The 113,496-nt window shown below is 67.0% G+C and carries 107 protein-coding genes and 6 pseudogenes (2 of these 113 running past the window's edge); 49 read left to right on the top strand and 64 right to left on the bottom strand.

The genetic code is table 11. From position 1 onward, the window contains the following. The 3 genes in view from ACVWWN_RS08920 to ACVWWN_RS08910 are tightly spaced (at most 57 nt apart) and all read right to left on the bottom strand, a layout consistent with a single transcriptional unit that may run on beyond the window. A protein-coding gene (locus ACVWWN_RS08920) for a TAXI family TRAP transporter solute-binding subunit (RefSeq protein WP_457143569.1) crosses the window boundary here: on the bottom strand, positions 1 to 294 show its start. The gene continues 705 nt to the left of window position 1, outside the view; only the first 294 of its 999 coding nucleotides appear in the window; it begins with the start codon at positions 292 to 294; the stop codon falls past the left edge of the window. Positions 295 to 351: 57 nt separating this feature from the next. Next, entirely contained in the window at positions 352 to 1,257 is a 906-nt protein-coding gene (locus tag ACVWWN_RS08915; RefSeq protein WP_457143568.1) for an SDR family oxidoreductase, read from the bottom strand. A 29-nt stretch (positions 1,258 to 1,286) separates the two neighbouring features. Beyond that, entirely contained in the window at positions 1,287 to 2,039 is a 753-nt protein-coding gene (locus tag ACVWWN_RS08910; RefSeq protein ID WP_457149059.1) for an SDR family oxidoreductase, read from the bottom strand. An 82-nt stretch (positions 2,040 to 2,121) separates the two neighbouring features. Here ACVWWN_RS08910 and echA20 point away from each other — a divergent pair, with 82 nt between their 5' ends. The 9 genes and pseudogenes from echA20 to ACVWWN_RS08865 all read left to right on the top strand — a co-directional run bounded on the left by echA20 (position 2,122) and on the right by ACVWWN_RS08865 (position 11,845). Then, on the top strand, positions 2,122 to 2,883 hold the full coding sequence (gene echA20, locus ACVWWN_RS08905) for a (7aS)-7a-methyl-1,5-dioxo-2,3,5,6,7,7a-hexahydro-1H-indene-carboxyl-CoA hydrolase (RefSeq protein ID WP_457143567.1): 762 nt from the start codon (positions 2,122 to 2,124) through the stop codon (positions 2,881 to 2,883). After that, positions 2,873 to 3,760 carry a cholesterol ring-cleaving hydrolase subunit IpdA gene (ipdA, locus tag ACVWWN_RS08900; RefSeq protein ID WP_457143566.1) on the top strand — a complete coding sequence of 296 codons (888 nt, stop codon included), beginning with the start codon at positions 2,873 to 2,875 and terminating at the stop codon, positions 3,758 to 3,760. The genes echA20 and ipdA overlap by 11 nt, the downstream gene beginning before the upstream one ends. Next, complete coding sequence (ipdB, locus tag ACVWWN_RS08895) at positions 3,757 to 4,506, top strand: cholesterol ring-cleaving hydrolase subunit IpdB (protein WP_457143565.1); 750 nt, start codon at positions 3,757 to 3,759, stop codon at positions 4,504 to 4,506. The genes ipdA and ipdB overlap by 4 nt, the downstream gene beginning before the upstream one ends. Continuing rightward, positions 4,503 to 5,564: a (3aS,4S,5R,7aS)-5-hydroxy-7a-methyl-1-oxo-octahydro-1H-indene-4-carboxyl-CoA dehydrogenase gene (ipdC, locus tag ACVWWN_RS08890; RefSeq protein ID WP_457143564.1), complete on the top strand. Its 1,062-nt coding sequence runs from the start codon at positions 4,503 to 4,505 to the stop codon at positions 5,562 to 5,564. The genes ipdB and ipdC overlap by 4 nt, the downstream gene beginning before the upstream one ends. Before the next feature lie 41 nt (positions 5,565 to 5,605). Next, the gene (locus tag ACVWWN_RS08885) at positions 5,606 to 8,416 is read left to right on the top strand and encodes an AAA family ATPase (protein ID WP_457143563.1); all 2,811 of its coding nucleotides are present in this window, start codon (positions 5,606 to 5,608) and stop codon (positions 8,414 to 8,416) included. A gap of 168 nt (positions 8,417 to 8,584) precedes the next feature. Beyond that, entirely contained in the window at positions 8,585 to 9,193 is a 609-nt protein-coding gene (locus ACVWWN_RS08880) for a sigma-70 family RNA polymerase sigma factor (protein WP_457143562.1), read from the top strand. A gap of 58 nt (positions 9,194 to 9,251) precedes the next feature. Beyond that, entirely contained in the window at positions 9,252 to 9,905 is a 654-nt protein-coding gene (locus tag ACVWWN_RS08875; RefSeq protein WP_457143561.1) for a SatD family protein, read from the top strand. Beyond that, entirely contained in the window at positions 9,902 to 10,639 is a 738-nt protein-coding gene (locus ACVWWN_RS08870; protein ID WP_457143560.1) for a hypothetical protein, read from the top strand. Before ACVWWN_RS08875 ends, ACVWWN_RS08870 begins: the two co-directional genes overlap by 4 nt. 392 nt (positions 10,640 to 11,031) lie before the next feature. Further along, a pseudogene (locus tag ACVWWN_RS08865) lies at positions 11,032 to 11,845 on the top strand (zinc-binding dehydrogenase). Between the two features lie 49 nt (positions 11,846 to 11,894). Here ACVWWN_RS08865 and fadA6 read toward each other — a convergent pair. From fadA6 to ipdE1, 4 genes are read right to left on the bottom strand one after another with little or no spacing between them, the layout of a single operon-like run. After that, on the bottom strand, positions 11,895 to 13,061 hold the full coding sequence (fadA6, locus tag ACVWWN_RS08860; protein ID WP_457143559.1) for a steroid 3-ketoacyl-CoA thiolase FadA6: 1,167 nt from the start codon (positions 13,059 to 13,061) through the stop codon (positions 11,895 to 11,897). Position 13,062: 1 nt separating this feature from the next. Next, positions 13,063 to 13,668: a TetR family transcriptional regulator KstR2 gene (gene kstR2 / locus ACVWWN_RS08855; protein WP_457143558.1), complete on the bottom strand. Its 606-nt coding sequence runs from the start codon at positions 13,666 to 13,668 to the stop codon at positions 13,063 to 13,065. Further along, positions 13,665 to 14,453, bottom strand: a complete 789-nt coding sequence (gene ipdF, locus ACVWWN_RS08850) for a (5R,7aS)-5-hydroxy-7a-methyl-1-oxo-2,3,5,6,7,7a-hexahydro-1H-indene-carboxyl-CoA reductase (protein WP_457143557.1) — start codon at positions 14,451 to 14,453, stop codon at positions 13,665 to 13,667. The genes kstR2 and ipdF overlap by 4 nt, the downstream gene beginning before the upstream one ends. A 25-nt stretch (positions 14,454 to 14,478) precedes the next feature. Then, positions 14,479 to 15,672: an acyl-CoA dehydrogenase IpdE1 gene (ipdE1, locus tag ACVWWN_RS08845; RefSeq protein WP_457143556.1), complete on the bottom strand. Its 1,194-nt coding sequence runs from the start codon at positions 15,670 to 15,672 to the stop codon at positions 14,479 to 14,481. A 47-nt stretch (positions 15,673 to 15,719) separates the two neighbouring features. Between ipdE1 and fadD3 the strand changes: the two genes are divergently transcribed. Genes fadD3 through ipdE2 form a run of 4 tightly spaced genes read left to right on the top strand, consistent with a single transcriptional unit; the run spans position 15,720 to position 20,311 of the window. Beyond that, a complete protein-coding gene (gene fadD3, locus ACVWWN_RS08840) occupies positions 15,720 to 17,273 on the top strand; it encodes a 3-((3aS,4S,7aS)-7a-methyl-1,5-dioxo-octahydro-1H-inden-4-yl)propanoate--CoA ligase FadD3 (RefSeq protein WP_457143555.1) in 1,554 nt (517 codons plus the stop codon). Then, entirely contained in the window at positions 17,273 to 18,409 is a 1,137-nt protein-coding gene (locus ACVWWN_RS08835; RefSeq protein ID WP_457143554.1) for an acyl-CoA dehydrogenase family protein, read from the top strand. The genes fadD3 and ACVWWN_RS08835 overlap by 1 nt, the downstream gene beginning before the upstream one ends. Positions 18,410 to 18,416: 7 nt before the next feature. Beyond that, entirely contained in the window at positions 18,417 to 19,373 is a 957-nt protein-coding gene (locus ACVWWN_RS08830; RefSeq protein WP_457143553.1) for an acyl-CoA dehydrogenase family protein, read from the top strand. Then, the gene (ipdE2, locus tag ACVWWN_RS08825) at positions 19,370 to 20,311 is read left to right on the top strand and encodes an acyl-CoA dehydrogenase IpdE2 (RefSeq protein WP_457149058.1); all 942 of its coding nucleotides are present in this window, start codon (positions 19,370 to 19,372) and stop codon (positions 20,309 to 20,311) included. The genes ACVWWN_RS08830 and ipdE2 overlap by 4 nt, the downstream gene beginning before the upstream one ends. Here the strand turns inward: ipdE2 and hutI are convergent. From hutI to ACVWWN_RS08780, 9 genes are read right to left on the bottom strand one after another with little or no spacing between them, the layout of a single operon-like run. Then, positions 20,308 to 21,480 carry an imidazolonepropionase gene (gene hutI / locus ACVWWN_RS08820; RefSeq protein ID WP_457143552.1) on the bottom strand — a complete coding sequence of 391 codons (1,173 nt, stop codon included), beginning with the start codon at positions 21,478 to 21,480 and terminating at the stop codon, positions 20,308 to 20,310. The genes ipdE2 and hutI overlap by 4 nt on opposite strands. Beyond that, complete coding sequence (locus ACVWWN_RS08815; RefSeq protein WP_457143551.1) at positions 21,477 to 22,853, bottom strand: formimidoylglutamate deiminase; 1,377 nt, start codon at positions 22,851 to 22,853, stop codon at positions 21,477 to 21,479. Before ACVWWN_RS08815 ends, hutI begins: the two co-directional genes overlap by 4 nt. Further along, entirely contained in the window at positions 22,850 to 24,076 is a 1,227-nt protein-coding gene (locus ACVWWN_RS08810) for an allantoate amidohydrolase (protein ID WP_457143550.1), read from the bottom strand. The genes ACVWWN_RS08815 and ACVWWN_RS08810 overlap by 4 nt, the downstream gene beginning before the upstream one ends. Further along, positions 24,073 to 25,758, bottom strand: a complete 1,686-nt coding sequence (gene hutU / locus ACVWWN_RS08805; protein WP_457143549.1) for a urocanate hydratase — start codon at positions 25,756 to 25,758, stop codon at positions 24,073 to 24,075. The genes ACVWWN_RS08810 and hutU overlap by 4 nt, the downstream gene beginning before the upstream one ends. Before the next feature lie 35 nt (positions 25,759 to 25,793). After that, the gene (locus ACVWWN_RS08800) at positions 25,794 to 26,717 is read right to left on the bottom strand and encodes a glycine betaine ABC transporter substrate-binding protein (protein ID WP_457143548.1); all 924 of its coding nucleotides are present in this window, start codon (positions 26,715 to 26,717) and stop codon (positions 25,794 to 25,796) included. Positions 26,718 to 26,755: 38 nt separating this feature from the next. Next, entirely contained in the window at positions 26,756 to 27,484 is a 729-nt protein-coding gene (locus tag ACVWWN_RS08795; protein ID WP_457143547.1) for an ABC transporter permease, read from the bottom strand. Beyond that, complete coding sequence (locus ACVWWN_RS08790) at positions 27,481 to 28,125, bottom strand: ABC transporter permease (RefSeq protein ID WP_457143546.1); 645 nt, start codon at positions 28,123 to 28,125, stop codon at positions 27,481 to 27,483. The genes ACVWWN_RS08795 and ACVWWN_RS08790 overlap by 4 nt, the downstream gene beginning before the upstream one ends. Next, positions 28,122 to 29,264 carry an ABC transporter ATP-binding protein gene (locus tag ACVWWN_RS08785; protein ID WP_457143545.1) on the bottom strand — a complete coding sequence of 381 codons (1,143 nt, stop codon included), beginning with the start codon at positions 29,262 to 29,264 and terminating at the stop codon, positions 28,122 to 28,124. The genes ACVWWN_RS08790 and ACVWWN_RS08785 overlap by 4 nt, the downstream gene beginning before the upstream one ends. Beyond that, entirely contained in the window at positions 29,261 to 29,944 is a 684-nt protein-coding gene (locus tag ACVWWN_RS08780; RefSeq protein WP_457143544.1) for an IclR family transcriptional regulator, read from the bottom strand. The genes ACVWWN_RS08785 and ACVWWN_RS08780 overlap by 4 nt, the downstream gene beginning before the upstream one ends. A gap of 117 nt (positions 29,945 to 30,061) precedes the next feature. On the opposite strand from ACVWWN_RS08780, the gene ACVWWN_RS08775 reads away from it, so the two are divergent. Then, the gene (locus ACVWWN_RS08775) at positions 30,062 to 31,510 is read left to right on the top strand and encodes an aromatic amino acid lyase (RefSeq protein WP_457143543.1); all 1,449 of its coding nucleotides are present in this window, start codon (positions 30,062 to 30,064) and stop codon (positions 31,508 to 31,510) included. Here ACVWWN_RS08775 and hutH read toward each other — a convergent pair whose 3' ends face one another. Then, positions 31,511 to 33,049: a histidine ammonia-lyase gene (gene hutH, locus ACVWWN_RS08770; RefSeq protein ID WP_457143542.1), complete on the bottom strand. Its 1,539-nt coding sequence runs from the start codon at positions 33,047 to 33,049 to the stop codon at positions 31,511 to 31,513. Positions 33,050 to 33,118: 69 nt separating this feature from the next. On the opposite strand from hutH, the gene ACVWWN_RS08765 reads away from it, so the two are divergent. The 3 genes and pseudogenes from ACVWWN_RS08765 to ACVWWN_RS08755 form a co-directional block, all read left to right on the top strand. Beyond that, positions 33,119 to 35,263: an aminotransferase class I/II-fold pyridoxal phosphate-dependent enzyme gene (locus tag ACVWWN_RS08765; RefSeq protein WP_457143541.1), complete on the top strand. Its 2,145-nt coding sequence runs from the start codon at positions 33,119 to 33,121 to the stop codon at positions 35,261 to 35,263. A gap of 126 nt (positions 35,264 to 35,389) precedes the next feature. After that, positions 35,390 to 35,536: a hypothetical protein gene (locus ACVWWN_RS08760; RefSeq protein ID WP_457143540.1), complete on the top strand. Its 147-nt coding sequence runs from the start codon at positions 35,390 to 35,392 to the stop codon at positions 35,534 to 35,536. 41 nt (positions 35,537 to 35,577) lie between these two features. Beyond that, positions 35,578 to 35,793: pseudogene (locus tag ACVWWN_RS08755) on the top strand (hypothetical protein); the annotation flags it as partial. Between the two features lie 410 nt (positions 35,794 to 36,203). Here the strand turns inward: ACVWWN_RS08755 and ACVWWN_RS08750 are convergent. From ACVWWN_RS08750 to ACVWWN_RS08740, 3 genes are read right to left on the bottom strand one after another with little or no spacing between them, the layout of a single operon-like run. After that, on the bottom strand, positions 36,204 to 38,111 hold the full coding sequence (locus ACVWWN_RS08750; RefSeq protein ID WP_457143539.1) for an acetoacetate--CoA ligase: 1,908 nt from the start codon (positions 38,109 to 38,111) through the stop codon (positions 36,204 to 36,206). Further along, a complete protein-coding gene (locus tag ACVWWN_RS08745; protein WP_457143538.1) occupies positions 38,108 to 38,854 on the bottom strand; it encodes a 3-hydroxybutyrate dehydrogenase in 747 nt (248 codons plus the stop codon). Before ACVWWN_RS08745 ends, ACVWWN_RS08750 begins: the two co-directional genes overlap by 4 nt. Next, positions 38,851 to 40,221 carry an MFS transporter gene (locus ACVWWN_RS08740; protein ID WP_457143537.1) on the bottom strand — a complete coding sequence of 457 codons (1,371 nt, stop codon included), beginning with the start codon at positions 40,219 to 40,221 and terminating at the stop codon, positions 38,851 to 38,853. Before ACVWWN_RS08740 ends, ACVWWN_RS08745 begins: the two co-directional genes overlap by 4 nt. A 113-nt stretch (positions 40,222 to 40,334) precedes the next feature. Here ACVWWN_RS08740 and ACVWWN_RS08735 point away from each other — a divergent pair, with 113 nt between their 5' ends. Next, positions 40,335 to 41,255 (top strand): LysR family transcriptional regulator, encoded by a 921-nt coding sequence (locus ACVWWN_RS08735; protein ID WP_457143536.1) that lies wholly within the window; start codon positions 40,335 to 40,337, stop codon positions 41,253 to 41,255. A 43-nt stretch (positions 41,256 to 41,298) separates the two neighbouring features. On the opposite strand, the gene ACVWWN_RS08730 is transcribed toward ACVWWN_RS08735, so the two are convergent. Then, the gene (locus ACVWWN_RS08730) at positions 41,299 to 41,484 is read right to left on the bottom strand and encodes a hypothetical protein (protein ID WP_457143535.1); all 186 of its coding nucleotides are present in this window, start codon (positions 41,482 to 41,484) and stop codon (positions 41,299 to 41,301) included. A 140-nt stretch (positions 41,485 to 41,624) separates the two neighbouring features. Between ACVWWN_RS08730 and ACVWWN_RS08725 the strand changes: the two genes are divergently transcribed. Together ACVWWN_RS08725 and ACVWWN_RS08720 are read left to right on the top strand one after the other, a co-directional pair. Then, complete coding sequence (locus tag ACVWWN_RS08725) at positions 41,625 to 42,395, top strand: alpha/beta fold hydrolase (protein ID WP_457143534.1); 771 nt, start codon at positions 41,625 to 41,627, stop codon at positions 42,393 to 42,395. 233 nt (positions 42,396 to 42,628) lie between these two features. Continuing rightward, entirely contained in the window at positions 42,629 to 42,865 is a 237-nt protein-coding gene (locus ACVWWN_RS08720; RefSeq protein WP_457143533.1) for a fibronectin-binding protein, read from the top strand. On the opposite strand, the gene hsaB is transcribed toward ACVWWN_RS08720, so the two are convergent. From hsaB to hsaA, 4 genes are read right to left on the bottom strand one after another with little or no spacing between them, the layout of a single operon-like run. Further along, a complete protein-coding gene (hsaB, locus tag ACVWWN_RS08715) occupies positions 42,862 to 43,428 on the bottom strand; it encodes a 3-hydroxy-9,10-secoandrosta-1,3,5(10)-triene-9,17-dione monooxygenase reductase subunit (protein WP_457143532.1) in 567 nt (188 codons plus the stop codon). The two genes, ACVWWN_RS08720 and hsaB, sit on opposite strands and share 4 nt — an antisense overlap. Positions 43,429 to 43,430: 2 nt before the next feature. Next, a complete protein-coding gene (gene hsaC, locus ACVWWN_RS08710; protein ID WP_457143531.1) occupies positions 43,431 to 44,330 on the bottom strand; it encodes an iron-dependent extradiol dioxygenase HsaC in 900 nt (299 codons plus the stop codon). Between the two features lie 3 nt (positions 44,331 to 44,333). Beyond that, entirely contained in the window at positions 44,334 to 45,227 is an 894-nt protein-coding gene (hsaD, locus tag ACVWWN_RS08705; RefSeq protein ID WP_457143530.1) for a 4,5:9,10-diseco-3-hydroxy-5,9,17-trioxoandrosta-1(10),2-diene-4-oate hydrolase, read from the bottom strand. 12 nt (positions 45,228 to 45,239) lie between these two features. Further along, the gene (gene hsaA, locus ACVWWN_RS08700; protein WP_457143529.1) at positions 45,240 to 46,424 is read right to left on the bottom strand and encodes a 3-hydroxy-9,10-secoandrosta-1,3,5(10)-triene-9,17-dione monooxygenase oxygenase subunit; all 1,185 of its coding nucleotides are present in this window, start codon (positions 46,422 to 46,424) and stop codon (positions 45,240 to 45,242) included. A 146-nt stretch (positions 46,425 to 46,570) separates the two neighbouring features. Here hsaA and ACVWWN_RS08695 point away from each other — a divergent pair, with 146 nt between their 5' ends. The 4 genes from ACVWWN_RS08695 (at position 46,571) to ACVWWN_RS08680 (ending at position 50,208) form a co-directional block, all read left to right on the top strand. Next, complete coding sequence (locus ACVWWN_RS08695; protein ID WP_457143528.1) at positions 46,571 to 47,629, top strand: 2Fe-2S iron-sulfur cluster-binding protein; 1,059 nt, start codon at positions 46,571 to 46,573, stop codon at positions 47,627 to 47,629. A gap of 54 nt (positions 47,630 to 47,683) precedes the next feature. Continuing rightward, on the top strand, positions 47,684 to 48,226 hold the full coding sequence (locus ACVWWN_RS08690; protein ID WP_457143527.1) for a hypothetical protein: 543 nt from the start codon (positions 47,684 to 47,686) through the stop codon (positions 48,224 to 48,226). Positions 48,227 to 48,393: 167 nt separating this feature from the next. Then, positions 48,394 to 49,593 (top strand): cytochrome P450 family protein, encoded by a 1,200-nt coding sequence (locus tag ACVWWN_RS08685; protein ID WP_457143526.1) that lies wholly within the window; start codon positions 48,394 to 48,396, stop codon positions 49,591 to 49,593. A 9-nt stretch (positions 49,594 to 49,602) separates the two neighbouring features. Continuing rightward, entirely contained in the window at positions 49,603 to 50,208 is a 606-nt protein-coding gene (locus ACVWWN_RS08680) for a TetR family transcriptional regulator (RefSeq protein ID WP_457143525.1), read from the top strand. Here the strand turns inward: ACVWWN_RS08680 and ACVWWN_RS08675 are convergent. Beyond that, complete coding sequence (locus ACVWWN_RS08675) at positions 50,205 to 51,161, bottom strand: NAD(P)/FAD-dependent oxidoreductase (RefSeq protein ID WP_457143524.1); 957 nt, start codon at positions 51,159 to 51,161, stop codon at positions 50,205 to 50,207. The two genes, ACVWWN_RS08680 and ACVWWN_RS08675, sit on opposite strands and share 4 nt — an antisense overlap. Before the next feature lie 10 nt (positions 51,162 to 51,171). Continuing rightward, a complete protein-coding gene (locus ACVWWN_RS08670) occupies positions 51,172 to 53,604 on the bottom strand; it encodes a hypothetical protein (protein WP_457143523.1) in 2,433 nt (810 codons plus the stop codon). 78 nt (positions 53,605 to 53,682) lie between these two features. On the opposite strand from ACVWWN_RS08670, the gene ACVWWN_RS08665 reads away from it, so the two are divergent. Together ACVWWN_RS08665 and ACVWWN_RS08660 are read left to right on the top strand one after the other, a co-directional pair. Continuing rightward, entirely contained in the window at positions 53,683 to 54,621 is a 939-nt protein-coding gene (locus ACVWWN_RS08665; RefSeq protein WP_457143522.1) for a LysR family transcriptional regulator, read from the top strand. A gap of 108 nt (positions 54,622 to 54,729) precedes the next feature. Then, entirely contained in the window at positions 54,730 to 56,145 is a 1,416-nt protein-coding gene (locus tag ACVWWN_RS08660) for an MmgE/PrpD family protein (RefSeq protein ID WP_457143521.1), read from the top strand. A gap of 7 nt (positions 56,146 to 56,152) precedes the next feature. Here the strand turns inward: ACVWWN_RS08660 and ACVWWN_RS08655 are convergent, their stop codons facing one another. Next, the gene (locus tag ACVWWN_RS08655) at positions 56,153 to 58,276 is read right to left on the bottom strand and encodes an acyl-CoA dehydrogenase family protein (protein WP_457143520.1); all 2,124 of its coding nucleotides are present in this window, start codon (positions 58,274 to 58,276) and stop codon (positions 56,153 to 56,155) included. Positions 58,277 to 58,547: 271 nt separating this feature from the next. Between ACVWWN_RS08655 and kstR the strand changes: the two genes are divergently transcribed. Continuing rightward, a complete protein-coding gene (gene kstR, locus ACVWWN_RS08650; RefSeq protein ID WP_457143519.1) occupies positions 58,548 to 59,153 on the top strand; it encodes a cholesterol catabolism transcriptional regulator KstR in 606 nt (201 codons plus the stop codon). A 3-nt stretch (positions 59,154 to 59,156) separates the two neighbouring features. Continuing rightward, on the top strand, positions 59,157 to 59,912 hold the full coding sequence (gene otsB, locus ACVWWN_RS08645) for a trehalose-phosphatase (protein WP_457143518.1): 756 nt from the start codon (positions 59,157 to 59,159) through the stop codon (positions 59,910 to 59,912). Positions 59,913 to 59,920: 8 nt separating this feature from the next. Here the strand turns inward: otsB and ACVWWN_RS08640 are convergent, their stop codons facing one another. Continuing rightward, complete coding sequence (locus tag ACVWWN_RS08640) at positions 59,921 to 61,021, bottom strand: LacI family DNA-binding transcriptional regulator (RefSeq protein WP_457143517.1); 1,101 nt, start codon at positions 61,019 to 61,021, stop codon at positions 59,921 to 59,923. Between the two features lie 94 nt (positions 61,022 to 61,115). Between ACVWWN_RS08640 and ACVWWN_RS08635 the strand changes: the two genes are divergently transcribed. Genes ACVWWN_RS08635 through ACVWWN_RS08625 form a run of 3 tightly spaced genes read left to right on the top strand, consistent with a single transcriptional unit; the run spans position 61,116 to position 63,726 of the window. After that, the gene (locus tag ACVWWN_RS08635) at positions 61,116 to 62,033 is read left to right on the top strand and encodes a metal ABC transporter solute-binding protein, Zn/Mn family (RefSeq protein WP_457143516.1); all 918 of its coding nucleotides are present in this window, start codon (positions 61,116 to 61,118) and stop codon (positions 62,031 to 62,033) included. 9 nt (positions 62,034 to 62,042) lie between these two features. Further along, positions 62,043 to 62,867, top strand: coding sequence for a metal ABC transporter ATP-binding protein (locus ACVWWN_RS08630; RefSeq protein ID WP_457143515.1), 825 nt, complete (start codon positions 62,043 to 62,045; stop codon positions 62,865 to 62,867). After that, positions 62,860 to 63,726, top strand: coding sequence for a metal ABC transporter permease (locus tag ACVWWN_RS08625; RefSeq protein WP_457143514.1), 867 nt, complete (start codon positions 62,860 to 62,862; stop codon positions 63,724 to 63,726). Before ACVWWN_RS08630 ends, ACVWWN_RS08625 begins: the two co-directional genes overlap by 8 nt. On the opposite strand, the gene ACVWWN_RS08620 is transcribed toward ACVWWN_RS08625, so the two are convergent. Continuing rightward, on the bottom strand, positions 63,718 to 64,545 hold the full coding sequence (locus ACVWWN_RS08620) for a sulfurtransferase (RefSeq protein ID WP_457143513.1): 828 nt from the start codon (positions 64,543 to 64,545) through the stop codon (positions 63,718 to 63,720). The genes ACVWWN_RS08625 and ACVWWN_RS08620 overlap by 9 nt on opposite strands. Before the next feature lie 58 nt (positions 64,546 to 64,603). Between ACVWWN_RS08620 and bluB the strand changes: the two genes are divergently transcribed. The 5 genes from bluB to ACVWWN_RS08595 all read left to right on the top strand — a co-directional run bounded on the left by bluB (position 64,604) and on the right by ACVWWN_RS08595 (position 69,516). Further along, complete coding sequence (gene bluB, locus ACVWWN_RS08615; RefSeq protein ID WP_457143512.1) at positions 64,604 to 65,287, top strand: 5,6-dimethylbenzimidazole synthase; 684 nt, start codon at positions 64,604 to 64,606, stop codon at positions 65,285 to 65,287. Beyond that, positions 65,284 to 66,039, top strand: coding sequence for a LamB/YcsF family protein (locus tag ACVWWN_RS08610; RefSeq protein ID WP_457149057.1), 756 nt, complete (start codon positions 65,284 to 65,286; stop codon positions 66,037 to 66,039). The genes bluB and ACVWWN_RS08610 overlap by 4 nt, the downstream gene beginning before the upstream one ends. Positions 66,040 to 66,293: 254 nt before the next feature. Further along, positions 66,294 to 68,210, top strand: coding sequence for an asparagine synthase (glutamine-hydrolyzing) (gene asnB / locus ACVWWN_RS08605; protein WP_457143511.1), 1,917 nt, complete (start codon positions 66,294 to 66,296; stop codon positions 68,208 to 68,210). A gap of 85 nt (positions 68,211 to 68,295) precedes the next feature. Further along, positions 68,296 to 68,577, top strand: a complete 282-nt coding sequence (locus tag ACVWWN_RS08600; protein WP_457143510.1) for a hypothetical protein — start codon at positions 68,296 to 68,298, stop codon at positions 68,575 to 68,577. A 9-nt stretch (positions 68,578 to 68,586) separates the two neighbouring features. Then, positions 68,587 to 69,516 carry an MBL fold metallo-hydrolase gene (locus tag ACVWWN_RS08595; RefSeq protein ID WP_457143509.1) on the top strand — a complete coding sequence of 310 codons (930 nt, stop codon included), beginning with the start codon at positions 68,587 to 68,589 and terminating at the stop codon, positions 69,514 to 69,516. On the opposite strand, the gene ACVWWN_RS08590 is transcribed toward ACVWWN_RS08595, so the two are convergent. Continuing rightward, the gene (locus ACVWWN_RS08590) at positions 69,509 to 70,501 is read right to left on the bottom strand and encodes a glycerophosphodiester phosphodiesterase family protein (protein ID WP_457149056.1); all 993 of its coding nucleotides are present in this window, start codon (positions 70,499 to 70,501) and stop codon (positions 69,509 to 69,511) included. The genes ACVWWN_RS08595 and ACVWWN_RS08590 overlap by 8 nt on opposite strands. A gap of 114 nt (positions 70,502 to 70,615) precedes the next feature. Here ACVWWN_RS08590 and ACVWWN_RS08585 point away from each other — a divergent pair, with 114 nt between their 5' ends. Then, positions 70,616 to 71,857, top strand: a complete 1,242-nt coding sequence (locus ACVWWN_RS08585; protein WP_457149055.1) for an SLC13 family permease — start codon at positions 70,616 to 70,618, stop codon at positions 71,855 to 71,857. Between the two features lie 186 nt (positions 71,858 to 72,043). Continuing rightward, positions 72,044 to 72,787 carry an SGNH/GDSL hydrolase family protein gene (locus ACVWWN_RS08580; RefSeq protein ID WP_457143508.1) on the top strand — a complete coding sequence of 248 codons (744 nt, stop codon included), beginning with the start codon at positions 72,044 to 72,046 and terminating at the stop codon, positions 72,785 to 72,787. Between the two features lie 64 nt (positions 72,788 to 72,851). Here ACVWWN_RS08580 and rlmB read toward each other — a convergent pair whose 3' ends face one another. The 4 genes from rlmB to carD are packed head-to-tail and all read right to left on the bottom strand — an operon-like array spanning position 72,852 to position 76,203. Beyond that, complete coding sequence (rlmB, locus tag ACVWWN_RS08575; RefSeq protein ID WP_457143507.1) at positions 72,852 to 73,790, bottom strand: 23S rRNA (guanosine(2251)-2'-O)-methyltransferase RlmB; 939 nt, start codon at positions 73,788 to 73,790, stop codon at positions 72,852 to 72,854. Then, positions 73,791 to 75,206 (bottom strand): cysteine--tRNA ligase, encoded by a 1,416-nt coding sequence (gene cysS / locus ACVWWN_RS08570; RefSeq protein WP_457143506.1) that lies wholly within the window; start codon positions 75,204 to 75,206, stop codon positions 73,791 to 73,793. A 20-nt stretch (positions 75,207 to 75,226) separates the two neighbouring features. Beyond that, positions 75,227 to 75,709 carry a 2-C-methyl-D-erythritol 2,4-cyclodiphosphate synthase gene (gene ispF / locus ACVWWN_RS08565; RefSeq protein WP_457143505.1) on the bottom strand — a complete coding sequence of 161 codons (483 nt, stop codon included), beginning with the start codon at positions 75,707 to 75,709 and terminating at the stop codon, positions 75,227 to 75,229. A 5-nt stretch (positions 75,710 to 75,714) separates the two neighbouring features. Further along, positions 75,715 to 76,203 (bottom strand): RNA polymerase-binding transcription factor CarD, encoded by a 489-nt coding sequence (gene carD, locus ACVWWN_RS08560; protein ID WP_015309632.1) that lies wholly within the window; start codon positions 76,201 to 76,203, stop codon positions 75,715 to 75,717. 337 nt (positions 76,204 to 76,540) lie between these two features. Between carD and ACVWWN_RS08555 the strand changes: the two genes are divergently transcribed. The 3 genes from ACVWWN_RS08555 (at position 76,541) to disA (ending at position 79,747) form a co-directional block, all read left to right on the top strand. Beyond that, complete coding sequence (locus ACVWWN_RS08555) at positions 76,541 to 77,140, top strand: hypothetical protein (protein WP_457143504.1); 600 nt, start codon at positions 76,541 to 76,543, stop codon at positions 77,138 to 77,140. A gap of 87 nt (positions 77,141 to 77,227) precedes the next feature. Further along, positions 77,228 to 78,607, top strand: a complete 1,380-nt coding sequence (radA, locus tag ACVWWN_RS08550; protein ID WP_457143503.1) for a DNA repair protein RadA — start codon at positions 77,228 to 77,230, stop codon at positions 78,605 to 78,607. Positions 78,608 to 78,628: 21 nt separating this feature from the next. After that, a complete protein-coding gene (disA, locus tag ACVWWN_RS08545; RefSeq protein ID WP_457143502.1) occupies positions 78,629 to 79,747 on the top strand; it encodes a DNA integrity scanning diadenylate cyclase DisA in 1,119 nt (372 codons plus the stop codon). Position 79,748: 1 nt separating this feature from the next. Here disA and ACVWWN_RS08540 read toward each other — a convergent pair whose 3' ends face one another. Further along, entirely contained in the window at positions 79,749 to 80,522 is a 774-nt protein-coding gene (locus tag ACVWWN_RS08540) for a hypothetical protein (RefSeq protein WP_457143501.1), read from the bottom strand. Between the two features lie 59 nt (positions 80,523 to 80,581). Beyond that, positions 80,582 to 81,202, bottom strand: a complete 621-nt coding sequence (locus tag ACVWWN_RS08535) for a carbonic anhydrase (protein ID WP_457143500.1) — start codon at positions 81,200 to 81,202, stop codon at positions 80,582 to 80,584. Here ACVWWN_RS08535 and ACVWWN_RS08530 point away from each other — a divergent pair. Both ACVWWN_RS08530 and ACVWWN_RS08525 read left to right on the top strand, forming a co-directional pair. Further along, on the top strand, positions 81,201 to 82,103 hold the full coding sequence (locus ACVWWN_RS08530; RefSeq protein WP_457143499.1) for an A/G-specific adenine glycosylase: 903 nt from the start codon (positions 81,201 to 81,203) through the stop codon (positions 82,101 to 82,103). The genes ACVWWN_RS08535 and ACVWWN_RS08530 overlap by 2 nt on opposite strands. Before the next feature lie 147 nt (positions 82,104 to 82,250). Then, positions 82,251 to 82,550, top strand: coding sequence for a hypothetical protein (locus ACVWWN_RS08525; RefSeq protein ID WP_457143498.1), 300 nt, complete (start codon positions 82,251 to 82,253; stop codon positions 82,548 to 82,550). Positions 82,551 to 82,554: 4 nt separating this feature from the next. On the opposite strand, the gene ACVWWN_RS08520 is transcribed toward ACVWWN_RS08525, so the two are convergent. Then, a complete protein-coding gene (locus ACVWWN_RS08520; RefSeq protein WP_457143497.1) occupies positions 82,555 to 83,538 on the bottom strand; it encodes a GlxA family transcriptional regulator in 984 nt (327 codons plus the stop codon). Between the two features lie 71 nt (positions 83,539 to 83,609). On the opposite strand from ACVWWN_RS08520, the gene ACVWWN_RS08515 reads away from it, so the two are divergent. Then, positions 83,610 to 83,864, top strand: coding sequence for a hypothetical protein (locus tag ACVWWN_RS08515; RefSeq protein ID WP_457143496.1), 255 nt, complete (start codon positions 83,610 to 83,612; stop codon positions 83,862 to 83,864). Here ACVWWN_RS08515 and ACVWWN_RS08510 read toward each other — a convergent pair. Next, positions 83,838 to 84,608: an alpha/beta fold hydrolase gene (locus tag ACVWWN_RS08510; protein ID WP_457143495.1), complete on the bottom strand. Its 771-nt coding sequence runs from the start codon at positions 84,606 to 84,608 to the stop codon at positions 83,838 to 83,840. The two genes, ACVWWN_RS08515 and ACVWWN_RS08510, sit on opposite strands and share 27 nt — an antisense overlap. Positions 84,609 to 84,633: 25 nt before the next feature. Between ACVWWN_RS08510 and mhuD the strand changes: the two genes are divergently transcribed. Beyond that, positions 84,634 to 84,963 carry a mycobilin-forming heme oxygenase MhuD gene (gene mhuD, locus ACVWWN_RS08505; RefSeq protein WP_457143494.1) on the top strand — a complete coding sequence of 110 codons (330 nt, stop codon included), beginning with the start codon at positions 84,634 to 84,636 and terminating at the stop codon, positions 84,961 to 84,963. Then, positions 84,938 to 86,302, top strand: a complete 1,365-nt coding sequence (locus tag ACVWWN_RS08500) for a serine hydrolase (protein ID WP_457143493.1) — start codon at positions 84,938 to 84,940, stop codon at positions 86,300 to 86,302. Before mhuD ends, ACVWWN_RS08500 begins: the two co-directional genes overlap by 26 nt. On the opposite strand, the gene ACVWWN_RS08495 is transcribed toward ACVWWN_RS08500, so the two are convergent. From ACVWWN_RS08495 to ftsH, 18 genes and pseudogenes are all read right to left on the bottom strand, one after another. Beyond that, positions 86,272 to 87,804: a DUF4118 domain-containing protein gene (locus ACVWWN_RS08495; protein WP_457143492.1), complete on the bottom strand. Its 1,533-nt coding sequence runs from the start codon at positions 87,802 to 87,804 to the stop codon at positions 86,272 to 86,274. The two genes, ACVWWN_RS08500 and ACVWWN_RS08495, sit on opposite strands and share 31 nt — an antisense overlap. A 123-nt stretch (positions 87,805 to 87,927) precedes the next feature. Beyond that, positions 87,928 to 88,479, bottom strand: a complete 552-nt coding sequence (locus ACVWWN_RS08490) for a histidine phosphatase family protein (protein WP_457143491.1) — start codon at positions 88,477 to 88,479, stop codon at positions 87,928 to 87,930. 95 nt (positions 88,480 to 88,574) lie between these two features. Then, positions 88,575 to 89,360: a CbtA family protein gene (locus tag ACVWWN_RS08485; RefSeq protein ID WP_457143490.1), complete on the bottom strand. Its 786-nt coding sequence runs from the start codon at positions 89,358 to 89,360 to the stop codon at positions 88,575 to 88,577. 21 nt (positions 89,361 to 89,381) lie between these two features. Continuing rightward, positions 89,382 to 89,597 (bottom strand): CbtB domain-containing protein, encoded by a 216-nt coding sequence (locus ACVWWN_RS08480; RefSeq protein WP_457143489.1) that lies wholly within the window; start codon positions 89,595 to 89,597, stop codon positions 89,382 to 89,384. Between the two features lie 245 nt (positions 89,598 to 89,842). Next, positions 89,843 to 92,392, bottom strand: coding sequence for an ATP-dependent protease ATP-binding subunit ClpC (gene clpC1, locus ACVWWN_RS08475; protein WP_457143488.1), 2,550 nt, complete (start codon positions 92,390 to 92,392; stop codon positions 89,843 to 89,845). Between the two features lie 296 nt (positions 92,393 to 92,688). Further along, positions 92,689 to 93,030, bottom strand: a complete 342-nt coding sequence (gene lsr2 / locus ACVWWN_RS08470; RefSeq protein WP_407771578.1) for a histone-like nucleoid-structuring protein Lsr2 — start codon at positions 93,028 to 93,030, stop codon at positions 92,689 to 92,691. A gap of 114 nt (positions 93,031 to 93,144) precedes the next feature. After that, the gene (gene lysS / locus ACVWWN_RS08465; protein WP_457143487.1) at positions 93,145 to 94,653 is read right to left on the bottom strand and encodes a lysine--tRNA ligase; all 1,509 of its coding nucleotides are present in this window, start codon (positions 94,651 to 94,653) and stop codon (positions 93,145 to 93,147) included. A gap of 164 nt (positions 94,654 to 94,817) precedes the next feature. Then, entirely contained in the window at positions 94,818 to 95,204 is a 387-nt protein-coding gene (locus ACVWWN_RS08460) for a hypothetical protein (RefSeq protein WP_457143486.1), read from the bottom strand. Positions 95,205 to 95,219: 15 nt separating this feature from the next. Next, entirely contained in the window at positions 95,220 to 96,035 is an 816-nt protein-coding gene (locus ACVWWN_RS08455; RefSeq protein ID WP_457143485.1) for a type III pantothenate kinase, read from the bottom strand. 4 nt (positions 96,036 to 96,039) lie between these two features. After that, a complete protein-coding gene (gene panC / locus ACVWWN_RS08450) occupies positions 96,040 to 96,987 on the bottom strand; it encodes a pantoate--beta-alanine ligase (RefSeq protein WP_457143484.1) in 948 nt (315 codons plus the stop codon). Beyond that, positions 96,984 to 97,910 carry a Rossmann-like and DUF2520 domain-containing protein gene (locus ACVWWN_RS08445; protein ID WP_457143483.1) on the bottom strand — a complete coding sequence of 309 codons (927 nt, stop codon included), beginning with the start codon at positions 97,908 to 97,910 and terminating at the stop codon, positions 96,984 to 96,986. The genes panC and ACVWWN_RS08445 overlap by 4 nt, the downstream gene beginning before the upstream one ends. A gap of 81 nt (positions 97,911 to 97,991) precedes the next feature. Beyond that, positions 97,992 to 99,437: a DUF6779 domain-containing protein gene (locus tag ACVWWN_RS08440; RefSeq protein ID WP_457143482.1), complete on the bottom strand. Its 1,446-nt coding sequence runs from the start codon at positions 99,435 to 99,437 to the stop codon at positions 97,992 to 97,994. Between the two features lie 76 nt (positions 99,438 to 99,513). After that, the gene (locus tag ACVWWN_RS08435; RefSeq protein ID WP_457143481.1) at positions 99,514 to 99,990 is read right to left on the bottom strand and encodes a DUF3180 domain-containing protein; all 477 of its coding nucleotides are present in this window, start codon (positions 99,988 to 99,990) and stop codon (positions 99,514 to 99,516) included. Continuing rightward, positions 99,990 to 100,556, bottom strand: coding sequence for a 2-amino-4-hydroxy-6-hydroxymethyldihydropteridine diphosphokinase (folK, locus tag ACVWWN_RS08430; protein WP_457143480.1), 567 nt, complete (start codon positions 100,554 to 100,556; stop codon positions 99,990 to 99,992). Before folK ends, ACVWWN_RS08435 begins: the two co-directional genes overlap by 1 nt. Further along, positions 100,553 to 100,933 carry a dihydroneopterin aldolase gene (gene folB, locus ACVWWN_RS08425; protein WP_457143479.1) on the bottom strand — a complete coding sequence of 127 codons (381 nt, stop codon included), beginning with the start codon at positions 100,931 to 100,933 and terminating at the stop codon, positions 100,553 to 100,555. The genes folK and folB overlap by 4 nt, the downstream gene beginning before the upstream one ends. Further along, on the bottom strand, positions 100,933 to 101,763 hold the full coding sequence (gene folP / locus ACVWWN_RS08420; RefSeq protein WP_457149054.1) for a dihydropteroate synthase: 831 nt from the start codon (positions 101,761 to 101,763) through the stop codon (positions 100,933 to 100,935). The genes folB and folP overlap by 1 nt, the downstream gene beginning before the upstream one ends. A gap of 14 nt (positions 101,764 to 101,777) precedes the next feature. Next, a complete protein-coding gene (gene folE / locus ACVWWN_RS08415) occupies positions 101,778 to 102,389 on the bottom strand; it encodes a GTP cyclohydrolase I FolE (protein WP_457143478.1) in 612 nt (203 codons plus the stop codon). 19 nt (positions 102,390 to 102,408) lie between these two features. Further along, positions 102,409 to 104,743 (bottom strand): annotated as a pseudogene (ftsH, locus tag ACVWWN_RS08410) (ATP-dependent zinc metalloprotease FtsH). 194 nt (positions 104,744 to 104,937) lie between these two features. On the opposite strand from ftsH, the pseudogene ACVWWN_RS08405 reads away from it, so the two are divergent. Continuing rightward, positions 104,938 to 105,948, top strand: a pseudogene (locus ACVWWN_RS08405) (alpha/beta fold hydrolase). A 92-nt stretch (positions 105,949 to 106,040) separates the two neighbouring features. Then, positions 106,041 to 106,401, top strand: a pseudogene (locus ACVWWN_RS08400) (zinc-binding dehydrogenase); the annotation flags it as partial. Here the strand turns inward: ACVWWN_RS08400 and ACVWWN_RS08395 are convergent. The 3 genes and pseudogenes from ACVWWN_RS08395 to ACVWWN_RS08385 all read right to left on the bottom strand — a co-directional run bounded on the left by ACVWWN_RS08395 (position 106,398) and on the right by ACVWWN_RS08385 (position 108,553). Then, positions 106,398 to 107,305: pseudogene (locus ACVWWN_RS08395) on the bottom strand (FAD binding domain-containing protein). The pseudogenes ACVWWN_RS08400 and ACVWWN_RS08395 sit on opposite strands and share 4 nt — an antisense overlap. Continuing rightward, positions 107,242 to 107,490 (bottom strand): molybdopterin cofactor-binding domain-containing protein, encoded by a 249-nt coding sequence (locus ACVWWN_RS08390; RefSeq protein ID WP_457149053.1) that lies wholly within the window; start codon positions 107,488 to 107,490, stop codon positions 107,242 to 107,244. Before ACVWWN_RS08390 ends, ACVWWN_RS08395 begins: the two are co-directional and overlap by 64 nt. 313 nt (positions 107,491 to 107,803) lie before the next feature. Beyond that, positions 107,804 to 108,553: a molybdopterin cofactor-binding domain-containing protein gene (locus ACVWWN_RS08385; RefSeq protein ID WP_457143477.1), complete on the bottom strand. Its 750-nt coding sequence runs from the start codon at positions 108,551 to 108,553 to the stop codon at positions 107,804 to 107,806. Between the two features lie 531 nt (positions 108,554 to 109,084). Between ACVWWN_RS08385 and ACVWWN_RS08380 the strand changes: the two genes are divergently transcribed. Then, positions 109,085 to 109,822: an SIMPL domain-containing protein gene (locus ACVWWN_RS08380; protein ID WP_457143476.1), complete on the top strand. Its 738-nt coding sequence runs from the start codon at positions 109,085 to 109,087 to the stop codon at positions 109,820 to 109,822. Positions 109,823 to 109,839: 17 nt separating this feature from the next. Here ACVWWN_RS08380 and ACVWWN_RS08375 read toward each other — a convergent pair whose 3' ends face one another. The 4 genes from ACVWWN_RS08375 to ACVWWN_RS08360 form a co-directional block, all read right to left on the bottom strand. Further along, positions 109,840 to 111,486, bottom strand: a complete 1,647-nt coding sequence (locus ACVWWN_RS08375) for a molybdopterin dinucleotide binding domain-containing protein (RefSeq protein WP_457143475.1) — start codon at positions 111,484 to 111,486, stop codon at positions 109,840 to 109,842. A 181-nt stretch (positions 111,487 to 111,667) separates the two neighbouring features. Next, positions 111,668 to 112,288 carry a hypoxanthine phosphoribosyltransferase gene (gene hpt, locus ACVWWN_RS08370; RefSeq protein WP_457143474.1) on the bottom strand — a complete coding sequence of 207 codons (621 nt, stop codon included), beginning with the start codon at positions 112,286 to 112,288 and terminating at the stop codon, positions 111,668 to 111,670. 12 nt (positions 112,289 to 112,300) lie between these two features. Next, on the bottom strand, positions 112,301 to 113,263 hold the full coding sequence (gene tilS, locus ACVWWN_RS08365) for a tRNA lysidine(34) synthetase TilS (protein ID WP_457143473.1): 963 nt from the start codon (positions 113,261 to 113,263) through the stop codon (positions 112,301 to 112,303). After that, positions 113,242 to 113,496: the end of a zinc-dependent metalloprotease gene (locus ACVWWN_RS08360; protein WP_457143472.1), read on the bottom strand. The gene runs 819 nt beyond the window's last position; the window shows 255 of its 1,074 coding nt (coding positions 820–1,074); its start codon lies off the right edge, out of view; the stop codon is at positions 113,242 to 113,244. The genes tilS and ACVWWN_RS08360 overlap by 22 nt, the downstream gene beginning before the upstream one ends.

Raw genomic sequence — 113,496 nt, 5'->3', positions numbered from 1 at the left:
CGCCACCTGGTGCGTGCCGGCCACCAATTGCTGAATGTTCTGCAGCGATGCCGACGTCTCGGCGGCGGTGGCCTTCAATTTGCCGCCGGTCTGTTGGCTTATCGCCTCGGCGTAGGCGCCACCGAGGGTGTAGTAAACACCGGTGGTGTTTCCCGTCGCGACACTCAGACGCGCGTCGGCGGTCACTTCGCACGACGTCGGTTCGGTCTCCGAGGCGGCGGAATCGCCGCCGCGCTGTCCACCACACCCGGCCAATAGCAACAACATTGCGCCGACCAGAACCGGCAGTCTCATCCGTCGCATCGTTCCATCATGGTCGGGACGCTCGGGTTCAGCGGCGGTTTCGCAGGTTTAGGCGCCGTAAACCGGGACCGGCGGGCGCGCCTTGGCGAGCAGATCCGGCACGACCGACCCGAGCTCCGCCGGAGCCCACCGCGCTCCGTTGTCGATCTGAGGTCCGTGCGCCCAGCCCTCGGCGACCCGGATGATGCCACCCTCGACCTCGAACATCCGTCCCGTGATGTCCCTGGACTCGACGCTGCCGAGCCAAACCACCAGTGGTGAAATGTTTTCCGGTGCCATCGCGTCGAATCCAGCATCCTGGGTCGCCATCATCTCGGCGAACACGGTCTCGGTCATCCGGGTCCGGGCCGACGGGGCGATCGCGTTGACCGTGACGCCGTAGCGACCCATCTCGGCCGCGGCGACCAACGTCATGGCGGCGATCCCGGCCTTGGCGGCGCTGTAGTTCGCCTGCCCCACACTGCCCTGCAGGCCCGCGCCCGAACTCGTGTTGATGATGCGGGCGTCAACGGCGTGACCCGCCTTGGACTGCGCACGCCAGTAGGCGGCGGCGTGCCGCATGGTGGCGAAGTGCCCCTTGAGATGGACGGCGATGACGGCATCGAACTCGTCCTCGCTGGTGTTCGCGAACATCCGGTCGCGCACGATGCCTGCGTTGTTGACCAACACGTCGAGCCCGCCGAAGGTGTCGACCGCGGTCTGGACCAGTCCGGCGGCTGCGTCCCAGTCGGCGACATCGGCCCCGCTGGTGACGGCTTCGCCGCCCCCTGCGGAGATCTCGTCGACGACACCCTGAGCGGCGCTGCCGCCGCCCGCGGGTGAGCCGTCCAGACCGACGCCGATGTCGTTGACCACCACGCGCGCGCCCTCGGCGGCGAACGCCAGCGCGTGTGCGCGCCCGATCCCCCCGCCCGCGCCCGTCACGATGACCACACGGCCGTCGAGCAATCCCATATTCCTGGTCTCCTTGCTTCGCAGACGAGCTACTTGATCGCCGTCGTGGTTGCCAAGTAGTGCGGTGGTTCGCCGCCGCCATGCACCTCGAGCGACGCACCACTGATGTAGGAGGCGGCGTCGGATGCCAGGAAGGCCGCGGCCCAGCCGACGTCCACCGGTTTGGCGAGCCTGCCGAGTGGGACGGTGCGCGAGATCGCCGCGATCGAGTCGGCGTCGCCGTAGAACAGCTGCGACTGTTCGGTCTCGACCATGCCGACCACCACCGAGTTCACCCGGACCTTGGGTGCCCACTCAACGGCCAGCGTGCTGGTGATGCTCTCCATGCCCGCCTTCGCGGCGCCGTAGGCGACGGTGCCCGGAGTCGGACGCCGTCCGCTAACGCTGGCGATGTTGACGATTGACCCACCCGACGACTGCTCCTGCATCACGGTGTTGGCGTGCGTCGAAACCGAAAGCGGCCCAAGCAAGTTGAGTTCGATGATCTTGGTGTTGAATCTGGCCGACGCCTCGGCGGCCGGCACGTAGGGCGAGCCGCCCGCGTTGTTGACCACCACATCGAGGCGGCCGTGCGCGGAAACGATGGCGTCGATGAGTGCCTTCACGGAACCGTCGTCGCGAACGTCACAGGCGTGGAACTCGTAGGCCAGATCGTCGACCGTCCTGCGGGCGCAGGTCACGACAATCGCGCCCTGACCGGCGAACACGGCGCTGATTCCCGCGCCGACCCCGCGGACCCCGCCGGTGACGAGCACGACCCTGCCCGAGAGCCCGAGGTTCATATCTGGCGCGTCGGTCACCGTGCTAGGGTACCAAGCAAGTGCTTGCTCAGGTAGCGACCCCGGAGTAACTGAGGTATCACCCATGACGATCACCACCGAAACCGTCGAGCCGGGCATCGTCTCGGTCACCGTCAATTACCCACCGGTCAATGCGATCCCGTCGAAAGGCTGGTTCGAACTGGGTGATGCCATCGCGGCCGCGGGCCGCGAGCAGAGCACCCATGCCGTGATACTTCGGGCCGAGGGGCGTGGCTTCAACGCCGGTGTCGACATCAAGGAGATGCAGAACACGGAGGGCTTCACCGCACTGATCGACGCCAACCGGGGATGCTTCGAGGCGTTTCGCGCGGTGTACGAATGCGCCGTTCCGGTCGTCGCTGCCGTCAATGGCTTCTGCGTCGGCGGCGGCATCGGGCTCGTCGGCAATGCCGACGTCATCGTCGCCTCCGACAACGCGACGTTCGGGCTGCCCGAGGTCGAACGCGGCGCGCTCGGTGCGGCCACGCACCTGTCCCGACTGGTGCCCCAACACATGATGCGCCGGCTGTTCTTCACGTCCGCCACCGTCGACGCCGCGACGCTGCACCACTTCGGCTCGGTGCATGAAGTCGTCCCGCGCGACGAACTCGACGAGGCCGCGCTGCGGGTCGCCCGCGACATCGCGGCCAAGGACACCCGGGTCATCCGGGCGGCCAAGGAAGCGCTCAACCTCATCGATGTGCAACGGGTGAACTCCAGTTACCGGATGGAGCAAGGCTTTACGTTCGAGCTCAACCTCGCCGGGGTCTCCGATGAGCACCGCGATGCATTCGCCGGGACCGACAAGGGTCGAAATGACCGATAAGCGGACCACTGTGGACCAGGCGGTGTCCTCGGTCGAGAGCGGGATGACCGTCGGTATCGGCGGCTGGGGATCCCGCCGCAAGCCCATGGCGTTCGTGCGGGCGCTGCTGCGTACCGACGTCGAGGATCTGACCGTCGTCACCTACGGCGGACCCGACCTCGGGCTCTTGTGCTCGGCCGGCAAGGTGCGCCGCGTGTATTACGGCTTCGTGTCACTGGATTCGGCGCCGTTCTACGATCCGTGGTTCGCCAAGGCCCGCACTTCGGGCGCCATCGAGTCCCGCGAGATGGACGAGGGCATGCTGCGCTGCGGACTGCAGGCGGCGGCTCAACGGTTGCCGTTCCTGCCGATCCGTGCCGGACTGGGCAGTGATGTGCGCGCGTTCTGGGGCGACGAACTCAAGACGGTGACGTCACCGTATCCAACCGACGGCGGCGTCGAGGAACTCGTCGCGATGCCCGCGCTGACACTCGATGCCGCCTTCGTCCACATGAATCTCGGGGACGCGCAAGGCAACGCCGCCTACACCGGCATCGACCCGTACTTCGACGATCTGTTCCTGATGGCGGCACAGCGACGCTACCTGTCGGTGGAACGGGTGGTGTCCACCGACGAGCTCGTCAAGGCCGTGCCACCCCAGGCGCTGCTGATCAACCGCATGATGGTCGACACCGTCGTCGAGGCACCCAACGGCGCCCACTTCACCACCGCCGAACCCGACTACCGCCGTGACGAGAAGTTCCAGCGGCACTACGCCGAGGCGGCCGCCTCCGACCAAGCCTGGCAGGAGTTCCTCACCAGCTATCTGTCCGGAGGCGAGGCCGACTACCAGGCCGCGGTGCGCAAGTTCGCCGGCGCCGAAGAGGCGATCAAATGATCTCCGTGACGCGTGCCGAAGTGTGTGCCGTCGCATGCGCTGAACTCTTCCGCGACGCCGGCGAGATCATGGTGAGCCCGATGGCGACGATGGTTGCGATCGGCGCCCGGTTGGCGCGGCTGACCTTCTCCCCCGACATCCTGCTCACTGACGGTGAGGCCCGGTTGATGGCCGACACGCCCGCGATCGGTGTCGTCGGCGCGATCGAAGGCTGGATGCCGTTCGGCCGGGTCTTCGAGACGCTGTCCTGGGGCCGGCGCCATGTGGTCATGGGCGCCAACCAGATCGACCGCTACGGCAACCAGAATCTCTCCGCGTTCGGGCCGCTGCAGCACCCGACCCGGCAGATGTTCGGGGTACGCGGCGCGCCGGGCAACACCATCAACCACGCCACCAGCTACTGGGTGGGAAACCACTCCAAGCGGGTGTTCGGTGAATCCGTCGACATCGTGTCGGGCATCGGCTGGGACAAGGTCGACACCGACAACCCCGCCTACCGGTTCGTCGACGTGTACCGGGTGGTGACCAATCTGGGCGTGTTCGATTTCAACGGACCCGATCACCAGATGAGAGCGGTGTCGCTACATCCCGGCGTCGCGGCCGAACAGGTGGCCGACAACACCTCCTTCGAGGTGCACGGCCTGGACTACGCCGACATGACGCGTCTCCCGTCGGGCGAGGAGCAGCGGCTCATTGCGCAGGTGATCGATCCGAAATCGCTGCGGGACAGAGAGATCCGATCGTGACTCGATTGACGACACCGTTGACCGAACTGGTCGGCATCGAACATCCCGTGGTGCAGACCGGAATGGGCTGGGTGGCGGGGGCGCGGCTGGTATCGGCAACCTCGAATGCCGGCGGGCTGGGCATCCTGGCCTCGGCAACCATGACGCTCGAGGAACTCGCCGCCGCGGTGTCCAAGGTCAAGGCCGCGACCGACAAGCCGTTCGGGATCAACATCCGCGCCGATGCGGGTGACGCGAACGACCGGGTCGGCCTGTTGATCCGCGAAGGCGTCAGGGTCGCCTCGTTCGCGCTGGCACCCAAGCCCGACCTGATCGCCCGCCTCAAAGATGCCGGTGTGGTGGTCATTCCGTCGGTCGGCGCGGCCAAACACGCGAAGAAGGTGGCCGGGTGGGGCGCCGACGCCGTGATCGTCCAGGGTGGCGAGGGCGGCGGGCACACCGGACCGGTGGCAACGACGCTCCTGCTGCCATCCGTGCTCGACGCCGTCGACATTCCCGTCGTTGCGGCGGGTGGATTCTTCGACGGCCGCGGGCTGGCGGCGGCGTTGTCCTACGGTGCGGCGGGCGTCGCAATGGGCACCCGCTTCCTGCTCACCTCCGATTCAACGGTGCCCGACGCGGTCAAGCGGCGCTATCTCGAGGCCGGGTTGGACGGCACGGTGGTGTCAACACGCGTCGACGGCATGCCGCACCGGGTGCTGCGCACCGGCCTTGTCGAGAAGCTCGAAAGCGGATCCCGGATGCGCGGTTTCAGCGCGGCGCTGCGCAACGCGCAGAAATTCAAGAAGATGTCGCAGATGTCCTGGCGGTCGATGATCAACGACGGTCTTCAGATGCGACACGGGAAAGAACTGACCTGGTCACAGGTGGTGATGGCGGCCAACACCCCGATGCTGTTGAAGGCAGGCCTGGTGGAGGGCAACACCGATGCCGGCGTGTTGGCGTCCGGTCAGGTCGCAGGCATCCTCGACGATCTGCCGTCATGCGCCGAACTGATCGAATCCATCGTCTCCGACGCCGTCAAACAGCTCAGGACGGCCGCCGCCTTCGCCGACTAGCTCGTCCGGCTAGCCGTACGGTAAACCTTCCAGTACCTTCTGTGCTTGTGAGCTCCCCCTACGAGGGCGTTCCGACGACCCTGACCGGTCGGCGTGCGGAACGCCGAACACTCGACGGGCTGCTCGCCGCGCTGCGGAGCGGCGAGAGCCGCGCGCTGGTGGTACAGGGCGAGGCCGGCGTCGGCAAGACGGCGTTGTTGGAATACCTGACCGCACAGGCATCGGACTGCCGGATCTTGCGCGCGGCGGGTGTTCAGTCGGAGATGGAGCTGGCGTTCGCAGGCCTGCACCAGCTGTGCGCGCCGGTGCTGGATCGGGTCGGGCGCCTTCCCGCACCGCAGCGGGACGCGCTGTGGATTGCGTTCGGCTTGAGTGCGGGATCGGCACCCGACCAGTTCCTGATCGGCCTGGCGGTATTGAGCCTCTTGTCGGAGATGTCCGAGGAGCTGCCGCTGCTGTGCGTCGTCGACGACGAACAGTGGGTCGATCGCGCCTCGGCGCAGGTGCTGGCGTTCGTGGCGCGCCGCCTCGGGGCGGAGCGGGTCGGCGTCGTCTTCGGCGTGCGGGTACCCGGCAACGAACTGGCGGGCCTACCGGCGCTGGTTGTCGCCGGCCTGCCTGCCGCGGATGCCCGCGCCCTGCTGGACTCCGTGCTCAGTGGGCCGCTGGACAGCCGGGTGCGCGACCAGATCGTCGCCGAAACCCGCGGCAGTCCATTGGCCTTGCTCGAAATTCCGCACGGTCTGACCTCCACGGATCTCGCCGGCGGGTTCGGACTACCTGGCGCGGCGTCGCTGTCGGGAGACGTCGAGGAGAGCTTCCGGCGCCGATTCGCCGCTCTCCCGGTCGAGTCGCGCCACCTACTGGTTCTCGCATCGGCCGACCCCACGGGGGACGCTGCGCTGGTGTGGCGGGCAGCCGCCCGGCTGGGTATCGACTTCGCGGCGGCGGGTCCGGCGGTCGAAAACGGGCTCGCCGAGTTCGGCACCCGCGTGCGTTTCCGGCATCCCTTGGTGCGCTCGGTCATCTACTGGTCGGCGTCCCCGGCGTTGCGGCAGTCCGTGCACGGCGCACTTGGCCACACCACCGATCAGACGCTGGATCCCGATCGCCGGGTCTGGCACATGGCTGCGGCGGCCGATGGCCCCGACGAGACCATCGCCATGGAACTGGAGCGTTCCGCTGAACAGGCGCGGGCCCGTGGCGGGCTGGCGGCGGCGGCGGCGTTCCTCGAACGCGCAGCATTGCTGACACCTGACTCGGCGCAGCGAGCGCAGCGGGCGCTGGCCGCGGCAGGGATCAAGCTGCAGGCAGGCGCGTTCGACGCGACGACGGGTCTGCTCGTCACGGCGGAGGAGGGGCCGCTGGACGAACTCCAGCAAGCCCGCGTCGATCTGGTACGGGCTCAGCTTGCCTTCGCCACCAGCCGAGGCGGTGAGGCTCCGCTGCTGTTGCTGAGTGCCTCCAAGCGCTTTGAGCCGATCGAGCCCGGTCTCGCCCGGGAGACCTATCTGGACGCTCTTTCGGCCGCGGCCTTCGCCGGCCGCCTCGCCAGTCCCGGCGGCCACGTGCTCGAGGTGGCCCGAGCCGCCGTGGTGACACCGCTGCCAGTAAGCACCCCCCGTGCGCCCGACCGCCTGCTGGATGGGTTGGCGTTGAACTACGCGGAGGGCTATCCGGCCGGGGTACCGGACCTGAAGGCCGCGTTGGAGACTTTTGGCGAGAACATGTCGGTGGATGAAGAACTCCGGTGGATGTGGCTGATCAACCTTGCCGCCCTGCACCTTTGGGATGACGAACATTGGGACGCGCTCTCGGCGCGGTATCTCCAGCTGACGCGTCGCGCCGGTGCGGTGAACGAGCTTCCGCTCGCTCTGAGCACGCGCGCCATGATGTTGATGTTCGCCGGCGACTTGTCCGCCGCGGGTGCCCTGGTCGATGAACAGCGCACGGTGACCGAGGCCACCGGTATCAACCTCGCGCCCTACGCTGCCATGCGCCTCGCCGCGCTACGCGGCCAGCAGGCCGAGTCGATCGCGCTCATCGAGCAGACCGCCGACGAGGCCCCCCGGCGAGGTGAAGGCATCTCGATCGCCGTCGCCGAGTGGACGCGAGCGGTGCTACGCAACGGGTTGGGCGACCATCAACAGGCGATGGCCGCCGCCCAGCAGGCCCTGTACCACCAGGAGTACCCGGAGATCAGGTATCCCGGGGTCGCGAACTGGGCGGCCGCCGAATTCATCGAGGCGGCCGTGCGCAGCGGACGGAGGGAGGCGGCCGCCGAGACAGCCCGGTGGATCACCGAGATGACCGCCGCCAGTCGCACAGACTGGGCGCTGGGCGTGGAAGCCTGCTCGCAAGCGCTGCTGGCCGAGGGCGACGACGCTGAGCTACACTATCGGCGGGCAATCACGCATCTCCGAGCAAGCAGCGTCCGCACCGAGCTCGGCCGGGCACATCTGCTGTACGGCGAATGGCTGCGAAGCCGATCCCGACGCGCCGATGCGCGCGAACAGCTCCGCACCGCGCGCGAATTGTTCGAGGCGATGGGCATGGCCGCATTCGCCGATCGCGCCCGCCGTGAACTGCTGGCCAACGGCGAGACCGCCCGCAAACGCACGGTCACTGCGGGTACCACCGCATTGACCGACCAGGAACATCAGGTAGCCCGGCTGGCCCGCGACGGCCTGTCGAATCCCGAGATCGGCACGCGCTTGTTCATCAGCCCGAAGACCGTGCAGTATCACCTCAGCAAAGTGTTCGTGAAACTCGAGATCAGCTCCCGCAACCAACTCGACCGAGTCCTGCCGAATGACCGTGTACGGCACGAGGGGCTCCGCCCGGGTCACTGAACGCCGACCGCTGGCGTGGCCACTAGTCACGCCGGCTAGCCACCGGCTGATGCGATCGCGAGTCGAACTGCGACATCCTTCCTTTACCCATTCAGCACCGCTCGCTCCGAAGGACCGATGATGTCGCCTCACACAGGGTTCGATTATCCCCGGCAGTCGAGTGCCTCCTTGATTTCGGCGCCAGACGACGACCTCGATGCGAGATTCGAACGCGACGTCCTTCCGCTGCGTAATCGTCTCTACGGAGCCGCGTTTCGTCTGACAGGCAACAAACATGATGCCGAAGATCTGGTGCAGGAGACGATCCTGCACGCCTACGCCGGTTTCCGCGGTTTTCGTGAAGGCACGCAGCTGATGGCATGGCTGTACCGAATCATGCGAAACAACTGGATCAATCAGTACCGCCGAAAGAAGCGCCGGGGTCAGGAGGACTTCTTCGGGAGCATCACCGACGACCAACTGGCGACCTACGCCGCGCACAGCGTGAATCCACCACGGTCGGCCGAAAACGCAGCCCTGGAGTCCATGCCGGACAGCGAGATACGTTCCGCCCTGATGGCGCTGCGTGAGGAGACTCGAATGGCTGTCTATTACGCCGACGTGGCGGGATACAAGTACGGGGAGATCGCCGACATGATGAATACCCCTGTCGGCACGGTGATGTCGCGGCTCAACCGCGGGCGCCGACGCTTACGGTCGACTCTGTCCACCGTCGCCAGCCAACGTGGCTTCGCGGCCGTCGCCACTCACGACTGCCGGGTGAGTCCGGCACTGTGACGACGGCTCCCATGAAGCAATTCACTTCATCTCTCAGGCATTAAGCTATAATCTTCATATGGCGAAGGTGAAGTCTAAAGCTTCATCGGTGAGATGCGCGACGCTGATCGGCGATATCGTCGGCTCGCGTCATGTCGCCGATCGGGCTGCGACGCACCGGAATGTGAGCAGCGCCCTTCGCGATGTCGCCGACAACGCGATCGACTCACCCGCTTTCACGGTCGGCGATGAATTCCAGGGCAGCTATCCCACGGTCGGCCATGCGATCGATGCTGCGCTCACCCTGCGTCTGCGCACGGCGCCGGAGATCGACGTGCGGTTCGGGATCGGCTGGGGATCGGTCATTGTGCTCGATGCCGGGACACGCATTCAGGATGGACCGGGATGGTGGGCGGCGCGCGAAGCCATCGAATGGACCGCGGCTGCCCAACGGCAACCGGGCCTTGCGCTGGTGCGCACCACGTTCCGGGCCCAGGGCGAAGATCGCGATGACGTCGACGCGGTCAACGCGGCACTGCTGTGTCGGGACCATCTGATTGGATCCCTCGATGACCGTTCACTACGAATTCTGAAGGGCCTTTTGAGCAACCGCACCAAGAAGGACATCGCCGCGGCCGAGGACATCAGCGCCTCGGCGGTGTCGCAGCGCACCGGCCGCGACGGTCTGGACCTGATCGTGCAGGCATCGCGCATGCTCGGGAACATCCCATGAGCGGGCTCGCCGTGATGCTGATCGCGACGGGCATCGCCGACATCTTCCGGCGCCGGACGGGACGGGCATGGCTGCCCGCCGCGGTGGCACTCGTCACCGTGATCATCAGCGCGGCACTGGCCGGCCTATGGCGCCTCGGCGATATCGCGTTGCTGATGGTCGCCGCGGTCGCCAGCGTCGGGTGGCAGCTGCTCTGCACCCGCGCGGAACGGTCCGGCGAACACGAACTGGCTCCGCTGGCGGCATTCGCTGCAGCAATCGGTGCGCTGATTTTGTTGTCCGGCTGGGGTTCTGAGGTCTCAGGCCTGGTACAGCGGTGGTCGTACTGGACCGGCCTGCCCGGGCTGGACAACCTCGGCCCTGATCGGCTGCTCATGGTCGTTGGTGTCGTGCTGCTGCAGCTGGTCACGGGGAATCAATTGGTGCGGCTGGTCCTTGGCTCCGTGGGCGCCGTCAAGCCGCTGGGCCAACCACAGCCGTCGGACAAGCTCAAGGGAGGGCGGCTGCTCGGACCGATGGAGCGGCTGCTGATCCTCGGCCTCGGCCTTGCCGGTCAGCTCGCGGCCGCTACGGCCGTCGTCGCCGCCAAGAGCATCATCCGCTTCCCGGAAATCAACGCGCAGAAGGCCCGCGAGAACGGAACCATCGGCATCGATGACGTGACGGAGTACTTTCTCGTCGGCAGTTTCGCCAGCTGGATCATCGCACTGGGCGGCTTGGCACTCGCGCAGTAGTGTTTCGCCCCCAGGACGAGATTATTTGCCCTTGGTGGCCGGCGCCTTCACGGGTCTTTCCGGCCTTGGCTCCGCCGGTCTAGCTCCGCCCGCTCTGGTCTCACCCTTCTTCGACGACGACGCGCCGCACCTGCAGTTGCGCCCTTCGTGTCCGTCGCACCCGCGCCGGTCGCCGACGATCCCTTGTGAGGCTTCGATACGTGGTGGTCGGTGTCGGAGGCGGTGGTGTCCTCGCTGTCATTTTCCCGGTGCGTCACCGGGGATTCCGACGTCGCGACCGGTGGCGGCTACTCCGCCGGATTCGCCGGCCACCGCCGCGGACTTGGCCGGCGGAGACGGCCGCATCGGCGGATTTCGCTCCACCCGCGAACGTGCCTCCCCAACTTCGGACCATGAAGACAAACGCGGCGGTGCTGTGGGGCGTGAACGAAGGCTGGAGTGTCGAGGAGATCCACCTCGACCCACCACGCCAGGGCGGCCCGGGAGTGCGCGATCTCGAGGTCGGCGACCATGTGGTCGCGTCGTTTCTGCCCGCCTGCGGCCGATGCCGATGGTGCGCGACGGGGCATCAGAACCTGTGCGACCTCGGTGCCCAGATCTTGCTGGGGACTCATGGCCGACGGCACCTTCCGACGCCGGAGCCCGGGTGACACCGTGGTGGTGATCGGATTCGGTGGTATCGGCAGTGGCGCGGTCCAGGGCGCGCGACTCGACGGCGCCGAGACGATCGGCGTTGTCGATCTCGTGGAAAGCAAACGCGCCAAAGCTATGGAGTTCGGGGCTACTCACTTCACGACATCGTTGCCGGAAGCCACCGAATTCGTTGCCGAGCTGACACGCGGCGTGATGGCGGATTCCGCGCTGTTGACGGTCGGCCTCCTGGAGGGCCCGATGATCAACGACGCTCTCAACATCATCCGCAAAGGCGGTGCAGTGGTGGTGACGGCGATCGCCTCCATGGCCGATGTCACACCGGCACTGCCGATGGCACTCTTCACGCTGTTTCAGAAGCGACTGCTCGGGAGCCTCTACGGGGAAGCCAACCCGCGAGCCGACATCCCGCGGCTGCTGAGCCTCTACCGTGACGGCAAGCTACTGCTCGATGAAACGGTCACCGCCGAGTACAAACTCAACGACGTCAACGACGCCTACGACGATATGCTCGCCGGCCGCAATATCCGCGGTGTGATCGGCCACGACCACTGACACTTCTGGTACCGCTGACATTTCCGCGAGCCGAGACGGGGCGCACGTATCAGAGGCGCTCGATGATCGTGACGTTGGCGGTGCCGCCGCCCTCGCACATCGTCTGCAGGCCGTAGCGGCCGCCGATCCGCTCGAGTTCGTTGAGCATCGTCGTGAACAACTTCGCCCCGGTCGCACCGAGTGGGTGACCGAGCGCGATCGCGCCACCGTTCGGGTTCACCTTCTCCGGGTCGGCCTTGATCTCCTTGAGCCACGCTCCGACCACCGGCGCGAAGGCCTCGTTGATCTCCACGGTGTCGATGTCGTCGATCGACAGGCCCGTCTTCTCCAGCGCATACCGCGTCGCGGGGATCGGCCCGGTCAGCATGAAGACCGGATCGGCACCGCGCGCGCTGATGTGGTGGATCCGGGCCCGCGGCGTCAAGTTGTGCGCCTGCACGGCGTTTTCCGATGCCAGCAGCACGGCGCTGGCGCCGTCGGAGATCTGGCTCGCCATCGCCGCGGTCAACCGGCCGCCCTCGACGAGGGTTTTGAGGGTCGCCATCTTCTCCAGCGACGTCTCCCTCGGGCCTTCGTCGGTCCGGAATCCGTCGACGTCGATGATCTCGTTCTCGAAATGCCCGGCGCGGATCGCGGCCTGGGCCCGCTGATGACTGGTCAGCACGTACTGCTCCATCTCCTCGCGCGAGATGTTCCACTTCTCGGCGATCAACTCCGCGCCACGGAACTGAGAGATCTCCTGATCGCCGTAGCGGTGCAGCCAGCTCTTCGACTCGTTGGTGGGCGAGGTGAATCCGAACTGCTCGCCGACGATCATCGCAGCGGAGATGGGGATCTGGCTCATGTTCTGCATGCCACCGGCCACGATCAAATCTGCGGTACCGGACATGATCGCCTGTGCGCCAAACGAAACAGCCTGCTGGCTGGAACCACACTGGCGGTCGACGGTGACGCCGGGTACTTCTTCCGGATACCCGGCCGCCAGCCATGACAGCCGGGCGATGTTGCCTGCCTGCGGCCCGATGGCGTCGACGCAGCCGGCGATGACGTCGTCGACCGCGCCGGGATCGACATCGACGCGCTCGAACAGCCCGCGCCAGGCCGCCGCTCCGAGGTCGACGGGATGCATCCCGGCCAGCGAGCCGTTGCACTTGCCGACGGCAGTGCGCACCGCGTCGATGACGTAGGCCTCGGAAAACCCAGCAGACACAGCCATGTCAGTCTTCCTCTCTAGTGATACCGCCGAGAACGATTGCCAAGTACTGCCGGCCGACCTGTTCGGCCGTCAGAGGTCCGCCCGGCTGATACCAGCGGACCGAAACCCAGGTGGTGTCGCGGATGAACCGGTAGACCAGATCCACATCGAATCCGGGCCGGAAGTAGCCCTCCTCGATGCCCTGGTTGAGCACGTCCACCCACATCTTGCGCTGCTCTTTGTTGCGTTCGTCCACATAGGAGAAGCGCTCGTGCGACGACAGCCGCTTGGCCTCGTCCTGGTAAATGACGACCTGCGCGTGCCGGTCCTCGATCGCCTCGAATGACGCCATGAACAGGCCCTTGAGCCGCTCGACTGGATTGGGTTCGGTCGCGACGATCTGTTGGTAGCGCTCGAACAGCCAGTCGAGGAAGCCGCGCAACAGTTCGTCGACCATCTCCTCCTTCGAGGAGAAGTGGTGGTACAGGCTGCCCGACAAGATCCCGGCAGAATCGGCGATGTCGCGTACCGTCGTCGCCCGTAAACCGCGCTCCGCGAACATCACCGCGGCGAGCTCCAGAAGCTCGTCGCGCCTGCTCGCCGGCTGACCGGCAGTGGAACTGTTCACGCGCGCTGACTCGACACCGAAATCACTTCTCCGGTCAAATAACTGGAGTAATCGCTGGCCAGGAAGGCGATAGTCGCGGCCACCTCCCACGGTTCCGCCGCACGACCGAAGGCCTCACCCTCGGACAACCGGTCCAGCAGCTCCGAACTGCTGGTCTTCTCCAAGAATTTGTGCCGGGCGATGCTGGGTGAGACCGCATTGATCCGCACACCGTAGTCGACGGCTTCGATGGCGCTGCAACGGGTCAGCGCCATCACACCGGCCTTCGCCGCGGCATAGTGCGATTGCGAGTGCTGCGCCCGCCACCCCAACACGCTGGCGTTGTTGACGATGACGCCGCCATGGTCCGCTTCGCGGAAGTACCGCAGGGCGGCGCGCGTGGAACGCATCACCGACGTCAGGGTCACGTTGAGCACCCGGTCCCATTCGTCATCGGCCATGTCCACCACCGGCATCTGGCCGCCCAGTCCGGCGTTGTTGACCATCACGTCCAACCGGCCCATGCGCGCGGTCGTCGAGGCGATCAGCGCATCGACCTGCGCGGTGGAGGTCACATCACAGACCACGCTCTCCACCCTGCCGAGACCCAATTCGGCCAACTGGTCCCGCGTTTCGCCGAGACGACGTTCGTGATGATCGGAGACCACCACGTCGGCACCCTCGGCCAGCGCCCGCCGTGCGACGGCCGACCCGATACCCGTTCCGGCCGCTGCCGTCACCACCACGACCTTGCCGGTCAGCAGCCCGTGGCCGTCGATCTCTTTCGGGGCGACGGAAAGCCTCATTTTGCTCCTCGCGTGCGCAGCAGCCTCACGAACCCTTCGCCTCACGAGGTAGGCCGAGCACCCGCTCGGCGATGATGTTTCGCTGAATCTCATTGGAGCCGCCGTAGATGGTGTCGGCGCGGGTGAACAGGTACAGGTGCTGCCACTCGTCGAACTTGCCACCCTCGGCCACCAGCCCGGCCTTTCCGACGACGTCCATCGCAAGCTCACCGAGACTGCGATGCCAGTTGGCCCACAACAACTTCGACACATTATCTTTGCCGGCGGCCCGACCCGGCCCGACGTCGCCGCCCGGGCGGCTCCGGTCTTGCCCGAGGTCCATGGTCGCCAACGCATAGGACCGCATGGTCTGCAGCCCCGCCCAGGACCGCGTCAGCCGTTCGCGGATCAGCGGATCGTCGGCGGCGCCGGTTCGCTTGGCCAGCTCAACCAGATTGGAAAGCTCACGTGCATAACGAATCTGCTGGCCCAGAGTCGAAACTCCCCGCTCAAACATCAGCGTGCCCATCGCGACCCGCCATCCGTCACCGGGCTCACCCACCACCAGGTCCGCGTCCGTGCGAGCGTCGTCGAAGAACACCTCGTTGAAGTCTGCGGTACCGGTGAGCTGCACGATCGGACGTATTTCGACGCCCGGCTGATCCAGCGGCACCAGCAGATAGGACAGCCCGGCGTGGCGTCTGGAACCCTTCTCGGTGCGGGCGACCATAAAACACCACTGCGACAGGTGCGCCATCGACGTCCACACCTTCTGCCCGTTGATCACCCACTGATCGGCGTCCCGTTCGGCCGTCGTGGCGACGTTGGCCAGGTCACTACCCGCGCCCGGCTCCGAGTAACCCTGGCACCACAACTCGGTGACATCGAGGATCTTGGGCAGGAAGCGCTGCTGCTGTTCGGGCGTGCCGTAGGCGATCAGTGTCGGCCCGAGCAGTTCCTCGCCGAAGTGGCTCACCTTGTCGGGGGCGTCGGCCTTCGCGTACTCCTCGTAGAACGCAACCCGATGCGCCACCGACAGGCCGCGACCCCCGTGTTCCTCCGGCCAGCCAAGGCACGTCAGTCCCGCCGCAGCCAGATGCCGGTTCCACGCCCGCCGTGCCTCGAACGCCTCGTCCTCGCGGCCCGGTCCGCCGAGCCCCTTGAGCGAGGCGAATTCGCCGACGAGATTGTCGGCCAGCCACTGTCGGACCTCGGCCCTGAACTCCTGGACCTCTATCACCCCTGTAGGCTAACCTACCAAGCACTTGCTTTGTTAGAGGAGCATCGATGACCTGGGGGCACCGCCCGCTTGCGGGGGACCAGCCGAGGACCGTTCCGCAGGTCCTGGACCGGGTTGCCGACCGGTTTTCCGACCACGATGCCCTGGTCACCGCCGATAGGCGCGTCACGTTCGGCCAGTTGCGGGACGAGGTCCGGAAGGCCGCCGCCGCGCTGATCGACCTCGGTGTCGAACCCGGGGACCGGGTCGCGATCTGGTCGCCCAACACCTGGCACTGGGTGGTCGCGTGTCTGGCCACCCACTACGCCGGCGGCGTGGTTGCCCCGCTGAACACCCGGTACACGGTCAGCGAGGCCGCCGACATCCTGGCGCGCACGGGCGCACCGCTGGCATTCGCATCCGGATCGTTCCTCGGCGCTGACAAGGCCGCGGAACTCGCCCGAAGTTCGCTTCCCGCGTTGCGGCACGTCATCCGAGTCCCCATCGATGATGACGACGGCTCCTGGGATGAGTTCATCGGCCGCGGAACCGACCTGGCGGCCGCTGACGCGCGCGCGGCCGCGGTCAAGCCGGACGACGTCTCCGACATCCTGTTCACCTCCGGCACCACCGGCCGGAGCAAGGGTGCGCTCTGTGCGCACCGGCAATCGCTGGACGCACCGGCCGCGTGGGCGGAGTGCGGGCAGGTCACCAGCGCCGACCGATACCTGTGCATCAATCCGTTCTTCCACAACTTCGGCTACAAGGCCGGCATCCTGGCGTGCCTGCAGACCGGAGCGACGTTGATCCCGCAGCTGACGTTCGATCCCGAGGCCGCCATGCGGGCGGTGCAGGAGCACCGGATCACGGTGCTGCCCGGACCGCCGACGATCTATCAGACCCTGCTCGATCACCCGAGACGACCTGACTACGACCTGACATCGCTGCGGTTCGCGGTGACGGGTGCCGCGGTGGTTCCGGTGGTGCTGATCGAGCGGATGCAGACCGAACTCGACATCGACATCGTCCTGACCGCGTATGGGCTGACCGAAGCCTGCGGCTTCGGCACGATGTGCCGTGCCGACGACCACGCGGTCACCGTCGCCACCACGTGCGGGCGCCCCATCGCCGACTTCGAGCTTCGCATCGGCGACCACGACGAGGTGCTGCTGCGCGGGCCCAATGTGATGCTCGGCTACCTCGACGACCCCGACGCCACATCCGCGGCCGTCGATGCCGACGGCTGGCTGCACACCGGCGACGTCGGCACCGTCGACGCCGCGGGCAACCTGACGATCACCGACCGGCTCAAGGACATGTATATCTGCGGCGGGTTCAACGTCTATCCAGCCGAGATCGAGCAGGTGCTGGCCCGGTTGGACGGAGTGGCGGAGTCGGCGGTCATCGGTGTGCCCGATGAGCGCCTCGGCGAGGTCGGCAAGGCGTTCGTCGTCGCCAGGCCCGGCGCAGATTTGAATGAGGACGCCGTGATGGCTTACGCGAGTGAATATTTGGCGAATTTCAAGCTGCCGCGGTCGGTGGAGTTCCTCGACGTGCTGCCCCGCAACCCCGGCGGCAAGGTGGTCAAGCCGCTGCTGCGCGAAAGGAGCCGGACTTCCTGATGGACCTGACCTTCGACGACGCCACTCGGCAGTTCCAGACCGAGGTACGCGAGTTCCTGGCATCCAACAAGGGCTCGTTCCCGACGATGTCCTACGACACCGCCGAAGGCTTCGAGCAACACCGGCGTTGGGACAGGGTGCTTTTCGACGCCGGCCTGTCCGTGGTGACCTGGCCGGAGAAATACGGCGGCCGAGACGCCACGCTCCTTCAGTGGGTGGTCTACGAGGAGGAGTACTTTCGTGCCGGCGCACCCGGTCGCGCCAGCGCCAACGGCACCTCGATGCTCGCTCCGACGCTGTTCGCGCACGGCACGTCCGAACAGCTGGACCGGGTGCTGCCCAAGATGGCCAGGGGCGAGGAGATCTGGGCGCAGGCATGGTCGGAACCCGAGGCCGGCAGCGATTTGGCATCCCTGCGATCCACGGCGACGCAGGCCGGCGGCGGTTGGCTGCTCAACGGCCAGAAGATCTGGAGTTCGCGGGCCCCATTCGGCGACAGAGCCTTCGGGTTGTTACGATCGGACCCCGAGGCGGAACGCCACCGCGGGCTGACCTACTTCATGTTCGACCTGCGGGCCGACGGTGTGACCGTGCGGCCCATCGCCCAGCTCGGCGGCAACACCGGTTTCGGCGAGATCTTCCTCGACGATGTGTTCGTGCCCGACAACGACGTGATCGGGGAGGTGCACGACGGCTGGCGGGCGGCGATGAGCACGTCGAGCAACGAGCGCGGCATGTCGCTGCGCAGCCCGGCGCGCTTTCTCGCGCCGGCGGAGCGGCTGGTCGCCGATTGGAAGGCACTGGCCGACAACGAGCTTCAGGCAGCATTCACGGACCGGGTGGCCGATACCTGGATCAAGGCGCAGGCCTACCGCCTGCACACATTCGGCACGGTCACGCGGGTGGCATGCGGTGGTGCACTCGGCGCCGAATCATCGGTGACCAAGGTGTTCTGGTCCGAGCTCGACGTCGCCTTGCATCAAACCGCGCTCGATCTCCAGGCTGCCGACGGCGAGCTCGCGGACAGTTGGACCGACGGGCTGTTGTTCGCTCTCGGCGGCCCGATCTACGCCGGTACCAATGAGATTCAGCGCAACATCATCGCCGAGCGGCTGCTCGGGCTGCCACGGAAATGAAAGTGACATGAACTTCGAGCTCGACGACCAGCAGCGCGACTTCGCGGCCAGTATCGACGCCGCACTGGCCTCGGCCGATGTGCCTGGCGCGGTCCGGGCATGGGCCCTCGGCGACACCGCTCCCGGGCGCAAGGTGTGGGCACAGCTGGCCGACCTCGGTGTCACCGCGCTGGCCGTGCCGGAGCGCCATGACGGCATCGAGGCGCACCCGGTTGATCTGGTGGTGGCGGTGGAACGACTGGGACGATGGTGTGTTCCCGGCCCGGTCGCCGAATCCATCGCGGTGGCGCCGGTTCTGCTCGCCGACGACGAGCGCAGCGCTGCCCTGGCCGCCGGGGAGTTGATCGCCACGGTGGCGATGCCGCCGCAGGAGCCACGCGCCGTCGACGCGGATGCCGCGGGCCTCATCCTGGTGGCCGGTGACGGAACCGTGCGTGAGGGCACCGCGGGCGACCGGCACGAGTCGGTCGACCCCAGCCGAAAGCTGTTCGACGTCACCGCGTCGGGCGAGGCGCGTGCAGCCGAGGTGGCGCGCGCCTACGAGTTCGGGGTGCTCGCCACCGCCGGGCAGTTGGTCGGTGCGGGTCAGGCCCTGTTGGACACGTCCGTCGAATATGCCAAGCAACGCACCCAGTTCGGCAAGGTGATCGGCACCTACCAGGCGATCAAGCACAAGCTCGCCGACGTGCACATCGCGGTCGAATTGGCGCGGCCGCTGGTGTACGGAGCCGCCCTGTCACTCGCCGACCACTCACCCGACACCGCGCGGGATATCAGCGCCGCCAAGGTGGCAGCGGCCGACGCCGCGTTGCTCGCCGCACGTTCGGCCCTGCAGACGCACGGCGCAATCGGGTTCACCCAGGAGCACGACATGTCGCTGCTGCTGCTGCGGGTGCAGGCCCTGCGGTCGGCGTGGGGCGATCCGACGATGCATCGGCGACGGCTGCTGGAGGCTTTGTGTTGACAGAGGAGCGACAACTGCTGCGCGACACCGTGGCGGCGCTGGTCGACAAGCACGCGCCCCCCGCCGCGGTGCGCGAGGCGATGGTGTCCGAGCGCGGCTATGACGAGTCGCTGTGGAAGCTGCTGTGCGAACAGGTCGGTGCGGCGGCCCTGGTGGTGCCCGAGGAGTTGGGCGGCGCCGGCGGCGAACTGGCCGACGTGGCAGTGATTCTCGAAGAGCTCGGCAAGGCGCTGGCGCCCACGCCGTTGCTGGGCACGACGCTCGCCCAACTCGCCCTGCTCGCCGCTGACCAGGCCGACACCGAGGCGTTGGCAGGCCTCGCCGAGGGCGCCTCGATCGGGGCCGTGGTGTTCGACCCGCAGTACGTGGTCAACGGTGACATCGCCGATATCGTCCTCGCCGCCGACGGTGAGACGCTGACGCGCTGGACGACCTTCACGGCGCACGCGGCCGAGACGATGGACCTGACGCGCCGGCTGGCCCGGGTCGAGCCACAGGACACCGCGACGATCGGCACCGATCCCGGTCTCGCCGATACCGCCGCCATCCTTCTTGCGGCCGAACAGGTCGGGGCCGCAGGGAAATGCCTCGAGCTGACCGTCGCGTACACCAAGGACCGAGTCCAGTTCGGCAGGCCCATCGGCAGCTTCCAGGCACTCAAGCACCGGATGGCCGATCTCTACGTGGCCGTGCAATCCGCACGGGCGGTGGTCGATGCGTCGATCGCCGAGCCCACGGCGACGTCGGCGTCACTGGCCAGAGTCGCCGCCAGCGAGGCATTCTCGACGGTGGCGGCCGAGGCGGTCCAGCTGCATGGCGGCATCGCGATCACCTGGGAGCACGACATCCAGCTGTACTTCAAGCGCGCGCACGCCACGGCACAGCTGCTCGGATCGCCGCGAGAGCACCTGCGCCGGCTCGAATCCGCGGTCTTCTAGGCGGGGGCCGGCTCACCTCCGACGACGACATCACGCACCAGCGGCACCCCCGGCCGATACGCGAGATGGACGTAGGAAGGTGCGTCGAGGCACACCAGGTCGGCTCGTTTACCAGGCGACAACACCCCGACATCATCGCGCCGAAGCGCGGCGGCACCACCGGCCGTCGCCGACCAGAGGGCCTGCGCCGGCGTGAATCCCATGTCCCTGACCGCAACCGCGATGCAGAACGGCATGCTCGTGGTGAACGAACTGCCCGGGTTGCAGTCGGTCGCGATCGCGACGGTGACGCCGGCGTCGATCATCCGGCGCGCGTCCGGCCACTGTGCCCTGGTGGAGAATTCGGCGCCCGGCAGCAGCGTGGCGACCGTGGCACTCGAGGCCAGCGCCTCGATGTCGTCGTCGGAGGCGTACGTGCAGTGGTCCACCGATGCGGCTCCGAGTTCGACCGCCAGCGCGATCCCGCCGCTGGGCCCCAGTTGCCCGGCGTGCACGCGGGCCTGCAGGCCGGCCGCGATACCCGCGTCGAGGATGACCCTGGTCTCGTCGACGTCGAAAGCGCCACGGTCACAGAAAACGTCGATCCAGCGGGCGAACGGCGCGCACGCAGCCAGCATCGGGCCGGTGACCAGATCGACGTAGGCTCCACGGTCGTCGCGGAACTCCGCAGGCACCACGTGGGCGCCGAGAAACGTGGTCTCACTGGTGAACTCGTGAGCGACGGCGAGCGAGCGCGCTTCGTCCTCGACGGTCAGCCCGTATCCGCTCTTCGTTTCGAACGTGGTGACGCCCGCTCGCAGGAGTTCTGCCGCAAGGCGCTCGACACCGGCGGCCAACGTGGAGTCGTCGGCGGCGCGGGTGGCGGCCACGGTGGTGGCGATTCCGCCCGCCGCATACGGCCGGCCGCTCATCCGTGCGGCGAATTCGGCCGACCGTTCGCCGGCGAACACCAGATGGGCGTGGCTGTCGACGAAGCCGGGGATGACGCTCGCGCCGCCGAAGTCCACCCGGTGGTCGGCAGCCGGTGCATCGGACCGCGACCCCACCCAGGCGACGGTGTCACCGTCGACGAGAACAGCGCCGTCCTCGACGATGCCCAGCGCGCTACCGTCGCCCTGGCCAGGATCGTTGGTGACCAGTTGGATGATTCCCGTGTACAGGGTGCTCATGGATTGGCCTGCAGCACTTCGGGTCGCACCCCCATCAGATCGGTGACCGCCGCACGCAGAACGGTGACGGCGTCGACACGGACATGCCTGCGGTCGGCCACCACGGTCCGGCCGCCGACCACGACATCGGTGACATCACCGGCCGAGGCCGCGAACACCACCGTCTCCACGGTCGCTCCTCCCCCCGCAGTGCGGAGGGAGTTGAGATCCACCGCAACGAAATCCGCTCGGGCCCCCACCCCGAGCTGCCCCGCGTCGGTCCAGCCGAGCGCATGTTGCCCGCCCGCAGTCGCCGCATCCAGCAACGTTGCCGCCTCGATGACGCCACGCTCTTCGCGGGCGAGACGTTCGTCGAGTTCGACGGCGCGTGACTCCTCGAACATGTCGATCACGGCGTGACTGTCCGACCCCAGGCTGAACAACCCCTTGGTCTCCAGCAGGGCCGGTGCCGGACCGATTCCGTCCCCGAGGTCTCTCTCCGTCGTCGGGCAGAAGCACACGCCGGTGGCGGTATCGTCGAGATCGCCGATGTCCTCAGACGTCAGATGTGTGGCGTGCACGGCGGTGGTCCGTGGTCCGAGCACACCGGCGTCCTTCAGGACGGCCGTGGGCGTGCGCCCGTACGCGGCGATGCACTGCTCGATTTCGGCCCGCTGCTCCGAAGAATGAACGTGCAGAGGCGCCTGATGGCCATCGGCCCACTCGACGACCGCGGGCATCTGCGCGGCCGGAACCCCTCTCACCGAATGAATTGCCGCACCGATCAGCACGTCTGGGCTGTGCGTCTGCTGATGCAGCGCCTCGACACGCTCCGCCCAACCCGTTGCCGTGCCGTCGCCGAAGCGTCGCTGAGGTCCGTCCTGCAGTGGCGTGCCGTCGGGCGCCGAACTCAGATAACAGGTATCGAGCAGGGTCAGACGCAGCCCGGCGGCGGCGGCCCCGTCAATCAGCGCGTGGCCCATCGCATTCGGGTCGGAATAGTGCTGGCCGCCCGCATCGTGATGCAGGTAGTGGAATTCGCCGACCGCCGTGATGCCCGCGAGAACCATCTCGGCATACACGCCGGTCGCCAACAGTCGGTACGTGTCGGGATCGAGTCGGTCCGCCGCCCGGTACATCAGGTTTCGCCATGTCCAGAACGATCCCCGGTCGCGTTGCGTCCGCGCCCGCAGCGCTCGGTGGAAGGCGTGCGAATGCGCATTGCCCATTCCGGGTATCACCAGGCCGTACAGTCGCTTCGAGGCCGAATTCGGCGCGGCGCCGGCGCCTATCGAGGTGATCCGACCGTCCGCCACCGACATCAGCACGCCGGCATCGACTCTGTCTCCGCCGAGCCAGGCGTGCTCGCACCACCAGTCCGTCGTGTCCGTCACGGCGAGATCCAGTCGGCCATGATGTCGGCTAGCGCGGCCGCTCCCACGTTGCAGTCGGCCATTTCTGCGTGTTCATCGGGTGAGTGCGAAACACCGGTCGGGTTGCGGACGAACAGCATCGCCGTCGGCACCCGCGCGGACAGGATGCCGGCGTCGTGCCCCGCGGCAGTGGGAAGCACCGGTATGTCGCCGAGACGGTGCAGAGATTTCGTCAGGCGGGCGCGGGGACCTTCCGGGAAGTCGACGACCGGAGTGATCGATTCCGCGGTGATGTCGAGGGTGATGGAATCGGTCGCGGCGTGGCGTTGCGCCTCGGCGGTGATCTTGTTGACCAACGACGTGAGGGTGGCCTCATCGGCCGCCCTGGCATCGAGCCAGGCACGGATCTGCGACGGGATGGCGTTGGCGCCGTTGGGCGACACGATGACCTTGCCGAAAGTTGCCACCGCTTGGTGTGCGGCCGCCTCGGCCCGGGCCGAATGGACCGACGACGCAAAGGCGAGCATGGGATCGCGGCGGTCGACCAGACGGGTCGATCCGGCGTGGTTGGCTTCACCGCCGAACGCGAATTCCCACCGTCCGTGGGGCCAGATCGACGATGCGACGGCGACCGGCGCACCCATCAGGTCCAGCGCCCGGCCCTGTTCCACGTGGAGTTCGACGAATACGCCGACGCGGTCGTCCAGGTGGGGGTCCACGCCCAGGTGATCGGGATCGCGTCCGACCCGGATGAGCGCTTCCGCCAGCGTGATTCCGTCGATATCACGCAGTACGCGGGCCCGCTCGGGACTCAGCGCGCCGGTCGACAGTTGTGACCCCACGCACGCGACGCCGAAGCGCGCACCTTCCTCGTCGGAAAACGCGGCCACCGCGACCGGGATGGCCGGGACCACGCCCCGCTGCCGGACCATGTCGATGGCCGCGAACGCCGAGACCACGCCGAGGGGTCCATCGAAGGCCCCGCCGTCGGGGACGGAGTCCAGGTGTGAACCGGTGACGAACGCGTCGCGCGGATCGCCGGTCCAGCCGGGCGGCATCCACCAAGCCCACAGATTGCCGTTGCGATCGACTTCGACATCCATGGCGCGGTCCTCGGCACACCCGACGAACCAGTCCCGCAGCGTCAGGTCGGCGTCCGACCACGCGTACCGGCGATAGCCACCGGTGCCGGCGTTTCTGCCGACGTCCAAAATGGTCGGCCACAGCGTGTCGAACGCCGTCATTCGCTCTCCCACATCGGAATCCGAACGCCCCGTTCGCGCGCCACCGTGGCGGCATGATCGTAGCCGGCGTCCACGTGCCGGATCACCCCCATGCCCGGATCGTTGACCAGAACGCGGGACAGCTTCTGTGCGGCCAGTTCCGATCCGTCGGCGACGCAGACCTGGCCCGCGTGGATGGATCGGCCCATGCCCACACCGCCGCCGTGATGGATCGAGACCCACGACGCGCCCGACGCGGTGTTCAACATCGCGTTGAGCAACGGCCAGTCGGCGATGGCATCCGATCCGTCGAGCATGGATTCGGTTTCGCGGTAGGGCGAGGCGACCGACCCGGAATCGAGGTGGTCCCTGCCGATCACGATCGGCGCCGAGAGTTCGCCGGAGGCGACCATGTCGTTGAACCGCAGCCCGGCGCGGTGCCGCTCGCCGTATCCGAGCCAGCAGATCCGGGCGGGCAGGCCTTCGAAGGCCACCCGTTCGCCGGCCATCGTGATCCAGCGACGCAGATGGTCGTTGTCCGGGAACAACTCCAGGATCGCCTTGTCGGTCGCGGCGATGTCGGCCGGATCCCCCGACAGCGCTGCCCAGCGGAACGGCCCGAGGCCCTCCTCGAACTGCGGACGGATGTACGCCGGAACGAAACCGGGGAAGGCGAACGCACGGTCGTAGCCCGCCTTCCGCGCCTCGTCCCTGATCGAGTTGCCGTAGTCGAAGACCTCCGCACCGCGATCCATGAACCCGACCATCGCCGCGACGTGCTTGGCCATCGACAACTCGGCCTGCTCGGTGAAATAGGCCGGATCCTTGTCGGCCATCTTCTTCATGTCGTCGAAGTCGATACCCAGCGGGAGATAGGAAAGCGGATCGTGGGCCGACGTCTGGTCGGTGACGATGTCGATCGGCGCGTTGCGGTCGAGCAGTTCGGGGAAGACCTCGGCAGCGTTACCGACGAGTCCAATCGACAACGGCCGCTTGGCATCACGGGCCTCGATCGCCTTTGCCAGGGCGTCGTCGATGTCGTCGGCCTTGGCGTCGAGGTAGCGGTGTGCGATGCGCCGGTCGATTCGGCTCTCATCGCAGTCGACGCAGATCGCCACACCCTCGTTCATGGTGACGGCCAGCGGCTGGGCCCCGCCCATGCCACCCACGCCGGCGGTGAGGGTGATCGTTCCGGCGAGCGTGCCGCCGAACCTCTTGCGCGCCACGGCGCCGAAGGTTTCGAACGTGCCCTGCAGGATTCCCTGTGTGCCGATGTATATCCACGACCCCGCAGTCATCTGGCCGTACATCATCAGGCCTTCGGCTTCCAACTTGCGGAACTGCTCCCAGTTCGCCCAGTCGCCAACGAGGTTGGAGTTCGCCAGCAGGACACGCGGTGCCCAGACATTCGTCCGGAACACGCCGACGGGCTTGCCGGATTGCACCAGCATCGTCTCGTCGTCCTCCAGTGTCCGCAGCGTGCGCACGATCGCATCGAACGCCTGCCAGCTGCGGGCGGCCCGCCCCGTGCCGCCGTACACGACGAGATCCTCGGGGTGTTCGGCAACCTCGGGGTCGAGATTGTTCATCAGCATGCGCAGGGCGGCCTCCTGTTGCCAGCCCTTGCAGGACATTTCGGTTCCGCGCGCAGCACGGACGGGACGGGGACCGGCGATCCCGGTCTTCCCGGAAGATTCAGCCATGATTCGTGAAATCCTTTTGACGGGTGGGTGTGGGTTCAGCTCTTGCCGATGCCGGCGTTCGCCAGCCACTTCTTGGCGATGTCGGAGAGGTTCGCCCCCGTCGCGGCCTCGGCATTCATCGCGATCAGATCGTCCGTGGTGAGCTTGGCCGACACGTCGTTGAGAGTCTTGGTGATGGTGTCGTTCTGCTTGGCCGTCTTGATCAGGGGAACGACGTTCTCCGCGGCGAACAGGTTCTTGTCGTCCTCAAGGGCGACAAGGTGGTTGGACCGCAGGCCCGGATCGGTGCTGAACAGGTCGCCGGCCTGAATCTGACCGTTGGTCAGCGCGGTCATCGTCAAGGTGCCGCCCGCATCGAGGCTGACGAAGTCCTTGAAGTTGAGCCCGTAGATGTCACGCAGACCGACCACACCCTGCGTGCGGGTCTTCCATTCCGGTGGGCCGCCGAGCACCAGTTCGCCGGCGACCGGCTTCAGGTCCGAGATGGTCTTCAGCTTGTATTTGTCGGCGGTGGCCTGTGTGACGGCAACGACATCCTTGTCCTCGGCGGGAGACGGCGTCAGTATCGACGTGCCTTCGGGCAGCTTGGTCGCGAGTTCGCTCTGCACGGCCTGCGGCGTGGCGGCGGTCGACTTCGGATCGAGGTAGCTCAGGAACGCGCCCGTGTACTCGGGCACCAGGTCGATCGAGCCGTCCTTGAGCGCCGCGATGTAGACCTCCCGGCTGCCGATGTTGAACTGTTCCTTGACGCCGAGGCCGTTGGCCTGCAGCGCCTGCGAATAGATGCTGGCGATCAGCTGACTCTCGGTGAAATCCGCGGAGCCGACGATGACCTCGGAGCCCGACGACCCCTTGTTGTCGCCGCCGCCGGAGAGCGGATCGTTGCCGCCGCCACCGCACGCCGACAACGCGAGAACCGAGGTGACTGCCAGGGCCTTGAGAATCGTGCGTTTCTTCATGGTGTTTCTCCTGATGTGATGGTCGGCGCCGTCGGCACCTAGGTGGTGACCGGCTCGACGACCGCGGTGGCCAACGGTGTGCTGGATTTCGCGGCCACCCGCCGCAACCCGGGCGACACGACGATTCGCCCCAGCCAGGCGAAGCTGACCTCGAGGACGATGGCGAGGACCGCGACGAGGACTGCGCCGCCCGCCATTTCGGCGAAGTTCGCCTGCGCGCGGCCGTCGAGGATGAATCGGCCGAGGCCCTGCAGCCCCAGATACGCGGCGATGGTGGCCGTCGAAACGATCTGAAGCGTCGAGCTCCTGACCCCGGAGATCATCAGGGGTAGGGCACAGGGAAGTTGAACTCGGAGCAGAATCTGACGTTTGGTGAAGCCCATTCCGCGGGCGGCGCCCACAGCGTCGGGATCCGCACTCTGAATACCGGCATAGGTGCCGGTGAGGATCGGCGGAACCGCCAGCAGGACAAGCACGACGACGGTCGGCAGCACGTAGACGAACTGGCCGCTGACGACCGGTGAGATGACCAGAAAGAGCAGCACCAGAAGCCCCAGCGACGGGAGCGCCCGCAACGCGTTGGCGAGGCCGGCGACCAGCGCTTCACCTCTGCCGGTATAGCCGATGAAGATGCCCAGCGGAACCCCGATCGCCAGGGCGAGTAGCAGTGCGACGCCCGAATACAGGAGGTGGTAGCTGATCTGGGTGGGGATGCCGTCCGAACTCGTCCAATTGGTCGGATCGGTGAACCAGCCGAGGATGTTCACGAGGTGACCGTCCTTTGCCGCCAGGGGGTCAGCAGTTTGTTCAGCCAGATGATCAGGCCGTCGAAGACGACGGCGAGCACGACGCACAGCACGACGCCCGTGACAAGCGGAACGTAGAGCCGCAACTGAAAGCCCTGGGTGAACAGCGACCCGAGCTGGGGGATTCCCAGCAGGGCGGCCATGGTCACGATGCTGACGTTGGAGACCACCGCGACCCGCAGTCCGGCCGCGATCACAGGTACGGCGACGGGCAGCTCGACCAGCACAAGTCGTTGCCAGCCGCGGTATCCCATCGCCTCGGCGGCGGCAACGGTGTCGTGCGACACCGAGCTGAGGCCGTCGGCCACCACCCGGACCAACAAGGCCAGGGTGTAAAGCGTCAGCGCGACAACGATGTTGACCGGGTCGAGGATCTTCGTCCCCAGGATCACCGGCAGGATGATGAACAGGGCAAGCGAGGGAATGGTGTAGAGCAGACCGGCCGTCCCCACGATGGCCGCGTACCCCCTCCCCGACCGGTGCGCCCACCACCCCAGCGGCAGCGCGATGAGCAGGCCGAGAACCGTGGGCGCCAACGTCAGCCAGATGTGGCTGATGGTCAGCTCCACGATGCGATCGATATTCGACGAGATCCAGTTCATGCCGTCTTGACCCCCCGGTCGCTTCGTTCCTGCCCGCCGCCCGACCCTGCTTCCTTGGCGCGCCTGATGGCCTCGATGATGTCGTGATCGGTGGCGGTGCCGAGCAGTGCTCCGGAGTCATCGGTGATCACACAGCGGCCGCTCGGGCTCGACAGTGCGGAGTTGAGCAGGTCACGCAGCGGATCGTGCCGGCTGGCCGACGTGCCGCTGAGGTTGACGTCGCTGTCCTGCACGTGGTCAGCGTCGACGGCCCCGGTGTCGACCCATCCGATGGGCGCTCGACTCGCGTCGACGGCCAGGACCCACCGTCCGTGGGCAGCCGGGATTTCGGATACCGCCTGTCCCACCGTGATCGTCGGCTCATCGGTGAGCTCGAGCTGACCGTCACAACGGTGGAACCCCAGCGCTCGATAACCCCTTGCGGACCCGACGAAGTCGGCCACGAATGCGTCGTTCGGCGCCGCGAGCAGCTCGGCGGGGGTGGCGGCCTGTGCCAGGGTGCCGCCCTCCCGCAGCACGACGACTTGATCGCCCAGCTTGAGGGCCTCGTCGATGTCATGGGTGACCATCACGATGGTCTTGGAGATATCGGCCTGCAGGCGCAGGAATTCATCCTGCAACTGACTTCGAACGATGGGATCGACGGCGCTGAACGGTTCGTCCATCAGCAGGAAGGGTGGATCGGTCGCCAACGCACGCGCGACGCCGACCCGCTGCTGCTGGCCGCCCGACAGCTGCCACGGATACCGGCTGGCGAACTTGGCGTCGAGACCGACACGTTCTAGGAGTTCCATTGCTGCCGAACGCGTTTCCTTTTTCTTGCCGCCGAGCAGTCGGGGCAGGGCGGCCACGTTGTCCACCACGGTGCGGTGGGGAAACAGCCCGGCGTTCTGGATGACGTAGCCGATCCGGCGGCGCAGGGCGACCCTGTCGAGGGTCTTGGTGTCGACCCCGTCGAGCTCGATCGTGCCCGACGTCGGCTCGATCAGCCGGTTGATCATCCGCATCGAGGTCGTCTTGCCGCAGCCCGACGGGCCGACCAGTGTGGTGATCTTGCCCTTCGGTGCGGTCAGCGTCAGTTGGTCGACGGCGACGGTCCCGTCGGGATAGACCTTGGAAACCTTGTCGAATGTGATCATGACTGCCTTTCCGGAAGGCTGCGACTAGCGGGGCTACTGAGTTGGGCGGAAGTACCCGCCGCGGCAGAGACCAGCATCTTGCCGTACCGCTTGGTCTCCGACGCCGTCAGCCGATAGGTCGGAATGACCAGGCTCATCGCTGCCACGATTCGGGCTTGGGAATACACCGGGCTGGCGATCGCGGTGACATCGGCCTCGACACCGCGCTTGATCACGATGTACCCCTTGTCGGAGATCTCACCCCGCAGCGCGTGGCCGGCGGCGGAGGCGTCGAGCGGGACGGTTCGGCCGACCCAGCTGGTGTGCCGGACCGAGTGGGTTCCCTCGACGATGCTGATGTACAGCGCCGTGGCACGGTGGCCTTCGACGCTGAGGTAGGCGGACTCACCCGTCTGCGCCACCAGATTCTCCATCGCCGGCCTGGCGATGGACACCAGCGACTCGTTGCTCAAAGCCTGGGCGCCGAGCTGGATGATGCGACTTCCGGGCCGGTACGTTCCGACGTCTTCCCTGGTGACGAATCCCGTGGTCTCCAGCGTGCGCAGCAGGCGAAGGGCGGTGCTGGGCGCCAGGTCGCATTCCCGTGCACTGTCGGCCAGATTCACGCCGCCGCGCTCGCAGATCGTAGCGAGCAGCGCCAGCGCGCGTTCCACGGTTCGGGTGGACGGCTCGGCCACCATGACGTCCTCTCCGGATTGCCGCTGGATAAAAATTGGTTTTCATCTAGCGAAATCCTCGGATATGGAGAGAGGATAGAGCCTGCCGCTCGTCGGCGATAGAGATCGAGGAGAATTTCCATGATTGAGTTGGCCGGAACCGGCCGGATCTCCGATGTCGTGACGCTTGCGGATCGTCGTGACCAGGTGTCGGTTTCACCGGCGGTCGTCGAAGCGGTCGGCAATGCGCACAAACTTGCCGCCGATCTCAGCGCTCGATTCCCCACCTACGGGCGGACCACCGGGGTGGGCGCGAACCGCATCACGCCGGTGCCGGCGGACGACCCGGAGTACGGGATGCGACTGCTGCGCAGCCACGCCGTCGACGCCGGCGATCCGCTTCAGGACAGAACGGTCCGGGCGATGCTGGCGACCCGACTGGTGCAACTGTGCGTGCCGGGCGCCGGCCTCGAGCCCAGGATCCTGACGGGGCTCGAGCGGATGCTCAACGACGATGCCCTGCCCGAACTCCTGCAGTACGCGTCCATCGGAACCGGTGACCTGGCGGCCCTGGCGGGGACGGCGTTGACGTTGGTGGGTGAGCGGACCGCGACGGCGCCGTTGACTCCGATGGAGCCGTGGAGCGCCGACAGCGCGCTGCCGTTCATGAGCAGCAGCGCACTGACCGTCGGACGCGGCTGCCTTTCGTTGGATGAGCTCACCCGGCTCGAACGCGCATCCAGCATCATCTACATGCTGAGTTTCCTGGCGCTCGACGGCAATCCGTCGGCCTTTTCGGCAACCGCTGCGCGGGCCGCTGCCGCCCCGCACGTGGAGGACATCGCAGCGCGACTGCGGTCACTGTTCGCCGGTGACGGCCGGACCGACTCCCGCGCCGCCCGCATCCAGGATCCGTACGGGCTCCGCGTCTATCCGGTCGCTCACGCAAGCGTTGTCGCGTCGCTGGATTCCCTTGGCCGGCAGTTGGAACGAACGTTGAACGCGGCGCAGGAGAATCCGCTGTTCGACCTGGAGAACGACGAGGTCGTCCATCACGGCGCCTTCTACCAGGCGTCGTTGTCGCTGGAGCTGGATGGAACCACCCTGGCGTTGGCGCTGACCTCCCCCATCACGCATTCCCGGATCAGAATGCTCAACGATCCGGATACGAATGGGCGCAATGCTTTTCTGGCGGCCGGTCCTGAGGGGTCGTCCGGGCTCATGATGGTCGAGTATGTGGCTGCCGGCGCGATCGCCGAGATCCGTGCCGCCGCACAGCCGGCGTCGGTGGGGACGCTTGTGCTGTCGCGGGGCGCCGAGGAGGACGCCACCTTCGCGCCTCAGGGCGCGCTCCAGCTCGAGCGGTCGGTCGCCGCGTACCGCGTTCTGCTCTGCTGCGAACTGGTGGGCGCGGTGAGGCTCCTGCGGCAGCGTTGGCTGGACGAGTCGTTCACAGGAGTACTCGCCGAAGCGCTCGCGCTGGCCGCCGGTCTTCCCCGCAACGACGACGACAGGGACCTCCGCGGCGACATCGCGCAGGCGGAGTTGCTGCTCGACGACCTCGGCCGGCTCATCCCGGATTCCGAGTAGTCAGGCCAGCTGACCGACGACGCCCTCCGCCGCGGCGACGAGTGAGCCGTCACGGGCGAGGCCGACCAGGGCCTCGATCTCGGGCGCGAGATACCGGTCGGCGCCACGGCCTGCGACCCGCGCACGCACGACCTCGATGACCGCCCCTGTCGCCGGGGCCGGCGCCAACGGGGCGCGCATGTCGATACCCCTTGCCGCGGTGAGGATTTCGATGGCCAGCACGCGAGTGAGACCGTCGACCGCCTTGCGTAGTTTGCGGGCCGCGGACCAGCCCATCGACACGTGATCTTCCTGCATCGCCGACGAGGGAATCGAGTCGACGCTGGCCGGGTTGGCCAGGCGCTTGAGTTCGGAGACGATCGCCGCCTGGGTGTACTGCGCGATCATGTGGCCACTGTCGACGCCGGGGTCGTCGGCGAGAAACGCATTGAGACCGTGACTGCGGGAGGGGTCGAGGAAGCGATCGGTGCGGCGCTCGCTGATGCTGGCCAGGTCGGCGACGACAATGGCGAGAAAGTCCAGCACATAGGCCACCGGGGCGCCGTGGAAGTTCCCGTTCGACTCCACCGTTCCGGCATCGGTGATGACGGGATTGTCGATGATGCTGGCCAGTTCCCAGTGCGCGACGTTGCGGGCGTGCGCCGCCGTGTCACGTGCGGCACCGGCCACCTGTGGCGCGCATCGCAGCGAGTAGGCATCCTGAACCAGCGGGCAGTCCGGTCCACTGTGGCTGGCGACGATGGGCGAGTCCGCCAGCATTCGGGTGATGTTCGCCGCCGCGACCGCCTGACCGGGCTGCGGCCGCAATGCCTGCAGATGTGGCGCGAAAACCTTGACCGTGCCGAGTAGTCCCTCGACGCTCATCGCCGCGGCGATGTCGGCCAGGACCAGCAGCCGGTCCAGGTCGGCCAGCGCCAGGACCAACTGCCCGAGCATCCCGTCGGTGCCGTTGATCAGTGCCAGGCCCTCCTTCTCCGCGAAGGTGATGGGCTCGAGGCCGTGCGCGGCAAGCGCTGCCGATGCCGGCGCAAGCTCGCCGTCGGCGGTTCGCACGTTTCCCTCCCCCATCACCGCCAGTGCCACATGCGCCAGCGGAGCGAGGTCTCCGGAACAGCCGAGGCTCCCGTACTCGTAGACCACCGGGGTAAGCCCCGCCGACAGCAGTTTCGCGTAGGCCTGGGCAACCTCAGGGCGTACCCCGGTACGGGCGGTGGCCAGGGTCGACAACCGCAGCAACATCATCGCCCTGATCACCTCCCGTTCCACCTCGGGACCCGAGCCTGCGGCATGAGAACGAATGAGGCTGCGCTGCAGCTTGGTTCGGAGATCCTGTGGAATATGCCGGGTAGCGAGGGCGCCGAACCCGGTGGAGATGCCGTAGGCCGGCGTCGGGTCGTCGGCGAGCGCTTCGATCCTGGCGCGACTCGCGGCGACAGCGGCAAGCGCATCGTCGGCGATCACTACGGGCGCATTCTCACGCGCCACGCGAACCACGTCGTCTTCGGAAACAGGACCGGTACCCACGACAATCGGAGTCATTCGACGATTGTGCACGCCGCCGTGCACCGGCCAGCGGGTATTGCCGGGAGGTGGGTTAGCCTGGCTCGGGTGAGCAGCACTGCGGACGCGAGGAGCAAAAAGACAGGAGCAGCACTGCGCGCCGGCATCCCGCCGTTCTACGTGATGGACGTGTGGCTGGCCGCGGCCGAGCGGCAGCGCACCCATGGCGACCTGGTGAACCTGTCGGCGGGCCAGCCGAGCGCGGGAGCGCCGGGACCCGTGCGGGAGGCCGCGGTGGCCGCCCTGAACCGCAACCAGCTCGGCTACACGGTCGCGCTCGGTATCCCCGAGCTGCGATCCGCGATCGCCGCGGCGTATCTGGGCCGTCACGGGCTCGCCGTGGACCCTGACGACGTAGTGGTCACGACCGGCTCATCGGGCGGGTTCCTGCTGACGTTTCTGGCGTGCTTCGACGTCGGCGACCGGGTGGCCATCGCCAGCCCCGGCTATCCCTGTTACCGCAACATCCTCGCTGCGTTGGGCTGTGAGGTGGTCGAGATTCCATGCGGACCCGAGACGCGGTTTCAGCCGACAGTGCAGATGCTCGCCGATCTCGACCCACCGGTGAAAGGTGTGATCGTCGCGAGCCCGGCGAATCCGACCGGGACCGTCATACCGCCCGACGAGCTCGCCGCGATCGCCGCGTGGTGTGCCGCGTCGGACGTCCGGCTGATCAGTGATGAGGTCTATCACGGCCTGGTCTATCCGGGTGCGCCCGCGACCAGCTGTGCGTGGACAACCTCACGAGATGCCTTGGTGGTCAACAGCTTCTCGAAATACTTCGCGATGACGGGGTGGCGGCTCGGCTGGCTGTTGGTGCCCAGCGAGCTTCAGCGCGCCGTGGACCGCCTGACGGGGAACTTCACCATCTGTCCACCGGCGCTGGCCCAGCTGGCCGCGGTCGCGGCGTTCACGGCCGAGTCGGTCGCCGAAGCAGATGCGCTGCTGCATCATTACGCGGCGAACCGCGGGCTGCTGCTGGACGGTCTCCGGTCGATCGGCATCGACCGATTGGCACCGACCGACGGCGCGTTCTACGTCTACGCCGACGTGGTCCCACCTGACCACGGATTCGCTGTCGTTCTGCTCGAAACTGCTGGCCGACACCGGCGTTGCCATCGCCCCCGGGATCGATTTCGACACCGTACGAGGCGGCGCCTACGTGCGACTGTCGTTCGCCGGGCCGACAAGCGATGTCGAGGAGGCGGTCCGCCGCATCGGCGGCTGGCTGCGGGTTCGAAGGGGTCGTTGACCCAGGTGCACCAGCGGCTGGTGCTGGGTTGGCCGCCTATGAACAACACCCGGGTTCGGCGCATGTGGTTACGCTATGTGCGGTTGGCGATCTCCTGGCGCGAGCGCGGTTACTTACTCAAGAGTGGGCTACAGGTCAGGGCAATGGTGCGCAGGGATGACGCTCGTGCCCAACGGCTTCGCGATAACGGTGTCGAAGTTGTATTCGGCGACTTGCTGACTTTCCGCGATGTTCGCGCGGCGCTCGACGGTGTGCAGCGTGCCTATTTCAACTTTCCACTCGGCGAAGGACTCGTCGAAGCGGCGGTCATGTTCGCCCAGGCCGCCAAGGAAGAACGCCTTGAAGCGATCGTGAACATGTCACAAATCCAATCGTGCCCTCAGGCCCGCAGTAAGGCGACGCAGAACCATTGGCTCTCCGAGCAGATCTTCGGTTGGTCAGGAGTCCCGACCACCAATCTGAGGGTCACGTTCTTCATGGAATGGCTGACCTACATCGCCGAGCTGATCCGATCCGGCCGTTACGTCATGCCCTTTGACGCTGACAGCCGCTTCGCTCCGATCGCCGGACGAGACATCGCATTGACCGCTGCGACCATTCTGGCCGAACCCGAGCAGCACGGCGGCCGCGTCCACACCTTGACCGGACCCGTTGAATACAGCCACCTGGAACTAGCCGCAGAGGTCAGCCGCGTCCTCGGGAAGGACCTCCCGTTCGAGCAAGTCACCGTAACGACGTTCCTGGATCTGATTGGCATACCTGATGACACGGCCAAGCTCAGGCACTTCGAGGCCGTGACAATCGACCAACAAGAGGGACGCCTGGCCGGCGTCAGCTCTGCAGCACCGACTATCATTGGGCGCCCCCTCAGCACGGTCGAGGACTTCATCGACGAACATCGCGCGTTGTTCGACCTCGACTACGCGATGACAACCGTCTGACCGCGTCGCGCCGACCTAGACCGCCTCACGCCCGTCATAACTAACCCCTCAACAGTCGTGCGGGCGGCCAAACGGCGAACGCCACCATCACCGAAACCGCTGTAAGCCCACCGATCCAACTTTCAAATGGCTCTGGAGACGCGGACCCCGATGACGAATCCTGATCTGCTGCGTGCCTTCATTCCTTATGCGCAGAGCGGGATTCGAGACGAACTGGCGTCGCGGACACTCGCCATGCTCGACGCGCGGCGGTCGAGCGGTGGATCACCGTAGCGATCCGCACCCCGAGAGCCTCCAGCTCGTCGAGAACAAGCCGGCTGCACCACCGCGGCGGCATCACCACCACCGGACCCCCAGCCCAGCTGTGCGTCACCGACAACACCGGCCGCACCCTCACCCCCGGATCGCTGGCCCGCCCCCCAACCCAACCCCCACCCGCAGTCCCACCCTGTCCGGGACCCACCGGCGAACGCGCCCACTGGTGGTGGTATCAACCCTTCCAACCCCAACCACCACCCACACCCACCTAGCTTCAACCACCGGCGACGTGTCGTACGCGGCAGCCAGTTGCGTCGCGGCCTGCAGCGCCGCCGCACCGGGCACCACGAAGGCTGCCGCGTGCGCGTTGCTCACTTTCCGCGATGTTCGCGCGGCGCTCGGAGGTGTGCAGCGTGCCTACTTCGACTTCCCACTCGGCGAAGGACTCGTCGAAGCGGCGAGCAGATCTTCGACTGGTCAGGAATGCCGACCACCAATCTGAGGGTCACGTTCTTCATGGAATGGCTGGCCTATGTCCGTGGCCATGAAAAGGTCTCCACTAGTGGCCCTGGCCGGCGTCCTCGGTGATTCTCGCTGCGCCACAACGCTTTCGCGTCAGCGACTAGTGTGGGCGTCTCCGCCGGCGTGGTCTCGACCCGCCGGCCCGGGCAGTCCGGCCGGCCTAGCGCTTCTGGTCGGCGTACCAGTCCAGCAGGTCCGGGTCGTCGACGGCGCTGCGTTCCACCACACGGGCCGGGTCCGCGCCCTGGAACAACTTCTTGATCGGCACTTCGAGCTTCTTGCCGGTGCGGGTGTGCGGGACACCCGGCGCCACGATGATCTCGTCGGGGACGTGGCGCGGCGACACCTCTTCGCGGATGGTCCGCTTGATCCGGTCGGCGAGGTCATCGGTCAGCGATGCGTCACCGGCCAGCACGACGAACAGCGGCATCCAGTAGCCGCCGTCGGGTTGTTCGGTACCGATCACCAGCGCCTCGGCGATCTCGGGCAGTCGCTCGATCGCTTGATAGATGTCGGCGCTGCCCATCCGGATGCCGTGGCGGTTCAGCGTGGAGTCCGAGCGGCCGTGCACAATGATGCTGCCGTGATCGGTGATCGTGATCCAGTCACCGTGCCGCCAAACCCCCGGGAACATTTCGAAATATGCTGCGCGGTAACGGCTTCCGTCGGGGTCGCGCCAGAACGCGACAGGCATGGACGGCATCGGCTGGGTGATCACCAGCTCACCCACTTCGCCGCGCACCGGATTTCCGGACTCGTCCCAGGAGTCCAGCGCGACGCCGAGGTAGGGAGCCGACAACTCGCCCGGCCACACCGGCACGGTCGGCACGCCTCCGATGAACGCGGACACCACATCGGTCCCGCCGCTGATTGACGCGACCTGCACCCCGTTGCCGACGTTGTCACGCAACCACAGTGACGACGACGACGGCAGTGACGATCCGGTGATGCCCACCGTTCGCAGCGCGGACAGATCATGCTCCCGGCGCGGCACCGCGCCGGCCTTGGCACACCCGAGCACATATCCCGGGCTGGTGCCCAACACGGTGGCCCCGATGCGGGCGGCGATCTCCCAGAGGGCGTCGGGCCGCGGCGCAGACGGGCTGCCCTCGTAGCAGACGATGGTCGCTCCGACCAGCAGCCCGGCGACCTGGAAATTCCACATCATCCAGCTGGGGCTGGTGTACCAGAAGAAGGTGTCGTCGGGACCGATATCACCTTGCAGAGCAAGCGCTTTCAGATGTTCGAGCACCACACCGCCGTGCCCGTGCATGATGCCCTTGGGTAGCCCGGTGGTGCCGGACGAGAACAGCACCCAGAGGGGATGGTCGAAGTCGACGGGCTCGGTGTGCAGTTCGGCCGGGTCGAGCCGTCCGGCAAGCTCGGCCGTCGATGCCGTGGCCCGCAATGTCGGCAGCCCCGCCTGCAGCGCCGCGATGTCGTCGCGCTTGTCGTGCGTTTTTCCGCCGAAGGTGTAGCCGTCGACCGTCACCAGCACGACGGGTTCGAGCTGGCCCAGCCTGTCCAGCGCGGCCTTGGCGGAGTAATCCTGCCCGCACGCGCTCCAGACCGCGCCGATGCTGGCCGCCGCCAGGAATGCGATGACTGCCTCGGGGATGTTCGGCAGGTAGCCCACCACCCGGTCGCCCGCGGTGACCCCGAGCGTACGCAGGTGTCGTGCGAAAGCCGCCGTGCGGCCCAGTAGTTCGGCCCAGGTGATCCAGCTGGTCGAACCGCCTTCGGCGACATGGATGATCGCCGGCCGGTCCGTGCGCGCGTTGCGGATCACCTGATCCACGTAGTTCAGCCGGACGCCCGGGAACCAGCGCGCACCGGGCATCTGGGCGTTCTCGAGCACGACGTCGGGTCGGTCACCGAGGTCGAAGTACTCCCATAGCAAACCCCAGAATGCCTCGGGATGGTCGACCGACCATCGCCACAACGACCGGTAGTCGCCGACGGGCGCGCCGGCCCGCTCCTGCGCGAAACGCGCGAAGTCGGTGATCCTGGCCCGGGCGATGCCCTCCGGCGTCGGCTCCCACTGGGGTGATTCGACTTCGTCGCTCACCGGGCGCTCCACCCACCATCCATGGTGTAGGACGCCCCCGTCACCATTCGGGCAGCCGGCGAGGCCAGCCAGCCGACGAGGTCGGCGACTTCTTCCGGTTCGACCAGTCGCTTGATGGCGCTCTCCTTCAGCAGGATGACCTCGACCACCTGATCCTCGGGGATACCGTGTGTCCTCGCCTGATCTGCGATCTGTTTGGTGACCAGGGGTGTCCGCACGTAGCCCGGGTTGACGCAGTTGCTCGTCACATCGTGCGGTCCACCCTCGAGCGCCGTCACCTTGGACAGTCCTTCGAGCGCATGTTTGGCGGTGACATAGGCGACCTTGTATTCGGAGGCGCGGATGCCGTGCACCGAGGAGATGTTGATGATGCGGCCGTACCCCTTGCGGTACATGCTCGGCAGCGCCGCGCGGATCAGCAAGAAAGGCGCCTCGACCATCAGCGCCAGCATGGTCCTGAAGCGGTCGGGCGGGAAGTCCTCGATCGGGGCGATGCTCTGCACGCCGGCGTTGTTGACCAGGATGTCGGTCTCCAGGTGCAGATTCTCCAGCGAGTCGACATCGAGAAGGTCCACCGCCCAGGCTTTTCCGCTGATGTCGCCGGCCAGCGCCCTGGCGCCGGCCTCGTCGATGTCGACGACCGTGACCGCCGCACCGCGGCGGGCGAGCTCTCGGGCGCAGGCCGCTCCGATGCCGCTCGCGGCGCCGGTCACCAGCGCGGTGAGTCCATCCAACTCCGTCATACGACCCCACTCTTCGCTAGTTCCTCGCGGTCCCCCTCGTCGAGCTCCCCCAAGTCCATTCCGTCCGTCTCGCGCATGAACAGCGCCGCGATCAGGGTGAGCACCGAGGCCCCGGCCAGATACACCGCGATCGGTACCGAAGAATCGTAGACGTCGAGCAGTTCGACGGCGACGATCGGCGCCAAAGACCCTGCGACGATCGACGTCACCTGATACCCGAGAGACACACCGGAGTATCGCATCCGGGTCGGGAACATCTCAGCCATTATGGCGGGCTGGGGCGCGTACATGCAGGCGTGAATGACCAGCCCGATGATGATGGCCGCCATGATGACGAGGTAGTTGGCACTGTTCATCATCGGGAAGGCGAAGAAGCCCCACGTGCCCGCGGCGATCGCGCCGACGATATACACCGGACGCCGCCCGATACGGTCGGACAGCCGTCCCACCTGGGGGATGACCAGGAAGTGCACGGCATGGGCGGCAAGGAGCCACCAGAGGATGTCGCCCGTGTCGGCGCCGACCTGGACCTTGAGGTACGTGATGGAGAAGGTGACCACCAGGTAATACATGATGTTTTCGGCGAAGCGCAGCCCCATCGCGGTGAAAACTCCACGCGGGTAACGCTTCAGCACCTCGACGACACCGTACGAGACGGCCTTGACCCGCTCGACCTCTTCCTGTGCCGCCAGGAAGATCGGCGCGTCGGTGACCTTGGTCCTGATGTAGTAGCCCACCAGCACGACGACTGCCGAGAGCCAGAAGGCCACCCGCCATCCCCACGCCAGGAACGCGTCGTCCGACAGCGTTCCGGTCAGCACCAGGAGCACGACGGTGGCCAGCATGTTGCCCACCGGCACCGCTGCCTGCGGCCAACTCGCCCAGAACGCACGGCTCTGGTTGGGACTGTGCTCGGCGACCAGCAGCACCGCACCGCCCCACTCGCCACCGACGGCAAAACCCTGAATGAACCGGAGTATCACCAGCAGCGCCGGGGCCCAGTAGCCGACTTGCCCGAACGTCGGCAGACAGCCCATCAGAAAGGTTGCGACGCCCACCAGCAGCAGGCTGAACTGCAGTAGCTTCTTGCGACCGTACTTATCACCGAAATGTCCGAAAATCACACCGCCGAGCGGACGGGCCAGGAACCCGACGAAATAGGTGAGGAACGCCGCGAGGATGGCGTCGAGTTCGTTGTCGCTCGGAGCGAAGAACACCTTGCTGAAGACCAGGGTTGCCGCCGTCCCGTAAAGGAAGAACTCGTACCACTCGACGACCGTGCCGGCCATCGAGGCGGCGACGACTCGTTTCAGCCCGGTCGTGATCGGACCCGATTCACTTCCGGTGGCCCGGGTAATGCTGGTCATCCTGACCCCTCCCCTTCGTTGTGATGCCACCCACAAACGTCTGTGAGTATTCATGCAGGTGTATGGACACCGCAATGGACAAAACTGCAGTTGGCATCTGCAAAAATGCAGATATGCCGCTATCCCCGACCGGTCGGCCAAGCGCCGACGACCTGCTCGTACTGCTGGCCGTCGGCCGGACCGGCCGCTACAACACCGCGGCCGAGGAACTCGGGCTCAACCACACCACCATTTCGCGCCGCATCGCCGCGCTGGAGCGATCGGTCGGTGGCCGGGTGCTGGCCCGGGTGGCCGGCGGTTGGGAGCTCACCGAGCTGGGACGCGACGCGCTGTCAGCCGCCGAGGCAGTCGAAGCGGCCGTTCGTTCGCTGCGCGTCGAACCGGGCGGAACCCGGACGTTGGAGGGCGTGGTGCGGATATCGGCCACCGACGGGTTCTCCGCATACATCGCGGCGCCCGCGGCCGCGCAGGTACAACGTCGACATCCGAAAGTCGCGGTCGAGATCGTTGCCACCACGCGGCGCGCCACCCAGCAGCGATCGGGGCTCGACATCGAGGTGGTGGTCGGTGAACCAAAAGTGCACCGCGCCAAAGCAATCCAGCTGGGCGATTACTGCCTTGGACTGTACGGGTCGCGGGACTACATCGCCGAGCACGGCCTGCCGGCCGGCATCGATGATCTGGCCCGTTATCCGCTGGTCTACTTCATCGACTCGATGCTGCAGGTCGACGATCTGGATCGGGCGACGAGCTTCACCCCCGGCATGCGCGAATCCGTCACATCCACAAACGTTTTCGTGCATGTGGAGGCCACCCGCGCCGCGGCGGGCATCGGCCTGCTGCCTTGTTTCATGGCCGACCGTCACGACGATCTGATCCGGGTGCTACCCGGTGCCGTCGCCATTGCGCTGACGTACTGGCTCGTCGCGCGGACCGAGACGCTGCGGCGGGCCGAGGTCGCGGCCGTCGTCGAGGCGATCCGCGACCGCGTAGCCGACCAGCGAGACGTGTTGATGGGCTCCCCCGTGCAATGAAAAAGGGCACCCCGGCGGGTGCCCTTTTACCGTGATGCCGCAGTCAGTGGCTCTGGTGCACAGTGGTGTCGACGTGGGGGACGTTCACCTGCGGCTGGATCACGTAGATCCACGAGTGGTGAGTGCGCTCGGTCGGGATATCGATGGCGGCTTGGGCCGGGGCGGCGAGTCCGACGACGCCTGCGGTGAGCGCACTCGCGATTACGGCGGCAAATCCGAACTTCTTCATCTTGGTGCCTCTTCTGCTTGCTTGCCGGTGCTTCTCTCGCGTCGGTCTGATTGACTGAACACGGTGGTCAGGCCATTAATTCCGATGGCAGCAATTGACCGGCGGTTGGCAGAATCACGCCGCTTGGGACAGGCTGGGGCATGCCATTCATCGACCATCAACGGGGCCCTGTGTACTACCGGCACTGGGCCGCCGCCGACGCTCGAGCCGCCGTCATCTTTCTGCACGGCTTCGGCGAGCACACCGGCGTCTACCACCGGTACGGCTTCGCACTCAACGCCGCAGGCATCGATCTCTGGGCGGTCGACCAGTTCGGTCATGGCCTGAGCCCGGGCAGCCGCGGTGACTTCGGCACGATCGAGGACAGCTCGGCACTGGCCGAAACCTTGACCGGGCTCGCCGAGCGGGAACGTCCTGGCCTGCCGCTGATCGCCCAGGGCCATTCGTTCGGTTCGGTCGTCACCTTGTTCCGATTGCTGGAACAGCCGGAGCGGTACCGGGCCGGCGTGATCTCCGGTGCCCCGCTTGTTCCGATCCCCGAAATGCTCGATGCCGACAGCGCATTCGACCTCGACCCCATCTGGCTCTCCGACGATCCGTTCTACCTCGACTCACTGGAGAACGACCCGCTGGCCTTCGTCGACGCCGACGGCAAATCGCTGACGCGAGAACTCGACAGGGCGTGGGACCGCTTCGGCGCAGACCTGCCGAAGCTCGCGGTGCCGACGCTGGCGGTGCACGGAGGAGCCGATCCGATCGCCCCTGTCGGCGCTGTCAGCGCCTACGCCGAACAGATCGGCCCGTTGCAGCTCAAGGAGTTTCCGGGCGGCCGCCACGACATCCTCAACGACACGATGCATCGCGAGGTAGCGGCCGCCATCGTGGATTTCGTGGACGGGCCGGCGCGGTAACAAGGTCCGCTCCCGGCGCAACCCCCACCGCCACCGGAGTTGTGGTTCTCGAGGCGGCCCATGGCTCCGTAGGCGGCCAACCCGCCGGCAGTCCACAGCAGCACCGGAGCGCCCAGCATGATGATCCCCTCGGGCGTCATGGGCGAAAGCTACGCGGGTTCGCGGGCGGGGATATGGATACGGCATCGGTGCGCCCGAGATGGCATTAGGGTGACCACATGCTCACACGGTCGGTGATCGCCGCACTGAGCGCACTTGCGGCCGCTACGGTGCTCGCCGTGCCGGCCGACGCCGAACCGGGCGACAACCCGTGCGAGTTCGCAATCAATTTCTTCTGCAAATATGTTCCGATCGCGCCCGACCTCGAAGGCGACATCGATCTCACCCAGCAGCAGCCACCTGCCGATCCGAACGCGCCGCTGCCGGAGACACTGCCCCCGACCGACGTCTGCCTGAACGGCTGTATCTAGAGCCAGGTGTCGTCGGTGGTGGTGGTCAGGAATGCCTCCAGATCGTCGCGCCACTGCGCCGGGGAGTTCTTGTCCGGCTCGATCCCGGTGTACTCGCCGCGGTAGAACAACAGCGGCCGCGGTTTTTTCTTCGGCACCTCCGACAACGAGTGCACGGCGCCGAATACCACGTAGTGATCGCCACCGTCGTGGACCGAATGGACGGTGCAATCAATGTGCGCCAGCGTTCCGTCGAGAATCGGCGAGCCCAGGTGTGAAGGGATCCAGTCGATTCCGGCGAACTTGTCCGGATCCCTGGAGCCGAACCGCGCCGAGACGTCCTTCTGTTTCTCATGCAACACGTTCACGCAGAAGTGCCCGGACGCCTCGATCGCCTGCCACGACCGCGACACCTTCGTCGGGCAGAACAGCACCAACGGCGGGTCCAGGGACAGCGCCGCGAAGGACTGGCAGGCAAAGCCGACAGGTGCGGCTTCGTGCATGGTGGTGATGACGGTGATGCCGGTGCAGAACTGGCCGAGCACGTGACGAAACGTGCGCGGATCAAGGAGTTCGTCGGACACTATTACTTGAAGCCGACGCTGAAATCGTGGCCCCACAGGCTAACCGCGGTGCTCTCCCTGGCTATCCAGTCCTCGTCTGCGACTTCGAGTCCCTCGCAGCCGAATTCGACGTCGAACCCGCCGGGCGTCTTCATATAGAACGACAGCATCTTGTCGTTCACGTGGCGGCCCAGCGTCGCCGACATCGGCACCTTCCGACGCAATGCGCGGTCGAGGCACAGCCCGACGTCGTCGCTGTTCTCCACCTCCATCATCAGGTGGACGATGCCGCTCGGGGTCTCGCCGGGCATGAACGCCAGGCTGTGATGACGGGGGTTGACGCCGAAGAAACGCAGCCAGGCCGGCGCGCCGTCGGCGGGCCTGCCGACAAGCTGCGGTGGCAGCCGCATGGAGTCGCGGAGCCTGAAGCCGAGCACGTCGCGGTAGAAGTGCAGCGATTCCATATCGTCCTTGGTGGTGAGCACGACGTGGCCCAGCCCCTGTTCGTCGGTGACGAACTTGTGGCCGTAGGGGCTGACCACGCGACGGTGCTCGAGTGCCACGCCGTTAAACACCTCGAGGGTGTTGCCCGACGGGTCGTCGAATCGGATCATCTCGTCGACGCGGCGTTCGGCGAGCTCCGCGGTGGAGGCCTCTTTGTACGGCGTGCCCTCGACGTCGAGCCGGTTTCGAATGTCCTGCAGCTCTGCCGAATTGCCCGTTTCCAAACCGGATTGGACGAGACGGTCGTGCTCCCCGGGGACGATCACCAGCCGGGCCGGGAACTCGTCCATCCGCAGGTACAGCGCGCCCTCGACCTGACCCGCGCCCTCGACCATGCCGAGGACCTTCAGACCGTATTCGCGCCAGGCCGCGACGTCGGTGGACTCGATGCGCAGATAGCCCAGTGACCGGATGCTCATGATTCAGCCTCCCAGGAAATCGATGGTCAGCTTGTTGAATTCGTCGAACTTCTCCAGCTGCGCCCAATGCCCGCACTGACCGAAGACGTGCAACTGCACGCGAGGAATCTGCTTGAGTGCCACCAGCGCGCCGTCGAGCGGGTTGACGCGGTCCTCCCGGCCCCAGATCAGAAGTACGCGCTGCCGCAGCTTGTACACCTCACGCCACATCATGCCGAGTTCGAAATCCGCACCCGCGAACGACTTGCCCATCGCACGGGTGGCGGCCAGCGACTCGGGTGTGGCGGCGATGGCGAACCGCTCATCGATGAGCTCCGGCGTGATGAGCTTCTGGTCGTAGACCATGATCCGCAGGAACTTTTCCAGGTTCTCCTTGGTGGGCTCGGCGGAGAACTTGCCCAACAGCTTGACGCCCTCGGTGGGATCCGGGGCGAACAAGTTCACGCTCAGGCCGCCCGGACCCATCAGCACCAATCGTCCGGCGCGGTCGGGATAGTCCAGCGCGAAGCGCACGGCGGTGCCGCCGCCGAGTGAATTACCCACCAGCGCAGCACGTTCAATGCTGAGATGGTCGAACAGATTGAGCAGTGCGTTGGCGCTGTACCGGTTGTACTGCTCGTGTTCGGTGTGCTTGTCGGAGTGGCCGTAACCAGGCTGGTCCACGGCCAGCACGTGGAAATGCTTGGCCAGCACGATGATGTTGCGGCCGAAGTTCGACCAGCTCGAGGCGCCCGGACCGCCGCCGTGCAGCAGCACGACCGTCTCGCCGTTGCCGGCTCCGGCTTCGTGATAGTGCAGGCGCATGTCACGGCCCTTGCCGCGCACGTCGGCGAAGCGCGACGTCGATTTAAACGTGATCTCCTGCTGCTGCGCGGTTTCGGCGGCGAACGATGTCATCAGACCGACCAACTAGACCATCGTGTCCTGGGGCGGCAACCCGAACTCGTTGTTGCCGAAGATCAGGTAAGCGCGTTCGGGATCGTTGGCGGCGTGCACGCGGCCGGCGTGGGCGTCGCGCCAGAACCGTTGCACCGGAGCGTCGTTGTTCAGTGCCGTGGCGCCGGAGGCCTCGAACAGCCGGTCGATGGATGCGATCGCGCGGCCGGTGGCACGGACCTGGTCGCGGCGGGCGCGGGCGCGCAGCTCGAAAGGAATGTCCTTGCCCGCCGTCAGCAGCGCATACTCGTCGCCGACGTTGCCGATCAGTTGCCGCCAGGCGGCGTCGATGTCGCTGGCCGCCTCGGCGATGCGGACCTTGGCGAACGGATCGTCCTTGGCCTTCTCACCCGCAAACGCGGCACGCACCCGCTTGCCCTGATGCTCGACGTGTGCATCGTATGCGCCGTAAGCCATTCCCACGATCGGCGCCGAAATCGTGGTGGGATGTACTGTGCCCCAGGGCATCTTATATACCGGAGCGGCATTCTTCTGCAGGCCCCCCGCGGTTTGGTCGTTCATCGCCTTGTAGGACAGGAAACGATGCCGCGGCACGAACACGTCCTTGACGACGACCGTGTTACTGCCGGTGCCGCGCAGCCCGACCACGTGCCACACGTCGTCGATGCGGTACTCGCTGCGCGGGACGAGGAAGCTCCCGAAGTCGACCGGCCTGCCGTCCTTGATCACGGGACCGCCGAGGAACGCCCAGGTGGCGTGGTCACAACCCGATGACCAGTTCCACGAGCCGTTGACGAGGTAGCCGCCGTCGACAACGGTGCCCGCACCCATCGGCGCGTACGACGACGAGACGCGCACGGTCGGGTCCTCACCCCACACTTCCTCTTGAGCTTGCTGATCGAACAGCGCGAGGTGCCAGTTGTGCACGCCGATGATCGAGCTGACCCAGCCGGTGGACCCGCATGACGTCGCGATGCGCCGGACGGCCTCGTAGAACAGCGTCGGGTCGCACTGCAAGCCGCCCCACTGCTCGGGCTGCAGAAGCTTGAAGAAACCGACCTCGTCGAGTTCGGCAACCGTGTCGTCGGGCAGCTTGCGCAGATCCTCTGTCGCCTGCGCCCGCTTCGCGATCAGCGGCAGCAGATCATCGATGCCGGCTAGGACCGACTGCACGTCACGCTGTTCAATGGACGTCACTAATTTGCCTCTCGGGAGTACTGGCCTGAAAGAAGATTAGAACACGTTACGATTTGTGTCGAGCAGGGCATTCCTACGACGGCTGGACCTGCGTACATGCATTTCTGTAACCTGTTCTAGTTATCACGAGTAGAAGGGCATGCGCCGTGACGGACGAGCCGCTCGGTAGCCACGTGCTGGAGCTGCAGGTGGCCGACGTCGTCGTGGAGACCGACGACGCCCGCTCACTCGTGTTCACCGTGCCCGACGGCGCCCAGGTGCCGGCCGACCGATTGCGCTACGCACCCGGGCAGTTCCTCACCCTGCGGGTACCCAGCGACCGCACCGGCTCGGTGGCCCGCTGCTACTCGCTGTGCAGCTCGCCGTTCACGGGCGACCCGATGACGGTGACGGTGAAGCGCACCGCCGACGGGTACGCCTCGAACTGGCTGTGCGACAACGCCCATCGGGGCATGCGAATCCACGTGCTCGCACCCTCCGGCACGTTCGTTCCCAAGACGCTCGACACCGACTTCCTGCTCCTGGCCGCGGGCAGCGGGATCACCCCGATGATGGCGATCTGCAAATCGGCGCTCGCCGAGGGCGGCGGCAAAGTCGTGCTCATCTACGCCAACCGCGACGAGAACTCGGTGATCTTCGGCGGCACGCTGCGCGAACTGTCGGCCAAGTACCCTGACCGGCTCACGGTCGTGCACTGGCTGGAGACCGTGCAGGGATTGCCCAGTGCCGCCGCCCTGACCGGCCTCGCCGGGCCCTACATCGGACGTGACGCATACATCTGCGGACCGGGACCGTTCATGACGGCCGCGGAGGAAGCACTGAAGAGCTTGGGCGCGCCCGCCGGCAGGACACATGTCGAGGTGTTCAAGTCGCTGGATTCGGATCCCTTTGCTGCGGTCGTCATCGAGGAGGACGACAGCGACGGAGGGCCGGCCACTGCGATCGTCACGCTCGACGGGGAGACCCACGAGGTCCGTTGGCCCCGCAACGCCAAGCTGCTCGACGTGCTGCTCGACAAAGGTCTCGACGCACCGTTTTCCTGCCGAGAGGGCCACTGCGGCGCCTGCGCGGTGCTGAAGAAGGGCGGCGACGTCGAGATGGAAGTCAACGATGTGCTGGAGCAATCCGATATCGACCAGGGTCTGATCCTGGGTTGTCAGGCCCGGCCGCGGTCGGATTCGGTCGAAGTCACCTACGACGAATAGGCCCGGGCCGACATTTGCCGGGCTACCATTCGCAGCACCGGAACGGGAGGGACAGTGAAGCGGCTCGCCAGCGTGCTTTCGGTGTTGTCGGCGATGTGGTTGGCGCTCGCGCTGATCACGCCCGCGGCCCCGTCGTCGGCGGCCATCGACACGGCCGACGCGTCGATACCGGTCGACCCGGTCACCACCCTGGAGATGCATGTCACCGCCAATTGCATTGAGGCGGAAGCGAATTGCCTCTTCGATACGGCCGCTAACCTCCGCGTCCCGGAGGGGCCGATCGGTTTCCCCGACGACTTGTGGGCGCGTCAGACCACCACCCTGCGCACCATGCACCCCGACGTGTTCCTGGATGCGGATTTCGACGCACCGAACACCAGGATGTTCAAATCCGTTACTGATATGGAGTTCACCACCGTGTTCTTCGGTGGCGGACCCGCCGACAGGTTCCAGTTCCACGGCAATGCCTGGCCCACCGATTGGCGCACCGGCCAACACACGACCGACACCGATTTCATCGTCTGCGCGCACATCCAGGTGGTGTACACGGGAGTGAACCTGACATCGCCGGACGCCTGCGCTCAGACGACCTTCTGACCTGCGCGCTCGACATTCGCACCGCAGTCGGCGGCAGGGAGGGTCGATCACTCGACGGTGACGATGTGACTTGACTTACTGAATCTCGCAATTCGCGACCGTTCGTGTCGATCAAGCGATTCACACAGGTATCGCACGGTTCGAGCAGGACGCGAAGGAGACGGCGAGTGTCAGTGCACCCGGTGACAAGGTTGGATGCCAAGTTTTTCCAGGATCCGCATGCGTTGTACCGCGCGCTCCGCGCCGAGGCGCCGGCCAGTCCGGCCACCATGTGGGGCGGAGTGGGGGTCTGGCTCGTCACCCGCTACGCCGAGGCGAAAGCCCTACTCAACGATTCGCGGGTGAGCAAGGATTACGCCGGCGCGCGGGCGCTTCTACCGCCGTCCGCCGCTGAATGGTTCTCGCCGTCGACGAACGCAACGATGCTGATGAGCGATCCGCCCGACCACACTCGGTTGCGCCGACTCGTCGTCAAAGCCTTCGCCGCCCGCGCCGTCGGAGAACTCCGGCCACGGGTCGAGCAGATCGCCGACGAACTGCTCGACGCGGTCGCGGCTGCAGCGAAGGCGGGACCGGTCGACCTGAGAGCATCGTTCGCCGCGCCGCTACCCATCCGAGTGATCGGTGAGCTACTCGGCGTGCCCGACGACGAGCGTGAGCGGTTTCAGGCGCTCTCGGAACCACTGCTGACCACGTTGGACGCGAATACGGTTGCCGCCGCCCAGGAATCGCTGATGGAGCTGCTGAGCGAGTTGATCGCGAGTAAGCGGCGCCATCCGACCGAGGACCTCTTGACGGCACTCGCGCAGGCTAACGAGGACGGCGACCGGCTGACCGAGGACGAACTGCTCAGGACGGCCTATCTGCTGATCTTCGCCGGCTACGAAACCACGGTCAACCTCATCGCGAACGGCATACTGGCGTTGCTGCAGAACCCCGCACAGCTGGAGCACCTACGGAAGAATCCCGCGGAGCTGCCCGCTGCGGTGGAAGAGTTTCTGCGTTACGAAGGCCCGGTCAACATCGCGACCACACGCTTCACCACGACCGCGATCGACGTCGGGGAGGTGACCATACCGGCGAATGAGCTCGTCATGATCGCGCTGACGGCAGCCAACCGCGACGACCGGCAGTTCGCTGACCCCGAACGGCTCGACGTCACGCGACATCCGAACACACACCTCGCTTTCGGCCATGGCATCCACTATTGCGTGGGCGCTCCACTAGCGCGCTTGGAAGCACGGATCGCATTCGATCGATTGTTGCCCCGGTTCTATCGGATGACCCTGACCGCCGAAGCGAGTCTCGAATACAGCAACAGCACGCTGATACGTGGACTCAAGTCCCTGCCGGTCCTCCTCGGCTGAGCACGTCCGGTGGCACGGAAGAAGTCCCTCACGGAGGGGATCGACGTCGCGCAGCAGATTCTCACCGCTGCCGCGCCGTTGTTCTACGAGCGCGGCTATGACGCTGCATCGATTCGCGAGCTCGCGCTGCAAGTCGGCATCACGTCATCGACGCTGTACCACCATTTTGCGAACAAGCAGGAGATCCTGTACGCCGTGATCGGCACATTCATGCGCGACTTCAATGCGACTGTGATCCCGATCCTGCGTGATGGTCGCCGGTCCCCGGTCGATCGGCTCACGGATGTGGTGCGACTTCATCTGACCATGAGCGATGAACGCAGGTCGTTTCTCCTCAACGCGAACCAGTTCCGCGCTTCGCTGAACCCGGTGCAGCTGCGGCACATTCTCGATTTGTCGTGGGAGTACCACGACGCCGTCAAGGCCCTCCTCAGGGAGGGAAATGCCGCCGGGGTATTCAGCATCGACGACGCCGATATGACGACGATGGCACTGCTGGACATGCTCAACGGTGTCCGGGAGTGGTTCAACCACGCCGGGTACCTGTCCATCAATGATGTCGCGGAACGTTATACGCACATCGTTCGGCGGATGGTGTCAGCCGGCAGAACTTAGGCCTCCGGCCGGGTACGCCGCATCAGTTCGTCGCTCTTGCGGCGAAATTCCGTCGAAACGAACCCGTCGTAGCCGGCCGCTTCGAATGAACGCAGTTGCGGCGCCTGTTCGACAGCGACGATCGACTGCGCCGCGGCCAGCGCCGATGACAGCGCGAAGAGCACACCTTGCCCGCTGCGCGGATCGAGCATCGCGGCTGCGTCGCCGACGATCCGGTACGCCGCACCGGCCGCCGGGCGCACCAGCCGCCAGCTGACGTCGAACCCGCGCGCGCCGACCGTATCGTGCGCGTCCGCATCGTCGGCCCTGGTCCATGCGAACGAGCCATTGTCGAGGGGTGCCTGCCATACCCAGCTCGAACCGGACGTGTGAAATGTGGGCATACCGCATGGCGTCTTATGTTGCGGCGCAACGCCCCGCCAGGCCAACAGGGGTGCTCCGCGCGTCACGGTCGCCAGACCGAGCGCCCGTCGCAGGACGCCGCTGCGTCCCGACGCATCTACCAGCCAAGGCACGCGATGCTGCGTCGCCGCGGTGTGCACGACTACCTCCTTCGCCGTGCAGATGACCTCGGTCACGCGGTCCCGGTGCAGCGTGACGCCCTGCTCGAGTGCGTGGTCCAGCAGAACACGATCGAACAGCCCCCGCTCCACATGCCACCCGTGGCCGGACGGCACACCGGTCGTGCCGGACAAGCGCCGCACGACGCCATCGGACACGATGCCGTCGAAGCGGCCGGCGATCGCGTCGACGAACCGTTCGCGGGCAAGGCCCGCCGCTTCGAGCAGGCGGGGCACCATCGGCGGCACGCTCTCGATCGCACCGCGATGGTTCGGGGGCCTGGTGAGCGCGAGGATCGTGCAACTCAAACCCGCGCGGCGCAGCGCCAGCGCAGCCATGCAGCCTGCGGGACCACCACCGAGAATCAATGCGTCGCCGGTTGTCCTGCTCATAGCGCGTTGCTCAGCGTACTTCCCGCTGCTGCCAGTCGCCGTACTTGCCGGTGGCCGCGTCGTACGATGCGTGGCGGACCGCGCACGGCACCAGATCGTCGGCGCCGTCGAAGCGGCACTCCACCTTGATCCGGTTTCCGGCGGGCCGCCACAGCCGCCAATAGCCCGGCGCGCCGGCACTCGTCACGGTGTGGGAAACGACGGGCCGCGCGTGCGCGTTGTCCGGCACGCAGAACTCGAACACGTAGCGCATGGCAGGCGGTTCGGCGTTCCGAACGGCAGTCGCACTGACGATCCAGTAGTGCGTCAGCGATGGCATTTCCGATCCCGCCTCCGGTATCGCCTCGAGGCAAACGCGTAGCGCCTCCATCCGGCGAATCAACTCTTCGCTCGACAGATCGAAGACGCGCGACGCGAATGTGAGCTGCGTCGTGTTGTACACGTAGTCCGATCGTCGGATATCCGCGGAATTGACCCCCGCCATGCCATTTCGGGTTTGGAAGAACGGTCCGAACTCGCCGTCCCAACCCGGCGCGGCGTCCGTCCCCCCGTCCGGGCTGTCCGGATGGAGGCCGAGCTCGTGGTCGAGCATCGGAATAGCAGTGGGAATGCCGGGACGTTGGAACGAACGCGCGGCGTCCGGCGAGGCCGCGGGCCAATATGCATTGGCCGACGCGCAGAACTTCACATCTTCGGGAAACGGCGACCCGAGACCGTGCGTGGTGTAGTAGAAGGTGCCGTCCATTTCGTCATACGACACATCCCACCCGGGCGCGAACTCGTTGGACGCGCTGTCGGCAAGAAACCCGCCGGCCTGCCGACGGAAGCCGGCAGCGTCCGCCGTCACGCCCGCGTCGGCGGCAGGCGGCCGCGAGACCAGTGCCGTCGCCGTGGTGTCTGTTTTCGCGAATAACGGCTGCCCGCTCCAGGGGTCCTTCAGCAGCAGGTTCGGGGCGAACCGCCCGGCGGACAGCGGCTTCGGACCGCCTTCCTTGAACTGATGCGATGCGGCGCGCGCCGGCCTGGTGTCGCTCCATGCCTGCAGAGCTTCCTCGTCCGCACGTGGAAAGAAATCGGGCGCCGTCACCAGCACCATGGCGGCCGCAGCCGGCACATCGTCGAGCATCGCCCACACCGCACCGTCCATGACACCGTCGTCGAACATCGCCGCCTCGTAGCCTCCGGCATCGAGTTGCGCTTCGTACTCGTCGGCCGGCAACACATTTCCGAGGACGGTGATGCGGCCGTCGGGCTCGACGCGATGCCGGATGTTCACGTACTCCGGCGCGCCCCGAGGCCGCACCTTCGGTAGCGGATCGAATACTTCCGGCAAGACGTGCTCGAGCTGCGCGAACGCGGTTTCGAGTGCAAGACGCGTCGTGCTGGTCGGCACCTGCATCGACGTGTAGTGCCGGTTCAGGCTCAAATTGCCCGCGTCGATGCCGTGTCCGCGCAGCAGCGATGGCGGGCCGTGGCGCGGCGGCACCGTGAACCGCGCAATCTGCTCGTTTTGTGTCGCGATCGACACCAGCTGCGCGCGCGGCCGCGGGCCGACGATGCAGGCACCATCGAACGCGTTCAATTCGATATCGGATTCGCCGCCGGACATGTTTGCCAGCACCTCGATATGCGCTTCGGTGACGAACGGCGCACGGGTGATGTCCAGCGGTGCAGGCACTCCCGCGCCGCTCACGTCGATCACCCGCCTCAACTTGTCGCCGAGAAAGTAGCCGCGAAAGCGGATCGAACGGATCGGGGGCGCGTCAGGAATCTGCGCGCCCTCGAACAGTTTGCGCACCGGTAACGCGAAGCGACGCCGCGCATCACCGTCGACGTGATCGAGAATCGACACGTTGGCCGCGTCGCCGTCGACGATGCGGCAAAGGAACAGGCCGAGGCGTGCGCGCGTGACACGAAAGCCGTCGCCCGCCCACGACTCCCACATCTGGTCCGCCTCGACGAAACGGGGTTCGCGTGTGCCCACGCGGGTGATCGCCACTCTCGAATAAACCATGTCTGCGTGAAGTCGGTGGGCCGTCGCGGCGCGATTGCGGTACGCGTACGCCAGGACCATCGGCACCAGCGGGCCGTCGGGCGGCGGCTCGTGCTCGCCCAGTAGGTAGATGAAGTTCTCGAGGAGATCGAGTTCCTCGAGGGACGGGCATGCGAGAACGCGAGTCGGTTCAGCGCATGCCCACACGTGATAGACGATGCTCTTGGCCGGATCGTTCGGGCACAGTGCGGCACACGCATCCGGCGCGAGATCGAAGACGAGCGGATCGTCGCGACTGAACGGCGCGAGCGACTGCAACAGCGAATCGCGTAGCTCCTCGTCGGGCGCGCTGAAGTCCAACTCGATTCCAAGGCGCGCGAACACCGACGCCCAGCCGGCGGCGAACCACTTTCGAAGAACAGCGAGCGCCCGGCTTTCAATGTCGATCATGATTGTTGTCAACGATTCTTCGGGTGATTGTCGTCAACGTCCGCCAGGGACCGTCCCTTTCCGACTTAAGCTCGGTCCATGGAACTGCGACAGCTGCGCTATTTCGTGGCCGTCGCCGAGGAACTGCACTACGGGCGGGCCGCGAAACGGGTCCACATCTCGGGACCGGCGCTGTCTCAGCAGATCATCACGCTTGAACGCGAGCTCGGTGCGGAGTTGTTCATCCGTGACCGCCGAAGCGTCGCGCTGACCGGGGCCGGACGATCGCTACTGGAGGATGCCCGCAGAATCCTTGCGCTCGCCGACGACGCCCGCCGACGGTTGCGCCACGCGGCCGCGGAAAAGACGCCCCTGCGGCTGGGGTATGTCAGTTGGCTGCCCGAGGACATCGCCGCACTACTCGCGCCCGCAGCTTCGGTGCGCATCGACGAATGGGTGTTGCCGTCGCATGCGCAAGCGGACCGGGTCGCCGACGGCGGCCTCGACCTCGCACTCACGTGGGTTGACACTTCAGATACCGAAACGCGCGAAATCACAGCACATCTGGTCCGCGCCGAGCCGCTGAACGCCGTTGCGCCGGGCGCGGGGGCGCAACCGGTGCCCGCAACGGATGTCGCGGTGCTGGTCGACTCCGATCAGGCGACGTGGTCGTCATGGAACCGGTACGCCGGCGAATTCGCCGAGGCAACCCGTGCCCGTGTCGTCAACATCGAAGACGGCGGTGTCACGGGCGACGCGTTCTACGCCCATGTGCGTCGCCTGCGCGCACCCGTGCTCGCATCGCCGAAGCGGCACACCTCGGTAACTCCGCCGCGGCTGCGGCACCGTGCAGCAGCAGACCCGGTTCCGCTGTGGACGTGGTCGCTGGTCCACCGCCGCGATGACGACCGCCCCGCCGTTGCGCACGCCGTGGAGTCGCTGGTGGCCTTCGCCGACAGTCGGGGTTGGCGCCGTCCACCCGCCGAACGCTGGTGGGCCCCCGCCGACGATCCGCACCGCGGCACCCTCAACGCCTAGACGTGCCGTGGAAAGTTCCGCCAACGACAGGTAGCCGTTGGGTCGTGGACGCCCCCGCTCCGCCGCGCTTGACTGGACAGTGGTCGAGTTGCAAAAGGGGCAAGAGCTGTGAAACACACCCATCACAACCACATTGTCGACGACGTCGCGGAATTCGTCGTCACGGCGAAACTGTCCGACATCGGCGCCGCGACCCTGTCCACATTGAAGCGCAACGTGCTGGACAGCGTCGCGTGCGCCGTCGGCGCGCTCGACGGTGAACTGATCGCACCCATCCGAGCACACACCGATGAATTCAGTGGCCGTCCTACCGCGACGCTCATCGGCGGAGGGCAGGCCTCGGTGGATCAGGCCGCGTTCTTCAACGCGGTGCTGGTTCGCTATCCCGACCTGCTGGACACCTTCCTGACGCCCGGCGGCCTGTGCCATCCGTCGGACAACTTCGCCGCAATCCTCGCGATGGCCGAGCACGTCGGGGCCGACGGTAAGGATTTCCTGCTGGCTCTGGCGGTCGCCTACGAGGTTCAGTGCCGATTCAGTGCACAGGTTCCGGTGATGGCCCGGGGCATGAATCACGCCCTGCAACTAGCGATGTCGGTCGCGGCGGGTTCGGCGAAGTTACTGTATCTGAATGTCGCCCAGACGGCAGCCGCCATCGCCGCATCAACCGTCGACAACGTGTCGCTGGCCGCCGTCCACGCCGAACCGGTGTCGAACTGGAAGGGCATCTCCCCCGCCACCACCGGCATGCGGGCCGTATACACCACCATCCTGGCCAGTCGTGGAATCACCGGTCCTACAGCACTGTTCGAGGGACCCAACGGCCTGGAGCAACTCTTCGACCAGGCGATCGACATGGGAACGGAGGATCACCGCCTGACCGCCGTCGAGCAGACCTACCTGAAGCAATACTGCTCACTCATCCACGGTCAGGCGATCATCGATGCGACGCTGGCCATCCGCGACGACCATCATCTCTCCGCTGCGGACGTCGCGGCGGTGACACTCGAGGTCTTCCAGGGCGCCTACGACTTCGCCGGCGGCGGTTCGTACGGGGCGAAGGATCGTGCGTGGACCAAAGAACAGGCCGACTACAACCTCAAGTATCTGAGCGCGGTGGCATTGCTCGACGGTCAGGTCGGTCCCGAACAACTCGAAACCGAACGCGTCCGCCGCGGTGACGTCCAGGACCTGCTGTCGCGCGTCGACGTCAAAGCCGCTCCCGATCTCACCGCGGCCTACCCCCGACGCACTTCGGCTCGCATCCATATCGTGCTGCACGACGGGCGGACGTTGTCGCGCGAGCAATCCGACTTCGAGGGCTCCCCGACGCGACCGATGTCGTGGGACCGCGTGGTCGAGAAGTTCGATTGGCTCGCAGAGCCGTTCGCCGATGACAGGCTGCGCTCCGACATCGTCACGGCGATAGCGACTCTCGATCAGAATCCGATCTCGGAACTCGCGGGTCTGTTGTCGCAGGCGAGTGCGACGCCGCAGCGGCCCCGGACGAGGGGGCGGCTCTGAGGCGTCGCTAGCGGGGCAGCCCGAGCAACCGCTCGCCGGCCAGCGTGAGCAGGATCTGTTCGGTGCCGCCGGCGATGGTCAGGCAGCGGGTGTTGAGGAAGTCGTGCACCTGCTGGTTCTCCACCGCGCCGGCGCCCTCCGACAGGTCCATTCTCACTTCGGACAGCTCCTGTCGGTAGCGCACCCCGATCAGCTTGCGGGCGCTGGCCTGCGGGCCGGGATCCTGGCCGCCCAGCGCCAGTTGGGCGATCCGCCGGTCCAGCAGCGAGCCCACCTGAGCCGACCGGATCAGCTCGCCGAGCCGATCGGCCACGGCCGGATCGAGGTCGCGTGCACCGACCGTGCGCAGCAGTTCCTCCATCGGATTGCCGAGGGCGGTGCCGTGGGCCATCGCGACGCGCTCGTTGGCCAGCGTGGTACGCGCCAGCCGCCAACCGTCGTCCACCTGACCGACGACCATCTCGTCGGGTACGAAGACGTCGTCGAAGAACACCTCGTTGAACAAGTTGTCGCCGGTGATCTCGCGCAGCGGCCGGATCTCGATGCCGGGTGAGCGCATGTCGACGAGAAAGTAGGTGATGCCCTTGTGTTTCGGTGCCTCGGGATCGGTACGGGCCAGACACACGCCCCAGGCCGCCTTGTGGGCCGCCGACGTCCACACCTTCTGCCCGGTGAGCTTCCAACCACCCTGCGCACGAATCGCTTTGGTGCGCAACGATGCCAGATCGGACCCCGCCCCCGGCTCACTGAACAGCTGGCACCAGATCAGCTCGCCCCGCAGCGTGGGCGGCACGAACTGCTCGATCTGTTCCTGCGTGCCGTGCTCGAGGATCGTCGGCACCGCCCACCATCCGATGACCAGATCGGGCCGGGTCACCCCTGCCGTCGCCAGCTCCTGGTCGATCAACAGCTGCTCGGCGGGTCCGGCCTCCCGGCCGTACGGGCGCGGCCAGTGCGGTGCCAGCAGGCCCGCCTCGGCGAGTGCCACTTGCTGCTGACCGGCGGGTGAGGCCGCGACTTCCGTTACCGCGGAGATGATCTCGGGTCGTAGGTCGGCAACCGACTCCAGGTCGATGTGCAGCTCGCGGCGGACGCCGTCGTTGGTCAGCGCCGCGATGCGCCGTAGCCAGCGCGAGCGTCCCCCGAGGAACTGCGAGATCCCGTACGCACGGCGCAGATACAGATGGGCGTCGTGTTCCCACGTGATACCGATGCCGCCGAGCACCTGGATACAGTCCTTGGCATTGGCCTTCGCGGCCTCGATGGCGGTGGCCGCGGCGACCGCCGCGGCGATCGACAATTGGCGGTCGTCTCCATTGGAGACCGCGGCGGCCGCGTCACCGGCCGCCACCGAGATCTGTTCGGAGCGAAGCAGCATCTCGGCACACATGTGCTTGATGGCCTGGAAGCTGCCGATCGGCTTGCCGAACTGCTCGCGCACCTTGGCGTACTCGGTCGCCGTGGTCAGTGTCCAGCGGGCCAGCCCCGCCGCCTCTGCGGCCAGCACGGTCGCGGCCAGATCCTCGGCCCGCTGCGGCGACGCGGACAGCACCTCGGCGGGCGCGGCATCGAGCACGACCCGGGCAAGCGGCCGTGAGAAATCGGTGGCCTTCAGCGGGTCGACGGTCACCCCGGACGCGGCGCCGTCGACGAGAAGCCACCGGCCGCCGGCGGGCAGAAGCACGACGCCCGCGGAATCTGCGCCCAGCACATAGTCCGCGGTGCCGGACACCTTGCCGCCGTCGTAGCGCAAGTCGGCGGATGCCGCGACACCGGCGGTGCGCTCACCGGAGGCCAGCGCCGACAGCACGTCGGCGTGTGAGTGGTCGATGAGCAGCGTTGCGAGCACGGTGGTGGCGACCGGGCCGGGCAACATCGCGGCGCCGGCCTCGTCGACCATCGCGCACAGGTCGTCGGCGGTGCCGCCTGCTCCACCGAGTTCCTCGGGCAGGGCGACGCCGAAGATCCCCAGTAGCGCCAGTCCCTCGTACGGGGCCCGCCATGCGCCGGGCTTGCCTTGTTCCACGTCGCGGGTGGCATCGATCGCACCCGAGCCGACGGCCCAGGTCCTGACGAGTTCGCGGACGCCGGACTGCTCATCGGCGATGGTCCCCGCGGAAGATGCCGCCACCGTGTCTCCTAACATTTGGGCGAGAAGAGCGTGCTTCCCACTAGAACGTGTTCTAATAGTGCCAGCGATCGACCGTCAAGTCGACCGCCATTACAGCAGGACCGCGTCGTTGCCATAACGCACCGAGGCGAGAAAACGAGGATCGGCATGCGTATCGTTTCCTGCGAGAACGCACGATGAAGGAGTTACCTACCGGATGTCCGGTCCGTCACAGCCAGCACCAACCAACGCGGGTCCGAGTTCCGACTCGCGCCCCCGCCAGGTGATGAACGTGGCGGTACTGGCCGAAAGCGAACTCGGCTCCGAAGCCCAGCGGGAGCGCCGTAAGCGCATCCTGGACGCCACCCTCGCCATCGCCTCGAAGGGCGGTTACGAGGCGGTTCAGATGCGGGCCGTCGCCGAGCGTGCCGACGTCGCGGTCGGCACCCTGTACCGCTACTTCCCGTCGAAAGTGCACCTGCTGGTGTCCGCACTCGGCCGGGAGTTCGAGCGCATCGACGCAAAAACCGACCGTGCCTCGCTCACCGGAGGAACCCCGTACCAGCGGCTCAACATCATGGTCGGCAAGCTCAACCGCGCCATGCAGCGCAACCCGCTGCTGACGGAGGCCATGACACGTGCGTTCGTCTTCGCGGATGCGTCGGCGGCCGGTGAGGTCGATCACGTCGGCAAGTTGATGGATTCGATGTTCGCCCGCGCCATGAGCGAGGGCGAACCGACCGAGGACCAGTACCACATCGCGCGGGTCATCTCGGATGTCTGGCTGTCGAACTTGCTGGCCTGGCTGACCCGGCGCGCGTCGGCCACCGACGTCAGCAAGCGACTGGATCTGGCGGTGCGTCTGCTCATCGGGGACGGCGAGCACCCTAAGATCTGACCGGTGAGCGAGCTCCCTGCCGACCTGGCGCGTGCGCTCTCCGATGCCGCACATGTGCCGCGGTTGCTGGTCACCTCCGATTTCGACGGCACGCTGGCCCCGATCGTCAACAACCCCGCCGATGCGCGTCCGCTCCCCGCGGCGGCCGATGCACTGGTCGCGCTGGCGGAACTGCCGTCGACCGACGCCGCCCTGATTTCCGGGCGTGCGCTGGAGGTCCTGCGTGGCCTGTCCTCGATGTCGCCACGCGTCCACCTGGTCGGCAGCCATGGCGCCGAGTTCGACGCCGGGTTCTCCCGCGACATCGACCGCGCGTTGCTGGATCGGATCACCGCCGACCTGACCGCGATCGCCGCGGACCGCCCGGGCGTGGCCGTCGAGACGAAGCCGGCCAGCGTCGCACTGCACGTGCGCAACGCCGACCCCGCCGACGGTGACGCCGCTCTGCGCGCGGCGCGCTTGGCCGCGCGGTCCTGGGACGCGCACCTCACCGAGGGCAAAGCCGTCCTCGAGTTCGCGGTGATCTCCACCGACAAGGGCGAGGCCATCGACATCTTGCGCGAACAATGCCGCGCGTCGGCCGTGGTCTTTCTCGGTGACGACGTGACCGACGAGAAGGCGTTTCGCCGACTGCGCGACGGCGACGTCGGCGTCAAGGTCGGGCCGGGTGACACGCTCGCCGAGTTCCGCGTTCAGACGCCGGAAGACGTTGCGGCCGCCCTGACATATATGTTGGACGAGCGCCGCCGATCGCGCTGATTCCTCCGCTACGCCGGCGGGCCCGACGTCCGGCCGCGGACCACCTCGGTGTCCAGGACGTCGATCACCGGAAGGCCGGAACGCGGCGGATTGTGCAACAACCGGCCGGCGCGGCGACCCTTCTCCATGCTCGGCTGGACGACGGTCGTCAGGCCGCGCCGCAGCGCTTCCGGGACACCGTCGAATCCCGTGACCGTCATCTGGCCCGGTACGTAGATCCCATGGGCGCGAAGGTAATCCATGGCCGACAGCGCCAGCACGTCGGCCGTGCACATCAGCGCGGTGATGCGCGGATTCGCTTCGAGCGCCACCTCTGCCGCCGCGCCGCCCGAGTTGGGCAGATGCTCATAGCTCTCCACCACGGTCAGCGACTCCAGACCCAGGCCCGCCGCCGTCATCGCGTCATAGACGCCGTGGATGCGCTCGCGCTGGACGTGAAAATGCGGGGTCTGCACTCGCTCGGGATCGGCGACCGCGGGCCGCGGGCCGCCATGGGGCCAGTCCCGTCCCAGCCTCATCGTAAGCAATCCGATATCCCGATGTCCGAGTCCCACAACATATTCGGCAAGCCGACGCATGGAGTCGCGATCGTCGATGCACACCCGCGAAGTACCGAGTACATCTTTGGGCTGGTCGACGACCACCACCGGAAGGTGGCGCTGCTGCACCACTGCCAGGTACGGATCGTCGTCGGACGCGGAGTAGACGACGAACCCGTCCACGCCCGCGGAAAGCACCGCAGCCGACCCCTCGCTCACTTCGCGGTTCGGCCCGATCGCCACCAGTAGCAGGCCCTGCCCGGCCTCCTCACACGACTCGGCGAGTCCGGCAACAAAGTCCAGGGCCGCGGGATCACTGAACGAGTAGTTGAGCGGTTCGGTGATCATCAGCCCGACCGCGCCCGCTCTTCTGGTCCGCAACGACCGGGCCACCGGGTCGGGCCCGGGATACCCCAGTCGCTTGGCGGTGGCGAGCACCCGTTCGCGAAGGTCCGTCGACAACTGGTCCGGTCGGTTGTAGGCATTGGAGATCGTCGTTCGCGACACCTTGAGTTCAGCGGCCAACGAGGCCAGGGTCGCCCGGCGCCTCGGCGCTGAACTCCTGGACATGCTCTGTGAGGCTAGCGGATCAAGCTGGTTATCCAGGGCTGCCGTGCGTTAGAGTTATTGGAAACGGTTTTCATTTGTATTAGGGAGTCCTCAGATGCTGGTGATGCGTGGAGTTTGGGCCGCGGCCGCGTCGGTTGCGCTGGCGCTGACGGTCGCCGGCTGCGGCCAGGATGAGGCGACCTCCGACCATCCAGGCGGCACGGCCACCGTCGTCGCCTCCACCGACGTGTGGGGCAGCGTGGCCAGCGCCGTCGCGGGCGACCACGCCACCGTCAAGTCCATTGTGACCAACCCCTCCGCCGATCCTCATTCGTTCGAAGCCAGCCCCTCGGACGCGGCCGCGATCTCCGACGCATCGCTCGCGGTCTACAACGGCGGCGGATACGACCACTGGTTCGACGATGTGCTCGCCGGCCATCAGGGCGTGCCGACCGTCAACGCCTACTCGCTGCTGCCCAGCGCGGCGCCGGGTGCCAACGAACACGTGTTCTACGATCTCGAGACCGCCAAGGCGGTGGCCGACCAGATCGCCGACAAACTCGCCCAGGCCGATGCGGCACACGCGAACGATTACAAGGCGAACGCCTCCAACTTCGGCGATCAGGCCGACACTCTCGCCACGGCCGAGAGGGCCGTCGGGCAGGCCCATCCCGGAGTGTCGGTGGTCGCGACCGAACCCGTCGCCCACTACCTGCTGGTGAATTCGGGCATTGCCGACCGCACCCCACCGACCTTCGCCAGTGCGATGGAGGAGGGCGACGATCCGTCGCCGGCCGATGTCGCCGCCGTGCTCGACCTGATCAACTCCCGCCAGGTATCCGCGCTCGTGCTCAACAAGCAGACCGAAACTCCGGTCACCAACCAGCTCAGGGACGCGGCGGGCAAGGCGTCGGTCCCGATCATCGAGGTGACCGAGACCTTGCCGGAAGGCCTGAACTATCTGGACTGGCAACGCCGGACCGTCGACGAGTTCGGCAAGGATTTGGCTCAGGCCGCCCTGCCGGCCCGATAATCACTGCTTGTGCCTGCCGACCCCGACGTGCTTGTCTCGCTCACCGGCGCCCGGCTGGCGTTCGGTGACCGGGTGTTGTGGGACCACCTTGACCTGACCGTGCACGCCGGGGAGTTCATCGCCGTCCTCGGCCCCAACGGCACCGGTAAGACGTCCCTGCTGAAAGTGCTGCTCGGACAGCTCGACCTGACAGCGGGCGCCGCTACCGTCGCGGGAGAGCCAGTGGCCGCGGGGAGCCGACGGATCGGCTATGTCCCCCAGCACCGTTCGGTGGAGCGCGGGCTGTCGCTGCGCGGGCGGGATCTCGTCGGACTGGGTTACGACGGAAACCGATGGGGACTGACGAGTCTGACCCGCAACAACCGCTCGACCAAGCGGGTCGCGGTCGAGCGGGCACTGGACCAGGTCAACGGAAATCACCTGGCCGGGGTCGCGGTCGGGGTGATGTCCGGCGGCGAGATGCAGCGGGTCAGAGTGGCCCAGGCACTGGCTACCGATCCGGTGCTGCTGTTGTGCGACGAGCCGCTGCTCAACCTCGACCCGGCCAACGCCCGCCTGGTGTCCGCGCTCATCGATCAGCGCAGGCGTGAGGCCGGCACCAGCGTACTGTTCGTCACGCACGAGGTGAATCCCGTTCTGCCATTTGTGGATCGGGTGCTCTATCTGGTCGAGGGACGATTCCGGATCGGCACCGTCGAAGAGGTGATGACGTCTCGGACACTGTCCGAGCTGTACCGGGCGGACATCCAAGTGGTGAAGGTTGGCGGCCGTTACGTCGTGGTCGGCGAGCACCTCGACCACTCCGGCCACACCACCGGACACGACCATGAGTGAGCGCCTGTCCCACCTTCTGGCGCACCTGTTCTCCTTCGACGTCACCGCCGATCTGCTGCGCCGCGACTTCGTCCAGCAGGCGCTTCTGGCCGCTGCGCTGCTCGCGCTGGTGTCGGGCCTGATCGGGCCGTTCATCGTGATGCGGCAGATGTCGTTCGCGGTGCACGGCTCCAGCGAGTTGTCCCTCACCGGTGGTGCATTCGCGCTGCTGGCCGGGTTCAACGTGGGCGTCGGCGCACTCGTGGGCAGCGCACTGGCCGCGGTGCTCTTCGGGATCCTCGGGCAGCGAACCCAAGAACGCGACTCGGCCATCGGCGTGGTGCTCGCGTTCGGCCTCGGCCTGGCGGTTCTGTTCATCCATCTCTACCCGGGCCGCACGGGTACCAGCTTCGCGCTGCTGACCGGGCAGATCGTCGGCGTCGGATACTCCGGCCTGACCATGCTGGCCGTGGTGGTCGTGCTGGTGGTGGCGGTGCTCGCGGTCTCCTACCGTCCGCTGTTGTTCGCCACCGTCGACCCCGACGTGGCCGCCGGACGCGGTGTCCCGGTTCGCGCGCTCGGCATTGTCTTCGCCGCGCTGGTCGGGGTCACCGCCGCTCAGGGAGTGCAGATCGTCGGTGCGCTGCTGGTGATGTCGCTGTTGATCACCCCCGCCGCGGCCGCCGTGCGGGTTTTCGTCTCCCCTGTGGCGTGCATCGCCGCGTCGGTGTTGTTCGCCGAGATCGCCGCGGTCGGCGGCATCATGTTGTCGCTCGCGCCGGGGGTCCCGGTGTCGGTATTCGTCACCACGATTTCGTTCGCGATCTTCCTGGTGTGCTGGCTGGTGGGTTCCCGCAGACGCCGGACGAGGTCAGCCTGAGCGTTCGATGGGGCGCGCCGGATCCGAACACCATTCGGACCAGGACCCGGGATACAGCGCTGCGTCGACATCGGCGGCGGCCAGTGCGGCCACGACCACCGATGCGGTGACCCCGGACCCGCAGTAGACGCCGGTCTGCGCCCCGTCGACGTCGAACATCGCGCCGAGCTCGGCTGCGGGCCGGAAGGTGCCGTCGGCGGCGAGCAGCCGGGTGCTCGGAACGTTCCCGGCACCGGGAATGTGCCCGGCGACCGGGTCGACGGGTTCGACTTCGCCGCGGAATCGTTCGGGTGCCCGCGCGTCGAGAAGTGTGGTGTCCGACGCGGTGACCTGCTCGGCCGTCAGCGTGGGCAGCGCGCCATCATAGAGATCGTCGTGTTTGACGCTGATGTCACCGGGACCGGGTGTCGCCGTGCCGGTTTCGAGTTCGCCGCGCCATGCGGCCAGGCCGCCGTCAAGGATGCGCACATCGGGCAGGCCCGCGGCCTTGAGCACCCACCACGCGCGTGCCGACCCGGCCCGAATCCAGTCGTCGTACACGACGACCGGGACGCCGTTGCGCATACCCCATCGCCGCGCCGCGGCCTGGAGGCTACGTCCCGACGGCAACGGATGACGCCCGCGGCCGTCGATCGAATGGTCGGACAGGTCGTCGTCGAGCGATACGTACACCGCACCCGGCAGGTGGCCGTCCTGGTAGGCGCGCCGGCCGTCGGGCTCGGCCAGCGTCCAGCGCACGTCCAGGATCGTCACAGGATCACCGGCAGCAAGGCGCTGCGCCAGCTCGCTTGCGGTGATCAGCACTTCGTCACGGGGCACCCCACGATGGTGCCACCGGCGGCGAGGTCGCACACCGTGCGGCTCCTAAGCTGGGCGGGTGAGTAACCACGCGTTCAGCACGGCCGAACAGCGCGCCGTCTACCGGGCCATCGCCGAACGCCGCGACATGCGCCGATTCGTTCCCGGCGCGCAGGTGCCCGAGGATGTGCTGGCGCGGCTGCTGCACGCCGCCCACGCCGCACCGAACGTCGGATTGATGCAGCCGTGGCGGTTCATCCGGATCACCGACACCGGTTTGCGGGGCCGTATCCACTCGCTCGTCGACGAGGAACGGCGGCACACCGCCGAGGCGCTGGGACGGCGCGGCGACGAGTTCCTCGAGCTCAAGGTCGAAGGCATCCTCGAATGCGCCGAATTGTTGGTGGCGGCCCTGCGCGACGGCAGGGACGCCCACGTCTTCGGCAGGCGAACGCTGCCCCAGATGGACCTCGCGTCGGTGTCGTGCGCGATCCAGAACCTGTGGCTCGCCGCCCGCGCGGAGGGCCTCGGCATGGGCTGGGTGTCGATCTTCGACCCGGTCAGCCTCGCCCGGCTGCTGGGCATGCCCGTGGACGCAGAGCCCGTTGCCGTCCTGTGCCTCGGACCGGTACCGGAATTCCCCGACCGGCCCGCGCTCGAGGTGGACCGGTGGGCGTTCGGGCGACCGCTGGCCGAATTCGTCTCGGAGAACGGCTGGGATACCGCCGCCCCGCCCCTAGGGTGGACCTCGTGCCGCAGCTGACGGTCGATCTGAACGCCGACCTCGGCGAGAGCTTCGGGGTCTGGCAACTGGGCGACGACGACGCGATGCTCGACGTGGTCACCAGCGCCAACGTGGCGTGCGGTTTTCACGCCGGGGACGCGGCGACACTGGCCAAGACCTGTCGCGCGGCCGCGGCACGGGGTGTCCGGATCGGAGCGCAGGTCAGTTACCGCGACCTCGCCGGATTCGGCAGGCGGTTCATCGACATCACCCCCGAAGACCTCACAGCGGACGTGATCTATCAGATCGGCGCGCTCCAGGCCCTGGCGCACGTCGCGGGTTCGACGGTGAGCTACGTCAAACCCCACGGTGCGCTGTACAACACGATCGTCGGCAACCACGGGCAGGCACGGGCCGTCGCGGAGGCCGTCCGCGCGGTCGACCCCGGCCTTCCGGTGCTCGGTCTGTCCGGTTCGGTGTTCTTCGCCGAGGCGCAGGAACTGGGCCTGCGCACTGTGTCCGAGGCATTCGCCGACCGCGCGTACCGCTCGGACGGACAACTGATTTCGCGGCGTGTCCCCAACGCGGTGTTGCACGATGTCGAGGAGATCGTGAATCGGGTGGTGTTGATGGTCACGGCCGGCCGCGTCGCCGCCGTCGACGGTTCGACGATCCCGATCACGGTAGAGTCGGTATGCGTTCACGGTGATTCGCCGGGAGCGGTGCAGATCGCCAATGCCGTGCGTGACCGGCTGCGCAGAGACGGTGTGGAGCTACGGCCGTTCGTCTGACCGGTACGGGGCATAATTCACGGTGGGTCGAAGGCCGTTGCGAGCCAATAGATCTCCTCGCCGCGATGCCGTATCCAGACCACGCCGCCCCGAATCCCGTCGCGGTCGACGACGCCGCAGCAGGGATTACTGGGCAATACCCAGGCGTTAACACTACTTCAGCGGCGCCGACAAGGGTTTTTCATGCCGCACTGTCGTCGCGCCGACCTCGTCGGATCGGCGCGTGACGAACGAACTGCCGGAGGACACAACGCATGTGCGGAATATTCGCCGCGATGACACATCGCGGACTCTCGACCGATCGCAGCGATGCGGCGCTCAAGCGCTTGGAGCATCGCGGACCGGACGGGTCCGGCATCTGGACGTCGCGTGACGGGCAGTGGACGCTTGGACACACGCGTTTGTCGATCATCGGTTTGAACAACGGCAGTCAACCCTTGACGAGCCCAGACGGCACGGTGCATCTGGTGGTGAACGGCGAATTCTACGGTTACCGCGAAATTCGCGAGCGTCTGCGCGCGGATGGCTACCGCTTCTTCACCGATAGTGACAGCGAAATCGCCTTGCACCTCTATCAGGAGCGCGGCATGCAAGCCGCGACTCTACTGCGAGGTGAGTTCGCGGTCGTCATCGCCGACGAACGCCAACGGGCGATGATTGCGATCCGCGACCGCTTCGGCGTCAAACCGCTCTATTACGCAGTGGTGAACGGCGAAGTGTTCTTCGCGTCCGAGATAAAGGCACTATTGGCGCTCGGCGTTCCAGCCGCTTGGGATCTCGAGGGCGCCACCGGGGGTATTGGCAGATCGCACGAGAAAACGGATTTCGCCGGGATCAGCACTGTGCCGCCGGGTTGCTATGCGATTGCCAAGGATGGCGATGTTCGCATCTATCCATACTGGGATTGGGAGATCCCCACCGCTGAACAGATGCAGAAGGACGCGCGGAGCGAGGCGGAGATCGTTGAAGAATTCCGTCAGGTTCTTGTCGATGCCGTGCGGGAAAGATTGGTCGCGGATGTCGAAGTCGCTTCGTATCTGAGTGGTGGCATCGACTCGTGCGCCGTCCTCGGACTTGCGCAGCAGGAGATGAATCGACCGATCCGTGCGTTTACGCTCACCTTTGAGAACCCGCTCTATGACGAGGCCAGAATCGCGCAGGCTCAGGCCAAGCACGTCGGCGCGTCGTATCACCCAATTCCCATCACTGGGCGCGAAATCGCCGACTCATTCGCGGATGCGATCTGGCATGCCGAAACACAGATGTTCAACGGACACGGTGTCGCCAAGTATCTCCTCAGCCGCGCCGTGAGAGCCGCGGGCATCAAAGTGGTGTTCACCGGCGAAGGCTCCGACGAAATGCTGGGAGGGTATCCGTACTTCCGGGTCGACGCGCTGAACGACAACGCAGCGTTGAGTGCCGTCGACAAATCGGCGCTCGTCGATAAGATGCTCGGCGCCAATCCGGCGACTCGCGCAATCTTGATGCCGACGCAGGTCAGCAGCCCAGAGATGCAGGCAGTGCAGCGCCGGCTCGGTTGGCTGCCGGCGACGCTCAACATGGGTGCGGCAATGACCAGCGACGTGGCCGCCCTCTTCCGCGATGATCTCCCGGCATACGTTCGAGAGTTCGAGCCGCTGGTGTCGGCCCTTGACCGCTTACCGCTTGCGCAACGGGTCGCCGGCCGCGACCACCTGAGTCAGATGCTCTACGTCAATGCCAAGACGGTCATGCCGAATTTCATTCTGAACTACCTCGCCGACCGGATGGAGATGGCGCACTCCCTCGAAGGTCGCGTGCCGTTCCTGGACCACCATGTCGCCGAAGTCGCGGCTCGCGTGCCGGTGAACATGAAAGTGAATGGCATGCGGGAAAAACATGTCCTGCGCGAAGCTGCCAAGGACGTGTTGATACCCGAGGTGTACGACCGCCAGAAGCACCCGTTCACAACGCCTCCGATGCGCGACAAAAACGACCCGATGCTCGCCTTCTATCGGGATACGTTCGCATCGCAAGCCGCGAGAGACCAGCCGATCTACGACATGAAGAAGGTCTGCACGACGCTCGGTCGGCTGCTCGAATCCCCCGATGATCGCCGCGTCGCGGTGGAAGGCGGTTTGCAACGTGTTGCGAGTGTGATCGTGATGCAAGAGAAGTTCTCCATGGCGTGAGCCGCAGCTGCGCGCGCCGTTCGCCGGACCAGCGCAGTGCGCCGTACGGGAACGCGGCAAGATCCGAACCAGGCGCAGCAGCTGCGTGTCCTTGACGGCGTGGTGGGTTTCGGACGAGCTACGCCGGGAGATGGCTGGCGGCAATGGTTCCAGCGAACTCTGCTATGCAGACCCGGATCGCCGCGCGTTGGCGGCGGTCGACTGGGACATCCGGCTGGGCGACCGTCAGGGGTCGGTCACGGTGCTGGTGTGCCGGGCCGAACCCGGCGACATCGCCGACGTTCTGCACGGCGCCTTGCTCACCGACACCGAGTGGTTGCGGCCCGCCGGAGACGTCGCAAAAACTCACGAGGGCGAGGAGACCTAGGGTGGCGCTATGCGCCTGAAGCTCGGCCGGCCGAACCTCAGGAACTACGCGACCCGTTTCGATGTTCCCCCGGCCGCTCCGGACGCTCCGCTGACCGTCGCCTGGGCCGGCGTCGCGACGCTGCTGATCGACGACCGCTCCTCGGCGGTGATGACGGACGGTTTCTTCTCCCGCCCGCGCCTGCGCGACGTCGTGTTCCGTCCGCTGTCGCCGTCGACGCCGCGGATCGACGGCTGCCTGGCCCGCCTCGGGGCCGACCGACTGGCGGCGGTGCTGCCGGTGCACACGCACTACGACCACGCGATGGATTCCGCCGTGGTGGCCGAGCGCACCGGGGCGCAACTGGTCGGCGGCGCCTCGGCGGTGCAGGTGGGCCGTGGTCACGGCCTGCCCGAAGACCGCCTCGTTGCGGTCATGCCCGGCGAGCCGATCAGCCTCGGCGCCTACGACATCACGCTGATCGAGGCCCGGCATTGCCCACCGGACCGCTTTCCGGGCGTGATCAGCTCACCAGTCGTCCCGCCGGCCAAGGTGGCCGCGTTCAAGTGCGGCGAAGCATGGTCGACGCTGGTGCACCACCGCCCGTCGGACCGCCGGATGTTGATCGTCGGCAGCGCCGGCTTCGTGCCCGGGGCGTTGAGTGAACAGCGGGCGGACGCGGTGTACCTGGGCGTCGGGCAACTCGGGCTGCAGCCCGAACGGTATCTGGTCGACTACTGGACGGAGACCGTCCGCACCGTCGGCGCCCGCCGCGTGGTGCTGATTCACTGGGACGACTTCGTCCGACCGCTGCACCAGCCACTGCGCGCGCTGCCGTACGCCCTCGATGACCTCGACATGTCGCTGCGGGTGCTGTCGCGGCTCGCCGACGCCGACGGCGTCGCCCTGCATCTGCCGACGCTCTGGCATCGCGCCGACCCGTGGGTCGCCCCTAGGTGATCCGGTAGGACGCCGGCAACGGCAAGCCGAGCTGCGCCATCACCGCGCGCAGCCGGCCCGGATAGTCGGTGATGATGCCGTCCGCACCCGCGGCGATCTGGGCCCGCATGGCGTCCGCGTCGTCGATCGTCCACGGGACGACCTTCATGCCCAACCCATGGGCCCGGTCGATGAACGCTCTGTCGGCGACCAGAGCGAACCCCGGATCCTTCGGCGTCTTGCCGTAAGGCACCGAATAGCCGGGCGACAGGATGCCGGCTCCGACCAGCCGCGCTCCCACGATCGGGTCACCGACCACCGCTGGGTCGATACCGTTGAGCCACGGCGAGCCCGGTATCCAGGTCGTCTCGTCCCACAGCGCCACCAGCGGAATCGACGGTTCCACCGCGCGCACCATGGGCAGGGTGCGCCAGTCGAAGCTCTGGATCTCCACTTTGTCCACCTTGTCGGCCGCCCGTACCGCTGCGAGGATCACGTCGACAAATTGCTGTGGGGCGGCGGAGTTTTCAGGTTTGTCGGCCTCCACCTTGGTCTCGATGTTGTATCTCACGGCCGTCCGATAGGAGTCGGTCAACGCGAACACTTCCGGCAGCGTGGCGATCTTGTTGTTCGCGACGACTTCGGCGGCGGGGAAATCGCTGAGCCGCTTGCCGCAGTCCAGCGTCCGGATCTGATCGAGCGTGAGGTCATGCACCAGCTTCCCGACATAGGGAAACATCGGATCGCCGGGGAATGCGGGCGCGGTGTCGGCGCACTTCGTTGGCATGATTTCGGGGTCGTGCCACACCAGCGGCTGGCCGTCCTTGCTGATGACGATGTCGAATTCCAGGGTGCTGACGCCGAGTTCGAGCGATTTGGCGAAGGCCCGCAGGGACTCCTCCGTCGTCTCGCCACGGCCACCGCGGTGGGCCTGGAGGTCGAAGCCGTCCGGTTGAGCCGTGGCCAACGGCACCGGGCCGATCGCGGCGGCGAACGCGGCAAGCATGATGAGGGCGGCTTTGCGCATGGTTGACAACGTTATCGGCGAAGCCCGGGCCGCGTGCCGCCCGAAGCGGCCCGAGGGTCAGTGATCACCGGATGTTCGGCTGGAGGAAAGGAACTGAAGTTGGTGGCAGCGCTGGCGGCACTCGCTGTGGTGCTCGGCTTCGCGATGGTCCGGCCGAGGGGCTGGCCGGAGGCGGTCGTCGCGGTGCCCGCCGTGGGTGTGCTCATCGCCATCGGCTCGATCTCGCTTCGCGAAGCGGGCGCCGAGGTCGGCAAGCTGCTGCCGGTGGTCGGCTTCCTGGCCGCAGTCCTGGTGCTGGCGCGGCTCTGCGACGACGAGGGCCTCTTCCGTGCGGCCGGGACGGTGATGGCCAAGTTCAGCGCGGGCGATCCGCGGCGATTGCTGGTGATCGTCTTCATCATCGCGTCGGCGACGACGGCGATCCTCTCCCTCGATGCGACCGTCGTGTTGCTGACACCGGTTGTGCTCGCGACGGCACGTACGCTCACCGTCCCGGCCCGTCCACACGCCTACGCCACCGCACACCTCGCCAACACCGCGTCGTTGCTGCTGCCGGTGTCGAACCTGACCAACCTGCTGGCCTTCGGCGCGGCCGGGCTGTCGTTCATGCATTTCGCCGCCGTGATGACACTGCCCTGGCTGGCCGCCGTCGGCATCGAATACGTGCTGCTGCGTAGGTGTTTCGCACGCGAACTGGCGATCCGGCCCGACCGGGACAGCGTATCCGTCAGCCAGCCGATGCCGGTGTTCGTCCTCGTCGTTCTCGGGCTGACACTTGCCGGGTTCGCCGTCACGTCGCTGCTCGGATTCTCCCCGGCGTGGGCCGCCCTGGCCGGTGCGGTGGTGCTGGGCGTGCGCGCACTCGTCCGGCGCGAGACCACGGTTGCCCGAATCGCATCCGCGGCCGACGTGCCGTTTCTGACGTTCGTGCTGTGCCTCGGCGTCGTGGTGGATGCGGTCATGGTGCACGGCCTCGACGACGCGATGCGCGATGTGCTGCCCGCAGGCGACTCGCTGGCCGCCCTGCTCGGGTACGCGGCCGTGGCCGCGGTGCTGGCCAACATCGTCAACAACCTGCCGGCCGTTCTCGTGCTGCTGCCACTGGTCGCGACATCGGGACCCGCCGCGGTGCTCGCGGTGCTGATCGGCGTGAACATCGGCCCCAACCTGACCTACGTGGGCTCACTGGCAAACCTGTTGTGGCGGGGCGCCGTGCGCCAGGACATCCCGGCCGGTTTCCGTGAGTTCAGCCGGATCGGGCTGGCCACCACTCCGGCGACGCTCGTGGCGGCGGTGCTCGGACTGTGGGCGGGAATCCGGCTCATCGGCCTCTGAGACGAAACACCGGTTACCACAACGCAAACACCGGAGGGACGGCTGACGTCGATTCGCTGACCGTCGGCGCTGCGACGAGCGGATCGCTCGGGCATCGGCCAGATTGGAGGCGTGGCGAGGACCGGATCGCCGGCTCCGCCGGCAGTGTTCAGATCGCCGGCTCCGCCGGCAGTGTTCAGTAGGTACGTGGCTCTCGGCGACTCGTTCACCGAAGGGGTCGGTGATCCACATCCGTCCAGCCCCAACGGTTTGCGCGGATGGGCGGACCACGTCGCAGTCGCCCTGGCGCAGAACAACCCCGATCTCCGCTACGCCAACCTGGCCGTGCGCGGCAGGCGGATGGACGAGATCCTCACCGAACAGCTCGAGACCGCCGTCATGCTCGAGCCGGATGTGGTCACCGTTTATGCGGGCATGAACGACCTGCTGCTGGTGCGCAACGACATCGACGCGATGATGGCGAGATACGCCGACGGGCTCAAGACGCTCCAGCAAACCGGCGCCACCGTGCTGGCGTTCACGGCGGGCGACCTCGGCACGGTGCCGTTGTTCCGGCGGCTGCGGGGCCGCACGGCGATCTACAACGAGCTGCTGCGCAGCGTCGCCGACGACCTCGGGCTGCGACTCGTGGACTTCTGGCGGTTCAGCGAGTTTCACGACCCTCGCCTGTGGGACGCCGACCGGGTGCACTTATCCCCCATCGGCCACGAACGGATGGCCGCCAAAGTCCTCGACACGCTGGCCGTTTCCCATCAGCTCGCCAGTCGGTCGGCCGACTACCTGGCTTCGTCGCCACCGGTTCGTGACTTCTGGGCCAACATGCGCTGGGCCGCCGCCTTCGCGGCGCCGTGGATCGGCAAGCGGCTGCGCCGAGCAACGCCGGGCGCGGGCATCGAGCCGAAACACGCGACGCTGGCCAAGGTCGTTTGAGTCTGGTGGACGTGAGCCGCAGGACGCTGATCGTCGCCGGTACGTCGGCTCTGCCCGGCTGCGCCTAATCCCGTCGCTGGCGGGCGATCTCGGCCAGCACAACACCCGCGGCGACGGATGCGTTGAGCGACTCCGTCGGACCCGCCATCGGAATGGAGACGATGGCGTCGCAGTTCTCCCGCACCAGTCGGGACAGGCCCTTGCCCTCCGAACCCACCACCACGACCATCGGTCCGGTGCCGTCGAGTTCGTCGACGACGGTGTCCCCACCGGCATCGAGGCCGACCACCTGAAGCCCGGCATCGGCCCAGTTCTTCAGCGTCCGATTGAGATTCGTCGCCCGGGCCACCGGGAGCCGGGCCGCGGCACCGGCACTGGTACGCCAGGCCACCGCCGTGACGGACGCGGACCGCCGTTGCGGGATGACCACACCGTGACCGCCGAACGCGGCTACCGAGCGGACGATCGCGCCGAGGTTGCGGGGATCCGAGATGTTGTCCAGCGCGACCAGCAGCGCGGGCCTGCTGTGTCGCAGCGCGTCGGCCAGCATGTCGTCGGGATGCGCGTAGTCGTACGGCGGCACCTGGAGTGCGATGCCCTGGTGCAGGCCGTTGGCTGCCATCCGGTCCAGGTCATGTCGCTGCACCTCGAGGATCGAGATGCCCGAATCCGCCGCGCGCTGAACCGATTCGGTGAGGCGCTCGTCGGCTTCGGTGCCCAGCACGACGAACAGCGCCGTCGCCGGAACACCCGCGCGCAGGCACTCGAGGACCGGGTTCCTCCCGAGCACCACCTCGGTGTCGTCGGTCTTCTTCGCGGGCCTGCGCTGCTGGGCACCCTTCGCGGCGCGCTTCGCGGCCGGATGGTTGGGCCGCATGTGCGCGGGCGGTGTCGCCCCACGGCCCTCGAGACCGCGCCTGCGCACGCCGCCGGATCCGACCGTCGGCCCCTTCTTGGTGCCCGGCTTGCGGATGGCGCCCCTGCGTCGTGAATTCCCGGCCATTTACTTCGTGTATCCGTCCAATAGCGCCCATTGCGGCCCGTCGCCGGTGTCGGTGACCTCGATGCCGGCCTCCTTCAAACGGTCCCGGATGGCGTCGGCCTCCGCCCAGTCGCGCCGGGCCCTGGCATCCTCCCGGCGCCGCACCTCGGCCTGCACCAGCACGTCGACGGCCGCCAGCGCAGCCGACGTCTCGTCATGCGACTCCCAGCGCTCGTCGAGCGGGTCGGCGCCCAGGATGCCCATCATCGCGCGAATCGACATCGCGTGCGCCAACGCGGACTCGTGGTCACCCGCGTCGAGCGCGCGGTTGCCCTCGGCGCGTTCGGCATGCACCTCCGCCAGCGCGATCGGTACCGACAGGTCGTCGTCGAGCGCGGCGCCGAACCTGGGCGTCCACTCTCCAGGCACCACCGCGCCGACCCGATTGCGCACCCGGTGCAGGAAGTCCTCGATACCGGAGTAGGCCTTCGCCGCGTCCTGCAGCGCGTTCTCGGAGAACTCGAGCATCGACCTGTAGTGCGCACTGCCCAGGTAGTAACGCAACTCGGCGGGCCGAACCCGTTGCAACACAGCAGGTATCGCCAGCACGTTGCCGAGCGACTTGCTCATCTTCTCGCCGCCCATGGTGACCCAGCCGTTGTGCAGCCAGAAGCGGGCGAACGGATCACCCGCGGCCTCGGCCTGAGCGATCTCGTTCTCATGGTGCGGGAATACCAGATCCATGCCGCCGGCGTGGATGTCGAATTCTCCTCCGAGGTACGCCTCACACATCGCAACGCATTCGGTGTGCCAGCCGGGACGGCCCGGCCCCCACGGCGTCGGCCACGACGGTTCACCGGGCTTGGCGCCCTTCCACAGCGTGAAGTCGCGCTCGTCGCGCTTGCCCCTGGCCACACCCTCGCCCTGGTGCACGTCATCGATCCTGTGACCGGACAACTTGCCGTAGCCGGGCTGGCTCAGCACGTCGAAGTAGACGTCGCCGTCTCCGGCGTAGGCATGTCCGCGTGCGATCAGCCGCTCGATCAGCTCCACCATCTGGGTGATGTGACCCGTGGCGCGCGGCTCAGCCGACGGCGGCAGCACCCCCAGTGCGTCGTAGGCGGCCGTAAACGACCGCTCGTAGGTGGCGGCCCACTCCCACCACGGCCGGCCCGCGTCGGCGGCCTTGTTGAGGATCTTGTCGTCGATGTCGGTGACATTGCGGATGAACGCGACGTCGTAGCCCTTGGCGGTCAGCCAGCGCCGCAACACGTCGAACGCCACTCCGCTGCGGACATGGCCGATGTGGGGAAGGCCCTGCACAGTGGCGCCACACAGATAGATCGACGCGTGCCCCGGCCGGAGCGGCACGAAATCACGCACGGCACCCGCCATGGTGTCGTAGAGCCGCAGTTGCGATGCGGGGCCGTCGGTCACGACGTGCCAGCTTACCGGCACTATTCGGGCTGAATGACCAATGCGGTCGCGATGGCGGCCAGACCTTCGCCACGGCCGGTCAGCCCCAGGCCGTCGGTGGTCGTGGCAGACACCGAGACCGGAGCGTCCAGAAGCCCGGAAAGTATCTGCTGCGCCTCGGCGCGTCGCGGAGCCACTTTGGGCCTGTTGCCGATCACCTGCACGGCCGCATTTCCGACACGAAAACCCCGCGCGATCAGCAGCCCGTGGACATGCCGGAGCATGTCCGCACCGCTGACCCCGCGCCATTCGGGACGGTCGGTGCCGAAGACGTCTCCGACGTCGCCCAACCCCACGGCGGACAGCAGCGCGTCACAGAGCGCATGGGCAGCCACGTCGCCGTCGGAATGGCCGGCGCAGCCGTCGGCGTCCTCGAACAGCAGACACAGCAGCCGACACGGCCGTCCGGCCTGGATGGGATGTACGTCGGTGCCGAGCCCCACCCGCGGCAGGTTCGACGTCATGGCCTTCAGGAAGCGGCGGCCAGAACCTCGTCGAGAATGATCGCGGCCTTGGCGTCGTCGGTGTTTTCGGCGAGCGCGAGCTCACCCACCAGGATCTGCCGCGCCTTAGCCAGCATCCGCTTCTCGCCCGCGGACAGGCCGCGCTCCTGGTCCCTGCGCCACAGGTCACGAACGACCTCGGCGACCTTGTTGACGTCGCCTGAGGCCAGCTTCTCGAGATTGGCCTTGTACCGACGCGACCAGTTGGTCGGCTCTTCGGTATGCGGAGCGCGAAGCACCTGGAACACCTTGTCCAGACCCTCCTGCCCGACAACGTCGCGCACCCCGACATATTCGGCGTTTTCTGCAGGTACTCGAACGGTCAGGTCCCCCTGGGCAACCTTCAAGACGAGATATTCTTTCTGCTCGCCTTTGATGGTCCGGGTTTCGATCGCCTCGATCAACGCAGCACCGTGGTGTGGATAGACAACGGTGTCTCCGACCTTAAAAATCATCAGTTTCGAGCCCCTTTCACGACTCAATGTTAACACGAGGCCCAGCAGGGTGCGGATCAACTGTGCAGGTCAGGGGCATCGCACGTGAAGACTAGGGGTTGACAGGGTGACGAATCCATGCAGTCTGAGCCCCCTTTTGGTGCGGGTTTGCCGGGGTGGGGCGGCGCCTTTTCGACCGCCGAAAGGTAGCTGTCGCGGGTCCGTCACGCGGCTTTGCAAACCCGTACGGATCCCGGTCAGCCCTCGGCTACCGCGCGCTACCCCCACCTACTACTGTGCATAGTCGAATGACAGCGATCGTCCATCCGGTCGCACCCCGGCGGAGCAGGAGATCACAGTGAACCGCTTCAAGTTGCGCACCCCCGATGCTCCCCGCGTCGGCATCGTCGCCGCCGCCGGTTTGGCCGCCGTGGTCGCACTGAGTGGCTGCGGGGCGGGACAGCTCTCTCAGACCGCCGTGCAGCAACCGGCGGTCAACGGCACCACAACGAATGTCGGACAGATCTCGGTGCGCAACATCCACGTACGGGCGGCACAGTCGACCGACTACGTCGAGGCCGGCCGTGACGTGGAGTTGCTGTTCGTCGCCGTGAACGGGTCGCCGGACACCAACGACAAGCTGGTCTCCGTGACCTCCGACATCGGCACCGTGACGCTCACCGGTAAGACCGACATCCCGCCGAACGGCGTGCTCGCGGTCGGCGAGCCCGACGGCCAGATCGCGCCGCTGGAGTCCGCCGAGACCGCGGATGCCGCCGAGGCCAGGATCAGTCTGACCAAATCGATCACCAACGGCCTCACCTACAACTTCACGTTCGACTTCGAGAACGCCGGCGAGGCAACCGTTTCGGTGCCGATTTCCGCGGGCGAGTCGCCGCGGCGCGAAGCCGCCGTCGAGGCCGGCGAGGAAACCGGTGGCCACGAGGGCGGTCACTGACCGCAAGAAGTCTTCGACACCGAACCCGGCGGCGACACGGGCCGTCAGCGTGAGGGTTCTGTCGGCCGGGGCGGATACGGTCACGGCGTGGCCAAAGCGCGTTCGCAGTACCGCTGCTCGGAATGCCACCACGTCACCGCCAAATGGGTCGGCCGCTGCGCGGATTGCGGCACCTGGGGCACGGTCGAAGAGGTCGCGGTGCTGGCCGCGGTGAGTGGTGGGTCGGCGCGCCGCGCGGTGGCTCCCACGTCGCCCGCGGTGCCCATCACGGCCATCGATCCGGGGACCACCCGGCACTTCCGCACCGGCGTCAGCGAGTTGGACCGGGTGCTGGGCGGTGGGCTGGTTCCGGGTTCGGTGACGCTGCTGGCGGGCGATCCCGGCGTCGGCAAATCGACCCTGTTGCTCGAGGTCGCGCACCGCTGGGCGAAGGAGGGCAGGCGCGCGCTCTATCTGTCCGGCGAGGAGTCGGCCGGGCAGATCAGACTGCGCGCCGAACGCACGGGCTGTACACACGACGAGGTCTATCTGGCCGCCGAGTCGGATCTGCAGATCGCGCTCGGCCACATCGACGAGGTCCGGCCCAGCCTTGTGGTGGTGGACTCGGTGCAGACCATGTCGACCACCGAGGTGGACGGCGTCTCCGGAGGGGTCACGCAGGTGCGGGCGGTCACGAGCGCGCTCACCATGGCCGCCAAATCGTCGGGTGTCGCGATGCTCCTGGTCGGCCACGTCACCAAGGACGGCGCGATCGCAGGCCCGCGCTCGCTGGAGCACCTCGTCGACGTGGTGCTGCATTTCGAGGGTGACCGCAACACGTCCCTTCGGATGGTCCGCGGCATCAAGAACCGCTTCGGCGCCGCCGACGAGGTGGGCTGTTTCCTTCTGCACGACAACGGGATCGAATGCGTTTCCGATCCGTCGGGGTTGTTCCTCGACCAGCGGCCCACGCCGGTGTCCGGTACCGCGGTGACCGTCACCCTCGACGGCAAGCGCCCGCTCATCGGCGAGGTGCAGGCGTTGATCGGTTCGCCGGCCAGCGGATCGCCACGGCGGGCGGTCAGCGGCATCGACTCGTCACGCGCCGCGATGATCACCGCCGTGCTGGAGAAGCGGGCCAAACTCCCCATCGGGATCAATGACATCTACCTGTCCACCGTCGGCGGCATGCGGCTGACCGACCCGTCATCGGACCTTGCCGTGGCGCTGGCGATCGCCTCGGCCTGCACCGATCTGCCGATGCCGGCGAACGCGGTCGCCATCGGCGAAGTGGGGCTGGCCGGTGATCTGCGCCGGGTCAGCGGGATGGACCGCAGGCTCGCCGAGGCGGCCCGGCTCGGCTTCGACCGCGCCGTCGTGCCGCCGGGAGTGACGGCCGTGCCCGCCGGCTTGCGCGCGATTCCTGCCGACAACATCAATTCGGCATTGCAGGTGCTCAGGGACATCAGCAAAAATTTGCGACAATAGCGGCCGATCCGAGGAGAACACATGGCCGTGAAGTCGGGTACCAGGTCGAGCCGCAGCGTCGTACAGCTCGCCCGTCCGACCCTGCGTGAGACCATCGCGCGACTGGCCCCGGGAACCGCGCTGCGCGACGGGCTGGAACGCATCCTGCGCGGCCGCACCGGCGCCCTGATCGTGATCGGCTACGACGAGAGCGTCGAGACGATCTGCGACGGCGGCTTCTCGCTGGACGTCCGTTACGCCCCGACAAGGCTGCGAGAGCTGTCGAAGATGGACGGCGCCGTCGTCCTGTCCAGCGACGGCGCTCACATCCTGCGGGCCAACGTCCAGCTGGTGCCCGACCCGTCGATACCCACCGAGGAGTCCGGCACCCGGCACCGCTCGGCCGAGCGCACCGCCATCCAGACCGGATATCCGGTGATCTCGGTGAGCCACTCGATGAGCATCGTCACGGTTTACGTCGCAGGCGAGCGGCACGTGATCCCGGACTCGGCGACCATCCTGTCGCGGGCCAACCAGACGATCGACACCCTCGAGCGCTACAAGACCCGGCTCGATGAGGTCAGCAGGCAGCTGTCCACGGCCGAGATCGAGGACTTCGTGACGCTGCGCGACGTGATGACCGTGGTGCAGCGGCTGGAGATGGTGCGGCGCATCAGCCTGGAGATCGACTCCGACGTCGTGGAACTGGGCACCAACGGGCGCCAGCTCAAACTGCAGCTGGAGGAGCTGGTGGGCGACAACGACACCGAACGCGAGCTGATCGTGCGTGACTACCACGCCAACCCCGACCCGCCGACCGCCGCACAGGTGACCGCCACCCTCGAGGAGCTGGACGGTCTCTCGGACAACGAGTTGCTCGACTTCACCACGCTGGCAAGGGTTTTCGGATACCCGTCGACGGCAGAGGCGCAGGATTCGGCGATGAGCTCGCGGGGTTACCGGGCGATGGCCGGCATTCCGCGGTTGCAGTTCGCCCACGTCGACCTGTTGGTCCGCTCCTTCGGGTCGCTGCAGGGCCTGCTGGCCGCCAGCGCGAACGATCTGCAGTCGGTGGAAGGCATCGGCTCGATGTGGGCACGCCACATCAGAGAAGGCCTGTCACAGCTGGCCGAATCGACGATCGCCGACCGGCTCGCCTGAATCAGTTACCCGCCGGTCCTGGCACCGTGGGAGGCACACCGTCGGTAGGCGGCACCTCCTGGTTTTGCGCCTGTTCGGCAAGGATGAACGGAACCGTGGCCGACCGCAGATTGCCCAGCTGGACCACCAGGTTGTAGGTGCCGGGCCCGATCGGCTGGCGAGGCAGCGGACATTGCGGCGCCGACCCCATCCCCGTCCAGGTCACCTCCGTCGTCACCTGCTCACCCGGCTGGAACGTCTTGACCAGCGTCTCGTTCGACGGCGCGCAGTCCAGATTGGACCACAGGCGGTTGTTGTCCAGCGAGTAGACGTAGGCGGCGAGCACCGCCGCGCCGACGTCCCGCTGGCAGGCGACCAGGCCGATATTGGTGACGACCATGGTGAACTTCGGCTGATCGCCGACCACATACTGCGGCTCGTTGGTGATGCCCTTGACCGCCAGCGTGGAATCCGGGCAGTCGTCGCCCTCCTTGAGCACCGGTGGCGGCATGACGGCCGCGGTCGGGGTCGGTGTCGGCGGCGGGGCCTGCTGCGCAGGGGGCATCACCGGCGTCTTGACCTCGGGGTTCTCCCCGGGAAGCGGAGTCGGCGCGGCCGCCGGGGTCGGGCCCGGCTTGTCCGCGTTCTTGGTCTCGGAGCCTGTTACGTTCATGACGACCACCACCACGACGGCGGCGATCACGCCGATCACGAGTACCGCTATGCCCAGCGCCAACGCCCTGCGGCGCCGGTAAATCTGCTGTGGTAGCGGGCCATGCGGTTCTAGATCCAGCACAGGCCCACGGTAAGGCCAGGTCACGCCCAGTCGTCCGAGGTGACTCGGCGTGTCGCCGGCTAGCTTTCGCCGATATCTCCCAGATGACCCCGCAACACCACCCTGCCGTCGGCCAGGTGATACGTCACGCCGGCGATCGCCACGGTGCCGGCGTCGAGTCGTTCGGCGATCGCCGTCGAGCGCATACGCAGCGCAGCAGTGGTTTCGCTGACGTGCCGCGCCTCGAACTCGTCGACCCGGGTCAAGCCGTCGCGGCGGCCGAGCAGAATCGACGGCGTCACCCGCTCCACCAGGTCGCGAACATAACCGTCGGGCACCAAGCCGTCGTCGATGGCCGACAGCGTCGCTTTGACAGCGCCACAGCTGTCATGGCCGAGCACCACGATCAGCGGGACATTGAGCACGGTGACCGCGTACTCGATCGAACCGAGCACAGCCGAGTCGATGACATGTCCGGCCGTCCTGACCACGAACATGTCGCCGAGGCCCTGGTCGAAGATGATCTCCGCAGCAACCCGGCTGTCCGCGCAGCCGAACACCACCGCCGTGGGCTTCTGCGCATCGGCGAGGCTGGCGCGGTGCTCGATGCTCTGGCTGGGATGGTCGGGCTTGCCCTCGACAAAGCGCTGGTTACCCTCCTTGAGTGATTTCCAGGCGGTCACGGGGCTGGTGTTGGGCATGGCCGATATTCTGCACCAGCGAGGGCTCATGATTGATTCACGTCTGTTATCGCAGTGGTACGAACGCGAACAGCGCGACCTGCCATGGCGCAGGCCCGGCGTCAGCGCGTGGCAGATTCTCGTCAGCGAATTCATGTTGCAGCAGACGCCGGTGGTGCGAGTCGAACCGATCTGGCGGGACTGGGTGGCACGCTGGCCCACCCCGTCGGCGATGGCGGCGGCCGGTGCGGCCGACGTGCTGCGCGCCTGGGGCAAGCTGGGCTATCCGCGACGGGCCAAGCGGCTTCACGAATGCGCGACCGTGATCGCCGCCGAGCATGGCGACGAGGTGCCGTCGGATGTCGACATCCTGTTGACGCTGCCGGGCGTCGGCGCCTACACCGCGCGGGCCGTCGCCTGCTTCGCGTATCGGCAGCGGGTGCCGGTCGTCGACACCAATGTGCGGCGAGTGGTCGCGCGGGTGGTGCACGGCCGGGCGGACGCGGCCGCTTCGTCCTCTCCGCGCGACCTGGCCGACGTCGAGACGCTACTTCCCGATGCGGTTGAGGCGCCGCTGTTTTCGGTGGCCCTGATGGAGCTCGGAGCGACGGTGTGCACGGCGCGGGCACCGCGGTGCGGACTCTGCCCGTTGAGCGTGTGCGCATGGCGGTCGAACGGATATCCGGCGGGCAGCACCACGGCTCGACGCGTGCAACGCTACGCAGGAACCGACCGCCAGGTCCGCGGACGTCTGCTTGACGTGTTGCGCGGCAACGACTCTCCGGTCACCCGCGCCGAACTCGACGTCGCGTGGCGCAGCGATACGGCGCAGCGGGACCGCGCACTGGACTCGCTGCTGGTCGACGGGCTGGTTGAGCAGACCAGGGACGGCCGATTCGCGCTCACCGGGGAGGGCGACTGAACTAACGGAGGGCGACGGATTCGTCGCGATGTTCACAGCCCGAGCCTCGAGTCGGCAGCCGTGCGGGCGAAGTCCAAGGGGCGGGCGCCGACCGGGTCGGCGTAACCCCGCTTGCTACCTCCAGGTGACAAGCAAAGGGGTTCAGCCATGAACAAATTCATCATCGGCGCGATCGCCGCCGACATCCTCGCCTTCGCAGCGGTCGGGCTGTCGAACCCCGCGCAGGCCGCCCCGACCGGCGGCACGTCAGCCGCGGACACCGTCAAAGCTCTACAGGACATGGGATATTCCGTCCAGATCAACGGAAGCGTGAGCAGACCACTGGCCCAGTGCGATGTCACCGGCGTGCACGGGCTGTTGGACACCGATGCGACGGACGGCCGGATCGACCCGACGGTGTTCAGCACCGCCTACGTCGACGTCGCCTGTCCCGGCAGCGACGACTAGCGCGCTAAGCCGTTGCGGCGCAGTCCGGATCGCTGCTGCACGAGAACCGACGCCGGTAATCGGACGGCGTCACACCGATCATGCGCCGGAAATGGTGGCGCAACAGCGTCGCCGTGCCGAAGCCGGAACGGTCGGCGATCCGGTCGATGTCGAGATCGGTCTCTTCGAGCAGGCGCCGCGCGTAGAGCACCCGCTGGTCGGTCACCCACTGCATCGGTGTGCGACCGGTCTCCTCGACGAATCGGCGGGCGAAGGTGCGCGCGGACATGTGGGCCCGGGTGGCCAGCGTGGCTACCGTGTGCGGCTTGTGGAGATTGCCCAGAATCCAGTCCAGATGAGGGGCGAACCCCTCGGAACACCGCACCGGGATCGGTTGATCGATGTACTGACGCTGTCCGCCCTCACGCTGGGGCGGTACCACCATCCGACGCGCGATCTTGTTGGTGACCTCGCTGCCCAGCTCGCGACGGACCAGATGCAGGCAGGCATCGATACCCGCCGCGGTGCCCGCGCTGGTGATCAGATTTCCGTCGTCGACGAACAACACGTTCCGATCGACCTTGGCGGTCGGATACATCCGGGCGAGGTCGTCGGCGTGCATCCAGTGGGTGGTGCACGGCCTGCCGTCGAGCAGGCCCGCGGCACCGGCCACGAACGCACCCGAGCACACCGTCAGGATGATCGACCCGGCCTCCGCGGCCGCCCGTACCGCCTTGAGCGCCTCGGGCAGGTAGCCCCCGTTCTGGCTGGCGATCGCCGGGATCGCGACCAAGTCCGCACCGATCAGGTGATCGAGTCCATGCTCCGGAGTGATCATGGCGCCGACCGACGTCCGCAGGGGTTTCCCCGGTTCGGGCCCGCACACCTTGAAGTCGAAGTTGGGGACGCCGTCCGCCGACCGGTCGATTCCGAAGACCTCGCAGATGACCCCGAACTCGAAAACCGCCAGACCGTCCAACACCAGCGCCGACACGCTCTTCAATGGCATGGCAGCATTTTATCCCAAGGTGGCCTTTCTGCCACTGTTGGCTGGATTTTTACCGGCGGAGCATTACTGCCATGACCACTGCACTGACCTTCCTCATCCTGATAGCACCCTTCGCGGTGGCCGCGGCGCTCAGCTGGGCGGCCCATCGCTCAGACTCGCTGCGCATCCGGTTCGACCAGTTCCGGTGGTCGGCGCCGATGATGGGCCGACTGTTCGAAGACGACCGCGACGGGTTCCGCGTCGCGCACGACGTGGACGCAGTTCGCACCCGCTTCGAGCAGCATCCGACGTGGCCCGCTTCAGGTGCGCTGGGCGAGCGTCGCTAGAAACGCTTGGACCGCTTGCTGATAGGCGTGCGGCGCCTCGTCGTGAACCAGATGGCCGGCGCCGGGTACGTGTAAATACGTTGCCCGGTAGCCGGTTTCATTCATTTTGCGCATCTGGCCGGCCGGCGTGACGGAGTTGCCCGCCTCGATGAGCAGCGCGGGCACGGCCGCCGCCTTCCACTGTTGCCAATAGGCCCGGGTGCCCCACTCGGCGGCGATCTCGATCCATTCGGCGGCGCGGCCGTGCAGCCGCCACCCCGTCGCCGTCCGGTCGAAGGCATCAAGGAAGTAGCGCCCCGCGATCGGTCCGAATTCGTCGTAAACCTGCTGCGCCGAATCGAATTCGACAGGCAGCTGGTGCAACCACGGCTCCCAGGGGCCGGTGGTGCGGCCGCGGAAGTCCGGCGCCATGTCCTCGACCACGAGGGCACTGACGAGATCCGGCCGCGCCGCGGCCAGGCACCACGAGTGAAGGGCGCCCATCGAGTGCCCGATCATGATCGCCGGACGTTTCAGCGCCACCACGGCGTCACCCAGGTCGGAGACGAACCGCTCGGTGCTGATCGGAAACGGGTCGGCCACATCACGGCCGCGATGCCACGGCGCGTCGTAGGTGAACACCTCGCCCAACCGGGTCAACCACGGCAGTTGCCGCGACCAGGTGCTTCCGCGACCCATCAGACCGTGCACCAGCACGAGCGGCGCACCATCGCCGCCCCGGCGGGTGAGCAGGTCGGCGGCCATAACGGCGCACGGTAACCTGGACGCCATGTCCACCCCAAACGCCGTGGTGAAGATCAACGCAATCGAGGTCCCGCCCGACGCCGGTCCGGAACTGGAAAAGCGGTTCGCGAACCGTGCACACGCCGTCGACAGTCAGCCCGGCTTCCTGGGATTTCAACTGCTGCGCCCGGTCAAGGGCGAGGACCGCTACTTCGTCGTGACGCAATGGGAGTCCGAAGAGGCATTCCAGGCATGGGCGACGGGGCCGGCAGTCGAGGCGCACGCGGGCCAGCGCGCCAACCCAGTCGCCACAGGCGCGTCACTGCTGGAGTTCGAGGTTGTGCTGGACGTTGCGGGGACCGACACCGACGCGTAACGCAGGCCGGGCACGACGCGGCGCGACGACGCTGACGCTCGCGGTCCTTCTGGTCGTCGCCCTTGCCTGCGGGTGCGCACACACCGGCCCTGCGCCGGCCGACGCCGCATACGGCGTCCCCATCGAGATCAACACTCCCCAGGGGCTGCGGGCCAAGCAGACCATGGACATGCTCAACTCCGACTGGCCGATCGGGACGGTCGGAGTACGCACCATGGCCGCTCCCGACCAGGTCAACCCCATCACCACGGCCATGGGCAACCTGTGGTGGGACCGTCCGATCACGGTCTCGAGCCTGAGCATCGGGGCCGGGAGCGCCACCCTGCATGTGTTGACGTCGTATGGGGCGGCACAGGACATCGAACTTCGCACGAACGACGCGGGCCTGGTGGACCGCTTCAAGGTGTCTCTGCAGCCCCCGGTGATCAGGCAGTGGTCGGACATCGACACCGAACTGACCAAGTCGGGGGCGCGCTATTCGTATCAGGTGTCGAAGGTGAACGACGGCAAGTGTTCGCTTGTGGCCGGCACCAACACCGACCTGTCGCTCCCCCTGGCATCGATCTTCAAACTGTATGTGCTGCTCGCGGTTGCCGATGCGGTCAAAAACGGAACGTTGAACTGGGACGATCCTCTCACCATCACCGCCCAGGCCAAGGCCGTCGGGTCGGCGGGCCTGGACGAACTCCCGCCGGGCTCCCAGATACCGGTGCGCGAGGCCGCTCAGCAGATGATCTCGGCCAGCGACAACATGGCCACCGACCTGCTGATCGGGCGCCTGGGGCCCAGCGCCGTCGAGCGCGCACTGGTGGCGGCCGGCCATCACGACCCGGCGAGCATGACCCCGTTCCCGACCATGCACGAGTTGTTCTCGGTGGGCTGGGGTGAGCCGGATCTGCGCGAGCAGTGGAAGAAGGCCACCCCGCAAGGCCGTGCACAGCTGTTGCAGCAGACCAATTCCCGGCCCTATGAACCGGATCCGACCCGCACCAACACGCCGGCGTCCGGATACGGGGCCGAATGGTATGGCAGCGCCGCCGACATCTGCCGCGTGCATGCTGCGCTGCAGGCCGCCGCCGTCGGCAAGGCCGGGCCGGTCAAGCAGATCCTCTCCGCGATCCCGGGTATCGACCTGGACAAGTCGAAGTGGTCCTACATCGGCGCCAAGGGCGGAAACCTGCCGGGCGACTTGACCTTCAGCTGGTATGCGGTCGACCACACGGGCCAGCCGTGGGTGGTCAGCTTCCAGTTGAACTGGCCGCAGTTCCGCAGCCCCACCGCGGCGGGTTGGCTGCTGTCGATCGTGCGTCAGGCGTTCGACTTGGTGCCGATCGCCTGATCGCCGACGCTGCGGGGAACCCTGGCGTGGCCGCCGCTGGGTAGAAAAGCCTTGATCGTGGTTCCGCCGCCCGGCGGGCTGATGACGTCGATCGATCCGCCCAACGCTTCGATCCTGTCCCGCAGCCCCACCAACCCGGAGCCCCCGCGCCGGGGGTCGACCCCGCCGACACCGTCATCACGGACGCACAGCTGGATCTGGTCACCGTGCTCGTCGAGTGAGACCTTCACCGTCGACGCTGCGGCATGCTTGGCGACATTCGTAAGCGCTTCACTGACAACGTAATACGCCGCGATCTCCGACGAGGGTTCATACCGGCCGACGCATCCGACATGGAGCTCGACCGGAATGGGGCAGCGCCGAGCCAGGCTTCGCAGAGCGAGACCGAGGCCGCCCCGCGAGAGCACCGTCGGGTGAAGTCCGCGTGAGATTTCCCGGAGGTCATTCAACGACTCCGCGAGCTCGTTGATGGCCCGTTCGAGCTCGCCTCGGATGGCCGGCAGTTCGTGCGGCACATCATCCAGGGTGGCCCGAAGGTTGAGCGCCAGTGCGACGAGCCGTTGCTGGGCGCCATCGTGCAGGTTCCGCTCGAAGCGGCGGCGCGATTCATCCGCGGCGGCCACCACCCGCGCGCGGGACGCCGCGAGCTCTGCCGAGCTGTCCGCATTGGCGACGGCGGTGGCCACCAGTTCGGTGAAGTCCCCGATCCTCGACTCGGTATCCGCCGGGAAGGGGCTGGCGTTCTTGGTCGACGCGGCGATCACGCCCCAGAGTTGTCCGGCCACCATGATGGGACAACCCACCGACGAGCGAATGCCGATCTCTTGCGCCTCTTTGGCGATGTCACCGGCCGCGCCGGTGAAGCTGTCGACGCGTACTGGCTTTCCACCGGCGTACACGTCGCGCGCGATGCTGGGCCCGACCAGCTCGAACCTCGTGCCGACGGACAGTTGCACGGGCACCCGGCTCCACGCGGCGATGCCGGTCACCGAGCCGTCTTCCTCGTACCGCTCCATCCGGGCGAGATCCGCGCCGCATAACACACCCACTTCACGGGTGACCGCGGTGAACACCTCCGGCGGCGGCGCCGACTGGGCGACCAGCGTGGCGATCCGCCGCAGCGCGGCCTGCTGCTCGGACAGCCTCGCCGACTCGAGCGCCGCTTTCCGTAGGCGGGCTGTCAGGCGGCCCACCACGACCGCCGTCACGAGATACGCCACCGAGCCGATCAGGATGGACGGGTCGTCGAAGCGTGCGAGCGGGTGGATGAACAGCCAGTTGATGACGACAGTGCTCAACATGGCCGTGACCACGGCGACCACAGTCCCCCACACAATGGCGACGCCCATCACCACCAGCACGTACAGCACCAGCAGATACGGCAGCGGAACACGGGGATGGGCGAGCATGATCGCGCCGCTCACCAGGGCTACCGCGGACGCGCTGACAACCACTCCACACCAGCGGCGACGCAGGGTTGCGCTCAATGCGCGCTGTGCCATCTCGTAACCAGCCGTTTCCTACGCTCAGCTATGCGCCGCGTACCTCAAGGGTGCGCCATCGCAGCGCCGATGCGAAACGCGGATTTATCATCGCCTCCATCATCTCCTCTGATCGGCCGGTCGCTACAGGTTCGATCTCAACGTCCAGGCGTGCCCGCGGAAATGCATCACCGTACGACTCACCGGCGCGATATCTATGCGCCAGAACGACTTGGGCGGGGCGTCAAGCGCCACCAGGATCGCGGCACGGATCACCGCCGGGTGCGTGACGGCGACCAGGCGGGTACGGCGGCTGGTCAAGGAATCCATCCACCCGCGCACCCGGTCGACCAGGTCGACCACCGACTCGCCACCGTGCGGCGCCCGCGACGGGTCGGTCAGCCAGATCGCCAGGTCGGCGGACCCGACCCCGCCCAGCACATCGCCACGCCAGCGGCCATAGTCCAGGTCGGCCAGCCGCGCCTCGATGCCGGCGTGCAGCCCCAGCAACTCGGCGGTCTGCCTGGCCCGCTTCTCGGGTCCGCAGTAGGCGCGCTCGGTGATGCCGAGGTCGATGGAGGCGTCGACCTGCCGATGTCCCAGGGCGTTGAGCGGTTCGTCGGTGGGGAACCGTCCGGCTGCCATCGCGTCCGTCATCGCATGGGATACGAACGTCAGCCGGACGACCTCACTCACTCGCGCTCGCCTTCGGGATTCACGCCTCGACTCCCCCTCGCTCCGGTCCGCGCTCGTCCCTCGCTGCGATCCTCACTCGCGCTCGCCTTCGGGACTCACGCAGGTACTACGTCCCGCCGCTTCTGGTCGAGCAGGCGCGATGCCAGTACCGCGAACACCAGCCCGATGGTCGCCCACATGACCACCTGCGTGCCCAGTGAGAAGAGCCGGAACTGGTAGAGGTCATCGGCGGGGAAGCCCTCGTAGACGATGTTGCCGGCGTCATCGCGCAGCGGACCCGGGGTTTCGTCGATCGTCGGCAGGACGAGCATGACCACCGCGACGGCGACGACATAGGAGCCGGCCGCCGCCAGCGTCGCGTTCCATGCGCCCCACCGCCGGACCAGGTGACGTCCGAGATATACGGCACCGACGAACAACGCGGCCGACAGCACCACCATCAGCAGATACAGCAGCGTGCGCTGCCGGATCGTCTCTTCCAGGCTGACGGCGGGCGGGTTGGCGGGGTACTTGAGCGCGGGAACGACGTACAGACTCAGCAGCATGCCGCCGGCCACATAACACGACAGCAGTCGTGTCGAGACACTGCCGACACGGCCGTAGCTCACCGCGAACACCACAGCGAACAGCGCGCCCATCGCGACGCCGAACGCCAGCACTCCGAATCCCATGCCGATATTGGCCTGGACGCCCCGGGTGAACACCTCGGCGTGCTCATGGCTGTGGCCGCCATGCATGGCCTCGTGCGCGGCGCCGGCGCCGTCCTCGAAGCCGATCGCCCGACCGATGACGGGTTCGACGAGGATCCGCGCGAACACGAACGCCAGCACCCCGGCCAGGGCGCCGGCAACGAGGCCGCGCCCGATGATCTGTTTTTCCATTGTGCTGGCTGCTCCCGTGCGTCAGTGGCAGGGGAAACCGAGCAGGTGGCGGGCGTCGTGCACGAACTCGTGCACGTAGGTGTTGTTGCCGAAGACCGACGTTGCGCCCTGGTCCATTCCGACGAAGTACAGCACGAGCAACGCCAGGAATGCCGTCAGCGACAACCACATCGCCGCCTTTGCCGCCGAAATGTCGACTGCCGGTGCGGCGATTTTCTTCACCTCAGGTGAGGTCATTGTCGGTTCCTTTCGGGGATTTCGCGTCCCGGTTTCCAAGGTGACGACGGGTGTCGGGTCTGACTTTGCACAGTGGCGCGACCGTTCTGGATTTCCACCAGATTCCTTCGCCCGTCGATTACATCAGCATCCTAACCGTCTGGTCCAGAGTCCACGACGGGCTGGGCCAACCCCCTCTGACCAGGGAAACGCAAAGGCCCCCGAAATCAATGGCGATTTCGGGGGCCTTTACGTGTGGTCGGGTGTCAGTCGGTTGCCGCCGCGCTGGGGGCGCCCGCCGCACCGGCCTGCGCCAGATCCGGCTCGGCCACCTTGGCCGGCTTCTTGCTCCCGACGAACGTGAACACCGCGTCCTCGCCGGAGCCTTCGCCGTCCCAGTTGTCGACGTCGACCGTCACGAGCTGGCCGGGTCCGACCTCCTCGAAGAGGATCTTCTCGCTCAGCGCGTCCTCGATCTCCCGCTGGATGGTGCGGCGCAGCGGCCGCGCGCCCAGCACGGGGTCGAATCCGCGCTTGGCCAGCAGGGACTTGGCCTTGTCGGTCAGCTCCATGGCCATGTCCTTGCCCTTGAGCTGCTTCTCCACCCGGCCGATCATCAGGTCGACCATCCGGATGATCTCCTCGCGGGTCAGCTGGTGGAAGACGATGATGTCGTCGATGCGGTTGAGGAACTCCGGGCGGAAGTGCTTCTTCAGCTCGTCGTTGACCTTCTGCTTCATCCGCTCGTAGTTGTTCTCGCCACCGCCCTGGGTGAAGCCCAGGCCGACCGCCTTGGAGATATCGGACGTGCCGAGGTTCGACGTGAAGATCAGCACGGTGTTCTTGAAGTCCACCGTGCGGCCCTGACCGTCGGTCAGGCGGCCGTCCTCGAGGACCTGCAACAGGCTGTTGTAGATCTCCTGGTGGGCCTTCTCGATCTCGTCGAAGAGCACGACCGAGAACGGCTTGCGGCGCACCTTCTCGGTGAGCTGGCCGCCCTCTTCGTAGCCGACGTAGCCCGGAGGGGCACCGAACAGCCGCGACGCGGTGAAGCGGTCGTGGAACTCGCCCATGTCGATCTGGATGAGCGCGTCGTCGTCACCGAACAGGAAGTTGGCCAGCGCCTTGGACAGCTCGGTCTTACCGACACCGGACGGGCCGGCGAAGATGAAGGAGCCGGATGGGCGCTTCGGGTCCTTCAGCCCGGCACGGGTGCGGCGGATGGCCTTGGAGACTGCCCGGACCGCATCCTCCTGGCCGATGATGCGCTTGTGCAGCTCATCTTCCATGCGCAGCAGCCGAGTCGTCTCCTCCTCGGTCAGCTTGAACACGGGGATCCCGGTCCAGTTGCCCAGCACCTCGGCGATCTGCTCGTCGTCGACCTCGGCGACCACATCGAGATCGCCCGAGCGCCACTGCTTCTCACGCTCAGCACGCTGAGCGACGAGCTGCTTCTCGCGGTCTCGCAGGTTGGCTGCCTTCTCGAAGTCCTGCGCATCGATCGCGGACTCCTTCTCGCGACGGGCCTCGGCGATCTTCTCGTCGAACTCGCGCAGGTCCGGCGGCGCCGTCATCCGGCGGATCCGCATCCGCGCACCGGCCTCGTCGATCAGGTCGATCGCCTTGTCCGGCAGGAACCGGTCGTTGATGTAGCGGTCGGCCAGCGTGGCTGCGGCCACCATCGCGCCGTCGGTGATCGAGACACGGTGATGCGCCTCGTACCGGTCGCGCAGACCCTTGAGGATCTCGATGGTGTGCTCGACCGTCGGCTCGCCGACCTGAACCGGCTGGAACCGGCGCTCGAGGGCGGCGTCCTTCTCGATGTACTTGCGGTACTCGTCGAGCGTGGTGGCGCCGATGGTCTGCAGTTCGCCGCGGGCCAGTTTCGGCTTCAGGATCGAAGCGGCGTCGATCGCGCCCTCGGCGGCACCCGCACCCACGAGCGTGTGCAGCTCGTCGATGAACAGGATGATGTCGCCGCGGGTGTTGATCTCCTTGAGCACCTTCTTGAGGCGTTCCTCGAAGTCACCGCGGTAGCGGCTGCCCGCCACCAGCGAACCGAGGTCGAGCGTGTAGAGCTGCTTGTCCTTCAGGGTCTCCGGGACCTCGCCGTGCACGATCGCCTGTGCGAGACCCTCCACGACGGCGGTCTTGCCGACGCCGGGCTCGCCGATCAGCACCGGGTTGTTCTTGGTGCGCCGGCTCAGCACCTGCATGACCCGCTCGATTTCCTTCTCGCGGCCGATGACGGGGTCGAGCTTTCCCTCCATCGCAGCGGCGGTCAGGTTGCGGCCGAACTGGTCCAGCACCAGCGACGTCGACGGGTTGCCCGCCTCGCCACCGCGACCACCCGTTCCGGCCTCCGCGGTCTCCTTGCCCTGGTATCCGCTCAGCAGCTGGATGACCTGCTGACGCACCCGGGTCAGCTCGGCGCCGAGCTTCACCAGCACCTGAGCTGCCACGCCTTCACCCTCACGGATCAGCCCGAGCAGAATGTGCTCGGTGCCGATGTAGTTGTGGCCGAGCTGCAGCGCTTCGCGCAGGGACAGCTCCAGCACCTTCTTGGCGCGCGGGGTGAAGGGAATGTGACCGGACGGCGCCTGCTGGCCCTGGCCGATGATCTCCTCGACCTGGCTGCGCACGCCTTCCAGCGAGATGCCCAGCGATTCCAGTGACTTGGCGGCTACGCCTTCACCCTCATGAATAAGTCCCAACAGGATGTGCTCGGTGCCGATGTAGTTGTGGTTGAGCATCCGGGCCTCTTCTTGCGCCAGGACGACGACTCTGCGGGCACGGTCGGTAAATCTCTCGAACATCGGTGTTACCTGCTCTCCATCACATAGGTCGGTGCCCTCGCGCGCGAACGCGCCGACCACCTGCCGTCCACTCTAATGGGCGGTAGCCCGGGATGCCCCGCTTGGCGGTCCGTTACGCCAAGACGTCAGGACTGGTCTTCAGGGAGGACGAAGTAAGCCGACCGCCCTCTACCCGGTGCTTCATTGAGCAACGCCGGGAGGGCGCCAAACGTTTCCGGGTCCGGCCAACGGCCGGTTCGCCGCTAGCGAACGGTCCGCCGGCGTTGTGCGGGAGGCAGTGTGCTGGCAACGCCCGGTTACGTTGCCGCGTGGAACGCGTCGATGACGTCTGCGGGGATGCGGCCGCGGGTGGAGACATTATGGCCATTGCGTCGCGCCCACTCGCGGATGGCGGCGCTCTGTTCCCGATCGATGGCCGCGCGCCCCCGGCCCGATCCCGCCGAGCGTCCGCGCCGGCGCCCGCCGACCCGACGGCCGGCGTCCACCCATTGCTTCAGATCGTTTCGAAGCTTTGAGGCATTCTTGGAAGAAAGATCGATCTCATAGCTCACCCCGTCGAGCCCGAATTCGACCGTCTCGTCAGCGGCGCCTTCGCCGTCAAAATCGTCGACCAACGTGACGGTCACCTTTTTGGCCATTTGCGTCTCACTGCCCTTCCGCCGGACCACTACATGAGTAGTTAAGATCTCGAACCCCGGCACCAATGTGCCATAAAGACGCAATCCATTCAACAAGTTCGCAATAGCAGCAGTTCAGTTGCTGTGACGACGAACAATCGGAAACAAAACGGTCTCTCTAATCGACAGACCCGTCAATGCCATCAACAACCTATCGATGCCCATTCCGGTCCCCGTCGTCGGCGGCATCGCATACTCCAATGCAGTAAGAAAATCTTCGTCGAGCGCCATTGCCTCGTCATCACCGGCGGCGGCGGCCCGGGCCTGGGCCTCGAACCTTTCGCGTTGGATAACAGGGTCGATCAGCTCGGAGTAGCCCGTCGCCAACTCGATGTGCCGGACGTACAGATCCCACTTTTCGGTGACCCCGGGAATGCTCCGGTGTTCGCGGGTGAGCGGCGTCGTCTCGACGGGGAAATCACGGACGAAGGTGGGGGCCCACAGGCTGTCTCCGACGGTGTGCTCCCACAGTTCCTCGACCAATTTGCCGTGGCCGTAGCCGCGATCACGCGGAATCTCCACACCGAGCCGGTCGGAGATCTGCCACAACCGATCGGCGGTCGTCTCTGGCGTGATCTCTTCCCCGAGGGCTGCAGAGAGTGACGGATACATTTGTATCGACTCCCATTCACCGTCCAGATCGTAGACAGTGCCATCGGGCAATGGCACCCTCCTCGTCCCGATCGCTTCGTCGGCGACCTCTTGAATAATCTCGCGGGTAACGACGGCCGAATCGTCGTAGGTGCCGTACGCCTGATATGTCTCGAGCATCGCAAATTCTGGAGAATGTGTGGAATCCGCACCTTCGTTTCGGAACACGCGATTCAACTCGAAGACTCTGTCGAAACCGCCCACCAAGCAACGCTTTAGGAACAGTTCGGGCGCGATGCGCAGGTACAGGTCGGCGTCGAGAGCATTGGAGTGCGTTACGAACGGGCGGGCGGCAGCGCCGCCCGCGAGTGTCTGCAAAATTGGCGTTTCGACCTCGAGAAAGCCGCGGCGCTCCAACGCGGACCGCACGGCGCGCACGACCGCCACGCGTTGACGAGCGATGGTGCGGGCCTCCGGACGGACGATCAGATCGACATAGCGTTGCCGGACTCTGGACTCTTCGCTCATCTCTTTGTGAGCCACGGGCAGGGGCCGCAGGGCCTTCGAAACAATTTGCCAGGAATCGGCAAGCACAGACAGCTCGCCTCGACGCGAACTGATCACCTCACCGTGGGCGAAGACGATGTCACCCAGGTCGACGTCGGCCTTCCACGCGTCGAGTGAGTTCGGACCGACGCGATCGAGGCTGATCATCACCTGCAGATGGCTGCCGTCACCCTCCTGGAGCGTGGCGAAGCACAGCTTTCCCGAGTTCCGGGCAAACATCACGCGGCCCGCGACGCCGACGATCAATCCGGTCTCGCTGTTGGCGGCGAGATCCGGGTAAGTCTGCCGGATCTCGGCAAGGGTGTGCGTGCGGGCAACCTCGACGGGATACGGCTCGCGGCCCTCGGACAACAGCCGTGCGCGCTTGGCCTGCCGGATCCGGAACTGCTCGGGTACCTCGGCTTCGGGCGAGTCAGGTGACGTCACGACGTGCCAGCTTAAATGAACTCATGACGGCGCCCATCAACGCGGCCGCGGTGACCTTACTTGCGGATGGGCCGCTGGATTGGCGATCGAGGGGTTGCCCCGCGTTTGCGGCGCGAGCGCACCACCGCTTCGGGAGAGCTGACCCCCGCGGGGCAGCTACGGGCTCAGGTGCCGCCGCACCGTCTTCGGATGAGCGGTGCCCGGCCCCGGCCGTGGTACACCGATGCGACCTGGCGGCGGATGAACCGCCTCATCAGCCCCGGCGCGAGGCGCTGCGCGAGCCAGGCCAGTCGAACAAGAAGGCCGGGGATGATCAGCGGATCGCCGCGGTCGATGCCGTCGATGACTTCGCGGGTCACCTCGTCGATTCCCATCACCGGAACGCTTGGGTCAATGCACAGTTTTCCGGTGTCCGGTAGGTGTTGAGTTTCATCGACCAATGGTGAGTCGAATTCGGCCGGGCACACCAACTGGACGACGGCATCTATGCGGCCCGCTTCGGCGATCTCGTCGATGGCGGCCCAATGCCGTGCACAGCCAGCCGGATGCATCCGTGGCGTGGTGAACTAGCGGGCCTGCTTGAGCTGGCCGCGCTGGCTGTCGCGATTACGCTCGAACACCAAGCGCAGGCCGTCGAGGGTCAGATGCCGATCGTAGTGCTCGACGGTGCGCAGATCCGGCAGCACCAGCGGTGCGGTGTGACCCGTGGCCACGACCGCGACGTCGTCGCCACCGAACCCGTCGACGTCTTCACGGATGCGGTTGACCAGGCCGTCAACCAAACCGGCGAATCCGAACACAGCACCGGCCTGCATGCATTCGACCGTGTTCTTGCCGACGACCGAACGGGGCCGGGTCAGTTCGACGCGGCGCAACGCCGCCGACCGGGCCGCCGCAGCGTCGGAAGACACCTGCACACCCGGAGCAATCGCACCGCCGAGGAACTGGCCCTTGGCCGAGACCACGTCGACGCAGATCGAGGAGCCGAAGTCGACGACGATTGCGGCGCCACCGAATCGGTGAAAAGCCGATAGGCAGTTGATGATTCGGTCCGCTCCGACTTCTTTGGGGTTGTCGACGAGCAGGGGGATGCCGGTGCGCACTCCCGGTTCGATCAGCACGTGCGGCACTGACGGCCAGTACTGCTCCAACATCAGCCGGACCTCGTGCAGCACCGAGGGCACCGTCGACAGCCCCGCCGCACCGGTGAGGCGCTCGGCGTCGTCACCGATCAGACCGTCGATGGTGAGCGCCAGCTCGTCGGAGGTCACTTCACTTTCGGTGCGAATCCGCCAGTGCTGCACCACTTTGGCGTGGTCGCCACTGCCCGAGATCAAGCCGACAACGGTGTGGGTGTTGCGGACGTCGATTGCCAGAAGCACGTCGTCAATTCCTCCAGGGCAATTCGTGGGTCTCGTCCGATCCGACCCGCGGATGCCCGTCGATGCCGGCGCTCGCTCCGATGTCGATCGCGATGTTGTCCAGCAGCCTGGTGGTGCCCAAGCGGGCGGCGATCAGCATTCGGGCCACTCCCTCGGCCGGCGGCGGCCCCAACAGCGGGTCGCGCACTTCCAGGTAATCGACGTCGATGGCGGGTACCTCGTCGAGCACCGCGCGAGCGGCGTCCAGTGCCGCCGGCGTGCCACCCGACGCGGCGTACATGCCGGCCAGCAGTGCGGCCGAGAGTGCGCCGGCTTGTTCGCGGTCGACGTCGTCGAGGTACCGGTTGCGCGAGGACATCGCCAGCCCGTCGAGTTCGCGCACAATCGGCACGCCGACGATCGCAACATCGACGTTGAGGTCGGCGACCATCTGCCGGATCAGGACGAGTTGTTGGTAGTCCTTCTCGCCGAAGAACGCCCGGTCGGGTGCGACGATGTTCAGCAGCTTGAGCACGACCGTCAGCACTCCGGCGAAATGCGTTGGTCGCGAAGCACCTTCGAGTTCCGCGCCAAGCGGACCGGGTTGCACGGTGGTGCGGCGGGTGCCGTCCGGATACATGTCGGCGGCGGTGGGAGTGAACGCGATCTCGACGCCTTCGGCACGCAGCGTTTCCAGGTCGTCGGCGAGCGGGCGCGGGTAGGCGTCGAGGTCTTCGTTGGCGCCGAATTGCAGCGGGTTGACGAATATCGACACCACGACGACGGCGCCCTGGACCCGTTTGGCGGCCCGGACCAACGTCAGGTGGCCGTCGTGCAGGGCGCCCATCGTCGGCACCAGCATCACGCGGCGGCCGGTGGCCCGCAACGCCCGGGTGACGTCCGAGACATCGCGCGGAGCCGAGTACACATTGAGGTCGCCGGGGGTGAATCTGGCCGGTTTGCGGGCGGTCATTTCTGTCCGTTCGGATCGGAGAACACCGCGAAGACCTCGTCGGGCGCGTGCGCGCGTTGCGCGGTGCGCAGTGAGTTCGTTCGATAGGCCTGCGCGAGTTCGGGATTGACCTCTGTGAGTGCCTGCAGATGACCGGCCACCGCGGCGGCGTCACCGCGCGCCACCGGCCCGGTCAGGGCGGCCTGTCCACGTTGCAGCGCATTCTCCAGTGATGCCCGCGCCAGCGGCGCGATGACCCGTTCGGCGATGCCGCCCGGTGCGTCGCCGACCAGCTCCTGGCCCAGCAGCTCCTGACCCCACAGCGCGGCGCGCAGCGCCTCGACGGCGTCGAGCACGACGGTGACGACGTGGTTGCCGGCATGCGCCAGCGCGGCGTGATACAGCGGACGGGCGTCCTCGCGGACGCGGAACGGCTCGCCGCCGATCTCGAGTACCAGCGACTGGGCGATCGCGTAGCCCACCTCGTCGGCGGCGGTGACGCCGAAACACGTTTCGGCCAGCCGCTCGATGTCCTCATCGGAGCCGTTGAACGTCATCGCGGGATGGATGGCCAGCGGAATGCAGCCCTGCTCGGTGAGTGGAGCCAGCACGCCGATTCCGTTTGCGCCCGAGGTATGCGCGACGATCGTGCCCGGCCGCACGGCCGCCGTCGCCGCCAGCCCGGACACCAGACTGGCGAGTTCGGCGTCGGGAACGGCAAGCAGCAGCAGTTCGGCGCGGCCCGCCACCCCGTCCACCGGGAGCACCGCGCTGTCCGGCAGGCGGCGCTGTGCACGTTCCCGGGACGCGTGCGAGATGGCGCTGCAGGCCACCACCAGGTGTTCGGCGCGCTCCAGTGCGACGCCCAGCGCTGTGCCCACCCGACCAGCGGAGATGATGCCGATCGTGAGCCGCGCCGGGCGCAGTCCGTCTATCTGCTCCACCGCAGATGACCTCGCAAGTTCTTCCGATCAGTTCGTTCCGGTCCTGCGTGGCGGGTACCGGACGGTCGCTACGAGATTAGCTCACTCCTCACGGCGACGGCGACGACCGCCTCCGGTCGGGGCGGCCTGAAACCGCGCGAGCAACTCGGCAACCGACCGACCCCCCGCGTGCTGCCCCTCTTCGGCTTCGGCTTCGGCTTCGGCACTGGCTTCTGGCTCGTCCTCGCCGCGGTGTCGAGATCGAACCGGCTCTGGTGAAGCGGGAGATTCCGGTGGCTGCGGAGGTTCCAGAACCTGCGGCGGTTCGGCGGCCGGCGCCGGCGCCGGCGCCGGTGCACGTCCCGGGTCCGTGGCTTCGGGTGGCGCGGAATGGCGGCCGCGGCGATCCCCGATTCCGCCGCTCGACATCGCCGGCGCGGCAGGCTCGTCCGGCGCGGCAGGCTCGTCCGGCGGGGGTGCCTGCTCCACCGGTTGCGACGGAGTCGCGGGCTGGGCAGTCGGCGCGTCAGACTCGCGCGCCCTTCTCCTCCCGACGTATTCGTCCGCGGATTCGCTCTCCACTGGAGGCGATACCCAGTTGCTGCCTGGTGCCCCGGCCGGAATGAAGAGCCCGTCGGCGGGAGCCGGTTGCCAATCCGTCGACGGGGCCTGGGGCGCAGGCGGCGGTGCAGGTGGTTGTTGCGGCGGCGGGGGTGGCTGCTGTTGCGGTGGACGCCAGGCGAATTGGGGCTGCGGCTGCGCAGGTGCTGGCTGCGGCGGGGGTGCGGAAGGCGGCGGCGAAGGAGGCGGGGGCGCCGGTGGCGGTTGCCAGGCGGGCGGCACCTCGCCCGCACGTCGCCGGTTGTCCGCCTCGGCCTCGGATTGTCTGCGGTGCGCGCCACCGAAACTTGGCTCCGGCGTCCAATCATCCTCGGGTGGGTGGGGTTCGGCGGGTACGTCGATGATGGGACTCTCCTCGGTACGAGGCTCGGCCTCGTCGCGGTCTTCGGTGTCGATGCGGCTGGCGGTGACGCGGCCCGTGGTCTCGGCGTTCGGGGCCCAATCGCCATAAGCGCGTACTCGGCTGCGATCGGTCTCGATGGCCGGCCGATGCGATAGGTCGGCATCGAAAAGGATCTCCAGGTTCGCCCGTAACGCCGCCAACTCTGCGCGCAATCCGGCGACCTCGTCGGCGGCCTGGGCGCGAAGTTCGGAGGTCAGTTCGCGGCGCAGGTGCGTCTCCACGCTGAGCTCGTACTCACGGCGCGCCGAGATCTCGCGGTCCAGCTGTAAGTCGTAGACCAGTTTCAGGTCGCGCACCTTGGCCTGATCGGCATCGCTCTGCCTGCGATAGATGACCGATACGAAGGCGGCGACCACCGCGGCCCACAGCGCCACGATGACGGCAAGCTTGAGTAACTCCACCTTGTTGGTGAACACCAGTGCCGAACTGGCGACGATGGCGAGCACCAGCAACACTGTCATCAGCAACCAACCGGGCCTGCGGCCGCCGCGCCGAGCGCGGTTGCCGCGGGTCAGATCGGTCATGGGCCGACTGTACCCGCCACAGGTCATCTAGCGTGTCGACCGCTACGGCGATTCGGCGGCCCGCGGCCGCGGCGAGCTATTCGGTTGCGCCATCGGCATTGTCGGGTGGTTCGAGCGGTGACTTGCAGCAATGCTGCAGCCAAAGAGCCACGCCGACGAGCACGAGCGCACAGACCGCCGCCACCGCTGCCCCTGCGGTGTCCTCGCCGGCAACCCGAAGGCTGGATCGACGCGGCAGCACGTAGGCCAGGACGCCGACCCACCAGCCCAGCGCCAGGGCGCCCACCCACGCCGAGGCCTTCGCGATCAAGACCGAACGGGCGACCGCCAGCGGGTGCAGCCAGCCCGGTCCGTCGCCGATCTCACCCTCGTTGATCTTGTTACGTATGTAGAACGCCCACCCGCCCTCGGCAAGGGCGACCGCGAGCAGCGAAACTCCGGTCCACGGGGTGATGGGTGGGAACCATCGGTACAGCAGCACCACGATCAGGTAGCTCACCACGGCGACAAGCACCGTCGCGGCCGTGAGGTCACGTTTGCGGGTCGGACCCATCAAGCTCCGCCCGAAGTCTCTTCGCGCAAGCACTCATCGGCCGATGCGTCGCGGCCGAGCACGAGGCCCGTCGGCCGAACCCCATCGCGCTCCACGGGTTCGAGCCCGGCCAGCAGCCGGGCCACCGGCGCTGACTCTCCCCCGACCGTCAGGGTGGCGCCGGGATCGACGGCCAGCCAGGGAACCAGCACGAATGCCCGTTGGTGGGCCAACGGGTGCGGCAGCGTCAACTCGGCATCGGCGGACGTCACCTCGGCGCCGTCGCGGTGGCAGGTGACGATGTCGACGTCCAGCGTGCGCGGGCCCCACCGAAGGTCACGCACCCGACTCGCGGCGTTCTCCAATTCGTGCGCGCGGTCCAACCAGCCGTGGGGGTCGAGTTCCTCGGCGTCGGCGATCAGCACCGCGTTGAGAAACGGACCCTGTTCGACGCCGCCCCACGCCTCCGTCTCGTATACCGGCGAAACCGCGCGCACGGCGCCTGCGAGTCCGTCGACGACCGATTGCAGGTGCGCCATCCGATCCCCCAGGTTCGATCCGATGGACAACACCACCCTGGTCGTCACGTTCCGCCCCTCCCCCCACGCCGGGACCGGCGTGCCACCACCGCGACATCGGAGAAGGTCAACGGAATCGGCGCGGCCGGCTTGTGTACCACCACCTCGACGGCGTGCACGCGATCGTCGGTCATCACGTCTTCGGCGATCTCACCGGCCACCGTCTCGATGAGTTGGCGGGGCGGCCCGGCCACGATATCGGCCGCCCGACTGGCCAGCCGCCCATAGTCGAGGGTGTCGGCCAGATCGTCGCTGGCCGCGGCCGCGGCCAGGTCAATCCACACCGTGATGTCGACCACGAAGTCCTGGCCGTCGCGGCGCTCGTGGTCGTAAACTCCGTGGTTCCCGCGGACGGTCAAACCGCGCAACTCGATTCGATCCGCCATCAGGGCTGCCCACTCCACTGCTGCAGCACCTTCAGCGCGTCCACGGAGGCGCGCACGTCGTGTACCCGCACCCCCCAGGCGCCGTGCAGACCCGCCAGCGCCGAGATCACCGCGGTGGCAGTCTCCCGCCCGTCCGGCGGTCGCAGTCGGCCGTCCGGCCCGGCGAGCAGGGCGCCCAGGAACCGCTTGCGGGATGCGCCGATCAGGACCGGGATCCCGGTGCCGACGAATTCGGGCAGCGCACGCAGCAGCTCCCAGTTGTGCTCACCGGTCTTGGCGAAGCCCAGCCCCGGATCGATGACGAGCCTGGCCGGATCGACCCCCGCGTGCACAGCCGCGTCGACGCACGCCAGCAATTCGTCGCGCACCTCGGTCACCACATCGCGGTAGTCGGGCGCCCGGTGCGGGTGCGGGGCGCCGACCGAACGCCAATGCATCAGCACCCACGGCACTTTCGCGTCCGCGAGCAACGGGGCCATGTTGGCATCGGCCCGGCCGCCGGAAACGTCGTTGACGATCTGGGCGCCGTTCTCCAGCGCCGCCTTCGCCACATCGGCGTGCATCGTATCGATGCTGACGGTAACCCCTTGTTCGGCAAGCTCTTTGATCACCGAAGACACGCGTGCGATCTCCACCCGCGGCTCGATACGGGTGGCGCCGGGGCGGGTCGACTCACCACCGACATCGACGATCGCAGCGCCCTGCGCGGCCAGCTGGAGTCCGTGCTCGACCGCCCGGTCGCGGTCGAGGAACAGCCCCCCATCCGAGAAGGAGTCGTCGGTGACGTTTACGACCCCCATGACCTGCACGTAGGTTCCCGAAGGGACCATTTGCCCGGGTTGGCTCACTTTCGCAGGATCAGGTCCAGCGCCTCGGCCCGCGATGCCGCATCGAGTTTGAATTGGCCGCGCACCGCAGAGGTGGTGGTGGTCGCTCCGGGCTTGCGCACGCCACGCATCGCCATGCAGAGGTGCTCGGCCTCGACCACCACGATGGCGCCCCGCGGATCGAGCTTGCGCATCAGCGCGTCGGCGATCTGGGCGGTCAACCGTTCCTGCACCTGCGGTCGCTTCGCGTACAGGTCGACCAGGCGGGCGATCTTGGACAGCCCCGTGACGCGGCCGTCCACGCCGGGGATGTAGCCGACGTGCGCGACGCCGTGGAACGACACCAGATGGTGTTCGCAGGTGGAGTACATGGGGATCTGCTTGACCAGCACGAGTTCGTCGTGTTGTTCGTCAAAGGTGGTGTCCAGCACGGTATCCGGGTCCGTGAAGAGCCCCGCGAAGATCTCCCGGTACGCGCGCGCGACGCGGGCTGGAGTCTCCTCCAGGCCGTGCCGGTCGGGGTCCTCGCCGACCGCGATCAGCAGTTCACGGACCGCCGCCTCGGCGCGCGGCTGATCGAAATCACGTGTGGGGAGCGTCGCCGAGTGGTTGTTGTGCGACCGCGTCATCTTCAGCTCCGTTCAGCTATCAGCCATGCGCCGGCGGATTGCGCCGGTCATCATCGCCCGGGTCTTCGCCCGGGGACGGCGCGGGAGCGCCGCCCTGCGGATGACCGGGCTGCGGGTAGGGCTGATAGGGCGGGTACGGCGGCGGAGCCGCTCCGGCGGGGACATTCGGGTTCTGCCAGCCGGACGGATGAGGTGGTGGTGGGTACCAGTACCCGTGCGGGGGGCTGACCCGCCTGGTGCTGGGGCGGCGGGGGCCAACCGGGCGCGTGCCAGCCGGCGGGGGCGCCGTAGTCGGGCTGTGTGTTGCCCGGCGCCCCGTTCGACGCGGCGCCTTTCGAGCCGTTGGTGCCGTTCTGCCTGGTCGCTTCCGCCGCCTTGCTGGCCTGGGCGATGGCGGCCTTGAACGCCGGCTCGGGCACCGGCTTGGGCCACGGCTCACCGCGTTCGATCGCCAGTTCGCCGGGCGTCTTGATCGGCGGCTTGTCGGACGGCACCCGGCCACCGAAGTCGTCGAACATGGTGAGCCGCGGGCGCTTCTTCACGTCGGAGAAGATCGCCTGCAGCTCCGCCCGGTGCAGCGTCTCCTTCTCGAGCAGCTCACCGGCCAGGATGTCCAGGACGTCGCGGTACTCGGTGAGGATTTCCCACGCCTCGGTGTGCGCAGCCTCGATGAGCTTGCGCACCTCGTCATCGATGATCTGGGCGACCTCGTGGCTGTAATCGGCCTGGTTGCCCATGGTGCGGCCCAGGAACGGGTCGCCGTGCTCGGTGCCGTACTTGACCGCGCCGAGCTTGGAGCTCATGCCGTATTCGGTGACCATCGCGCGGGCGATCTTGGTGGCCTGATCGATGTCGGACACCGCGCCGGTGGTCGGCTCGCGGAACACCAGCTCCTCGGCGGCGCGTCCGCCCATCGCGAACACCAGGCGCGCGATCATCTCGGAGCGGGTCATCAGGCCCTTGTCGTCCTCCGGCACGGCGACCGCGTGGCCGCCAGTGCGCCCGCGCGCGAGGATAGTCACCTTGTAGATCGGCTCGATGTCGGGCATCGCCCACGCGGCCAGGGTGTGCCCGCCCTCGTGGTAGGCGGTGATCTTCTTCTCGTGCTCGCTGATGATGCGCCCCTTGCGGCGCGGGCCGCCGACCACCCGGTCCACTGCCTCCTCGAGCGCGGCGCCGGTGATGATGGTGCCGTTTTCACGCGCGGTCAGCAGGGCGGCCTCGTTGATCACATTGGCGAGGTCGGCGCCGGACATGCCCACGGTGCGCTTGGCCAGCCCGTCCAGGTCGGCGTCATCGGCGATCGGCTTGCCCTGCGAGTGCACGCGCAGCACCGCGCGCCTGCCCGCGATGTCCGGGTTGGACACCGGGATCTGGCGGTCGAAGCGGCCGGGCCGCAGCAGCGCCGGGTCGAGGATGTCGGGGCGGTTGGTGGCAGCGATGAGGATGACGCCCTGGCGTTCACCGAAGCCGTCCATCTCGACCAGCAGCTGGTTCAGCGTCTGCTCGCGTTCGTCGTGCCCGCCGCCGAGACCGGCACCGCGCTGGCGGCCGACGGCGTCGATCTCGTCGACGAAGATGATGCAGGGGCTGTTCTGCTTGGCCTGCTCGAACATGTCCCGGACCCGAGACGCGCCGACGCCGACGAACATCTCGACGAAGTCCGAACCCGAGATGGTGAAGAACGGAACCCCGGCCTCCCCGGCGACCGCGCGGGCCAACAGGGTCTTGCCGGTGCCGGGAGGGCCGTAGAGCAGCACGCCCTTGGGAATCTTGGCGCCGAGCGCCTGATACCGCGACGGATTCTGCAGGAAATCCTTGATCTCGTAGAGCTCCTCGACCGCCTCGTCCACGCCGGCGACGTCGGTGAACGTGGTCTTGGGCAAGTCCTTGTTGAGCTGCTTGGCCTTCGACTTGCCGAAGCCGAAGCCCATCCGGCCGCCGGTCTGCATGCGGGAGAACATGACGAACAGGCCGACCAGCAACAACAACGGCAACAGATAGATGAGCAGTGAACCGAGCACACTGCCCTGGTTCACCACGGTGTTGGTTTTGGCGTTCTTGGCGCTCAGTGCGTCGAACAGCGTCACCCCGTACCCGGTGGGGTACTTGCTGATGACCTTGTCGCTGTTGTCGGTGTCCCCGTTGCCGTTTTTCAGGTCCAGCCGAACCTGCTGCTCACGGTCGTCGATCTGCGCGCTCTTGACGTTGTCGCTGTTGATCTGCGCCATCGCCACCGAGGTGTCTACGGGTTTATATCCGCGGGTGTCGTCGCTGAAATAGAAGAAGGACCACCCGAGCAACAGCACCACGGCGATCGCGGTGAGCGTACGGATCACATTTTTTCGGTTCATTGACTCTCGGACGTCCTCGGCTTCATCTTCCTCGGCCGCCTGCGGGCCGACCAATACGCGCAGCTGGAATAGTCCAGGCTACCGCTAGACCAACGAACCAAGGTTCCCGGCGGTTCTCTCCGCGGCTCGTGCAGGCTCGATCATCGCAGGATCACCGACGCAGCGAGGGCCCTCCCACGTTTCCGGTAGGTGGCATGACTTCCACCGGCGAACGACCGTGTGCTTGGCTGATCGGCGTGCTCAGATCGACCGAACGGTCAGTTGAGACGAATGGGGTGACACTTCGGGTGATCGAGGCGGGCGACCCGGAAGCCCCGGTCGTCCTGCTCGCGCACGGTTTCCCCGAACTGGCCTATTCATGGCGCCACCAGATCCCCGCCCTCGCCGAGGCCGGCTATCACGTACTCGCGCCCGATCAGCGCGGCTACGGTGGCTCGTCCAAGCCTCGCGCCGTGGACGCCTACACCGTGGTCGAGTTGAGCAACGACATCGTCGGCCTGCTTGACGACGTCGGCGCCGAACGGGCGGCACTCATCGGACACGACTTCGGCGGCGTGGTGGCCTGAGGCGCGCCGCTGCTGCACCCGGACCGGTTCTCCGGTGTGGTCGGGCTCAGTGTGCCGCCGGTGCCGCGGCCACGGGTGCCGACGACCCAGGCGTTTCGCAAGGTGTTCGGTGACAACTTCTTCTACATCCTGTACTTCCAGGAGTCCGGTCCGGCCGACACCGAGTTCGACCGGGATCCGGCCGCGACGATGCAAAAGCTGCTGGGTGGCTTGTCGTCGACCGTCGACGAAGCCTCCGCGCTGCGGATGCTGGCGCCCGGCCCGGAGGGCTTCCTCGACCGGATTCCCGAGGCGGGTGGCCTGCCGGACTGGATCACGGCGCAGGAGTTCGCCCATTACGTCGACGAATTCACCCGAAACGGCTTCACCGCACCGCTGAATTGGTACCGGTGTCTGGATCGCAACTGGGAGCTGACCGCGACCACGCCCGCCGAGACGATCGCCGTGCCGTCGCTCTTCGTCGGTGGTACCGCGGACCCGACGCTGGCCTACACGCCCCGGCACCGGGTCGGCGATGTCGTCTCCGCTGAATATCGCGAAGTGATGATCGACGGGGCAGGCCATTGGCTTCAGCAGGAACGGCCGACCGAGATCAACGAAATACTGGTCGGCTTCCTGACCGGATTGGAGCTCAGGTGAGAGTCCGAAGAACTTCGGTGTGTTCCTGACGCCGTCCACCCGGTCGGCCAATCCCGCACGGTGGACTGGAGTACCGAAAATCATCGATACAACCCGCCGAGGCGGCCCTTGTGATCGGTTGCGGGCCGTCGGGCTGGCGATCATCGGCGCCCTGCAACTCCGAGGCGTGGAAAGTATTGCCGCTGCTGATTATTCACACAAGCGTCGCGAGTCGGCGACGACGATGGGCGCACACCCGACGATAGATCCGGCCCAGGGATCACCGTTCGACGTCGTCAAGCCGACGGTGGTGTTCGAGGCCGTGGGCATCCCCGGGATCATCCATGACGTCACGCGGGCGGGCCCCGCTGGGTGCGCGAGTCGTCGTCGCGGGAGTCTGCATGGAACCCGACACGGTGTTGCCGCATTCCGGCATTGCCAAAGGAAATCAGCGTGCAGTTCGTCAACACCTACGGCTGGTCGCGAACGGCACGAGTCAAGGCGCGAACGATGCTGTGCTTACCCAGGTCTACTTTGAAGTCGTTCTGGCTCAACGGGTGCGTATCCTCCATCGCCAGCCGCGCGGCACGGTCGAACGCCCCGCCGTGTGGTCGTTCACCGACAAGGCTCGCCTCAGCAGCCCGCACTCGCCACGGTCTGGCGGCCACACCGCCGAGGGCGATCGCGGCCGCTTGCACGATGCCGTCCCGGATGTGCAGTCCGGCCGCGACCGACACCAGCGCGAAGGCGTAGCTGTGCCGGTCACGGACCTTGAGGTACCACGACGATTCGCCAAAGTCGGACGGGGGCAACTCGATTCCCGTGATCAACTCGCCCGGGCCCAGTATGTTGTCGAGGTGCGGGGAGTCGCCGGGAAGCCGGAAGAAATCGTCGATCGGTATCACGCGAGAACAGACAACGCGATCGCCATGTCGGACGGATGCACCGCGACGCATGACTCGCTGGCACCGAAGATGGCGTGCTCGCGGTGGAAGCCGTCGCGGGCCGCACAGCCGCTGCCGGGGTCACGTTTGTTGCACGAGGTGAATGCCGGATCCATGAAGTACGGGCACCGCGTGCGTTGCATCAGGTTCCCGCCTGCGGTCGCCATATTGCGCAACTGGGTCGTGGCGCCGCTCAGGATCGCCTGCGACAGCACCGGATACTGCGAGCGTACGGCCGCGTGGTTGGCGATGGCGCTGTGGCTGACCCCCGACCCGATCAACACTCCCCCCGCGGTGGTGGGGGTGACTGTGTCGAGCCCCAACCGTCCGACATCGATCACCACGTCCGGATCTTCCACCCCGTTCTTCATCAGGTCCACCAGGTTCGTGCCGCCCGCGAGAAAGCGACCACCCGTGTCGGCGGCCAGCCGGATCGCCTCGCCGACCGATCCGGCACGCTGAAAGTCGCGCCGGAATCGAACGCGACGTCGGTCAGCGGCAGGCCGGTGGCGTCCGCGCCGGTCTGGGCCATCACCGTGCGCACCCCGTTGCCCACCATGGCCGACGCGAATGTGACGTGGCCGTCCGGGTCGGTACGTACCCGACAGCCGGCGGGCATTCGCCGGCCTGGGGGTAGGTCGCGGTGGCCATTCCCACCCCACCGACTTGCCGTCCCGTTGCAGGGAGCGCGCCGCGAGGGGCCGTGCCGCCCAGTCGAATCGCTGTGCGCCCATCCGGTAGCAGTCGAGTAGGTGCTTACCCGACCAAGGTCGGCGATTGGCCGCGTCGTGATCCACGTGATTGCGGATCCGTAGGTCCAGCGGGTCCAGGCCAAGGGTGCCAGCCAGTTCGTCAGGGGCGACTTCGAGGGCGAACAGGCCAGGTGCCTCCCCGGCCCCGCATGAAACACGGTGTGGGCGCGTTGATCCGGTTCACCCGATGGGAAACGGCTGACGTGGTGAGTGGTAGAGAAACCTCGTCGACAATCCTGCCGGCTCACAGAAGTCAGCCACGGTCGATGTCTCGGTGCGGGTGTGGTGTTCGGTACTGCCGATCAGCCCGTCGGTGTCGGCGATCAGCACGACGTCCTGCACGGTTCTCGGTCGGTGACCGGTCGACGTGAACATCTGGTTCCGCGTCAGGACAAGCTTCACCGGTCGGTTCACCGCGCGCGCGGCGGTCGCGCATAGGGCAATGCGCATCCACAGAAACGACTTCGCCCCGAATGCCCCGCCGGCCAGTGGCGACAAGATCCGGATCCGGGACTCCGCGATAGCGAGACAAGCCGCCAGAGCCCGGCGCTCACCGGTGATCCACCGGGTGCTGTCGTGGACGGTCAGCGCGTCACCATCCCACCACGCGATGGTCGACGACAACTCGATCGGGTAGTGCGACGCCACCGGCGTCGTGAAGCGCGCTGACCCGAGCCGAGAGCGCTGGCTCGGCCCTTGGACCGCGGACGTCTTGAAGCCTCTCCTCCTCGAGCTTGACGAAGTGGTCCGGTAGATAGCTGCCGTGGCGGATCGCCCGGCAGCGTCGCTTTCGCCGGATTCGTAGTCGAGGTCGAACAGCGATGTGGCGTAGGTCGCGTTCTCGGGCGTGTCGGCCACCACGACCGCCATGTGCTGCCCGACGTGCTGGGCCGTCAGGTCCGACAGCGGCGGGCTCCGTTCGAGCGGCAAATCATCGGAGAGTTCGGCAGGCAGTGGGTGCAGCGGTGGAGTTCAGCGGTGTCAGCACGTAGATCACCCCGGGCGCGCCCGCGGCCCCGCTTGGCCGACGTCTCCAGCGAGCCGACGGTGACCCGCCCAGCGGACACTCCGGACTGCACCAGCACCGCGTAACAGACGTCGGGGACCTCGAAATCAGCCGCATATCTGGCCAGTCCGGTTACCTTGTCACGTCCCTCCAACCTGTCGACTCGACGTCCGATCTGCTCGGTGCTCTGCACATGACCACTATTGCGCTTCCGTGGCGGCTGGGCATGCTGAACAGGCCAGAGCGCCCGCCCGCAGCGCGCCACAGCGTGTACCGCGGTCAAATCCATCGAGTGCTGTTCGCCCACAGCATGATTCGCGGATAGGCAGCGGGTTCGGTGCGCGGCACGAATCCCCGTTTTCGCGCCGTGCCACCGCGCAAGGGTCCGCGTAGCGACAACCTGAGTCGCCCGATGAAGGCCTTTTCACACCGCCGGAGGCGCTATCGTGCCAGGCATGCCGATCGCAGCGAGAGCGAAGACGCCGACCCGACTCCTCACTCTCGCTGTGGCGGCGCTGACGGCCGTCACACTCTCGGCCTGCGACTCCTCCTCCGGCCCGCCGTCCGAGGACGGTGACGTCCGGCAGGTCACCGTCGTGGGTGCCGGTCAGGTGCAGGGCACTCCGGACCTGCTGACGGTCAACACGTCGATCGAGGCCATCGCACCCGATGTCACCGCGGCGATGAACCAGACCAGCGAGCGCCAGACCGCCGTCATCAACGCGTTGGTGGGCTCGGGTATCGACCGCAACGACATCAGCACCAGCCAGGTGAGCCTGCAGCCCCAGTTCCCGGGCGGGGACAGCACCACGATCATCGGCTACCGCGCGAACAATTCGATCGACGTGAAGATCCGCAAGCTCGACACGGCCTCGCAGGCACTGGCGCTGATCGTCAGCACCGGCGGCGACGCGACCCGGATCAACTCGGTGAACTACACCATCGAGGACGATTCGCAGCTGGTGAAGGACGCCCGGGCCCGGGCCTTCGACGACGCCAAGGACCGCGCCGAGCAGTACGCCCAGCTGTCCGGCCTGGACCTGGGCAAGGTGATCTCGATCTCCGAGTCCGGCGGGGCGACGCCACCGACGCCGATGCCCTACCCGCGGGGCGCGGAGATGGCCGCGGTGCCGGTGCAGCCGGGCCAGCAGACCGTCGGCTTCAGCGTGACCGTGGTCTGGGAGCTGACCTGACGTTTCGCCGCGCCCGGTCAGTCGGCCGGGGCGATGTCGACCGGGATGCCGTTGAGCACGGCGGTGCCCGACAGCGGGTCGAGGGCACGGCCGTCGTTGAGCTGGTTGACGTTGACGCCGGGCTGACCCGCCGCGACGCCCAGCCGCGTGCCACCACGAGCGTGGCCCCATCCGTGTGGCAGCGACACCACGCCGCGCCGCATCCCGGGCATTGGCTCGACCGGTGCCAAGATCTCGCCGCCGGGCCCCTTGACCTTGGCGGTGTCGGCGAGTCCGAGGTCGGCCGCGTCGTCCGGATGGATCTGCAGCGTGCACCGGTTGGTACCGCCGGCGAGCGCAGGCACGTTGTGCATCCAGCTGTTGTTGGAGCGCAGGTGGCGTCGGCCGATGAGGGCGAAACCGTCCGCGTGGTGGCCGAGGGACTCCCGCAGCCGTGCCGCGTCGGCGATCAACGGCTCGGGCGCGAGTTCGATTCGCCCGCTCGGGGTTCGCAGCACCTCGGGCAGCCGCGACCGCAGCGGGCCCAGATCGATCCCGTGCGGCGCGGCCTTGACCCGGTCGAGGGTGAGCCCGCCCGGTGTGGCACCGAAGGCGTCACCGTACGGCCCGAGCCGAAGCATCATGTCGAGGCGACGTTCGTATCCGGGGCCAACGGCCAGCAAAGCCGTCAACTCGTCGACGGCACGCCCCGCCACCGGTGAGTTCGGGTCCGCGGTCTCCTTGGCCAGTGTGGTCGCGATGACCTGCTCGTCGAGGCACGTGGGGTCGCCGTCGGCGCCGACGCCGTACAGGATCAGCGCGATTCGGGACAGGATCTCGGCCTCGTCCGGACGGCCGTCGAGCGGCAGCACGGGCGGCGAGTAACGGACGTTGTTGCGCACCGCGAGGTTGTTCAGCGCGAAGTCGAAATGCGGGCTCTGCGACGGCGGTGGCGGCGGGAGGATGACGTCGGCATGCCGGGCGGTCTCGTTGAGGTACGGGTCGATGCTGAGCATGAACTCGACGCCGTCGAGCGCCCGGTCGAGGCGGTCACCGTCGGGAGCCGACAGCACCGGGTTTCCCGCGATCGTGATCATCGCCTTGATCTGCCCCGCACCCGGGGTTTCGATCTCCTCGGCCAGCGCGGCGGCGGGCAGTTCGGACAGCGCCTCGGGGTGGCCCGAGACTCGGCTGTGCCAGCGTCCGGTCCTGAAGCCGCGTCCCGCTTTCGGCGGCCGCGGCGCGGGCACCGTTGCGCCGAGCGGGAACATCGCCCCGCCGGGTCGGTCGAGGTTGCCCGTCAGAATGTTGATCACGTCGACCAGCCAGCTGCCCAGTGTGCCGAATTCGACGGTGGAGGTGCCGATCCGGCCATAGACCGCCGCCGTCGGCGCCGTCGCCAGTTCACGGGCCAACGCGCGGATCTCGTCGGCGGGCACACCGCAGTGGGTGGCGACGTCCGCGGGCGCGAAGCCGGCTGCGAGCCCGCGGAGTTCGTCGAGGCCGTTGACGTGGTCGGCCAGTCCGCACAGATCCGTTGCGACGAGGTCCTCGTCGAACAGCGCGTGCACGACGGCCAACAGCAGGGCGGCGTCGGTGCCGGGGCGTGGGGCGAGGTGGCGGTCGGCGAATTCGGCGGTGGCCAAACTGCCATTGGACACAAGGGGATTCGCGCCGATGATCACCAGGTAGTCGGTACGGTCGAGGTCGGGGACCGTGAAGGCGACGGGACTGCCGAACAGGTAGCCCAGCGCGACGTGTCACCCGACCATTGGTGACTGTCAGCGTCAGACCACAGGTGGCCTCGCACAAAGGGCAGATCCGAAGGGCTGTCCGGGTGTCGGCCATCCAGGCATTCTGCGCCGGTTACCGCTGCTCGTACACCTTGGGGTCCAGCGTGCCGATGTACGGCAGGTCGCGGTAGCGCTCGGCGTAGTCCAGTCCGTATCCGACGACGAACTCGTTGGGGATGTCGAAACCCACGTACGCGATGTCGACGTCGTCACGCACGGCGTCGGGTTTGCGCATGAGCGCGCACACCCGTAGCGACCGCGGATGCCGCGTCGCCAGGTTCCGAAGCAACCAGGACAAGGTCAGCCCCGAGTCGACGATGTCCTCGACGATGAGCACGTCACGGTCGTTGATATCGCGATCAAGGTCCTTGAGGATGCGCACCACACCCGACGACGACGTGGACGAGCCGTAGGAACTGACCGCCATGAACTCCAGCTGGGTCGGCAGCGGGATCCTGCGGGCGAGATCGGTGACGAAGAAGACCGCGCCCTTGAGCACCGTGATCAGCAGCAGATCCTGATCGCTCGATTCGACGGCGTCGCGATAATCCTCGCCGACGCGCGCGCCGAGTTCGGCGATCTTCGACTGGATCTCGTCCGATGAGATCAGCACCGACTTGATGTCGCCCGGATAAAGCTCGGCGGGTTGATCAGCCACGCCCACAGCGTGCCATGTGAGGACCCCGGGGGCCAACCGCGCACGCCCTCAGACCGGCTCGGTGTGCAGCGTCAGCAGGCCGTCGCGGCGTTCCGCGATCAGCCGCCGGTGCCGCAGCGGCGAGCCGACGGCCACGCCCCCCTGCCCCCGCCACGCGGTGACCAGAGTGTCCACTCCGCGGATCTGCTTGTCCGTCAGCCCGCTGGCACCGCCGGCCAGCAGCCATCGGCGAATGACCCTGCGCCTGACGGCCTCGGGCAACGTGGCCAGCCGGCCGGTGTCGAGTCCCTGCCCTGCACCGAACTCCGCCAGCGCCCGCTCGGCCAGCCCGTCGAGGGTATCGGTGTCCTCGCGCAGGGCGGTTGCGGTGCGGGCAAGCGCTTCGGCGACCCCTCCGCCGAGCACCTCCTCAAGCAGCGGCAGCACCTCCGCGCGCAGCCGGGCACGGGTGAACCGGCGGTCCGCGTTGTGCGGGTCATGCCACGGGTCGATGCCCAGTTCGGCGCACGCGGCGTGGGTGACGCTGCGGCGGACACCGAGCAGCGGCCGGTACCACGGCGGATCGCAGGGCCGCATGCCCGCGATCGAACGGGTGCCCGAACCCCGGCCCAGACCCAACAGCACCGTCTCGGCCTGATCGTCGAGCGTGTGCGCCAACAGCACCGGTGCGCCGGCGCGAGCCTCGTCGAGCGCGTGGTAGCGGGCGGTTCGTGCCGCCGCTTCTAGACCACCGTCGGTCCCAACATCGACGGAAAGAACTTGTGCATCAACGCAGCCAAGGGTGATCGCCTGTTCGCTCGCGGTCGCCGCCACCCGCTGCGAGTCGGGCTGCAGACGATGATCGACGATCAGTGCGGTGGTCGGCATCGTCCGCGCCGCCACCGCGGTCAGCGACAGCGAGTCCGCGCCACCCGACAGTGCCACGCACCAACTCGGGACGCCTGCGGCGTGATCGCGAACGAATTTAGCGACGGCCGCCTGCAGCGTCGCTACAGCACCCGTTCGATCCATCGCTGCGGCTCATCGACTTCAATTGGCAGCGGCAGGGTCTCGGCGCTGGACCAGACGGTGTTGAACCGGGCCATGCCGACCCGGGACACCACGTGGTCGACGAAGGCCTTGCCGCGGGTGTACTGGCTGAGCTTGGCGTCGAACCCCAGCAGCGCACGAACGACCCGCTGCAGGGGCGGCTGCTGACGCGAGCGGCGCTCGTCGAACCGGCGCCGGATGGTGCCCACCGACGG

Source organism: Mycobacterium sp. URHB0021, assembly GCF_054057895.1.
This window is presented reverse-complemented; position numbering and strand designations above follow the sequence as displayed.

Bases quoted from the DNA above. Each gene is read 5' to 3' on its own strand.
- ACVWWN_RS08915 (WP_457143568.1), bottom strand. From the start codon at position 1,257: ATGGGATTGCTCGACGGCCGTGTGGTCATCGTGACGGGCGCGGGCGGG.
- ACVWWN_RS08910 (WP_457149059.1), bottom strand. From the start codon at position 2,039: ATGAACCTCGGGCTCTCGGGCAGGGTCGTGCTCGTCACCGGCGGGGTC.
- echA20 (WP_457143567.1), top strand. From the start codon at position 2,122: ATGACGATCACCACCGAAACCGTCGAGCCGGGCATCGTCTCGGTCACC.
- ipdA (WP_457143566.1), top strand. From the start codon at position 2,873: ATGACCGATAAGCGGACCACTGTGGACCAGGCGGTGTCCTCGGTCGAG.
- ipdB (WP_457143565.1), top strand. From the start codon at position 3,757: ATGATCTCCGTGACGCGTGCCGAAGTGTGTGCCGTCGCATGCGCTGAA.
- ACVWWN_RS08875 (WP_457143561.1), top strand. From the start codon at position 9,252: ATGGCGAAGGTGAAGTCTAAAGCTTCATCGGTGAGATGCGCGACGCTG.
- ACVWWN_RS08870 (WP_457143560.1), top strand. From the start codon at position 9,902: ATGAGCGGGCTCGCCGTGATGCTGATCGCGACGGGCATCGCCGACATC.
- fadA6 (WP_457143559.1), bottom strand. From the start codon at position 13,061: ATGGCTGTGTCTGCTGGGTTTTCCGAGGCCTACGTCATCGACGCGGTG.
- ipdF (WP_457143557.1), bottom strand. From the start codon at position 14,453: ATGAGGCTTTCCGTCGCCCCGAAAGAGATCGACGGCCACGGGCTGCTG.
- fadD3 (WP_457143555.1), top strand. From the start codon at position 15,720: ATGACCTGGGGGCACCGCCCGCTTGCGGGGGACCAGCCGAGGACCGTT.
- ACVWWN_RS08835 (WP_457143554.1), top strand. From the start codon at position 17,273: ATGGACCTGACCTTCGACGACGCCACTCGGCAGTTCCAGACCGAGGTA.
- ACVWWN_RS08830 (WP_457143553.1), top strand. From the start codon at position 18,417: ATGAACTTCGAGCTCGACGACCAGCAGCGCGACTTCGCGGCCAGTATC.
- hutI (WP_457143552.1), bottom strand. From the start codon at position 21,480: ATGAGCACCCTGTACACGGGAATCATCCAACTGGTCACCAACGATCCT.
- ACVWWN_RS08810 (WP_457143550.1), bottom strand. From the start codon at position 24,076: ATGACGGCGTTCGACACGCTGTGGCCGACCATTTTGGACGTCGGCAGA.
- hutU (WP_457143549.1), bottom strand. From the start codon at position 25,758: ATGGCTGAATCTTCCGGGAAGACCGGGATCGCCGGTCCCCGTCCCGTC.
- ACVWWN_RS08800 (WP_457143548.1), bottom strand. From the start codon at position 26,717: ATGAAGAAACGCACGATTCTCAAGGCCCTGGCAGTCACCTCGGTTCTC.
- ACVWWN_RS08790 (WP_457143546.1), bottom strand. From the start codon at position 28,125: ATGAACTGGATCTCGTCGAATATCGATCGCATCGTGGAGCTGACCATC.
- ACVWWN_RS08785 (WP_457143545.1), bottom strand. From the start codon at position 29,264: ATGATCACATTCGACAAGGTTTCCAAGGTCTATCCCGACGGGACCGTC.
- ACVWWN_RS08780 (WP_457143544.1), bottom strand. From the start codon at position 29,944: ATGGTGGCCGAGCCGTCCACCCGAACCGTGGAACGCGCGCTGGCGCTG.
- ACVWWN_RS08775 (WP_457143543.1), top strand. From the start codon at position 30,062: ATGATTGAGTTGGCCGGAACCGGCCGGATCTCCGATGTCGTGACGCTT.
- hutH (WP_457143542.1), bottom strand. From the start codon at position 33,049: ATGACTCCGATTGTCGTGGGTACCGGTCCTGTTTCCGAAGACGACGTG.
- ACVWWN_RS08760 (WP_457143540.1), top strand. From the start codon at position 35,390: ATGGCTCTGGAGACGCGGACCCCGATGACGAATCCTGATCTGCTGCGT.
- ACVWWN_RS08745 (WP_457143538.1), bottom strand. From the start codon at position 38,854: ATGACGGAGTTGGATGGACTCACCGCGCTGGTGACCGGCGCCGCGAGC.
- ACVWWN_RS08740 (WP_457143537.1), bottom strand. From the start codon at position 40,221: ATGACCAGCATTACCCGGGCCACCGGAAGTGAATCGGGTCCGATCACG.
- ACVWWN_RS08735 (WP_457143536.1), top strand. From the start codon at position 40,335: ATGCCGCTATCCCCGACCGGTCGGCCAAGCGCCGACGACCTGCTCGTA.
- ACVWWN_RS08730 (WP_457143535.1), bottom strand. From the start codon at position 41,484: ATGAAGAAGTTCGGATTTGCCGCCGTAATCGCGAGTGCGCTCACCGCA.
- ACVWWN_RS08725 (WP_457143534.1), top strand. From the start codon at position 41,625: ATGCCATTCATCGACCATCAACGGGGCCCTGTGTACTACCGGCACTGG.
- hsaC (WP_457143531.1), bottom strand. From the start codon at position 44,330: ATGAGCATCCGGTCACTGGGCTATCTGCGCATCGAGTCCACCGACGTC.
- hsaD (WP_457143530.1), bottom strand. From the start codon at position 45,227: ATGACATCGTTCGCCGCCGAAACCGCGCAGCAGCAGGAGATCACGTTT.
- ACVWWN_RS08675 (WP_457143524.1), bottom strand. From the start codon at position 51,161: ATGAGCAGGACAACCGGCGACGCATTGATTCTCGGTGGTGGTCCCGCA.
- ACVWWN_RS08670 (WP_457143523.1), bottom strand. From the start codon at position 53,604: ATGATCGACATTGAAAGCCGGGCGCTCGCTGTTCTTCGAAAGTGGTTC.
- ACVWWN_RS08665 (WP_457143522.1), top strand. From the start codon at position 53,683: ATGGAACTGCGACAGCTGCGCTATTTCGTGGCCGTCGCCGAGGAACTG.
- ACVWWN_RS08640 (WP_457143517.1), bottom strand. From the start codon at position 61,021: ATGTCCAGGAGTTCAGCGCCGAGGCGCCGGGCGACCCTGGCCTCGTTG.
- ACVWWN_RS08635 (WP_457143516.1), top strand. From the start codon at position 61,116: ATGCTGGTGATGCGTGGAGTTTGGGCCGCGGCCGCGTCGGTTGCGCTG.
- ACVWWN_RS08625 (WP_457143514.1), top strand. From the start codon at position 62,860: ATGAGTGAGCGCCTGTCCCACCTTCTGGCGCACCTGTTCTCCTTCGAC.
- asnB (WP_457143511.1), top strand. From the start codon at position 66,294: ATGTGCGGAATATTCGCCGCGATGACACATCGCGGACTCTCGACCGAT.
- ACVWWN_RS08595 (WP_457143509.1), top strand. From the start codon at position 68,587: ATGCGCCTGAAGCTCGGCCGGCCGAACCTCAGGAACTACGCGACCCGT.
- ACVWWN_RS08590 (WP_457149056.1), bottom strand. From the start codon at position 70,501: ATGCTTGCCGCGTTCGCCGCCGCGATCGGCCCGGTGCCGTTGGCCACG.
- rlmB (WP_457143507.1), bottom strand. From the start codon at position 73,790: ATGGCCGGGAATTCACGACGCAGGGGCGCCATCCGCAAGCCGGGCACC.
- ispF (WP_457143505.1), bottom strand. From the start codon at position 75,709: ATGACGTCGAACCTGCCGCGGGTGGGGCTCGGCACCGACGTACATCCC.
- carD (WP_015309632.1), bottom strand. From the start codon at position 76,203: ATGATTTTTAAGGTCGGAGACACCGTTGTCTATCCACACCACGGTGCT.
- disA (WP_457143502.1), top strand. From the start codon at position 78,629: ATGGCCGTGAAGTCGGGTACCAGGTCGAGCCGCAGCGTCGTACAGCTC.
- ACVWWN_RS08530 (WP_457143499.1), top strand. From the start codon at position 81,201: ATGGCCGATATTCTGCACCAGCGAGGGCTCATGATTGATTCACGTCTG.
- ACVWWN_RS08535 (WP_457143500.1), bottom strand. From the start codon at position 81,202: ATGCCCAACACCAGCCCCGTGACCGCCTGGAAATCACTCAAGGAGGGT.
- ACVWWN_RS08525 (WP_457143498.1), top strand. From the start codon at position 82,251: ATGAACAAATTCATCATCGGCGCGATCGCCGCCGACATCCTCGCCTTC.
- ACVWWN_RS08520 (WP_457143497.1), bottom strand. From the start codon at position 83,538: ATGCCATTGAAGAGCGTGTCGGCGCTGGTGTTGGACGGTCTGGCGGTT.
- ACVWWN_RS08515 (WP_457143496.1), top strand. From the start codon at position 83,610: ATGACCACTGCACTGACCTTCCTCATCCTGATAGCACCCTTCGCGGTG.
- ACVWWN_RS08510 (WP_457143495.1), bottom strand. From the start codon at position 84,608: ATGGCCGCCGACCTGCTCACCCGCCGGGGCGGCGATGGTGCGCCGCTC.
- mhuD (WP_457143494.1), top strand. From the start codon at position 84,634: ATGTCCACCCCAAACGCCGTGGTGAAGATCAACGCAATCGAGGTCCCG.
- ACVWWN_RS08495 (WP_457143492.1), bottom strand. From the start codon at position 87,804: ATGGCACAGCGCGCATTGAGCGCAACCCTGCGTCGCCGCTGGTGTGGA.
- ACVWWN_RS08485 (WP_457143490.1), bottom strand. From the start codon at position 89,360: ATGGAAAAACAGATCATCGGGCGCGGCCTCGTTGCCGGCGCCCTGGCC.
- ACVWWN_RS08480 (WP_457143489.1), bottom strand. From the start codon at position 89,597: ATGACCTCACCTGAGGTGAAGAAAATCGCCGCACCGGCAGTCGACATT.
- clpC1 (WP_457143488.1), bottom strand. From the start codon at position 92,392: ATGTTCGAGAGATTTACCGACCGTGCCCGCAGAGTCGTCGTCCTGGCG.
- lsr2 (WP_407771578.1), bottom strand. From the start codon at position 93,030: ATGGCCAAAAAGGTGACCGTCACGTTGGTCGACGATTTTGACGGCGAA.
- ACVWWN_RS08460 (WP_457143486.1), bottom strand. From the start codon at position 95,204: ATGCATCCGGCTGGCTGTGCACGGCATTGGGCCGCCATCGACGAGATC.
- panC (WP_457143484.1), bottom strand. From the start codon at position 96,987: ATGACCGCCCGCAAACCGGCCAGATTCACCCCCGGCGACCTCAATGTG.
- ACVWWN_RS08440 (WP_457143482.1), bottom strand. From the start codon at position 99,437: ATGACCGATCTGACCCGCGGCAACCGCGCTCGGCGCGGCGGCCGCAGG.
- ACVWWN_RS08435 (WP_457143481.1), bottom strand. From the start codon at position 99,990: ATGGGTCCGACCCGCAAACGTGACCTCACGGCCGCGACGGTGCTTGTC.
- folB (WP_457143479.1), bottom strand. From the start codon at position 100,933: ATGGCGGATCGAATCGAGTTGCGCGGTTTGACCGTCCGCGGGAACCAC.
- folP (WP_457149054.1), bottom strand. From the start codon at position 101,763: ATGGTCCCTTCGGGAACCTACGTGCAGGTCATGGGGGTCGTAAACGTC.
- folE (WP_457143478.1), bottom strand. From the start codon at position 102,389: ATGACGCGGTCGCACAACAACCACTCGGCGACGCTCCCCACACGTGAT.
- ACVWWN_RS08390 (WP_457149053.1), bottom strand. From the start codon at position 107,490: ATGCCCGCCGGCTGTCGGGTACGTACCGACCCGGACGGCCACGTCACA.
- ACVWWN_RS08380 (WP_457143476.1), top strand. From the start codon at position 109,085: ATGCCGATCGCAGCGAGAGCGAAGACGCCGACCCGACTCCTCACTCTC.
- tilS (WP_457143473.1), bottom strand. From the start codon at position 113,263: ATGGATCGAACGGGTGCTGTAGCGACGCTGCAGGCGGCCGTCGCTAAA.